Source organism: Luteococcus peritonei, from assembly GCF_039526385.1.
Classification (GTDB): Bacteria; Actinomycetota; Actinomycetes; order Propionibacteriales; family Propionibacteriaceae; genus Luteococcus; species Luteococcus peritonei.
In genome coordinates this window covers 113836-229178 of record NZ_BAAAIX010000007.1, presented here as the reverse complement: position 1 = coordinate 229178, position 115343 = coordinate 113836, and the positions used below count along the sequence as shown (strand labels likewise).

Annotated in this window: 95 protein-coding genes and 2 pseudogenes (2 of these 97 only partly in view); 44 read left to right on the top strand and 53 right to left on the bottom strand. The window is 70.8% G+C overall.

What is annotated here, in order from left to right:
• The 4 genes in view from ABD073_RS03405 to ABD073_RS03390 are tightly spaced (at most 44 nt apart) and all read right to left on the bottom strand, a layout consistent with a single transcriptional unit that may run on beyond the window.
• On the bottom strand, positions 1-43 hold the beginning of the coding sequence (locus ABD073_RS03405; RefSeq protein WP_343872393.1) for a fumarylacetoacetate hydrolase family protein. 698 nt of this gene lie to the left of the window's left edge; only the first 43 of its 741 coding nucleotides appear in the window; the start codon lies at positions 41-43; its stop codon lies off the left edge, out of view.
• A 1-nt stretch (position 44) separates the two neighbouring features.
• On the bottom strand, positions 45-1061 hold the full coding sequence (locus tag ABD073_RS03400; RefSeq protein ID WP_343872391.1) for an L-idonate 5-dehydrogenase: 1017 nt from the start codon (positions 1059-1061) through the stop codon (positions 45-47).
• Positions 1062-1105: 44 nt separating this feature from the next.
• Positions 1106-1873 (bottom strand): SDR family oxidoreductase, encoded by a 768-nt coding sequence (locus ABD073_RS03395; protein WP_343872390.1) that lies wholly within the window; start codon positions 1871-1873, stop codon positions 1106-1108.
• The gene (locus ABD073_RS03390; protein WP_343872389.1) at positions 1870-3252 is read right to left on the bottom strand and encodes an MFS transporter; all 1383 of its coding nucleotides are present in this window, start codon (positions 3250-3252) and stop codon (positions 1870-1872) included. Before ABD073_RS03390 ends, ABD073_RS03395 begins: the two co-directional genes overlap by 4 nt.
• Positions 3253-3434: 182 nt before the next feature.
• Here ABD073_RS03390 and ABD073_RS03385 point away from each other — a divergent pair, with 182 nt between their 5' ends.
• Positions 3435-4325 carry an NAD(P)-dependent oxidoreductase gene (locus ABD073_RS03385; RefSeq protein ID WP_343872388.1) on the top strand — a complete coding sequence of 297 codons (891 nt, stop codon included), beginning with the start codon at positions 3435-3437 and terminating at the stop codon, positions 4323-4325.
• Positions 4326-4392: 67 nt separating this feature from the next.
• Here ABD073_RS03385 and ABD073_RS03380 read toward each other — a convergent pair whose 3' ends face one another.
• The 4 genes from ABD073_RS03380 to ABD073_RS03365 form a co-directional block, all read right to left on the bottom strand.
• Positions 4393-5544: a substrate-binding domain-containing protein gene (locus ABD073_RS03380; protein WP_343872387.1), complete on the bottom strand. Its 1152-nt coding sequence runs from the start codon at positions 5542-5544 to the stop codon at positions 4393-4395.
• Between the two features lie 24 nt (positions 5545-5568).
• Positions 5569-6711 carry an ABC transporter permease gene (locus tag ABD073_RS03375; protein ID WP_343872386.1) on the bottom strand — a complete coding sequence of 381 codons (1143 nt, stop codon included), beginning with the start codon at positions 6709-6711 and terminating at the stop codon, positions 5569-5571.
• Positions 6712-6728: 17 nt separating this feature from the next.
• Complete coding sequence (locus ABD073_RS03370) at positions 6729-8225, bottom strand: sugar ABC transporter ATP-binding protein (RefSeq protein ID WP_343872385.1); 1497 nt, start codon at positions 8223-8225, stop codon at positions 6729-6731.
• A gap of 194 nt (positions 8226-8419) precedes the next feature.
• Positions 8420-9187, bottom strand: a complete 768-nt coding sequence (locus tag ABD073_RS03365) for an IclR family transcriptional regulator (RefSeq protein WP_343872384.1) — start codon at positions 9185-9187, stop codon at positions 8420-8422.
• Between the two features lie 173 nt (positions 9188-9360).
• Here ABD073_RS03365 and ABD073_RS03360 point away from each other — a divergent pair, with 173 nt between their 5' ends.
• Positions 9361-10299, top strand: a complete 939-nt coding sequence (locus ABD073_RS03360) for a cyclase family protein (RefSeq protein WP_343872382.1) — start codon at positions 9361-9363, stop codon at positions 10297-10299.
• On the top strand, positions 10299-11318 hold the full coding sequence (locus ABD073_RS03355) for a 2-hydroxyacid dehydrogenase (RefSeq protein WP_343872381.1): 1020 nt from the start codon (positions 10299-10301) through the stop codon (positions 11316-11318). The genes ABD073_RS03360 and ABD073_RS03355 overlap by 1 nt, the downstream gene beginning before the upstream one ends.
• A 29-nt stretch (positions 11319-11347) precedes the next feature.
• On the opposite strand, the gene ABD073_RS03350 is transcribed toward ABD073_RS03355, so the two are convergent.
• Positions 11348-11977, bottom strand: a complete 630-nt coding sequence (locus ABD073_RS03350; RefSeq protein WP_386751487.1) for a TrmH family RNA methyltransferase — start codon at positions 11975-11977, stop codon at positions 11348-11350.
• Positions 11978-12034: 57 nt separating this feature from the next.
• Here ABD073_RS03350 and ABD073_RS03345 point away from each other — a divergent pair, with 57 nt between their 5' ends.
• Positions 12035-12772 carry a DedA family protein gene (locus ABD073_RS03345; protein WP_343872380.1) on the top strand — a complete coding sequence of 246 codons (738 nt, stop codon included), beginning with the start codon at positions 12035-12037 and terminating at the stop codon, positions 12770-12772.
• A 33-nt stretch (positions 12773-12805) separates the two neighbouring features.
• Here the strand turns inward: ABD073_RS03345 and ABD073_RS03340 are convergent, their stop codons facing one another.
• The 9 genes from ABD073_RS03340 to clpB all read right to left on the bottom strand — a co-directional run bounded on the left by ABD073_RS03340 (position 12806) and on the right by clpB (position 39339).
• Positions 12806-13447 (bottom strand): uridine kinase family protein, encoded by a 642-nt coding sequence (locus ABD073_RS03340; RefSeq protein WP_343872379.1) that lies wholly within the window; start codon positions 13445-13447, stop codon positions 12806-12808.
• A gap of 99 nt (positions 13448-13546) precedes the next feature.
• Positions 13547-14296, bottom strand: coding sequence for a LemA family protein (locus tag ABD073_RS03335; protein WP_343872377.1), 750 nt, complete (start codon positions 14294-14296; stop codon positions 13547-13549).
• A gap of 91 nt (positions 14297-14387) precedes the next feature.
• Positions 14388-14927 (bottom strand): orotate phosphoribosyltransferase, encoded by a 540-nt coding sequence (gene pyrE / locus ABD073_RS03330; RefSeq protein ID WP_343872376.1) that lies wholly within the window; start codon positions 14925-14927, stop codon positions 14388-14390.
• A gap of 16 nt (positions 14928-14943) precedes the next feature.
• Entirely contained in the window at positions 14944-15618 is a 675-nt protein-coding gene (locus tag ABD073_RS03325; RefSeq protein WP_343872375.1) for a class E sortase, read from the bottom strand.
• A complete protein-coding gene (locus ABD073_RS03320; RefSeq protein WP_343872374.1) occupies positions 15618-16064 on the bottom strand; it encodes a hypothetical protein in 447 nt (148 codons plus the stop codon). Before ABD073_RS03320 ends, ABD073_RS03325 begins: the two co-directional genes overlap by 1 nt.
• Entirely contained in the window at positions 16061-35134 is a 19074-nt protein-coding gene (locus ABD073_RS03315; protein WP_343872372.1) for a DUF7507 domain-containing protein, read from the bottom strand. Before ABD073_RS03315 ends, ABD073_RS03320 begins: the two co-directional genes overlap by 4 nt.
• A gap of 303 nt (positions 35135-35437) precedes the next feature.
• Positions 35438-36241: a spermidine synthase gene (locus ABD073_RS03310; protein ID WP_343872371.1), complete on the bottom strand. Its 804-nt coding sequence runs from the start codon at positions 36239-36241 to the stop codon at positions 35438-35440.
• A 22-nt stretch (positions 36242-36263) separates the two neighbouring features.
• On the bottom strand, positions 36264-36653 hold the full coding sequence (locus ABD073_RS03305) for a hypothetical protein (protein WP_343872369.1): 390 nt from the start codon (positions 36651-36653) through the stop codon (positions 36264-36266).
• A gap of 103 nt (positions 36654-36756) precedes the next feature.
• Entirely contained in the window at positions 36757-39339 is a 2583-nt protein-coding gene (gene clpB, locus ABD073_RS03300; protein WP_343872368.1) for an ATP-dependent chaperone ClpB, read from the bottom strand.
• 155 nt (positions 39340-39494) lie between these two features.
• Here clpB and ABD073_RS03295 point away from each other — a divergent pair, with 155 nt between their 5' ends.
• A complete protein-coding gene (locus tag ABD073_RS03295; RefSeq protein WP_343872367.1) occupies positions 39495-39743 on the top strand; it encodes a hypothetical protein in 249 nt (82 codons plus the stop codon).
• Positions 39744-39831: 88 nt separating this feature from the next.
• Here ABD073_RS03295 and nadE read toward each other — a convergent pair whose 3' ends face one another.
• The 5 genes from nadE to ABD073_RS03270 form a co-directional block, all read right to left on the bottom strand.
• Positions 39832-40653 carry an ammonia-dependent NAD(+) synthetase gene (nadE, locus tag ABD073_RS03290; RefSeq protein ID WP_343872366.1) on the bottom strand — a complete coding sequence of 274 codons (822 nt, stop codon included), beginning with the start codon at positions 40651-40653 and terminating at the stop codon, positions 39832-39834.
• Positions 40654-40670: 17 nt separating this feature from the next.
• Positions 40671-41582 carry a sensor histidine kinase gene (locus tag ABD073_RS03285; RefSeq protein ID WP_343872364.1) on the bottom strand — a complete coding sequence of 304 codons (912 nt, stop codon included), beginning with the start codon at positions 41580-41582 and terminating at the stop codon, positions 40671-40673.
• 16 nt (positions 41583-41598) lie between these two features.
• Positions 41599-42435 (bottom strand): hypothetical protein, encoded by an 837-nt coding sequence (locus ABD073_RS03280; protein WP_343872363.1) that lies wholly within the window; start codon positions 42433-42435, stop codon positions 41599-41601.
• A gap of 1 nt (position 42436) precedes the next feature.
• The gene (locus ABD073_RS03275) at positions 42437-43348 is read right to left on the bottom strand and encodes an ABC transporter ATP-binding protein (RefSeq protein WP_343872362.1); all 912 of its coding nucleotides are present in this window, start codon (positions 43346-43348) and stop codon (positions 42437-42439) included.
• An 81-nt stretch (positions 43349-43429) separates the two neighbouring features.
• Positions 43430-44119 (bottom strand): response regulator transcription factor, encoded by a 690-nt coding sequence (locus ABD073_RS03270; protein WP_343872361.1) that lies wholly within the window; start codon positions 44117-44119, stop codon positions 43430-43432.
• Positions 44120-44177: 58 nt separating this feature from the next.
• Here ABD073_RS03270 and ABD073_RS03265 point away from each other — a divergent pair, with 58 nt between their 5' ends.
• Positions 44178-45746, top strand: coding sequence for an aspartate:alanine exchanger family transporter (locus ABD073_RS03265; RefSeq protein ID WP_343872360.1), 1569 nt, complete (start codon positions 44178-44180; stop codon positions 45744-45746).
• A gap of 196 nt (positions 45747-45942) precedes the next feature.
• Here the strand turns inward: ABD073_RS03265 and ABD073_RS03260 are convergent, their stop codons facing one another.
• Both ABD073_RS03260 and ABD073_RS03255 read right to left on the bottom strand, forming a co-directional pair.
• The gene (locus ABD073_RS03260) at positions 45943-47190 is read right to left on the bottom strand and encodes a sensor histidine kinase (RefSeq protein ID WP_343872359.1); all 1248 of its coding nucleotides are present in this window, start codon (positions 47188-47190) and stop codon (positions 45943-45945) included.
• Between the two features lie 36 nt (positions 47191-47226).
• Positions 47227-47433 (bottom strand): hypothetical protein, encoded by a 207-nt coding sequence (locus ABD073_RS03255; RefSeq protein WP_343872358.1) that lies wholly within the window; start codon positions 47431-47433, stop codon positions 47227-47229.
• A 172-nt stretch (positions 47434-47605) separates the two neighbouring features.
• On the opposite strand from ABD073_RS03255, the gene ABD073_RS03250 reads away from it, so the two are divergent.
• The gene (locus tag ABD073_RS03250; RefSeq protein ID WP_343872357.1) at positions 47606-48376 is read left to right on the top strand and encodes a response regulator; all 771 of its coding nucleotides are present in this window, start codon (positions 47606-47608) and stop codon (positions 48374-48376) included.
• A 61-nt stretch (positions 48377-48437) separates the two neighbouring features.
• On the opposite strand, the gene ABD073_RS03245 is transcribed toward ABD073_RS03250, so the two are convergent.
• The 4 genes from ABD073_RS03245 to ABD073_RS03230 all read right to left on the bottom strand — a co-directional run bounded on the left by ABD073_RS03245 (position 48438) and on the right by ABD073_RS03230 (position 54387).
• Positions 48438-50681 (bottom strand): glycoside hydrolase family 3 C-terminal domain-containing protein, encoded by a 2244-nt coding sequence (locus tag ABD073_RS03245; protein WP_343872356.1) that lies wholly within the window; start codon positions 50679-50681, stop codon positions 48438-48440.
• 40 nt (positions 50682-50721) lie between these two features.
• Positions 50722-51732, bottom strand: coding sequence for an IS481 family transposase (locus ABD073_RS03240; RefSeq protein ID WP_343872355.1), 1011 nt, complete (start codon positions 51730-51732; stop codon positions 50722-50724).
• 216 nt (positions 51733-51948) lie between these two features.
• A complete protein-coding gene (locus ABD073_RS03235) occupies positions 51949-52920 on the bottom strand; it encodes a carbohydrate kinase family protein (RefSeq protein WP_343872354.1) in 972 nt (323 codons plus the stop codon).
• Between the two features lie 90 nt (positions 52921-53010).
• Positions 53011-54387, bottom strand: coding sequence for a sugar porter family MFS transporter (locus tag ABD073_RS03230; RefSeq protein WP_343872353.1), 1377 nt, complete (start codon positions 54385-54387; stop codon positions 53011-53013).
• 191 nt (positions 54388-54578) lie between these two features.
• On the opposite strand from ABD073_RS03230, the gene ABD073_RS03225 reads away from it, so the two are divergent.
• The gene (locus ABD073_RS03225; RefSeq protein WP_343872351.1) at positions 54579-54773 is read left to right on the top strand and encodes a hypothetical protein; all 195 of its coding nucleotides are present in this window, start codon (positions 54579-54581) and stop codon (positions 54771-54773) included.
• A 23-nt stretch (positions 54774-54796) separates the two neighbouring features.
• Here the strand turns inward: ABD073_RS03225 and ABD073_RS03220 are convergent, their stop codons facing one another.
• From ABD073_RS03220 to dnaK, 4 genes are all read right to left on the bottom strand, one after another.
• Complete coding sequence (locus ABD073_RS03220; protein WP_343872350.1) at positions 54797-55216, bottom strand: heat shock protein transcriptional repressor HspR; 420 nt, start codon at positions 55214-55216, stop codon at positions 54797-54799.
• Complete coding sequence (gene dnaJ, locus ABD073_RS03215; RefSeq protein ID WP_343872349.1) at positions 55213-56379, bottom strand: molecular chaperone DnaJ; 1167 nt, start codon at positions 56377-56379, stop codon at positions 55213-55215. The genes ABD073_RS03220 and dnaJ overlap by 4 nt, the downstream gene beginning before the upstream one ends.
• 19 nt (positions 56380-56398) lie before the next feature.
• Positions 56399-56983 carry a nucleotide exchange factor GrpE gene (locus ABD073_RS03210; RefSeq protein WP_343872348.1) on the bottom strand — a complete coding sequence of 195 codons (585 nt, stop codon included), beginning with the start codon at positions 56981-56983 and terminating at the stop codon, positions 56399-56401.
• Positions 56984-57142: 159 nt separating this feature from the next.
• Positions 57143-59002, bottom strand: a complete 1860-nt coding sequence (gene dnaK, locus ABD073_RS03205; protein WP_343872347.1) for a molecular chaperone DnaK — start codon at positions 59000-59002, stop codon at positions 57143-57145.
• Positions 59003-59345: 343 nt separating this feature from the next.
• On the opposite strand from dnaK, the gene ABD073_RS03200 reads away from it, so the two are divergent.
• Both ABD073_RS03200 and ABD073_RS03195 read left to right on the top strand, forming a co-directional pair.
• Positions 59346-59801 carry a hypothetical protein gene (locus tag ABD073_RS03200; RefSeq protein ID WP_343872345.1) on the top strand — a complete coding sequence of 152 codons (456 nt, stop codon included), beginning with the start codon at positions 59346-59348 and terminating at the stop codon, positions 59799-59801.
• Positions 59801-59977: pseudogene (locus ABD073_RS03195) on the top strand (helix-turn-helix transcriptional regulator); the annotation flags it as partial. The gene ABD073_RS03200 and the pseudogene ABD073_RS03195, both read left to right, overlap by 1 nt.
• Before the next feature lie 70 nt (positions 59978-60047).
• Here ABD073_RS03195 and ABD073_RS03190 read toward each other — a convergent pair.
• Positions 60048-60260, bottom strand: a complete 213-nt coding sequence (locus tag ABD073_RS03190; protein WP_343872340.1) for a hypothetical protein — start codon at positions 60258-60260, stop codon at positions 60048-60050.
• Between the two features lie 67 nt (positions 60261-60327).
• A complete protein-coding gene (locus ABD073_RS03185; RefSeq protein WP_343872338.1) occupies positions 60328-60543 on the bottom strand; it encodes a hypothetical protein in 216 nt (71 codons plus the stop codon).
• Positions 60544-60811: 268 nt separating this feature from the next.
• Here ABD073_RS03185 and ABD073_RS03180 point away from each other — a divergent pair, with 268 nt between their 5' ends.
• The 4 genes from ABD073_RS03180 (at position 60812) to ABD073_RS03165 (ending at position 63067) form a co-directional block, all read left to right on the top strand.
• Positions 60812-61711, top strand: coding sequence for a GNAT family N-acetyltransferase (locus ABD073_RS03180; protein WP_343872337.1), 900 nt, complete (start codon positions 60812-60814; stop codon positions 61709-61711).
• 35 nt (positions 61712-61746) lie between these two features.
• Positions 61747-62166, top strand: coding sequence for a DUF6176 family protein (locus ABD073_RS03175; RefSeq protein WP_343872336.1), 420 nt, complete (start codon positions 61747-61749; stop codon positions 62164-62166).
• A 274-nt stretch (positions 62167-62440) separates the two neighbouring features.
• Positions 62441-62752, top strand: a complete 312-nt coding sequence (locus tag ABD073_RS03170) for an OsmC family protein (protein WP_343872334.1) — start codon at positions 62441-62443, stop codon at positions 62750-62752.
• A gap of 9 nt (positions 62753-62761) precedes the next feature.
• Positions 62762-63067 (top strand): YciI family protein, encoded by a 306-nt coding sequence (locus ABD073_RS03165; RefSeq protein ID WP_343872332.1) that lies wholly within the window; start codon positions 62762-62764, stop codon positions 63065-63067.
• 18 nt (positions 63068-63085) lie between these two features.
• On the opposite strand, the gene ABD073_RS03160 is transcribed toward ABD073_RS03165, so the two are convergent.
• The 3 genes from ABD073_RS03160 to ABD073_RS03150 all read right to left on the bottom strand — a co-directional run bounded on the left by ABD073_RS03160 (position 63086) and on the right by ABD073_RS03150 (position 64644).
• Entirely contained in the window at positions 63086-63760 is a 675-nt protein-coding gene (locus ABD073_RS03160; RefSeq protein WP_343872330.1) for an HAD family hydrolase, read from the bottom strand.
• Complete coding sequence (locus ABD073_RS03155; RefSeq protein ID WP_343872329.1) at positions 63757-64158, bottom strand: VOC family protein; 402 nt, start codon at positions 64156-64158, stop codon at positions 63757-63759. Before ABD073_RS03155 ends, ABD073_RS03160 begins: the two co-directional genes overlap by 4 nt.
• A 210-nt stretch (positions 64159-64368) precedes the next feature.
• Positions 64369-64644 carry a hypothetical protein gene (locus ABD073_RS03150; RefSeq protein WP_343872328.1) on the bottom strand — a complete coding sequence of 92 codons (276 nt, stop codon included), beginning with the start codon at positions 64642-64644 and terminating at the stop codon, positions 64369-64371.
• Positions 64645-64783: 139 nt separating this feature from the next.
• On the opposite strand from ABD073_RS03150, the gene ABD073_RS03145 reads away from it, so the two are divergent.
• Positions 64784-65560 carry an ArsR/SmtB family transcription factor gene (locus ABD073_RS03145; protein ID WP_343872327.1) on the top strand — a complete coding sequence of 259 codons (777 nt, stop codon included), beginning with the start codon at positions 64784-64786 and terminating at the stop codon, positions 65558-65560.
• A 242-nt stretch (positions 65561-65802) separates the two neighbouring features.
• Here ABD073_RS03145 and ABD073_RS03140 read toward each other — a convergent pair whose 3' ends face one another.
• Positions 65803-66177: a DUF2255 family protein gene (locus ABD073_RS03140; RefSeq protein WP_343872326.1), complete on the bottom strand. Its 375-nt coding sequence runs from the start codon at positions 66175-66177 to the stop codon at positions 65803-65805.
• A 7-nt stretch (positions 66178-66184) separates the two neighbouring features.
• The gene (locus ABD073_RS03135) at positions 66185-67060 is read right to left on the bottom strand and encodes an aldo/keto reductase (RefSeq protein WP_343872325.1); all 876 of its coding nucleotides are present in this window, start codon (positions 67058-67060) and stop codon (positions 66185-66187) included.
• Positions 67061-67248: 188 nt separating this feature from the next.
• Here ABD073_RS03135 and ABD073_RS03130 point away from each other — a divergent pair, with 188 nt between their 5' ends.
• Together ABD073_RS03130 and bluB are read left to right on the top strand one after the other, a co-directional pair.
• Positions 67249-68076 (top strand): MBL fold metallo-hydrolase, encoded by an 828-nt coding sequence (locus tag ABD073_RS03130; protein WP_343872324.1) that lies wholly within the window; start codon positions 67249-67251, stop codon positions 68074-68076.
• Positions 68077-68240: 164 nt separating this feature from the next.
• Entirely contained in the window at positions 68241-70037 is a 1797-nt protein-coding gene (bluB, locus tag ABD073_RS03125; RefSeq protein WP_343872322.1) for a 5,6-dimethylbenzimidazole synthase, read from the top strand.
• A gap of 55 nt (positions 70038-70092) precedes the next feature.
• Here the strand turns inward: bluB and ABD073_RS03120 are convergent, their stop codons facing one another.
• Entirely contained in the window at positions 70093-71307 is a 1215-nt protein-coding gene (locus ABD073_RS03120; protein WP_343872320.1) for an MFS transporter, read from the bottom strand.
• Positions 71308-71435: 128 nt separating this feature from the next.
• Entirely contained in the window at positions 71436-72278 is an 843-nt protein-coding gene (locus tag ABD073_RS03115; RefSeq protein ID WP_343872318.1) for a helix-turn-helix domain-containing protein, read from the bottom strand.
• A 116-nt stretch (positions 72279-72394) separates the two neighbouring features.
• Here ABD073_RS03115 and ABD073_RS03110 point away from each other — a divergent pair, with 116 nt between their 5' ends.
• On the top strand, positions 72395-72754 hold the full coding sequence (locus ABD073_RS03110) for a PadR family transcriptional regulator (RefSeq protein WP_343872317.1): 360 nt from the start codon (positions 72395-72397) through the stop codon (positions 72752-72754).
• Positions 72751-73776, top strand: a complete 1026-nt coding sequence (locus ABD073_RS03105) for a hypothetical protein (protein WP_343872316.1) — start codon at positions 72751-72753, stop codon at positions 73774-73776. Before ABD073_RS03110 ends, ABD073_RS03105 begins: the two co-directional genes overlap by 4 nt.
• A gap of 34 nt (positions 73777-73810) precedes the next feature.
• On the opposite strand, the gene ABD073_RS03100 is transcribed toward ABD073_RS03105, so the two are convergent.
• Positions 73811-74851, bottom strand: coding sequence for an SAM-dependent methyltransferase (locus ABD073_RS03100; protein WP_343872315.1), 1041 nt, complete (start codon positions 74849-74851; stop codon positions 73811-73813).
• A gap of 58 nt (positions 74852-74909) precedes the next feature.
• Here ABD073_RS03100 and ABD073_RS03095 point away from each other — a divergent pair, with 58 nt between their 5' ends.
• The 4 genes from ABD073_RS03095 (at position 74910) to ABD073_RS03080 (ending at position 78510) form a co-directional block, all read left to right on the top strand.
• Positions 74910-75479, top strand: coding sequence for a TetR/AcrR family transcriptional regulator (locus tag ABD073_RS03095; RefSeq protein WP_343872313.1), 570 nt, complete (start codon positions 74910-74912; stop codon positions 75477-75479).
• Positions 75476-76594: a heparan-alpha-glucosaminide N-acetyltransferase domain-containing protein gene (locus ABD073_RS03090; protein ID WP_343872310.1), complete on the top strand. Its 1119-nt coding sequence runs from the start codon at positions 75476-75478 to the stop codon at positions 76592-76594. Before ABD073_RS03095 ends, ABD073_RS03090 begins: the two co-directional genes overlap by 4 nt.
• A gap of 84 nt (positions 76595-76678) precedes the next feature.
• Complete coding sequence (locus ABD073_RS03085) at positions 76679-78010, top strand: Na+/H+ antiporter family protein (RefSeq protein WP_343872309.1); 1332 nt, start codon at positions 76679-76681, stop codon at positions 78008-78010.
• 74 nt (positions 78011-78084) lie between these two features.
• The gene (locus tag ABD073_RS03080; protein WP_343872308.1) at positions 78085-78510 is read left to right on the top strand and encodes a hypothetical protein; all 426 of its coding nucleotides are present in this window, start codon (positions 78085-78087) and stop codon (positions 78508-78510) included.
• Positions 78511-78537: 27 nt separating this feature from the next.
• On the opposite strand, the gene ABD073_RS03075 is transcribed toward ABD073_RS03080, so the two are convergent.
• On the bottom strand, positions 78538-79059 hold the full coding sequence (locus tag ABD073_RS03075) for a DinB family protein (RefSeq protein WP_343872307.1): 522 nt from the start codon (positions 79057-79059) through the stop codon (positions 78538-78540).
• Between the two features lie 122 nt (positions 79060-79181).
• Here ABD073_RS03075 and ABD073_RS03070 point away from each other — a divergent pair, with 122 nt between their 5' ends.
• The 7 genes from ABD073_RS03070 to ABD073_RS03040 all read left to right on the top strand — a co-directional run bounded on the left by ABD073_RS03070 (position 79182) and on the right by ABD073_RS03040 (position 86902).
• Positions 79182-79961: a carboxymuconolactone decarboxylase family protein gene (locus tag ABD073_RS03070; RefSeq protein WP_343872306.1), complete on the top strand. Its 780-nt coding sequence runs from the start codon at positions 79182-79184 to the stop codon at positions 79959-79961.
• Between the two features lie 695 nt (positions 79962-80656).
• A complete protein-coding gene (locus ABD073_RS03065) occupies positions 80657-81544 on the top strand; it encodes a hypothetical protein (protein ID WP_343872305.1) in 888 nt (295 codons plus the stop codon).
• Positions 81545-81669: 125 nt separating this feature from the next.
• Positions 81670-82290: a GOLPH3/VPS74 family protein gene (locus tag ABD073_RS03060; RefSeq protein WP_343872304.1), complete on the top strand. Its 621-nt coding sequence runs from the start codon at positions 81670-81672 to the stop codon at positions 82288-82290.
• A gap of 111 nt (positions 82291-82401) precedes the next feature.
• Positions 82402-83790, top strand: a complete 1389-nt coding sequence (locus ABD073_RS03055; protein ID WP_343872303.1) for an amino acid permease — start codon at positions 82402-82404, stop codon at positions 83788-83790.
• 400 nt (positions 83791-84190) lie between these two features.
• On the top strand, positions 84191-84427 hold the full coding sequence (locus ABD073_RS03050) for a hypothetical protein (protein ID WP_343872302.1): 237 nt from the start codon (positions 84191-84193) through the stop codon (positions 84425-84427).
• Between the two features lie 30 nt (positions 84428-84457).
• A complete protein-coding gene (locus ABD073_RS03045; RefSeq protein WP_343872301.1) occupies positions 84458-85960 on the top strand; it encodes a threonine/serine exporter family protein in 1503 nt (500 codons plus the stop codon).
• Positions 85961-86047: 87 nt separating this feature from the next.
• A complete protein-coding gene (locus ABD073_RS03040) occupies positions 86048-86902 on the top strand; it encodes a hypothetical protein (RefSeq protein ID WP_343872300.1) in 855 nt (284 codons plus the stop codon).
• A 121-nt stretch (positions 86903-87023) separates the two neighbouring features.
• Here the strand turns inward: ABD073_RS03040 and ABD073_RS03035 are convergent, their stop codons facing one another.
• Positions 87024-87767: a YaaA family protein gene (locus tag ABD073_RS03035; protein ID WP_343872299.1), complete on the bottom strand. Its 744-nt coding sequence runs from the start codon at positions 87765-87767 to the stop codon at positions 87024-87026.
• A gap of 1 nt (position 87768) precedes the next feature.
• Positions 87769-88917, bottom strand: coding sequence for an iron-containing alcohol dehydrogenase (locus ABD073_RS03030; RefSeq protein WP_343872298.1), 1149 nt, complete (start codon positions 88915-88917; stop codon positions 87769-87771).
• A gap of 160 nt (positions 88918-89077) precedes the next feature.
• Between ABD073_RS03030 and ABD073_RS03025 the strand changes: the two genes are divergently transcribed.
• The 4 genes from ABD073_RS03025 to ABD073_RS03010 all read left to right on the top strand — a co-directional run bounded on the left by ABD073_RS03025 (position 89078) and on the right by ABD073_RS03010 (position 93435).
• Positions 89078-90526 (top strand): threonine/serine exporter family protein, encoded by a 1449-nt coding sequence (locus ABD073_RS03025; RefSeq protein WP_343872297.1) that lies wholly within the window; start codon positions 89078-89080, stop codon positions 90524-90526.
• 72 nt (positions 90527-90598) lie between these two features.
• Positions 90599-91054 carry a DoxX family protein gene (locus tag ABD073_RS03020; RefSeq protein ID WP_343872296.1) on the top strand — a complete coding sequence of 152 codons (456 nt, stop codon included), beginning with the start codon at positions 90599-90601 and terminating at the stop codon, positions 91052-91054.
• A gap of 88 nt (positions 91055-91142) precedes the next feature.
• Positions 91143-91883, top strand: a complete 741-nt coding sequence (locus ABD073_RS03015; protein ID WP_343872294.1) for a response regulator transcription factor — start codon at positions 91143-91145, stop codon at positions 91881-91883.
• Entirely contained in the window at positions 91876-93435 is a 1560-nt protein-coding gene (locus tag ABD073_RS03010; protein WP_343872292.1) for a sensor histidine kinase, read from the top strand. Before ABD073_RS03015 ends, ABD073_RS03010 begins: the two co-directional genes overlap by 8 nt.
• Positions 93436-93492: 57 nt before the next feature.
• Here ABD073_RS03010 and ABD073_RS03005 read toward each other — a convergent pair whose 3' ends face one another.
• Positions 93493-94797 (bottom strand): hypothetical protein, encoded by a 1305-nt coding sequence (locus tag ABD073_RS03005; RefSeq protein ID WP_343872290.1) that lies wholly within the window; start codon positions 94795-94797, stop codon positions 93493-93495.
• 511 nt (positions 94798-95308) lie between these two features.
• Between ABD073_RS03005 and ABD073_RS03000 the strand changes: the two genes are divergently transcribed.
• The 3 genes from ABD073_RS03000 (at position 95309) to deoC (ending at position 100059) form a co-directional block, all read left to right on the top strand.
• A complete protein-coding gene (locus tag ABD073_RS03000) occupies positions 95309-97657 on the top strand; it encodes a glycosyltransferase family 39 protein (RefSeq protein ID WP_343872289.1) in 2349 nt (782 codons plus the stop codon).
• A 355-nt stretch (positions 97658-98012) separates the two neighbouring features.
• A complete protein-coding gene (locus ABD073_RS02995) occupies positions 98013-99263 on the top strand; it encodes a bifunctional glycosyltransferase family 2/GtrA family protein (RefSeq protein WP_343872288.1) in 1251 nt (416 codons plus the stop codon).
• 127 nt (positions 99264-99390) lie between these two features.
• Entirely contained in the window at positions 99391-100059 is a 669-nt protein-coding gene (gene deoC / locus ABD073_RS02990) for a deoxyribose-phosphate aldolase (RefSeq protein WP_343872287.1), read from the top strand.
• Between the two features lie 188 nt (positions 100060-100247).
• Here deoC and ABD073_RS02985 read toward each other — a convergent pair whose 3' ends face one another.
• Positions 100248-100442, bottom strand: coding sequence for a hypothetical protein (locus ABD073_RS02985; RefSeq protein WP_343872286.1), 195 nt, complete (start codon positions 100440-100442; stop codon positions 100248-100250).
• Positions 100443-101791: 1349 nt separating this feature from the next.
• Here ABD073_RS02985 and ABD073_RS02980 point away from each other — a divergent pair.
• A complete protein-coding gene (locus ABD073_RS02980; RefSeq protein ID WP_343872285.1) occupies positions 101792-103645 on the top strand; it encodes a glycoside hydrolase family 127 protein in 1854 nt (617 codons plus the stop codon).
• Positions 103646-103649: 4 nt separating this feature from the next.
• On the top strand, positions 103650-104228 hold the full coding sequence (gene dcd / locus ABD073_RS02975; protein WP_343872284.1) for a dCTP deaminase: 579 nt from the start codon (positions 103650-103652) through the stop codon (positions 104226-104228).
• Between the two features lie 61 nt (positions 104229-104289).
• Here dcd and ABD073_RS02970 read toward each other — a convergent pair whose 3' ends face one another.
• The 3 genes from ABD073_RS02970 to ABD073_RS02960 all read right to left on the bottom strand — a co-directional run bounded on the left by ABD073_RS02970 (position 104290) and on the right by ABD073_RS02960 (position 108507).
• Positions 104290-104712: a citrate lyase holo-[acyl-carrier protein] synthase gene (locus ABD073_RS02970; protein ID WP_343872283.1), complete on the bottom strand. Its 423-nt coding sequence runs from the start codon at positions 104710-104712 to the stop codon at positions 104290-104292.
• Positions 104713-104878: 166 nt separating this feature from the next.
• Positions 104879-107536 carry a pyruvate, phosphate dikinase gene (gene ppdK / locus ABD073_RS02965; RefSeq protein WP_343872282.1) on the bottom strand — a complete coding sequence of 886 codons (2658 nt, stop codon included), beginning with the start codon at positions 107534-107536 and terminating at the stop codon, positions 104879-104881.
• 80 nt (positions 107537-107616) lie between these two features.
• Entirely contained in the window at positions 107617-108507 is an 891-nt protein-coding gene (locus ABD073_RS02960; RefSeq protein WP_343872281.1) for a pyruvate, water dikinase regulatory protein, read from the bottom strand.
• Positions 108508-108624: 117 nt separating this feature from the next.
• Here ABD073_RS02960 and ABD073_RS02955 point away from each other — a divergent pair, with 117 nt between their 5' ends.
• From ABD073_RS02955 to scpC, 5 genes are all read left to right on the top strand, one after another.
• On the top strand, positions 108625-109680 hold the full coding sequence (locus ABD073_RS02955) for a class I SAM-dependent methyltransferase (protein ID WP_343872280.1): 1056 nt from the start codon (positions 108625-108627) through the stop codon (positions 109678-109680).
• Between the two features lie 57 nt (positions 109681-109737).
• Positions 109738-110523 carry a YwiC-like family protein gene (locus ABD073_RS02950; RefSeq protein ID WP_343872279.1) on the top strand — a complete coding sequence of 262 codons (786 nt, stop codon included), beginning with the start codon at positions 109738-109740 and terminating at the stop codon, positions 110521-110523.
• Positions 110524-110667: 144 nt separating this feature from the next.
• A complete protein-coding gene (locus ABD073_RS02945; RefSeq protein ID WP_343872278.1) occupies positions 110668-111375 on the top strand; it encodes a hypothetical protein in 708 nt (235 codons plus the stop codon).
• Positions 111376-111473: 98 nt separating this feature from the next.
• Positions 111474-112346, top strand: coding sequence for a phosphoserine phosphatase SerB (serB, locus tag ABD073_RS02940; RefSeq protein WP_343872277.1), 873 nt, complete (start codon positions 111474-111476; stop codon positions 112344-112346).
• A 222-nt stretch (positions 112347-112568) separates the two neighbouring features.
• Positions 112569-114083: a succinyl-CoA:acetate CoA-transferase ScpC gene (scpC, locus tag ABD073_RS02935; protein ID WP_343872276.1), complete on the top strand. Its 1515-nt coding sequence runs from the start codon at positions 112569-112571 to the stop codon at positions 114081-114083.
• 68 nt (positions 114084-114151) lie between these two features.
• Here the strand turns inward: scpC and ABD073_RS02930 are convergent, their stop codons facing one another.
• On the bottom strand, positions 114152-114955 hold the full coding sequence (locus ABD073_RS02930; RefSeq protein ID WP_343872275.1) for an MFS transporter: 804 nt from the start codon (positions 114953-114955) through the stop codon (positions 114152-114154).
• A gap of 86 nt (positions 114956-115041) precedes the next feature.
• Positions 115042-115343: pseudogene (locus tag ABD073_RS15520) on the bottom strand (MFS transporter) (its annotated part continues 187 nt past the right edge of the window); the annotation flags it as partial.

Genomic DNA, 115343 nt, shown 5'->3' with positions numbered 1-115343 from the left:
CGGGACGGGGGCCGTCCGGGGTGTCGATCCTGGCCAGACGCACCTCAGGCCTCGTTCCACAGGTCCAGCAGCACCTTGCCGGAGCGACGTGAGTCCTTCGCGGTGGCGAAGGCCTCGGCGGCCTCGTCGGCCTCGACGACGTGGGTGATCACCTCGGCGATGGAGGGCCGCTCGGCCAGCAGCTGCACCGCCTGGTCCACCTCGTCGTTGAAACGGAAGGTGCCGCGCAGCTGAAGCTCGCGGCTCACCAGGGTGGCCACGTCGATGCCCTGCGGACCCGAGGGCATCATGCCCACCTGGACCAGGATGCCGGCTCGGCGCAGCGCCAGCAGCGCCGCATTGGTGGCCACCGGGGCGCCGGAGCACTCCAGCACCACGTCGAAGTACTCCTCGGGAAGCTTCTCCCGGGTGACATTGACCACCCGCTGGGCTCCCATCCCGCTCGCCCGCTCCAGGGCCTCGTCGATCACGTCGGAGCAGGTGACCTCCTGCGCGCCCAGGGCCAGGGCCGCGGCGGCGGCCAGCAGGCCGATCGGCCCGGAGCCGGAGACCAGCACCCTGGCGCCCTCCACTCCCCCGGCGATGGCGACGGCGTGCAGGGCCACCGCGAGCGGCTCGGCCAGTGCGGCGGTACGCAGGTCGAGCCCCTCGGGCAGGGCCCGCAGCTGGTCCAGCCGGACCAGCATGTACTCGCTGGCTCCACCCTGGGTGTGGGGCCAGGTGGAGGCGGAGCCCAGGTAGGCGCCGTTGGGCCACAGGTGGGGACGGTCCTCGATGCCGGGGCGGCTCTCGCCGAAGGTGGCCGGGTGCAGCGTGACCGGGGTGCCAACCGCCCAGGTGCCGCTGGGATCGAGGTCCACGGTGCCGCTCACCTCGTGGCCGGGCACCAGCGGCTCCTTCACGACGAAGGCACCGTTGGCGCCCTCGAAGTAGTAGTGCAGGTCCGAGCCGCAGATGCCGGCATAGGCCATCCGCAGCCGGACCTGGCCCGGCTCGGGCTCCGGGGTGGGGACCTCGCTGGTGGCGATGTCGAGCTTGCCGTTGATGACCACCGACTTCATGGTGCTGCCTTCCTGGACGCGTGCTGGGTGTGGGGTGGTGCGGCTCAGACCACGGAGGTCATGCCGCCGTCGACGAAGATGTTCTGGCCCGACACGAAGCTGGAGGCATCGGAGGCCAGGAAGACCAGCGCTCCCACCAGCTCCTCGAAGCGGCCCCAGCGCTGCGCCGGGGTGCGGTTGATGACCCAGGTGTTGAAGGCCTCGTCGGTCCACAGGTCGCGGTTCATCTCGGTGGCGAAGTAGCCGGGCGAGATGGCATTGACCTGGATGTTGAAGCGGGCCAGGTCCGCGGCCATGCCCTTGGTGAGCATCACGATGCCGCCCTTGGAGGCCGAGTAGGGGGCGATGGTCTGGCGCGCCAGCATGGACTGCACCGAGCCGATGTTGATGATCTTGCCCGAGCCGCGCTCGCTCATGGCACGGGCCACAGGCTGGCTCACGTAGAAGGCGCTGGACAGGTTGGTGGCCACCACGTCGTCCCAGTCCTGGGCGGCGAACTCGGTGATCGGGGCACGGCGCTGGACGCCGGCATTGTTGACCAGGATCTCGGGGCAGCCGTGCTCGGCGATCAGTCGGCCCACCCCCTCCTCGACGGCGGCGGCGTCGGTGACGTCGAAGCTGACGGTGGCGATGGCGCCCTGGCCCAGGGCACGCAGCCGCTCGGCGGCCTGCTCCAGGGTGTCGCCCCCACGGCCGTGCAGGACCACGTTCGCCCCGGCCTCGGCCAGCCCGGTGGCCAGCGCGTGGCCCAGGCCACGCGAGCTCCCGGTGACGAAGGCGGTGCGCCCGGTGATGTCGAAGAGGTTGGTCATCGCTGCAGCTCCAGTCCGATCGTGCGGTCCTCGCCCTTGTGGGCGTCGAGGGTGAGGGTGACGTCGCGCCCGGCGGTCTCCGGGGTGACGAAGGTGGTCAGGAAGGTGATCACGCACAGCGCGGCGACATAGGTGCCACCCACCCACCAGGCGTAGTCCGTGCGACCCAGCAGCCACATGCCGATGAAGGGGCCGAGACCACCGGCCAGCACTGCCGAGAACTCACGGGCCACGGCAACACCAACGTAGCGGTGCTGGGCGCCGAACATCTCGGGCAGCAGGGCGCACTGGGCGCCGAGCATGGTGTTCACGCCGAAGCCGATGGACAGCGCGACGATCAGGATGCTGAGCCAGGGATTGCCCTTGGTGAGCAGGTACCAGCCCGGGAAGCTCAGGGCGAGCAGGATCAGCGAGCCCATCCGGTAGACCGGCACGCGACCCCAGCTGTCGGACAGCTTGCCCATCAGCGGCACCGAGAAGATGCCGATGATGCTGGCGGCGGCCACGGCCAGCGCGCCGACGCCCTTGGTGACGCCGTAGTAGACCATGAAGGTGACGGCCAGGTTGGAGTACAGGTAGGAGCCACCGTTCTCGGCCATTCGCAGGCCGATGCCCTTGATGACCGAGGGCCAGGAGTTGCGGAAGAGCTCTCCCAGCGGGTTCTCCTCCACCTGCTCGTGCTTCTCCAGCTCGATGTAGGTGGGGGTCTCCCGCAACCGGGAGCGGATCCAGACGGCGATGCCGATCAGCACGAAGCTCACCAGGAAGGGCACACGCCACAACCAGCCGAGCAGGATCTCGTCGCTGGCCTGGCTGACGGCCCAGAAGACGGCCGAGGCCAGGAGGGTGCCGGCCTGGATGCCGACGAAGGGCAGGGCGGCGAAGAAGCCGCGGCGCTTGCGCGGGCCGTACTCGGCCATCAGCACCGTGGAGCCCGCCTGCTCGGCCCCGGCGCCGAGGCCCTGCAGCAGGCGCATCAGCACCAGCAGGCCGGGGGCCAGCCAGGAGGGGTTGGGCAGCTGGTGGGCGGTGGGCAGCAGGCCGATCGCGGTGGAGCTGCCACCCATCAGGGCGATGGTGACCATGAGCACCCACTTGCGGCCGATCTTGTCGCCCAGGGTGCCGAAGATCAGGCCGCCCAGCGGGCGGGCCAGGAAGCCCACGCCGAGGACCGCGAAGGAGGCCATCGTGCCCTTGGCGCCACCGAACTCGGGGAAGAACAGGGTGCCGAAGATCAGGGAGGCCGACAGGCCGTAGAGGGCGAAGTCGTAGTACTCCAGGGCCGAGCCGATCGAGCTCGCCAGGGTGGCGCGGCGCAGGTTGTCCGCGTACTCCGCATCGGTCATTCCGGCACGGGCGGCCGGTGCTTCGTTGCTCATGGATGCTCCGTGGTGCTGTGGCCACGCCTCGTCGCGCGGCACGAGAAACGTAACACTCTGCTGAACCACGTTCAATGGGATGAACAAATTGTGACTTTTCTCTGTTCTGCGCGCCGTCGGGAGCGTAGATTCAGCCCTGTCGACGGCATCGTGGCCGTCCCCTTCCACCTACAGGAGCAGGCATGACCACCGTCGGATTCATCGGACTCGGGACCATGGGCGCCCCGATGGCCCGCCACATCCTCGCCGGGCTGGGCCCGGACGACGCCCTGGTGCTGAACGACCGCACCGACGAGAAGGCCCGTCCGCTGATGGACCAGGGGGCCCGGTGGGCCGCCACGGCCCGCGAGCTCGCCGCCGGGTGCGACCTGGTGATCTGCATGGTCCCCGCCATCCAGCACGTCCGACAGGTCTGCGAGGGACCCGACGGCCTGCTGGCGGGCCTGGAGCATCCCGTCACGCTGGTGGTCTGCTCCAGCGTGGCCGCCACCGACGTGCGCGAGCTGGACGCCTCGCTGGCCGAGGCCTCGGGCGGTCTGCTGCACGTCGTGGACGCCCCAGTCTCCGGCGGGCAGGTGGGCGCCGAGGCCGGCACCCTGTCGATCATGGTCGGCGGGGCCGACGAGCTGGTCGCCCCCGTGCTGGAGGTGCTGAACCTGACCGGCACCGCGCTCCACCTGGGCCCGCTGGGCGCCGGCGAGGTGGCCAAGGCCTGCAACCAGGCCATCGTGGCCGCCACCATCACCGCCATCGCCGAGGCCAGCGTGGTGGCAGAGCGCTCCGGGCTGGACGTGGCCCAGATGTTCGACCTGCTGCAGGGCGGCTATGCCGGCAGCGCGGTGCTCAAGGACAAGGCCACCCGCTTCGCCACCAAGGACTACTCCCCCTCCGGCCCGCTCTGGTTCTGGGTCAAGGACCTCAAGGCCTACCTGGCCGAGGCCGAGGCCACCGGCACCGACTCGCTCGTGGTGGGCCCGATCCTCGCGGCCGTCGAGGGCCTCGTGGAGGCCGGCCGCGGCGAGGCCGACACCGCGGTGATCCAGGAATGGGTGGAGCAGGGCCGCACGGCCTGATCCCGCAACGACGCAAGGGGGCCCGCCCGGATGCCAGGCATCCGGGCGGGCCCCGTCGTCGTGGTGGCTACTTGCCCCAGATCTTCTTGTAGGCCGCGTCGTAGCCCACCGGATCCCAGAAGTTGTCCTCGGTGCTGTTCTCCTGGGTGGCCACGTGCACCTGCGGCACGTAGCCGGAGGCCTGCTCCCCGGCGAAGGCGCGGTTCAGCTCGTCGACGATCTGCCAGCCCTCGGAGCGCAGCGGCGAGGGCACCGTGGCGGCCTGGAAGTCACCGGTCCGGATCCGGGTCAGGGCGGCGGCGTCACCGTCGCCGGCGCCCACGTTGACCGGTGCCGTGGCCGCGGTGCGTCCGGCCTGGCGGAAGGCCGCGGTGGCGTTCTCGAAGTAGACGTCGTTGATCGCCACCGAGTAGGTCCACTTGTCACCCATGCTGCTGAGCAGGGCATTGGTCTCGGCCGGCATCCGGGCGGCCACGTCGGCCAGCGGGATGTTGTCGTACTTGAGCAGCTTGATCGTGCTGCAGGTCTCCAGCTCCTTCTTGATCATCTGGCTCTTGCCCTCGGCGAAGGGGATCGAGGAGTCGGTGAAGATGACCACGCCGGCATCGCCATTGGACTGGTCGATGATGTAGTCCGCACTGATCTTGGCCACGTCGTCCACCTTGGTGGTGACATTGGTGAACAGCTTGGGGCTGGTGCTCGGGCCGGGGGTGGCCAGCGCCTGCCAGCCCACCAGCGGGATCTTGGCGGCATTGGCCTGCGCCACCTGGTTGGCCGTCGTGTTGGGGTCGAAGCCGCCGATGACGATGCCGTCGGGGTTCAGCGCCAGCGCCTGGTTGAAGGCGTTCTGGATGCCGGCCGGGGTTCCCTGCCCGTCGATCGACTTGAGGGTCCAGCCGATCGCCTTCGAGGCCTGCTCCAGGCCGGCGGCCACCCCTGCCACGCCGGGGTTCTGCATGGACTGGGCGACGTAGACGATGGTCTTGCCGGCCTGGGCCTTGGGGCCGGTGGTCGGTCCGTCCCAGGGGGCGTCCTTGGCGCTGGCCTTCTCGACGGCGGCACGCGCCTTGTCGACGGCAGCCTGGCAGCCACTGGCCGAGGCGGTACCGGCGGCGCGCTCCTTGCGGACCTGGGAGCCGCGGGTGCAGCCGGTGAACATCAGCGAACCGGCCAGCAGCACGGCGCAGCCCTGCAGGACGGGGCGTGGAGGACGAGACATGGTGAGCCTTTCGTGGGTGCCGGTTCAGGCGGTGGGGCCGGCGGGATCGTCCGGCGAGATGACGGGGGTGGCCGAGGCGTGCGCCCCGGTGGTGTCGCGCAGCTGGTCGTCGGGGGTGCGCAGACCGGTGGCACCGGGCGGCGGGGTGGCGTCGACGGCCTTGTTGGCGGCCACGCCGGCCATCAGCTTGCGACGCGCGCTCCAGCCGGCCAGGCCGACGGCGATCAGCAGGGTCACGCCGTTGAAGAGCGGGTTGACCCAGAAGTTGGCGCCGAGCTGGCCGATGCCGGCCAGGCCGATCGCCAGCGTCACGACCGCGACGATGGTGCCGGCCGAGTTGGGGCGGCCGGGCTTGATCACGGTGCTGCCCAGCAGGGCGGCCACGAAGGCCGGGAGCATGTACTCCGAGCCCACCGAGGGGTTGCCGATCTGCTGCTGCGAGGCCAGCAGGACGCCGGCGCAGCCCACCAGGAAGGAGCAGGTGGCGAAGGCGTAGACGGAGTATCGGCGGGTGGGCAGGCCGATCAGGTCGGCGGCGCGCTGGTTGGAGCCGAGCACGTAGAAGTAGCGGCCCAGCGGGGTGCGTTCCAGCACCACCCAGAGCACCAGCGCGGCTATGGCCACGTACCAGGCCGAGACCGGGATGCCGAAGAAGGTGGAGTCGTACAGGTCGGTGAACCAGTCGGGCAGGCCGGTGCTGCCGGGCACCACGCGGGCGCCATTGGTGATGGCGCCGGTGATCGCGTAGAGCACCGAGCCGGTGCCCAGGGTGGCGACGAAGGAGTCGATCTTGCCGAGCTCCACCAGCAGGCCGTTGACCACACCGACGCAGGTCATCAGCAGCAGCACCAGCAGGGCGGCGAGCACCCAGTGCACGCCGCGCACCACCAGCACCATCATCAGCACATGGGCCAGGCCCAGGGTGTAGCCGATCGAGACGTCGAACTTGCCGGTCGCGATCGGGATCATGGCGCCCAGCGCCAGCAGGGCCGGGATCGAGTTCGCCCCAAGGATGGCGTTCAGGTTGGAACGGGTGAGGAAGGTGCCGGGCAGCGCGATGGCGAAGACCACGAAGAGCGCGACGGCCAGCACGAGAAGGCCGTAGGTTCCGACGAAGGAGCCGCTGCGACGCCTGCGCGCCGGCCTGGCGGTGGTTGCTTGGGACATGGTGGTGGGACTCCTGCTCAGTGTGTGGTCACGAGGTTGGCGCCGGAACTGGCGGCGGTGAGGTTGCTGACGGTGAGCCGGTCGGCGGAGAGCTCCTCGGTCACCTTCCCCTGGACGAAGACCAGCGCGCGGTGGGCGACGCTGGCGACCTCCTCGAAGTCGGTGCTGACCAGCAGCACGCCCAGACCGGCGTCCAGCGAGGACTCCAGCAGGCGGTAGATGTCCGCCTTGGCGCCGACGTCGACGCCGGCGGTGGGCTCCTCCAGCACGATGACGGTGCGGTCCGCGGAGAGCCAGCGGCCCACCATCACCTTCTGCTGGTTGCCGCCCGAGAGGGTGGCGATGGGGAGGTAGGGATTGTTGGGCAGCACGCCGTAGGTCTCGGTGAGCCGGCTGGCCAGGGCCTCGTCGGAGCGGGGGCTGTTCCAGGAGAGCAGCCGCTTGCCCAAGGGCCGCAGGTTGGCCAGGAAGTTCTCGCCCACGCTCATCTCGGGCGCCATCCCCTCCTCCATCCGGTTGGAGGTGACGAAGCCGACGCCGAGGTCGACGGCCTGGGCCGGGTTCGCCGGGGCATAGGGCTGGCCCTGCAGCGCCATCCGGCCGCCATGGATGGGGAAGGCGCCGGCGACGGCGCGTCCCACCTGGACGTGGCCGGCACCGGTCAGCCCGACCATGCCGAGCACCTCACCGGCGTGCACCTGGAAGCTCACCGGGCCGGCGGGGCCGGCCAGCAGCCGCTCCCCCTCGAGCACGACGGGGCGCTCCTGGACATTGATCCGCGAGGTGTAGGTGCGCGGCTTGCTGCCGACGATGTCCACCACCAGTTCCTGGGGCGTCTTGTCCTCGATGCCGCCGGCGTGCACCAGGCGGCCGTCGCGGAAGACGGTGACCGAGTCGGCGATGGCGAAGACCTCGTCGAGGCGGTGGGAGACGTAGATCATGCCGCGGCCCTGCTCCTTGAGGCCCTTGAGCACGTCGAAGAGCCGCTGGGAGTCGGCGGCCGGCAGCGAGGCGGTGGGCTCGTCGAGGACCAGGACCGGGGCGTCGGCGGACAGGGCCCGGGCGATCGCCACCAGCGAGCGCTCGGCGCGCGTCAGGTCGGCCACCAGCATGTCGGGGTCGATGTCCAGGTCCACCAGGGCCAGCGCCTGCTCGGCCTGGGAGCGCACCTGGCGCCAGCTGATCAGGCCACCACGGCGGGGGTAGTCGGTGTCGAGGGCGACGTTCTCGGCGACGCTCATCGCCTCCACCAGGCCGAGGTCCTGGTGGATGAAGGACATCGCACGGGAGGCCTCCGGGGTGCCGAGCTCGTGCCCGAGCACCTTCACCTGGCCCTCGGTGGGCGGGTACAGGCCGGAGAGCACCTTGATCAAGGTGGACTTGCCGGCACCGTTCTGCCCCAGCAGGGCATGGATGCTGTGCGGCTGCAGGGTGAAGTCGACGCCCTTGAGCGCCTGGGTGGCCCCGAACTGCTTCACCAGACCCGTGATCTCGATCAGTGGGACTTCGGCCATGGTGGTCCTCTCGTCGCGCTGCGCTGCGCTTCGCTGTCCATCCTGTTGGATGTTGTCCATGATTCTGGACCGCGATGGGCACGGCAGGCAAGAGCGCCGACCAGATTCGGTCAGGACGTGGGCTCAGGCAGTGAGCAAGTGCACACCCCAGCCGTGCACCGGGGCGCCGCAGACGCCGCTGATGGGGCGGGCCCTCAGAAGGAGCGGTCGGCCAGCGGGTTCTCGAAGATCTCGACCACCTGGCGCAGCTCCGCGACGAAGACCTCGACCGGGGTCTGGGTGAAGAGCTCCTTGGAGACCGTGGTGCTCACCGAGAGCTGGGCCACCTCCCCGGGCACGTTCACCACCGGGAGCGCCACGCAGACCTGCCCCAGGTTGGTCTCCTCATCGTCCAGCGCATAGCCGCGCTCGCGCACCAGCGCCAGGTCCTGCTCCAGCTCGGGCAGCGACTGGATGCTGCGCTCGGTGAAGCGGGGGAAGAGCTTGCCGCGGTAGCGGTCCTCGACGGCACCGGGCGGCAGGGTGGACAGCATGGCCTTGCCGGTGGCGGTGATCGAGGCGGGGAAACGATCGCCGATGGCGCCGCTGAGCCGGCGGGTGTGGCCCACCTCGTAGCGGGCCAGGTAGATCACGTCGGTGCCGTCGAGCAGCGCGAGCCGGGCTGCCTGGGTGGACATCAGCGGCTGGCGGCGCACCTCGTCGTAGAAGTCGCCCAGCTGGTCCACGGTGGCGAGGTAGTCGCCGGCCAGGCCGAGGAAGCGACGCCCGAGGCGGTAGTGGTTGCCGTGCCGCCGCAGCATCCCCTCCTCCTCCAGCGCGGTGCACAGCAGGGCGGTGGTGGACTTGGCGATGCCGGTCCGGTTGGCGATCTCCGTGACCCCGAGGCCCGGCTGCCCCTCCCCGGCGAGAAGGTCGACGATCCGCATGGCGCGGGCGAGGGCGGGAACACTGCTGGTTGCCACGGGAACCTCCTGGTTGCCTCGGCCGGGGTGCGACCGTCGGGTGGCCAAGGCTACGCCACGGTCGGGCGAGTGAGATCTGTCGCAGTCCATCGTGTCCAGCATTTTGGCTCTGGTACAGAGTATTGGAGTGGACTAGGGTGACCGGCAAGTACCCGACGAAGGAGTCCCCCGCGATGAGCGAGCGTTTCGCCAACCAGCCGACCGTCTCCCAGGCCGATTTCGACCAGGTCTACGAGCAGCTCAAGCGCTGGGACCAGTACGACGAGCCCGCCCGGGGCGCGTGGAACGAGGTGGGCCCCGAGAAGGCCCGCGAGGCCGCCTCCCTGGTGCGCTCCGGCACCTCCGTGGGCATGGCGCTGCCGTGGAACACCGTCGCCGAGGTCGACAACCCGCAGCCCGCCCTGCACATGATGGTGGAGCTGGGTGACCGCGAGCCCCCGGAACCCACCTGCAACAAGGACTTCCTGGGCGTCGCCTTCCACGGCAAGTCGGTCTCCCACCTGGACGCCCTGAGCCACATCGCCTACCGCGGTGAGCTCTTCGACGGCCACTCGGCCCGCGGCGAGGTGGACGCCACCGGCGCCGGCTTCGGCGACGTCGCCGCGCTGGGCCACCTGGTCACCTGCGGTGTCCTGCTGGACTTCGCCGCGGTGGCGGGCAAGGACTGGATCGAGCCGGGCACCGCCTTCCATGCCGAGGACATCCTGGAGTGCGAGAAGGCGCTGGGTGTTGAGATCAAGCCGGGCGATGCCGTGCTGGTGCGCAGCGGGCAGTTCGCCCGTCGCGCCGCGCTGGGACCCTGGAATCCTGACGTCGACGGCGCAGCGGGCCTGCACGTGGATGCCATGCCGCTGCTGGCCGAACGCCGGATCAGCGTGCTGGGCGGCGACGGGGACAGCGACGTGCGCCCCTCCCCCACGCCCGGCATCGGCTCCCCGATCCACATCCTGGCGATCACCGCCATGGGCATCCCGCTGCTGGACAACCTGGACCTGGAGGCGCTGTCGGCGGCCTGCCGGGCGGAGAACCAGTACCGCTTCATGTTCACCCTGGCCCCGCTCAACGTGCCCCGCGGCACCGGCGGCCCGATCAACCCGATCGCCGTGCTGTGATGCCGGGCTTCCGCGTCGGCGTCTCGGCCGACTTCCTGTCCGAGGGTCGCAATGTCTGGGGCGACATCGGCCTGGGCAGGCTGGACGAGGCGGGGATCGATTGGGAATACATGGCGAGCGCCCCGGCGGCCTTCTCGCCCGAGGACCTGGCCCCCTATGACGCGGTGCTCTTCGCCGCCCCGGCCGTGACGGCCGACTCCTTCCGGGAGGGCACCCCCTCTCCCCTGCTGCTGGCCCGCTTCGGCGTGGGCTACGACGCGGTGGACCTGACCGCCTGCACCCGCCAAGGCGTCGCGGTGACCATCACCCCCGATGGTGCCCGGCGACCCGTCGCCACGGCCGCCCTCGCCCTGCTGCTGGCCGTGCTGCACAACCTGGTGGCTAAGGACCGGCTGGTGCGCGAGCACCGCTGGGCCGAGCGCACCGGGCTGATGGGCACCGGCCTCAACGGCCTCACCATCGGGCTGATGGGCGTCGGCAACACCGGCGGCGAGCTGGTGCGGCTGCTGGCTCCCTTCGACGTCACGGTGGTGGGCTTCGACCCCTTCTGCCCTGCCGAGCGCGCCGCCGAGCTGGGCGTCGAGCTGGTGGACCGGGAAGAGCTGGCTCGTCGCAGCGATGCCCTGGTGGTGATGGCGGCGCTCACCCCGGACACCCATCACTTCGTCGACGCCGACTTCCTGTCGCGGATGAGGCCGACCTCGGTGGTGCTCAACGTGGCCCGCGGGCCGATCGTCGACGAGCAGGCGCTCATCGCGGCGCTCACCGATGGCACGATCCGCGCCGCCGGGCTGGACGTCTTCGAGGAGGAGCCCCAGACCTCCGGCATTGAGCAGCTCGACAACGTGACCCTGGCACCGCACAGCCTGGCCTGGACCTCGGAGATGAGCCTGGGCAACGGGAATTCCTGCATCGACGCCATCCTGGCGGTGTCCACGGGGCAGGAGCCAAGCTTCGTGGTGAACCGCGAGGTGCTCACCGAGGCAGCCTTCACCCGGCGACTGGCCGCGCGCCGCTGATCCCGGAGGGCGCGCAGGTCCAGGGCGGATCAGGCCTGCGCGTGCTGCAGCGCCCAGTGGTACATGGTGATCGCGGCAGCGGCGCCGGCATTGATCGAGCGGGTGGAGCCGTACTGGCTGATCGCCACCAGGCTGGCGCAGGCCGCGACCATCTCCTCGGTCAGGCCCGGACCCTCGGAGCCGAAGACCAGGCAGCAGTCGCGCGGCAGCATGGTGCTCTCCAGCGGCACCGAGCCGGGCAGGTTGTCGACGCCCACCAGGGTGATCTGCCGCTCGGCGGTCCAGGCCTGCAGCGAGGCCACGTCGGGGTGGTGGTGGACGTGCAGGTAGCGGTCGGTGACCATGGCGCCGCGACGGTTCCAGCGTCGCCGTCCCACGATGTGCACGCCGGCGACGTTGAAGGCATTGGCGGTGCGCACCATGGAGCCGATGTTGAAGTCGTGCTCCCAGTTCTGGATGGCCACGTGCAGCGGGTGGCGGTGCCGGTCGAGCTCCGCGACGATCGCCTCCAGGCGCCAGTAGCGGTAGCGGTCCAGCACATTGCGTCGGTCCCCCGCGGCCAGCAGTTCCGGATCGAGCCGCTGGTCCTCGGGCCAGGGCTGCGGATGCGGCCCCACACCATGGCTCGGTGCGGTGGGATCGTCGGGCTCCTGGCCCACAGGCCCGGGCCGCTCGCTGCTCAGGCTCGTCACAGTCCCAGAGGTTAGCCTGACAGCGTGAATCCCCTGATCTCCAGCCTGCTGCTGACGCCCATGCTGATGCCCGACTGGCTCGATCCCGCCACCCTGATCCACAACCTGGGCAACTGGGCGCTGTGGGGCGTGGCGCTGATCCTGTTCATCGAGTGCGCCATCTTCCCGGTGCTGCCGGGCGACTCGCTGCTGTTCACGGTGGGCATGTTCATCGCCATGAACCCGCCGTCGATCACCTTCGGCTCCATGTCCAAGCCGATGGTGCTGGTCGTCGCCTGCTCGCTGATGACCTTGTTCGCCATCGGTGGCAACATCGCCGGCTACTACGTCGGCAAGTTCATCTCGCCCTGGCTGTTCAAGCCGCGCGACAACGTCTTCGGCAAGATCTTCAGCGAGAAGCACCTGGGCCAGGCCAACGACTTCTTCGAGCGCTACGGCTCCAAGGCGCTGGTGCTGGGCCGCTTCGTGCCCTTCGTGCGCACCTTCGTCACCATGGTGGCCGGTGCTGCGGGCATGAACTTCCGCCACTTCATCACCTGGACCGCCATCGGTGGCGTCATCTGGGTCTGGGGCGTGACGCTGATGGGTTACCTGCTGGGCAATGTGGCCTTCATCGGCAACAACATCGACCTGGTGCTGATCCTGATCGTGCTGATCTCGCTGGTCCCGATGATCTTCGAGTGGTGGAACGAGAAGCGCAAGGCCCGCGCGGCCGGCCTGGCCGAGACCGCCCGCACCGTCAACGAGGTGGTCGAGGACTGATCCTCGCCACCTTCCGCTGCACCGGCACCCCCGTCATCGCGACGGGGGCGTCGTCGTCTGTGGCCAGGACGGGCGGGCCACCACCACCTGGCGGGCCGGATCGTGCGGCAGCCGGGGATCCCCGTCCACCAGCAGGTCGGCGCGTCGCCAGGGCGCATCAGCGGCCAGGAATGGCACCTCGGCCGCATCCCATTCGGCGATGAAGTCGAGCTCCTCGATCCCGTCGCGCTCGACGCAGCGGCGGTGTGCCTCGCGCGGGTCGGTCTCCACCCACAGCGCCAGGTCGAACAAGCCGTCCAGCCGCCGATGCGAGGCACTCACCCCCTCCACCACGACGGCCGTGGCCCCGGCCGGCACCTCCATGGCACCCTCTCGCCCCCGATCGATCCAGGCCTGCGGCCGATGGGCCACCGCCTGCCCCTGCCGCAGCGGCTGCAGCACGTGGCGGGCCAGGTTGGCGTGCCAGTCGAAGAAGGAGTGGTGCCAGGCGATGTCGTCGGTGTGCAGCAGGACCACGCCGGGGCGCGTGGCCAGCCGGGTGGCGAAGGTGGTCTTGCCGGAGCCGGAGCGGCCGTCCACCGCCACCAGCGCGGGTCGGCCGTCGACGGGCGGCACCAGGGCCCACAGCTCGTCGACTTCCATCACCCGCCAGTCCGGCCTCGTCTCCTGCTGCATCTGCATCTCCTCACGTGGTCTGCTGCGCCACACCAGCCCAGCACGACGCAGGGCCCCGACCGAAGAGGTCAGGGCCCTGCGACAGTGTGTGGCCGCGCCTCAGCGCTGCTGCTCGTCGGGCATCCGCTGCTGCGTCGGCTCGTTCCAGGTGACGGTGGGCTGCGCGGGCTGCGACTGCGGGTTGGGCAGCTCCGCGGGCGCGTCGGCGGCCACCTGGTTCACGCCGGGGCGAAGGGTGGTCTCGGGGTCACCACGGTAGGAGATCTCGCCGAAGTTCACGTCCGGGGCCTGGCGCACGGCCTGGTCGTTCACCTCGAAGTAGGTGGCCTTCCTGAAGCCGAACATGTTGGCCACCACATTGCTGGGCACCGACTCGACCTTGGTGTTGTAGGCGCGCACGTTGGCGTTGTAGAAGCGACGCCCCGCCGCGATCCGGTCCTCGGTGTTGGTCAGCTCGCGCTGCAGCTCGGCGAAGTTCTGGTTGCTGCGGAGCTCCGGGTAGGCCTCGACGCTGACCATCAGGCCGCGCACGGCCCCGGTCAGCTGCTCCTCAACCTGGGCGCGCTGCGGGTCGGGCGTCTCGCCCGGGTTCGCCTGGGCCAGCTGCATCGCCTGGGAGCGCAGCCGGGTGATCTCCTCGATGGTGTTGCGCTCATGACCGGCATAGGCGCGCACGGTCTCCACCAGGTTCGGGATCAGCTCGTAGCGGCGGTTCAGCTCGACGTCGACCTGGCGCCAGGACTCCTGGATCACGTTGCGCTGCCGGATGAAGGAGTTGTACGGCGCGATGAACAGCACGCCGGCCAGCACCAGAATGCCCAGCAGCACCAGCAGGAGGGTCCAACCCATGGCAATCTCCACTCTCTAGGAAGCTCGTGACCACACTAACCGGTGGCCGGGCCCCGGCGTCGGGGCGCGCGCTACGCCCAGCGCGTACGGCTCACAGGCCCAGGTCGGCCAGCCCGACGGCGAAGCGGTAGGGCAGGCCCTGCGCCTCGATCGCCTCGCGGGCACCGGTGTTGCGGTCCACGACGCAGGCGACACCCACCACCTCGCCACCGGCCTCGCGCACCGCCTCCACGGCGGTCAGCGCGGAGCCTCCGGTGGTGGAGGTGTCCTCGACGACGAGCACGCGTCGCCCGGCCACCTCGGTGCCCTCGATGCGGCGCTGCATGCCGTGCGCCTTCTCCGCCTTGCGCACCACGTAGGCGTCGAGCCGGCCGCCCTGGGCAGCCGCGGCGTGCAGCATGGCGGTGGCCACCGGGTCGGCGCCCAGGGTCAGGCCGCCCACGGCGTCGAAGTCCCAGTCGGCCACCAGCTCGCGCATCACGCGGCCCACCAACGGGGAGGCGGCGCCGTCGAGGGTGACGCGGCGCATGTCGACGTAGTAGTCGGCCTGCTTGCCGCTGGCCAGGGTGACGCGGCCGTGCACCACGGCCAGCTGCTTGACGTGCTCGATGAGCTCTTCGCGGTCGGTCATGGCAGCAAGGCTAGTGCTAGCGGGCCGGCTTCTTGTCCGTCTTGGACACCAGGTGCCCGAAGGCCACCGAGCGGTCCGGCGAGTGGAAGAGGTCCTGACAGGTGGTCAGGGTGATCAGTTCGCGGCTGGGCTTCTGCGCGGGCCTGCCGGGTACCGGGTCCAGCACCCAGGAGGCGGTGTCGGCCACGGTCAGCTCGCGCGGCGCATTGTCGAGGGCATAGGTGTAGACGGAGTCACGGGTCTCCACCACCACTGTGGAGCCCTGCTTGAGCTCCAGCAGGCGCCGGAAGGGTTCGCCGTGGGTGACCCGGTGGCCGGCCACGGCGAAGTTGCCCACCTGGCCGGGCCCGGCGGTGTCGGCGTACCAGCCCACACCCTGGGAGAGCGCATCGGTGGAGGTGCCGGCCAGGACCGGCCACTGGTGGTCCGGGCCCAGGTCCGGGATGCGCAGCAGGGCGACCGGCTGGCCGTCGGCGCTGGAGAACTCCGGCGTCTTCGCGTCGGCGGTGCGCCACTGCTGCTGCAGCTGGGCGGTGGTCTGCTCGGCCTGGCGACGCGAGGTGATGTTGGTGCCGAAGAACTGCCAGGCAGCCCAGCCCAGGATGGACAGGCCGACCAGCAGCAGCACCAGACCCACCACCGTCGTGGGCGAGGCGCCCCGGCGGCGGCGGGTGGAGATGGCGCCGGACACTACTTGAGGGTCCCTGCCTTGACGTTCAGCACGCACTTGTCCGCCTTCTCGACCACCTTGGCCTTGGCGCTCAGCGTGGTCTTCTTGCCCGGCGCGGCGGCCTTGTGCTGCACCAGGGTGGAGCCCAGCGGGGTACCGGAGCCGTTCTTCAGCCAGATCACCATGATCGCGTAGTCACGCGGCTTCTTGCTGGAATTGGTGAGTTCCAGCTTCGCGGTGCGCTCCCCCGGGTCGGTGGGGCAGTCCACCACCTTGACGTCCATCACCGCGCCGGCCGGGGTCCCGGCGAAGGTGGGCTCCTTGGGCAGCGGCGGCGCCGTCACGGTGGGGGCAGCCGTGGTGGTGGTCGTCTCCTTCGTCTCCTCCGTGGAGGTGCAGCCGGCCAGGGCGGTGGCTGCCACGAGGGCGGAGGCGACGAGGGTTGCGGACGTACGGGGGATGGTCACGCGTTCTCCTTCTTCTTGCGGGCGATGAGGACCACACCGGCCGCGGTCAGCAGCAAGCCTAGGGCCAGCAGCCAGGCCGGGACGTCGGATCCGGTGTTGGGCAGGGTGGGGTGCGCCGGCGGGTTGGCGGCCGGCTGCGCCGCCGGCGGGGTGGAAGCCGACGGGGTGGCCGCCGGCGGGGTCGGAGCCGACGGGGCGGCCGTCGGCGGGGTCGGGACCGGAGGGGTCGGAGCCGGCGGGGTGGGAACCGGCGGGATCACCGAGGTGGCGATCGAGGCCGTCACCCGCACCGGCGGGCAGGAGGTCGACGCGGCCTGCATCACCAGTTCCCCACCGGCCATGGGCCCCTGGCACAAGGCCGGGGCGCTGAAGCTGGCGGTGTTGGAGAGCAGCCCAGCGGCGGCTTCGTCGGCGGTGATGGTGTGGATGCCGACGCAGGTGCGGACGGCACCCGGCGCCAGCGGTTCGGTCTGAGCCGGCGTGCAGCTCATCGCCGAGCCCAGCATCGGGTCGCTCAGCACCGCCTCGCGCAGCGTGACGTTGCCGGTATTGGTGGCCGAGATGGTGTAGGCCACCTGCTCCCCGGCCTGGCCCAGCTCGTCGCCGTTGGTGTCGCGCAGGTCCGCGGCCTTGACCAGCGTCACCGAGGGGCTGCCCTCCACCTCGACGACCGCGCTGGACGGGGGCACGGTCACCGGGTCACCGGCCGGGTCGGCGACGCCAACCTGCGCGGTGTTGTCCACCGTGCCGGCGTCGGCATCGGCGTCGGTCACCGTGTAGCCAGCGGTGCAGGTGTTGGTTTCGCCGGGCGCCAGGGTGGCGGGCAGCGGCTTCTCGCAGACCGGCACCGAGAGCCCCTCGAGCTGGTCGGAGAGCTGGTTGACCACGGTCGTGACATTGCCGATGTTGGCCATGGCGAAGGTATAGGTCACCACGGTGCCGGGCAGCACCCGACCGGTGGCATCGCTGCTCTTGGTGAAGCTCAGCGAGGGCTGTTGGGTGGCCGCGACCGTGTGTCGCGCCGTCTGCGGGTCCAGGGCGACAGTCTCGCCGGGCACGACGGACGGACTGACGGCGACCGCCGTCACCTGGTTGTCGATCCGGCCACGGTCCAGGTCGGCCTGGGTCACCCGGTAGGCGGCCGGGCGGCAGGTGAAGCTGGCCCCGGGCGCGACGGTCACCGTGGACATGTCCAGCGGCTGGCCGTCGGTGTCCAGACAGGCCGCCTGCTCGTCACCCTCGGCTCCCGCCAGCAGCGGGTCGATGAAGACCAGGCCGCTCAGCGTCGTGGTGCCGGTATTGGTCAGCGTGAAGCCATAGCTGATCGGGTCGCCCACCGCGGAGAAGTCCGACCGGTCGGCCTGCTTGGTGAGGGTGAAGGAGGGCTCGGTGGCCACCGGGACGGCGGCCTCGCCGATCTGGTGCACCCGGCGCGGTGCACCGGTCTGGCCGGTCTGCGGGTCACGGACGCCCGGCAGGGTGGCGGAGACCGCGGCCCGGTTGAAGATGCTGGGCTCGGTGGTCTGGCGCGGATCGTCGTCCCCCAGCACCGGCTCGTCGCCGTCGAAGACCGGGACGGGCACCGTCTGACCGTCCGGGGCCTCGATCTGGTCGTAGGTGGCGAGCTTCGCCCTCCGGTGGGGGCTGGTGCCGTCCAGGTCAGCCTGGGTCACGGTGTGGCTGGCCGTGCACTGCAGGCCCTGTTCGGGCCCCAGCACGGTGGGCAGCTGGACCGAGCCGTTCGGTCCGCAGGAGATCTCCTCCGGTGCGAACATCGGGTCGTCCAGGGTCACCTCGGTGGCCGTCTGGTTGCCGGTGTTCACGACGGTGAAGACATAGGTGATGACATCGCCCACCTCGTCGGCCAGCAGGGTGTTGCCCTGCTCCCCTCCGGGCGCGGAGGCGTCCACCACCACCGGGGTCTTGGTGACGCCGATGTTGGTCTGCGAGGGCACGGTCTGGATGGTCTCGTCGGCGGTCTTCTCTGGCAGCTTGTTGCCCTTCGGGTCCCGGCCGTTGATGGCCGCAGTGTTGACCAGCTGGCCACGGTCCAGGTCGGCCTGGGTGACGTGGTAGAAGGCGCGGCAGACCACCTGCTCGCCGGGCGGCAGGTCGGCCGGCAGAGCCGGGTAGCAGCTCAGCCCGGGATCCTCGGACGGGGTGGCATTGTCCGGATTCGGCTTCAGCAGGCCCTCCAGCGGGTCGCTGATCTCCACCACGTGCAGGGTGACATTGCCGGTGTTCTTGCCGATGAAGGTGTAGAGCACCTGCTCGCCCACCTCACTGACCAGCACGTGGTCGGCGGACTTCGTGAGGTTGTAGTCCGGCTTCTGGTCCACCGCGACCCTGGCGGTGCCCACGCCCGGCTGGGCCGGGCTGTTGAACGGGTCGATGCCGGTGGCGGTGGCGCGGTTCACGATCGTGCCGTCGTCCAGGTCCTTCTGCGCCGGGTTGAAGGTGGCGGTGCAGGTCATGGTCTCCCCCGGCACCAGGCTGGAGGCCGGGCAGCTGATCGGGCTCATGCCCTGCGCGGTGAAGGGGTCGGAGACCTTGACGTCGTGCAGCGTCGTGTTGCCGGTGTTGGTCACCGCGAAGCTGTAGGTGATGGTGTCGCTCAGCGCGGCCACCGTCGCGGTGTCGGTGGTCTTGACCAGGCCCAGCGCCGGGCGGCTGATGCCGGTGAGCGTGGTGTCCGCCTCGGCGGTCACGTCGTCGGCGGGGTCGTCCGGGTTTCCACCCAGGTTCTCGGCGGCGACGTGGGCGGTGGTGGACAGCGTGCCACGGTCCAGGTCCGCCTGGCTCACCTGGTAGGTGGCGGTGCAGGTGAGCACCTCACCCGGATCCAGGTCGGCCGGCTGGCCCGGCGTGCAGGTGAGCGCCGAGAGGCCCTCCATCGGGTCGCTGATGGTGGCGCCGAAGAGCGTCGTGTTGCCGGAATTGCGGGCGGTGAAGGTGTAGGTGATCGTCTCGCCCAACCTGTCGAAGGTGGCCTTGTCCGCCCGCTTGGTGAGCTCCACCGAGGCGGCGCGCTGGGCCGCCACGGCACGGCTGCCGAAGGCGCGGCGGATGGCGACGCCGTGCGGGTCGAGGCCCTCCACCGAGGCGGTGTTCACCAGGCTGCCGCGGTTGATGTCGTCCTGGGTCACCACGTAGTCCACGGTGCAGTTCAGGCTCTGCCCCGGCGGCAGGCTGGCCGGGACGGCCTGGTCACAGCCGGTGATGGTGGCTCCCGGGTCGGCCACGGTCACGTCGGAGGCGGTCACGTCCCCGGTGTTCGTGGCGGACAGGGTGAACTGCACCACCTCACCGGCACGGGTGACCTGGGAGGTCTGCGACTGCTTGGTCAGGCTCAGCTCCGGCCTCGTGACAGCCTTCAGGGCCAGGCTGTCCTGGACCGGCCCGACGGTCGCTCCCTGCGGATCGCGGCCCTGGGCGCTGGCCGTGTTGAGCAGGCTGCCGCGGTCCATGTCGGCCTGGGTGACGACGTAGCCGGCGCGACAGGTGGCCACCTGCCCCGGTGCGATGCCGTAGGTGTCGCAGGAGATCGCGCCCAGGCCCGCCATCCGGTCGGAGATCTGGCCGCCGGAGATCGTGAGCTGGCCGGTGTTGGTGATGGTGAAGGTGTAGCCGATCTGCTGGCCCACCCGGGTGTACTGGGCCACGTCGGCGGACTTGTCCATCGTCATGGAGGCGGTCTGCTCGGTGGCGGTCGTGGCGCTGGCGACCTCGGTGGGGAAGGTCTGGCCAGTGGCCTCCGAGGCGGTCAGCGTGGCCGTGTTGGTGACGAAGCCGCGGTCCACGTCGGCCTGCTTGGCCACGTAGGTGGCGACGCAGGTGACCGACAGACCGGGCGGGAAGGCCTCGGTGTTGTCCTGGCTGACCACCTCACCGGTGCCGTCGACGGTGCAGGTGGTGGCGGAGAGGTCCGCCATCGTGTCGCGGGCGAAGACGTGGTAGGCGTCCATGTTGCCCACATTGCTGACGTGGAAGGTGTAGGTGATGAGGTCGCCGGCCCTCCAGTTGGTGGGCGCGGAGACCTCCTTGGTGAAGGCCATCTTCGGGTTGTAGAGCGCGGACACGGTGGTGCCCGCCTCGCCGCTGATCTGCTGGCCCGCCGGGTCGGTGCCGGTGAAGCTGGCCAGGTTGGTGACCTGGCCGGCCTCCAGGTCGTTGTGGACGACGCTGTAGACGCCGGTGCAGGTCATCGTCTGCTGGGGCGCCAGGCTGGACCCGGCGGCGGGGAGGCAGGACCAGGAGTCGAAGGTCATCGGGTCGGTGATGGTGGCCTGCGCGATGCTCACGTTGCCCGTGTTGGTGGCGGTGACGGTGTAGGTGACCTTGTCGCCCACCTTCTGCACCAGGCTGGTGTCGGCCACCTTGGCCATCCGGATCGAGGGGTCGTGGTTGACGCCCACGACGCTCTCGCCCGTGGTGGAACCGACCGCCTGGCCCAGCGCGGTGCGTCCGCTGGCCGCCGCCGTGTTGACCACGCTACCGGCGTCCATGTCGTCCTGGGTCACGGTGTAGCTGGCCTGGCAGACGATGTTGCTGCCGGCCGCGATGGTGGCGGGCAGGGCGATGGCGGTGCCCCCCGCGTCGAGGCAGCGCAGCGGGGACAGCCCCGGCAGCGGATCGCTCACCTGCACGGACTCGGTGGTCACGTTGCCGGTGTTGGCCACGCGGAAGGTGTAGTTGACCACGTCGCCGGCCGCGTTGACCGTGCTCCGGTCGGAGGTCTTGGTGGTCACCAGCGCGGGCTTCTGCGTGGCGGCCACGCTGGCCTTGCCGGTCAGCTGCCTGGGCTGCCAGGTGCTGGGATCGGTCCACGCGAGCGAGGCGGTGTTGTCGATCCGGCCCGCGTCCAGGTCGGCCTGGGTGACGGTGTAGCTGGCGGTGCACTCGTAGGACCTGCCCGGCGGGAGCGGGTCGAAGGCGTCCCGGCGGCAGTCCAGGGCGCTCAGGCCGGGGTGCTCGTCGGTGACGTAGGGGCTGTACACGGTCAGCGTGCCGGTATTGGTGACCGTGAAGGTGTAGGTGACCTGCTCACCCACCTGGGTGACGGCAGCCGGGGCGGCCGTCTTGGAGAAGGTGGCCGAGCTGGTGCCCTTGACGGTGGGCACGGTGGCGTCGGCGGAGACCTCCGCCACCTCCTGCCCGGTGGGGGTCTTCGCCTTGCCGAAGGCGTAGTTGTAGACCTGTCCGGCGTCCAGGTCGGCCTGGACGGCGGTCACGTTGGCGGTGCAGGTCATCTTCTGTCCGGGGGCCAGCACAGCCGGCTGGGCGGGGAGGCAGGTGATCGAGGTGAGCGCCTCCGAGCCGTCATCGACGCGGGCGTCGTTGAGGGTCACGTTGCCGTCATTGGTCAGCACCAGCGTGAAGGGGACGTTGTCCCCCAGCGCCGCCACCTGGCCGCGGTCGGCGGGGTCCTTGGTGAGCGAGACCCGGGGCGTCTGGCTCACCGGCACCTCGGCCTGGGCCGTGCCGGGCTGCACCGGGTCCCCGCCGATCGGATCGACGCCGGTGGCCTCCGCCGTGTTGTTGATCCGGCCCGCGTCCACGTCGGCCTGGGTGGCCACATAGGTGGCGGTGCAGGTGGTGGCCTGGCCGACGGCCAGCGTGGTCTGCGCGCAGACCGGCAGGCTGTTGCCGGCCCGGCCGGCGGCCACGGCCTCGGTGATCAGCGGATCGCTGACGCTGACCTGGGCGATCTCCACGTTGCCGGTGTTGGTGACGGTGAAGCTGAAGGGCACCTGCTGCCCGGCCCGGGTGACCAGCGTCTGCCCGGCGCTCTTGGTGAGCTCCAGCTTCGGGGTGTGGACCGGGATCAGCGTGGCGCTGGAGGTGGACGAGACGGTCGGCTGCTTCGGGTCCGGGCTGGTGGCCTGCACCGTGGCGGTGTTGACCAGTCGGGCCTGGTTCATCTCCTCGGCGGTGACCTTCTTGTCCGCCATGCAGTGGATGGTGCCCTGCGGTGCCAGCGAGTAGGCCAGCGGGGCGCTCGGGTCTGCGCCCGGATCGACCGCGTCGCAGCGGAAGTTCTCCAGCCCGGCCATGTCGTCCTGGATCCGGATGTCGCGCAGCGTGACGCTGCCGGTGTTGGTGATGGACAGCGTGTAGGTCACGGTGTCACCGGCCGTGGCCACCCGGGTGGGCGTGACCGCCTTCTCCAGCAGGATGGAGGAGCTCTGCACGGCCGTCACGGTGTTGCCGGCCGTGACCGGTGCCACGGGGCCCTTCGGCGAGCCGGCGTCCACCTGGGCGGTGTTGACGATGCTGCCGGCGTCCAGGTCCGTCTGGGTGGTGCGCCGGGTGCCGGTGCAGGTCTTCTTCTCCCCCGGGGCCACCGAGACCGGCCCGTTGCCGGCGCGGGTGCTGCCGTCGGTCCCCGTGATGGTGCAGACCAGGGGATTGCTCAGCCCGGGCAGCTGGTCGCTGATGAAGACATTGGACAGCGTCACGTTGCCGGTGTTGGTCATCACGAAGGTGTAGGTGACCGGGTCGCCCACCGCGTTGACGGTCTCCACGTCGCTGTCCTTGGTCAGCGTCATGGCGGGCTGCTGCACCGCGGTGATGACCTCGCTGGCCTGGGTGGGGCTGCTCTCGGCGCCGTCGGGGTCATGGCCGTGGACGGTGGCGGTGTTGCTGATCTGGCCCACGTCGAGGCCCACCTGGTAGATGGTCTTGGTCATGGTGCAGGTGACCACCCCACCGGGTCGCAGGTCTGCGGCCAGGTCCCGGTCGCAGGTGATCGGCGAGATGTTGGGCATCGGGTCCGTCAGGTCCAGGTCGTGCAGCGTCACGTTGCCGTCGTTGGTGATCGTGAAGGTGTAGGTGATCTCGTCACCGACGGCGTCATAGGTGTCCGGCGAGGCCACCTTGGTCATCGCCAGGGACGGCCGGTGCTGCACCTGCAGCGTAGTGCTGGCCTCGTCGCCCACGACGGTGCCCGCCGGGTCGGTGCCGCGCACGCCGGCGGTGTTGTCGATGCCGATGCCGGCTTCGGGACGGGCCCCGTCGATGTCCTCCTGGGTGACCTGGTAGCTGGCGGTGCACTCCAGGACACCGCCCGGCTGCAGCCGGTAGGGCGCCGCTGCCTGGTCGCAGCTGATGGCCGACAGGCCCGGGTGCGGGTCGCTGATCTCCACCCCGTAGAGCGTGGTGTTGCCGGTGTTGGTGGCCACGAAGGTGTAGGTGACCCGGTCCCCGGCCCTGAGCACCGAGTTGGGGTTGACGCGCTTGACCAGGTCGATGCCGGGCGACAGGACCGCGGTGGAGACCACCGGTTCGGAGGCGTCGGTGACGCTCGCTCCCTTCGGGTCGGTGCCGCTGGCCGAGGCGATGTTGGTGATCGACCTGGCATCGATGTCGGCCTGGGTGACGGTGTGGCTGGTCGTGCAGCTCATCGACTGGCCCGCGCCCAGCGTGCTGCCCTGCCCGGGGGTGCAGACCAGATCGGTCAGCCCCAGCATGCTGTCGCTGATCCGCACGCCCGCCACGGAGGTGTTGCCGGTGTTGCGGACGGTGATCGTGTAGCCCACCACCTCACCGACGTGGCTGTACTCGGCGCGGCTGGTGGTCTTGGTGGTCTCCAGGCGGGGGGTCTGCTCCACCGTGGTCACCGCGGAGGCGGCCACCGGGTCGAGCGGGCCCACGGGGTCGTCGGCGGTGACGGTGGCGGTGTTCGTGATGATGCCGGCGTCGATGTCGGCCTGGTTGGCCGGACGCGTCGCGGTACAGGTCTTGACCTCACCCGGCGCCAGCGAGACCGGCCCGGAACCGGGCCGGGTCGTGCCGTCGGTGGCCCGGACCCGGCAGACCAGCGGCATGCTGAGGCTGGGGATCGGGTCGCTGATGAAGACATTCGACAGCGTGGTGTTGCCGGCATTGGTGGCGACGAAGGTGTAGGTCACCGTCTCGCCGAGCGTGCTGACCCCGGTGGGGCTGCCCGTCTTGGTCAGCAGGAGGCGGGAGTCGAGCCGGGCGGCGACGTCGACGCTGTCCTGGGCCCGCACCGGGTCACCGGCCTCGTCGCGCGCGGTGGCGGTGGCCGTGTTGTGCACCGTGCCCGCGTCGATGTCGTGCTGCGTGACGGTGTAGTCACCGGTGCAGGTGGCCACGCCGCCGGGAGCCAGGCTGTAGGCGTCACAGCTGACATTGCTGAGCAAGGGGTCGGTCAGCTCGCCGGCCAGCACGGTCACGTTGCCGGTGTTGGTGATCTTGATGGTGTAGCGCAGCACGTCGCCGACCGCGTCGTAGGTGGGCTCCCCGGCGGCGTCGGTCTTGGCCGAGCTGACCGTCTTGTCCATCGTGATGGCCGGGTTCTGCACCACCTGCACCTCGGTGGCATCGGTGGTGGTGACCGTGGCCCCGTCGGGGGCGGTGGCGCTGGCGGTGGCGGTGTTGGCCAGGCCCAGCTGCTGGGCCGGCACGCCCTGGTCGATGTCGGTCTGGGTCACCGTGTGGCTGACGGTGCAGGTGGTCTGCTCGGTCGGCGCCAGGGTGGTTCGGGGGCAGCTGGGGGTCAGCGTGGCCAGGTCGCCACCGCGGGTGAAGACGTCACTGACCGTCAGGTCATGGACGGTCGCATTGCCGGTGTTGCGCACCTCGAAGGTGTAGGTCACCACCTGGCCGGCCGCGCTCACCTGGCTCGGGTCGGCGTACTTGGTCATGGCGATCCGCGAGTCGAGCTGGGCCGTGGAGACCGCCGGCTCGCTGTCGTCGGTCAGCGGCCCGGTGGCCGACCCCGCCGTGGCAGTGGCGGTGTTGCTGACGCTCCTGGCGTCGAGGTCGGCCTGCCCGACCTGGTAGGAGGTGGTGCAGGTCATGGTGTCGTTGGGTGTCCCGGCACCGCCGAGCGTGGAGCCCAGGGCCGGGGTGCAGCTCAGCGCGGAGATGCCGGGCAGCGAGTCGCTCACCTGGACACCGGTGGCCGAGACGTTGCCGGTGTTGCGCACCACGATCGTGTAGTTGAGCTGCTGGCCCACCTGCGAGTAGGTGGCCTGGTCGACGTTCTTGGTGACCTCGATGGAGCTGGTGCGCTGCGCGGTGACGACGGCGCTGGCCTGGGCCTGGGGGCCCACGCTGGCATCGGGCAGCGTGGTGGTCAGGCCAGCGTCGTTCACGATGCCGCCGGCGTCGAGGTCGGCCTGGGTGACGGTGAGGCTGGCGGTGCAGGTGCGGCTGGCCCCCGGGGCCAGCTGGGTGGTGCTGGGGGTGCAGACCGGTGTGGTCATCCGGCCGGCGAGCGAGTCGACCAGCCGCAGGCCGTACAGGGTGACCCGACCGGTGTTGGTCTGGGTGAAGGTGTAGGTGACGCCCTGGCCCACCTGGCTGATCTCGGTGGGGTCGGCCGTCTTGGTCAGCGTGACGCCGCTGACCCAGGTGGTGGGCACCTGGGCTGCAGCGGTGGCGCTGAAGGCCTTGCCCTCCAGGTCCGAGGCGCTCACCGTGGCGGTGTTCCTGATGGTGCGCTGGTCCAGCTGGGCCTGGTTGACGCTCAGCGTCGCGGTGCAGGTGGTGCTGGCACCCGGCGCCAGGCTGTTCGCCTGGCAGGTGGGCGTGCTGAGGCCGGGCATCGGGTCGGTGAGGGTGATGTCTGCCATCGCCACGTTGCCGGTGTTGGTGACGGTGAAGCTGTAGTCCACCTGGTCGCCCACGGTGTCGACGGCCGCGTCGCGCGGCGTCCCGGTCTTGGCCAGCGTCAGCCTCGGCTGGTGCTGCGCGGTCACCGTCGCGGTGGCGGTGGTCGGGTCGAGCTGCCGGCCGGCCGAGGTGGCCTCGAGCCGGGCGGTGTTGACGATGCTCTTGCGGTCGATGTCGGCCTGGGTGACGGTGTAGGTGGCGGTGCACTTCATCTGGTCGCCCGCCGGGTCCAGGCTGGTGGACGGGCAGTTGATCGCGGAGAGCCCGGCCATGCCGTCGGTGAGGACGATGTTGTCGAGCAGGGACTCACCCAGGTTGGTCACCGTGAAGGTGTAGGTGACCTCCTGCCCGCCACGGGTGACCACCGAGGGGCTGGCGGTCTTGTCCAGCGCCATGCCGGTAGCGCCCACGTAGCGCAGTTCCACCACCGCGGCGTCGGTGGCGGTGTGGATGGCGCCCTGGTTGTCGGTGCCCCGCGCGCTGGCGGAGTTGACGATCGCGCCGACGCCGGTGTCACCCACGGTGGAGGTGTAGACGGCGGTGCACTGCATCACCTCGCCCGGCTGCAGGGTGCTGCCCAGCGCCGGGGCACAGGTCATCTGCAGCGGGCTGAGGACGTCGGTCACCCGGACGTCGTTGAGTTCCACGTTGCCGGTGTTGGTGGCGGTGATCTGGTAGGTGATCTGCTGCCCGGCGTGGGTGAAGCCGCTCACGTCGGCCACCTTGGTCATCTCGAAGTCGGGCTTCGGGACCAGGTAGACGGTGGTGGGGCCGGCCAGCTGCCCCGCCGCCGGGCTGGAGGACAGCGTGGGCAGCGCGGTGCCGTCCGGGGTGACGGCATTGACCGTGGCCTGGTTGGTCCAGTCGATGCCGGTGGTGGCGGCCACCGGATCCGGCACCTCGAAGTCAGGCTGGGTGAAGGTGCGAGCACCGTGGCAGACCTTCTGCTGGCCCGGCAGCAGGCTGATGGCGCCCGGGGCGTCCATCGAGCGCGAGCCATCGGCATTGAGCACGTAGCAGTCGAACAGTCGGTTCGGGCCCACCTTGGGGTCGCTCATGAAGACGTTGTCCAGGGTGACGTTGCCGGTGTTGGTGACCACCAGGGTGTAGGTGACGGTCTGCCCGATCCGGTCGACGGTGGTGTCGTCAGCGGTCTTCACGAAGGTCCAGGACGGATCGGCCGGGGCGTCGACCGTGGCGCTTCCGGTGGCCGGCGGCACCGGTGCGCCGCTGGCGGTGGCACCGGTGGCGGTGGCGGTGTTGGTGAAGCCACCGGCGTCGATCTGGGCCTGGGTGACGGTCCAGGTGCGGGTGCAGGTGGTGCTGGCCCCGGGGGTCAGGCTGGAGGCCGGGCAGGAGACCGCGTTCGGGCTGAACATCGGGTCGCTGACGGCGATCTGGTTGATCGTGGTGTTGCCCGTGTTGCGCACCACGAAGGTGTAGGTGACCTGCTGGCCCGCCGCGGTGACGCGCTCCACGTCGGCGGTCTTGGTCAGCGTCAGGGCCGGGTCCTGGGTCACCTGCAGCACCGCGCTGGCCTGCTTGGTGACGGTGGTCCCGGCCGGGTCGGTGCCGCTGGCGGTGGCGGTGTTGGCCAGCCGGCCCGCATCGATGTGCGCCTGGGTGGTGGTCATCGTGGCGGTGCAGGTGGTCGAGTCGCCGGGAGCCAGGGTGGTCTGCGGGCAGGTCGGGGCGGACAGCCCGGGCAGCGGATCGGCCACCGCGACCCCCGAGAGGGTGGCATTGCCGGTGTTGGTGACCACGAAGGAGTAGGTGACCAGCTGGCCCGCCGCGGTGACCGGGTTGGGGCTGGCCGACTTGGTGAGGTTGACCGACGGGGCGAGGGTGGCGGTGAGGGTGCGCGAGGAGTCCTGCGTGAGGCGGGTGCCGCCAGGAACCGTGGCCGCACCGGTGGCGGTGTTGGGCAGCGACAGGTTGTCCATGTCGGCCTGTTTGATCGTGTAGTTCGCGGTGCACCGCATGGTGGCCTTCGGGGCCAGCGTGCTCCCCTGGGCCGGGCTGCAGGAGGGGGCCGACAGCCCGTCCAGCGGGTCGCTGATCCGGGCATCGGTGAGGTCGACGTTTCCGGTGTTGCTGAGCGTGAGGGTGTAGGTGACCACCTGGCCGGCACGGGTGTAGGTGGCGGTGTCGGCCGCCTTGGTGAACTGGATGGCGGGGTTCTGCGTGGCGGTGACCACGGCGCTCGCGGACAGCGGGCTCATCGCCTCGCCACCGGGCAGTGTGGCGGCCGAGGCGGCGGTGTTGGCGATGCTGCCGGCATTGAGGTCGCTCTGCTTGACCGAGTAGGTGGCGGTGCAGCGCTTCGTCTCGCCGGGGGCCAGGGCGATCGCGCCGGCGCCCGGGCGCAGCACCGCACCGTTGGCGTCCAGCACCTGGCAGGTGAGGGTGGACAGGCCCGCCAGCGGATCGGTGATCCGGACGCCGCCCAGGGTCACGTTGCCGGTGTTGGTGGTGGTGAAGGTGTAGGTGACCACCTGGCCGACCGTGTCGACGAGCGCGGGGCTCGCAGCCTTGGCGAAGGTGCGCTCCGGACGCTGGACGGCGGCCACCTGCACCTGGTCGCTGGCCGGCGGGATGGCGACGTCGCCCGGCGCGGTGCCGGTGACGATGGCGGTGTTGGCGATCCGGCCGTTGTCCAGGTCCGACTGCCGGGTCTCGTAGCTGGCCGTGCAGGTCATCGTGGCACCCGGCGCCAGGGAGGTGGCCGGGCAGGAGATGGGCGACAGGCCCTCCAGCAGGTCGGTGACGGTGAGGCCGCCGGCGGTGACGTTGCCGGTGTTGGTGACCCGGAAGCTGTAGTTCACCACGTCGCCCACCGTCTCGACCCTCGCGCGGTCCGCGGTCTTGTCGAGGCTGAGCTCCGGCGTCTGGGTGGCCTGGACGGTGAAGCTCGAGGTACGGGTCAGGGCGGTGCCTGCGGGGTCGGTGGCCCGCAGCGTCGCGGTGTTCTGGATCGAGCCGCGGTCGAGGTCCGCCTGGGTGGTGGTGTAGCTGGCCGAGCAGGTGGTGGTGTCACCGGGGGCCAGGCTGGTGGCCTGGCAGGTGACGGCGGACAGGCCGGGCATCGGGTCTGCCACCGTGATCCCCGACATGGTCGTGTTGCCGGTGTTGGCCACGGCGAAGCGGTAGTCGATGGTCTGGCCCACGGCGGCCACGGTGGTGGGGCTGCCGCTCTTGGAGAAGGTCATCGCCGGGTTCAGGGTGGCCGTGATGGTCTCCTGGGCGGTGCGCCTGATGGTGCTGCCGTCGGGGGCGCGGCCGGTGACGGTGGCGTTGTTGACCAGCCGCTGCGCGTCGATGTCGGCCTGGGTGATGGTGCGGGTGGCCGTGCAGGTCATGGTGGCCTGCGGGGCCAAGGTGCTGCCCTGCGCGGGGGTGCAGCTGAGCGCCGAGAGCCCGGCCATGGTGTCGCCGACGCGCACGTCGACGATGTCGACATTGCCAGTGTTCTGGGTGTTGAAGGTGTACGTGATGACGCGGCCGACGGTGGTGTAGCTGGGCTGGCTGGCCGACTTGGAGAAGCTCAGCGCAGGCGCCTGGTTGGCGGTGACCAGCGCCGAGGCGGTGGCGGTGACGTCGTCCGCGCTGCTGGCCGCGTCGCCGCCCGGCTTCTCGGCGCGCACGGTGGCGGTGTCCGGGATGGACCCCGCGTTCAGGTCGGTCTGGGTGGTGGAGTAGCTGGCGGTGCAGGTGGCGCTCGCCCCGGGGACCAGGCTGGAGACGCCGGCGCAGTTGATCGCGGTCAGGCCCTGGTGCGGGTCCGTGACGCGCATCGAGCCGAGGCTGACATTGCCGGTGTTGGTCACCTGGTAGGTGTAGGTGATGGTCTCGCCCACCGCGTCCACCGTGGTGCGGCTCGGCGTCTTGGTCAGGCTGACGTCCGGCAGCTGACGGGCGGTGACGGTGGCCTGGGCGACGGCGGGGGTGACGGCGCTGCCGTTCGGTGCGGTGCCGGTGGTGGTGACGGTGTTGACCACCCGGCCCGCGTCCAGGTCACCCTGCGTGGTGGCGCGGGTGGCGGTGCAGGTCATGGTGGCGCCGGGTGCCAGGCTGCTGCCCTGGGCGGGCGTGCAGGCCAGGCCGCCGGCCGGGATCAGGTTGTCGCTGGGCACCACGTCGGTGACCTCGACGTTGCCGCTGTTGCGCACCGTGATGGTGTAGCTGACCGGCGTCCCGACGGTGGAGACGGTGGTGGGGCTGGCGGTCTTGGTGGCGCTCAGCACCGGGTTCTGCGTGACGGCCACGCTGGCGCTCGAGCTCACCGCGGGGAAGGGCCTGGCGTTCTCGTCGGTGGCATTCACCGTGGCGGTGTTGTCCACCTTGCCGGAGGCGGCGTTCAGGTCGGCCTGGGTGGTGGTGCGGTTGGCGGTGCAGGTGGTGGAGGCACCGGGGTTCAGCGTGGTGACGGGGCAGGTGACCGCCGACAGGCCGACCATCGGGTCGCTGACGGTGATGCCCCGGGCGGTGACGTTGCCGGTATTGGTCACCAGGAAGGAGTAGGTGACCTGCTGGCCGACCGTGCTGACCCGGCCCGGATTGGCGGTCTTGGTCAGGGTGAGGGCGGGGTTCTGGGTGATGGCGACGACCGCCTGGGCGGTACGGCCCAGAGCCGCGCCGCTCGGCGGGGTGGCGCTGGCGGTGGCGGTGTTCAGGATCGAACCGGCGTTCACGTCGGCCTGGGTGGAGGTGTAGCTGCCGGTGCAGGTCATCGTGTTGCCCGGGGTCACGGTGGACCCCAGGGCCGGGGTGCAGGAGCTGAAGTCGCCGATCCTGGGGTCGGCGATCGTGGCACCTGTCAGCGAGACGTTGCCGGTGTTGGTCAGCACGACCGTGAAGGTGATCGCCCGGCCGACGGTGCTGATGGTGGCGGGGCTGGCCGTCTTGGTGAGGGTGAAGGCCGGGTTCTGGGTGGCCGTGGCGGTGAAGGTGGAGGTGCTGCTGGTGGTGCCGCCCGCGGGGTTGGTCCCGCGGCCGGTGGCGGTGTTGACCAGGCTGCCCGCGTCGAGTTCGGCCTGGGTGACGGCATGGCTGCCGGTGCAGGTGATCGAGGCACCCGGCGCGAGCGTTCCACCCTGCGTCGGGGTGCATGCCAGCGGCGAGGTGCTGGGGAACAGCGGGTCGACCACCTGGACATTGCTGAGCGAGACGTTGCCGGTGTTGGTGCTGGTGATCGTGTAGTTGATCACGTCACCCACGGCGGCATAGCTCGACCTCGAGCCGGTCTTGGTGGTGGACAGCGAGGGGGTCTGCTGGGTGGTCACCACGGCGCTGGAGGTGTGGCTGATGTCGGCCCCGCTGGGCGGGGTCAGGGTGGCGGAGGCGGTGTTGTTGATGGTGCCCGCGTTCATGTCGGCCAGGGTGGTGACATAGCTGGCGGTGCAGGTGGTGGCGGCACCGGGCGCCAGGGCGCCGCCGGCCGCCGTCGGGGTGCAGCTGAGCGTGGCCACCTTGGGATCACTGATCCGCAGGTTGGTCAGCGAGACGTTGCCGCTGTTGGTCACCACGATCGACCAGGTGATGCGCTGGCCGGCCGCCGTGACCTGGGTGGGACTGGCCGACTTGGCGATGGTGAAGGCCGGGGTCTGGGTGGCGGTGACCCTGGCACTGGACTGCGCGGTCACCACCGCTCCGCCCGGGCTGGTGCCGCTCGCGGTGGCGGTGTTGGTGACCGCACCCGCATTCATGTCGGCGACGGTGGTGGCCCGGGTGGCGGTGCAGCTGGTGGTGGCGCCGGGGGCCAGCTGCCCGCCCAGGGCGGTGGGTGCGCAGCTGATCGCCGACAGCCCGGCCATCGGGTCGGCCAGGGCCAGGGAGGAGAGCGTCACGTTGCCGGTGTTGCGCACCGCGAAGGTGTAGGTGACGCTCTGTCCGGCGGCGCTGACCTGGGAGGGGTTCGCCGACTTGGTGAGCTGGATGGCCGGCGCGGGGGTGGCGGCCACCGTCTTCGTGGCGGTGGCGTTGACCGGGCTGCCATGGCTGTCGGTGGCGCTCGCGGCGGCGGTGTTGGTGATGGAGCCGCGGTCCACGTCGGCCTGGGTGCTGGTGTAGCTGCCGGTGCAGGTCATCTTGGCACCGGGCGCCAGGGCGGAGCCCAGGGCGGGCGTGCAGGCACCCATGGTCATGCCGGACATCGGGTCGGTGACCTGGACGTTGGACAGGGTGGTGTTGCCCTGGTTGGTGGCCGTCAGGGTGTAGGTGATGGCCTGCCCGGCCGCCGTGACGGTCTCGCGGCTGGCGGTCTTGGCCAGGGCGATGCCGGGGCTGGTGGCGGGACTGACGGTCCAGGAGGCGGAGCCGGTCAGCGCACTGCCGGTGGGCGGGTTGGCGGTCACGCTGGCGGTGTTGACGATGGCCCCGCCGTCGATGTCGGCCTGGGTGACGGTGAGCGTGGCGGTGCAGGTGACGCTCTGGCCGGGGGCCAGCACCGCCGGCTGCGCCGGGGTGCAGGTGCGGTTGGCCAGCCGGGCCATCGGGTCGGACATCGTGACGCCGGAGAGCGTGACATTGCCGGTGTTCCTGGTGGCGAAGGTGTAGTTGACCACTTGGCCGACGGTGGCGAAGGTGGTGGCGTCGGCGCTCTTGGTGATCTCCAGGGCCGGGCGCTGGGTGGCCTGCACGGTCACGCTCGCGGTGTCGTTGACCACGGTCCCCTTCGGGGACGTGCCGCTGACGCTCGCGGTGTTGACCACCCGGCCGGCGTTCAGGTCGGCCTGGGTGGTGGCGCGGCTGGCCGTGCAGGTGAGCGCGGCGCCCGGCGCGAGGCTGGTGGGGGTGGCCACCGTGGTGTTGGCGGCATTGCGGCAGGTGACGGCCGACAGCCCGGTGAGCGGGTCGGTGGGCGTGATGCCGGTCAGCGTCGTGTTGCCGGTGTTGGTGACCACGAAGGTGTAGGCCACGGTCTGGCCCACCGCGTTCACGGTGCTGGGGGTGGCGGTCTTGGTGATGTCGATGGCGGGCTGCTGCACCGGGGTCAGGGTCACCGCGGCGGTGCCGGTGGTGGTGGACCCGTCGCTGGCGGTGCCGGTGGCGGTGGCGGTGTTGACCAGGGTGCCGGCGTCGACGTCGGCCTGGGTCACGGTGTAGGGGGCGGCCGCGGTGCAGGTGGCAACCGCACTGGTGGCCAGGGTGGTGGGGGTGCAGGTGATGGTGGTGCCGGCCAGGCGCGGGTCGGTGACCTTGACGCCGGTGAGCGTGCTGGAGCCGGTGTTGGTGACGGTGAAGGAGTAGCGCACGGTGTCACCGGCGTCGAGCACGCCGTTGCCGTTGGTGTCGGTGGTGGCGGCGGACTTGGCCAGCTTCAGCGACTTGTTGTTGACCACCACCTGGTCGGAGTCGGTGACGGTGATGCCGGAGGGAGGTGTGCCCACCGCGGTGACGTGGTTCGTCAGTGCCGCGGCGGCGGCCGAGGTGAAGGCCTTCACGGTGCAGGTGACGGTCCTGGTGGCGCCGGCTGCCAACGGGCCGATGTTGGTCTGGTTGCAGGCGCTGAACTCGGGGTCGGTGAGGCTGACCGTGTTCAGCGTCGAGGTGCCGGTGTTCTTGACGGTGAAGGTGAAGGTGACGTCCTCGTTCACATTGGCCATCGTCTTGTTGGCCGTCTTGGTGACGTCGATGCCGCTGACGTAGACCGGGGTGGCGGTGGCCGTGTCGGTCATCGGCACGGTGATGGTGGCGTTCTCGGTGGCCTTGGCGGTGCCGGTGGCGGAGACGGAGTTGGTGGTGGTGCCGTTGACGATGCCCTGGCACTCGTAGGTCAGGGTCTGGCCGGCCTGCACCAGCGCGACCGTCCTGTTGCAGGCGCTCACCGCCTGGTCGGTGACCTGCACGTTGTAGATGTCGGCCTGGCCGGTGTTGGCCACCTTGATGATCCAGGTGGCATTGGTGCCCACCGGCACGTCGGGGGTCTTGTTGGTCTTGGTGACGTCCCAGGTGCCCACCAGGACCTTGGCGACGCCGGAGTTGTTGACCACCAGGCCGTTGGGCGTGTAGCCCGTCACCGAGGCGGTGTTGTCGTACGAGGTGGAGGTGGGTGAACCGGCACAGGTGTACTGCACCGAGCCGCCGGCCGGGATCTGCCCGGTGGAATAGGTCTGCTTGACCAGGGCATCCAGTTGCGACTGGGTCATGGCGCACGACGGCGTGGAGACGTCCTCCACCCGCATGTTGAGCAGGTTGACGGCCCCGGAGTTGTAGATGGTGATGCGGAAGTCCGGGGCGGCACCGGGTTGGATGGCCTGGTCCTTCTCACCGTTGCCGGCGGTCTTGAGGATGGTGATCTCGGCCATGGGCACGGAGATGGTCACGTTCTGGAGCAGGTAGGAGTCCTGGGTCGTGCCCAGCTTCAGGTTCATCGAGGTGTCACCGGAGGCCAGGCCGGGCAGCTGCACCGTTCGCGCATCGACGCTGCCGTTGTAGAAGGTTCCCGAGGTGGTCGACCCGCCGGACGGCGGATATTTCACCGAGCCGTCCGAGTATCCGACGAACATGTTGTTCGTGGAGCCGGCCTGGGGGTTGTTGAGGTTGGTCGCGCCGGTGCTCGGATCCGAGTAGGTGACGTAGTCACCGGCGATGTCCTCGTCGCCCTCGTAGGCCACGAAGGCCGCCTTGGCGCCGGTTCCCTGCACCTTGAGGCCATTGAGGGTCACGGTGGTGGGGTTGTCCCCGGAGAACTCGCGGACGTAGCCGTCGAAGGAGTAGACCTCGCGCAGCACGGAGGCGTTGTTGCCGGGCACGTAGGCACCGAAGTCGTAGACCACCTGGAGGGCCCAGCCACCCATGCAGTTGTTGCCCTGCGGCGCCCAGATGTTGCCCACGGTCACCGTCTGGCTGGCGCCGGTGGGCAGGCTCTGCAGTGCCGCCATCACGTCACCCGAGGCGGCGTAGTAGTCCGCATTTTCGGCGCTCATGCCCTGGTCGGTCCGGTAGGTGTCGATCGGCACCTTGGTGGCCGTGCCGTTGACGATGATGGTCGGCTGCGTGGTCGCCGGGCTGCCCGCGGGCAGGGTCGCGGAGTAGTAGGCGCCGTCGTAGTAGAAGCGGCCATTGCTCAGGTACGTGGACGTATTGGGCGAGCAGGAGGTCTGCCGGGCGGGCACGTTGTAGGTCGGGTAGTAGGAGCCGTAGTAGTAGGTGGTCGTCGCCGGGGATGCCGTGCCCATCGAGCCGGACCACAACAGCTTGGCCCGCACGATCTTGGCCCCCGACGGGATGGTGATCGTCGCGGAGGAGGAGTTCAGCATGGTGCTGGTGGGCCCCGTGTAGACCATCGAGTTGGCATCGTTGGTGCTGCCGCCGCCCGTCAACATGTTCGTGCAGTTGGCCCCGGCCGGGCAGGTGAGCACACCGTTGCCGGCTACCACGTAGTCACCATGGACCAGCAGGTCTGCCGACTGGTTGAAGGGAGTCACCTCGAGGGCCTCGGCTGCAGGCGACGTCAGGACGACGGACAGGGGGACGAGCAGCAGGAGGGCAAGCAGACTCGTCAGGAGACGACTCCGGGGGGCGTGCTGCACGTGCTCAACTCCACTACTCCCCCGAGCAATGCCTGACTGCTGGAATTACGCCAGCAGCTCAATCTTCAAGTCATGCTGCCATCTTTCCGGGTGAACAACAAGACGGACGTCCGTCATGGACGCCGGATCTCCAGTGATGGTTGAGCAAGCTCGCCGCCGGAAAACCCCCACGCCAGCACCGGGCAGCGGCAGGAGGGCCTACTCGAAGAAGGTGCGTCCCGCCGGAGGCCCCGGGGAGCGCTCGCCGGTGCCGTGGAAGGGCTGGGCCCCTCCCACCAGCCGGGCCAGGTGCTCGCCGTGCACCAGCCGGTAGGGGAAGACCGCACCCGAGGCCGCCCGTTCCAGCTCGGCCACCGGCAGGGCCACCGGGCTGGCGGCGATCACCACGTTGCCGAACCGACGCCCCTTCAGCGTGGCGGACTCCGCGGCCAGCATGGCGTGGCCGAAGTAGCTGCCCACCCCCGCCAGCAGGCGTCTGGTCCAGCCGAAGGGATGGGTGTCGGTGACGTTGAACAGCAGCAGCCCGTCGGAGTGCAGCACCCGCCGCACCTGGGCCAGGAAGTCCACCGAGGCCAGCTCGCCGGGTACCCGGGCCCCGTCGAAGGCATCCACCACGACGATGTCGGCGAAGTCCTCGCGCATGGCCGTGACCCCCTCCAGGCCACCCACGGGGCGCACCTTGATGCCGGAGGTCCGGGGCAGCGGGATCTTCTCGCGCACCTCGGCGGTGAGCGCCTCGTCGGGCTCCAGCACGATCTGCGGCGAGGTCGGGCGGGTGTGCGCCACGTAGCGGGCCAGGGTCATGGCGGCGCCACCCACGTGCACGACGCGCAGCCGCTGGCCGGCCGGGGCATGCCGGTCGATCTGGTCCGCCAGACGCTGCATGTAGTCGAACTCCAGGCGGGTGGGATCGGCGGGATCCACCCAGCTCTGGTCCGCCCCGCCCACACGCACCACCCAGGCACCGGGCGTGCTGGGATCCGGCAGGACGCGTTCGGTCATCCCGCGAGTCTAGCCACGAGCCTCAGCTCACCGGGCAGCTCAGGTCCCAGCCACTGCCGCGCACCGTTCGACCCACCAACTTGCCGTCGACGTACCAGTTGTTGCCCCCGTCGACCTCCTGCATCGTGGCCGACGGGAACCTCACCTGGATCTCCGCGTCGTCCACCGGGCAGTTCTTCGGCAACGGGGTGCGACTGGCGGACGGGCTGGCGCTCGCCGAGGCGGAGGGCACGGACGAGCTGCTCGCCGTGGGCTGGGAGACCGAGGTGCTCGGGCTCGCGCTGGGGGCGCTGGTGGCCGCCGGCGCCAGGGGGCCGGCCTCAGCCACCTGGGAGAGCGCGAAACCGCCTCCCAGCAGGCCCAGACCGATCACGACGGCCAGGGCGGGGCGGGCGCCGACAGAACTATGCATGTGATCAGACTAACAGCGGTGCCGTCGGGCGTCACGGGTCGCCCGGCCCGGGACACGGCGCTGCCCGCTCCCCCGAGGGAGCGGGCAGCGCGCGCTCGTGGACTCAGACGATGACCAGACCGTCGTGCTCCGGCGTGGCGTCGAAACTGACGGTGTCGCCGTCGACGATCTCACCGGCCAGCAGCTTGCGGGCCATCTGGTCCTCCACCGTGGACTGCACCAGGCGGCGCAGCGGGCGGGCACCGTAGACCGGGTCGAAGCCCGCCTCCGCCAGCCAGGCCTTGCCCTCGGGCGTCACCTGGATGGTGATCCGACGCTCCGCGAGCCGGGCGTTGATCTTGGACAGGTTCGTCTCGACGATGTGGGTCAGGTCCTCCTGGGTCAGCGGGTCGAACATCACGATCTCGTCCAGCCGGTTCAGGAATTCGGGACGGAAGGCGCCGCGCACCACGCCCATCACGGCCTCCCGCTTCGCCTCGGCGGCGAGCGACTGGTCGGCCAGGAACTGGCTGCCCAGGTTGGAGGTGAGGATCAGGATGGTGTTGCGGAAGTCCACCGTGCGGCCCTGGCCGTCGGTGAGCCGGCCGTCGTCCAGCACCTGCAGCAGGATGTTGAACAGGTCCGGGTGCGCCTTCTCCACCTCGTCCAGCAGCACCACGGAGTAGGGCCGACGGCGCACCGCCTCGGTGAGCTGGCCGCCCTCCTCGTAGCCCACGTAGCCGGGCGGGGCACCCACCAGGCGCGAGACGGAGTGCTTCTCCGAGTACTCGCTCATGTCGATGCGGATCATCGCGGTCTCGTCGTCGAACAGGAAGTCCGCCAGGCTCTTGGCCAGCTCGGTCTTGCCCACGCCGGTGGGGCCCAGGAAGAGGAAGCTGCCGGTGGGCCGGTTGGGATCGCTGATCCCGGCCCGGCTGCGACGCACCGCATCGGCCACCGCGTTGACCGCGGCCTTCTGGCCGATCAACCGCTCGCCGATGTGGTCCTCCATGTGCAGCAGCTTCTCGCTCTCGCCCTGCATCATCTTGCCGACGGGGATGCCGGTCCAGGAGCTGACCACCTCCGCAATGTCGGAGCTGCCCACCTCCTCGGAGACCATCGAGGTGCGCTGCTGCTCGGCCTCGGCCTCGCTGGCCTGCTCCAGCTCCTTCTCCAGGGCGGGGATCTGCCCGTACTGGATCTCGGCGGCCCGGGCCAGGTCACCCTCGCGCTGGAAGCGCTCGGCCTCGCCGCGGAGCTTGTCGATCTGCTCCTTGAGGTCACCGACCCGGTTCAGGCCGGCCTTCTCGGACTCCCAGCGGGCCTCCAGGGCGCGCAGCTCCTCCTCGGCATCGGCCAGCTCCTGGTTCAGCCGCTCCAGCCGGGCCCTCGAGGCGGCGTCGGACTCCTTCTCGACGGCGAACTGCTCCATCTTCATCCGGTCCACCTGGCGACGCAGCACGTCGATCTCCTCCGGGCTGGAGTCGATCTCCATCCGCAGCCGGCTGGCGGCCTCGTCGATCAGGTCGATGGCCTTGTCGGGCAGCTGCCGGTTGGTGATGTAGCGGTTGGACAGGCTGGCGGCGGCCACCAGGGCACCGTCGGTGATGCGCACCTTGTGGTGCGCCTCGTAGCGCTCGCGCAGGCCACGCAGGATGGCGATGCTGTCCTCCACCGTCGGCTCACCGACGTAGACCTGCTGGAAGCGACGCTCCAGGGCCGGGTCCTTCTCGATGTGCTCGCGGTACTCGTCCAGCGTGGTGGCGCCGATCATGCGCAGCTCGCCGCGGGCCAGCATGGGCTTGAGCATGTTGCCGGCATCCATGGCGCCCTCGCCGGAGGCACCGGCGCCCACCACGGTGTGCAGCTCGTCGATGAAGGTGATGACCTGGCCCTCGGCATTCTTGATCTCCGCCAGCACGGCCTTCAGCCGCTCCTCGAACTCGCCGCGGTACTTGGCACCGGCCACCATGGAGCTCAGGTCCAGGCTGACCACGCGCCGACCCTTGAGGGAGTCGGGCACGTCGCCGGCCACGACTCGCTGCGCCAGGCCCTCGACGACGGCGGTCTTGCCGACGCCGGGCTCACCGATCAGCACCGGGTTGTTCTTGGTGCGGCGCGCCAGCACCTGCACGACGCGGCGGATCTCCGCATCACGCCCGATCACCGGGTCCAGCTTGCCCTCCCGGGCGCGCTCGGTGAGGTCGACGGAGTACTTGTCCAGGGCGGACTCGCCACCCTCTGCCTCCGGGGATGTGACGCGCTTGTCGCCGCGCGAGGCGGCGAAGGCCTCGTTGATCTTGTCCACCGTGACGCCGGCCTCGGTGATGATCTTGGAGGCGTCGGAGGTGATGGCGGCCAGGCCGAGCAGCAGGTGCTCGGTGGAGACGTAGTCGTCGCCGAGCTGGTCGGCGCGGATCTCGGCATCGGCCAGCACGCGGGCCAGGGCTCCGGAGAGCTGGGGCTGGCTGACGGAGCTGCCCTGGGCGGAGGGCAGCTTCTTGATGGCGGCCTGGGCGGCGGCGTCGATCCGGGCGGGATCGGCGCCGAGGCCGGCCAGCAGCGGACCGACCGTGTTCTCGGGAACCATCAGCAGGGCATGCAGCAGGTGCACGGGCTCGGCGGTGGGATTCCCGTTCGCCAGAGCATTGCGGATCGCAGCCGAGACCGCGTCCCGGCTCATCGTGGTGAGCTTCTCGGTGTCCATGTGTCCTCTAGGTTGAGTGGTCCTGGCTCAAGTATGGAACCCGATCGGATCCAGTTCAAGCCAAAGTTGAGTTCACCTGACTCAACCTTGATCCGACACCGAATATTCCCTGCAGGGCAACCCGTCGTTCGCGGGGCCCGCCTAGCGTCAGGGCCATGGCAGCAAGCACTTCGCCACCACCTTCCTCGCCCTCTCCTCCTTCCCCCTCCCCCGACGCCCCCGCGCTGACGCTGGCCCTGCTCACCCTCACCAGCCTGCTGGCGCTGTTCGGCTGGCAGGTGCTCGTCCAGCAGGCCGCCGCCCGCGAGGCGCTCTCGCTCGCGGTCCACCTCACCCTCGCCCTCGCACTGCTCGCCTCGCTGCCACTGGTGGCCCTCGCCCTGTTCCGGGAGCGCTCCCGCTGAGCTCCAGCAACCCAACAGGCCCCGTCCCGGGCGGGATGGGGCCTGTGGCGTGCGGCTCGCGACGGAGCTGCCTGATCGCGCGGGACGCTCAGCGCCACCAGGTGTCGGCGATGGTCACCGGGGTGGTGCGCTTGTGGCGGCTGCGCAGGTACTTCTGCTCCAGCTTCTCGGCCACCTCATCGGGGATCGTCTCGCCCTGCAGGTAGGCGTCGATGTCGTCGTAACTGATGCCCAGCTCGTCCTCGTCGGTGCGCAACGGCTTGCCGTCCAGCAGGTCCGCGGTGGGCACCTTGGCCCAGAGCCGCTCCGGGGCGCCCAGGTGCTGCAGCAGCTGGCGGTTCTGGCCCTTGTCCAGACCGAAGAGCGGCAGGATGTCCGCCCCGCCGTCACCGAACTTGGTGAAGAAGCCGGTGACCGATTCGGCCCCGTGGTCGGTGCCGATCACCAGCAGGTTCCGCTCGCCGGCGATGGCGTACTGCGCCACCATGCGCATCCGGGCCTTGACGTTGCCCTTGTTGAAGTCGCTGATCTGGAGGCCCATGGCCTGTTCGAAGGCCTGCTCCATGCCGTCGGTGGCGGGCTTGATGTTGATGGTCACCTCGGTGCCGGCGGCCACCCAGTCCATGGCGGCTGCGGCATCGGCCTCGTCGGCCTGCACACCGTGCGGCAGGCGCACCGCGACGAAGTCCGCCTCGACGTCCTCGGCGCGCAGCCTGTCGACGGCCATCTGGGCGAGCCGACCGGCCAGGGTGGAGTCGATGCCACCGCTGATGCCCAGCACGAAGCCGGCCGTGCGGGTGGCCCTGAGGTAGTCGCACAGGAAGGCGACGCGTCGCTCCACCTCGGCGGCAGGATCGATCGTCGGGCTGACGCCCATCTCCTCGATGATGGTCTTCTGCAGTTCACGCATGGCCACAGCGTACGACCTCAGGCGCCGGCCAACGGCAGGTCCACGACGACGCGCAGCCGTCCCGCGGAGACCGCCGCGTGCACCTGCCCGCCCATCTGGCGCACCAGCTCCTTCACGATGGACAGACCCAGCCCGGCATGCGCTCCGGTCCGCGCCGGGTCGGCGCGGTAGAAACGCTCGAAGAGGTGGCCGGCCGCCTCCGGGTCGAGCTGCGGGGCATCGTTCGCGATGCAGAGCACGGCCCGCTCCCCCTCCCGGCCCAGACGGACCTGCACGTCGTCGTCGCCGTGCACCAGGGCGTTGGCCACCAGGTTGCGGACCACCCGTGCCAGGGCGGTGGTCTCGGCCTGCACCAGCAGGGGCTCGGCCGGCACGTCCACCCTCGGCTCGATCCCCTTGGTCCCGAAGGCGACGTAGAAGCCCAGCAGCGCCTCGGTCACCACCCGGGTGGCATCCACCGGCCCGAGCTCCAGCTGGCGTCCCCCGGCGTCGAGGACGCTGAGCTCGAAGAAGTCGTCCACCAGCCGTCCAAGATCGTCGACGCGTTCCAGCACGGTCTGCAGCCGTCTGGGTGAGGTGTCCGCACCGGCCCCGTCGCGCTCCACCAGCTGCAGGTAGCCGCGTACCGCGATCAGCGGGGTCTTGAGGTCATGGGAGATGTCGGCGATCTCGCGGCGCAGCCGGGCCTCCCGCGTGGCGGTGGCCACCTCCTCGGCGCGCAGTTGCGCCAGCGAGGAGTCCACCGCCGCCACCAGGTGCTCCAGCTCGTCGTCACGCACCACCAGTTCCAGCGGCTGGCGCGAACCACTGCACCGATGCCCCTCCACCTGGCGGCGCACGTCGCGGATCTCCCGACGAAGCCCGAACAGGCGCATGACGGACCAGATCGCCAGGGCCGCGCACACCGCGGCCACGATCCAGCCCGTCATGGCGCCAGTCTTGCAGTCAGCTCAGTTCCCGCCGGCGAAGCCACGCGAGACTGGCCGCCACCAGCACCACGCAGCCCACCGCGAACATGAGCCAGGTGTGCCCCACGATCTGCGGCTCCGCCCAGAAACGCGAGACCCGGTTGAGGTGCCAGACCGGGTTGATCCCCTGTGCCAGGTCCGCGATCCGCGAGGGATGGGAGCGCACCAGCACGCCGATGATGGGCGCGACCATCACCATGACGACCAGCAGGACCAGTGAGGCCACCCGGGAGCGGGTGACCAGGGCCACCAGGCTGATCAGCAGCATCAGCACCACCTGCGCCGGGTAGAGCAGCAGGCACAGCCAGGCCCACCGCCGCAGCCCGGCGGCGTCGATGGAGGCATCCTCACGCACCAGGACCAGCCCCAGGGTGATGGCATTGTGCAGCACCCACAGCAGGCCGGTGACGAGCACCGCCAGCAGCACCTTGGACAGGTACAGGCGGGTCTGGGACTGCCCCTGGGCGACGGCGATCTTGGTGATCCCGTTGTGGTCGTCGGCGGAGGTGATCATCATCCCGGTGATGGGGATGGCGAACATCGTCACGGCCGTGAAGCAGACCGCCGAGTAGACCAGCTCCCAGAACATGGGGTGGGCGGGGTCGGCATAGGCGAAGCCGACGAAACCGTCGAGCAGCGGGACGCCGTCCTTGCTGGCGATGGGTCCGCCGAAGGCGAAGGAGGCGGAGGTGTGGTCGGCGAAGTTGAACAGGCAGAACAGGCCGATCACCACGACGAAGACCACCCCGGTGGTCCGTGCGAAGCGGGACCGCAGGAAGCGGTAGGCGTCGGCACGCAGCATGTTGGCGAACATCTCAGGCTCCCTTGACGAGGTCGGTGAAGTACTCCTCCAACGAGGCGCCACGCACCTCGAGGGCGCTGACCTGCACGCCGGCGCCCACCAGGGCGGTGTTGATCCTGGCCGACGCGTCCAGGTGGTCGCTCAGCAGCAGGCTGTCGTCGTCGGCGATCCGGTAGTGGCGAATCCCCAGCTGTTCCTCCAGCACGGTCGTGGCACGCGCGACGTCGTCCACGTGGATCCGCAGCGTGCGCTGGCACTGCTCGTGCAGGTCGGAGGCAGTGAGCTGGCGCACCAGCCGGCCCTGGTGGATGAAGCCGTAGCGGGTCGCGAACAGATCGAGCTCGGCCAGCAGGTGCGAGGAGATCAGGATCGTGGTGCCGTCCTCGTGGGCCCGGCGCACCAGCTCTTCCCGGACCCGGGTCATCCAGGTGGGATCCAGGCCGTTGACCGGTTCGTCGAGGATGAGCAGTTCCGGGCGTCCCAGCAGGGCGATGGCCAGACCGAGGCGCTGCCGCATGCCCAGGCTGAACCTGCCGGCCTTCTTCGTGCCGGTGTCGGTCAGGCCCACGATCTCGAGCGCCTCGTCGGTCCAGTGCTTGCCGGCCAGCCCTCGCTGGATGCGCAGCGCCTCCAGGTTCTGCCGGGCCGTCAGGTCCAGGCTCAGCGCCGGCGACTCGATCAGCGCGCCGATCCGGGGCCGCTGCCGCACGGCTGCCGCCCCCGTCGCCCCGAACAGCTCCACCAGGCCCGCCGTGGGGCGGGCCAGGCCGGTGAGCAGCCGGATCAAGGTCGTCTTGCCAGCACCGTTCTGCCCCACCAGGCCATAGATCTCTCCTCCTGGGATCTCGAGGCCCACGTCGTCCAGGGCCCTGACCTTGCCATAGGCCTTGGTCAGTCCCTGGGTCCTCACCACCATCTCGTCCATGACCACGAGCTTGCTGGACAGTTGTCAAGCAATTGTGAAGAGGCGCCTCAAGACTTTGCCAAGAACTCCACCAGGCTGCTGCTACTGCTCCCGCAGGGTGTAGCCGATCCCCCAGACCGTGCGGATCGGATCAAGACCGACAGCATTCTTGATCTTGCGACGAAGGTTGTGCATGTGGGTGTTGACGGTGCGCTCGTCATAGCCGTGCGCCTCGCCCCAGACCTCCGCGTGGAGCCGGGCCTTGGGATGCACGATGCGCGGGTCACGGATCAGCGCGGTCAGCAGCCCGAACTCCGTCGCGGTCAGGCCGAGGTCCACCCCACCGGCGGTGGCCGTGCGGGCGTCCTCGTCGAGCTCCAGCCCGGCATGGCGGTGGACGGTCCGCGCCGTCGCGGTTCCTCCCGAGCGTCGCAGTGCCGCCTCGCAACGGGCCACCACCTCGTCGATGTCGAAGGGCTTGGTGACGTAGTCGTCGGCGCCCAGGTTGAGCAGGTCGATCTTGGTGCGGGTGGTCTCCCGCGCCGAGACGATGATCACCGGCACCTGGCTCTGGGCGCGGATGGAGCGCAGCACCTCGTCGCCGCTCTTGAAGGGCAGCATCAGGTCCAGCAGCACCAGGTCGGGCTGCTCGGCGTGGGCCAGCCGCATCCCGTCGGTGCCGGTGAAGGCCTGCACCACCCGCATCCCGCGCTCGGTGAGGATCTCGGCGAGCAGGCCGCTGGCCTGGCGGTCGTCCTCGACGACCAGGACGGTGGGTCGCTGGCTGTGCACGCGCCCCATTGTGCCGCCGAGCGGGCAGAATGGGGCAACGCCCCACCCGTGGAGAGAGATGTTGGACTTCCTGGCCACCCATCCCCTGCTGACCCTGATGGTGGTCCTCTCGACGGGGGCCCTGCTCGGCCAGATCAGGTTCGGTCCGCTGCGCTTCGGCGCCGCCGGCGCCCTGTTCATGGGCCTGGTGATCGGCGCCGTGGACGGACGCCTGGGCGAGGGCCTGGGCGTGGTCAAGAGCCTGGGCGTGGTGCTCTTCTGCTACACCGTCGGGCTGGCCGCCGGCTCCACCTTCCTCTCCGACCTGCGCCGCCAGTGGGCGCTGATGGTGGCCGGTGTCGTCGGTCTGGTGGCCATGGCCGCCACCGGGCTGGCGCTGGGCCGCCTGCTGGGCCTGGAGCCCGCCCATGTGGCGGGCGCCTTCGCCGGGGTACTCACCTCGCCGGCCATCGACGCGGCCATCACGGCCACGAACGGCTCCGGCGACACCCTGGTGGGCTATGCCCTGGCCTATCCCACCGGCGTGGTGGTGGGCATGCTGGTCGTCGCGCTGGTGGTGGGCCGACGCTGGCCCGGCAGCCGCGACAACCGCTCCCTGGCCGAGGCCGGGCTGACCGCGGTGACCACGCACGTCACCCGCGAGACGGAACTGTCCCAGGTGCCGGGTTTCAGCAGCCAGGCCGTGAAGTTCTCCTATCTGGAGCGCGACGGAGACATCCGGGTGGCGCGCGGCCACGGACCGCTGCTGGTGGACGACCGGGTGCTGGTGGTGGGCTCCCCCGAGGACGTGGCCCGCGCCGTGGACTTCCTGGGCCATGCCAGCGAACAGGACGACCTGACCCACCAGCGTCGAGATGTCGACTTCCGTCGCTTCCTGGTGAGCAGTCCCGCCGTGGTCGGGCGGACCATCGGGGAGCTGAACGTGCACGGTCGGTTGCACGGCATCATCACGCGGGTGCGCCGGGGTGATCTGGACATGCTGGCGCGCGAGGAGCTGGTGCTCCAGCCCGGGGACCGGGTGCTGGCGGTGGTCCCCCGCGAGCAGATGGACGAGGCGGTGGACTTCTTCGGTGACTCCGAGCGACGGGTCTCACAGGTCGACGCCCTCACCCTGGGGCTGGGCACCAGCCTGGGTCTGCTGGCCGGTGCGCTGGTGCTGCCGCTGCCGGGCGGGCTCCGCTTCAGCCTGGGTGCCGCCGCGGGGCCGCTGGTGGTGGGCATGGTGCTCGGCGCGCTGCACCGCACCGGCCCCTTCCGCTGGGACCTGCCGCAGGCGGTGAATGCCACGCTGCGCCAGCTCGGGCTGATGATCTTCCTGGCGGCGGTGGGCCTGGCCTCGGGCCCGGCCTTCGTCTCGCAGGCCTTCACCGGCACCGGCCTGCGGGTGGTGGCGCTCTCGGTGGTCAGCCTGCTGGTGGGTGCCGCCTTCGTGCTGGCCGGAGCCCGGTTGATCGGGCTCTCGGCACAGCGCGCCACCGGCGGCTTCGCAGGCTTCGTCGGACAGCCCGCGATCCTGGCCTTCGCCACCTCGCGGGTCAACGACGAACGGATCGAGTCCGCCTACGGTGCCCTGTTCGCCCTTGGCACCATCGCCAAGATCCTGCTGGTGCAACTGATCGCCCGGTGATCCCCCTGATCACCGGAGCGCGCCCGCCGCAAGGTGCGCATCCCGTCCCTCGTCGTCGGCCGATTGCCTTCGGTCCCAGCCGGTCGCAGCGTGGGCACGCGCCGGTGGATCAACCGTAATCCGAGCTTTTCCTTGTCACACAAGGATCTTGAGAAGACTGACCGAAAGTGAGTATGGATCGAAGAGCCAAGGGCGTCTACGATGCACCGCTCTCACCATCGCCCGCGACGGACGTGCCCCGGCGGGCGGACACCCGGGGCAGGCTCATCCGGATCACCCAGTCACCACCGCTCGGCCCAGCGCTCAGGGTGCCGCCGGTCAGGTCGACCCGCTCCGCGATGCCGCGCAGACCGTAACCCAGGGAGAGCCGGCCCAGCTGGCCACTCGCGCCCTGGCGAGCCAGCGGGCTGCGCACCTCCAGCTCCACCTCGTGCTCGCCGACGGCCACCTGGAAGCTGCACCAGGCGCCGGCCGGGGCATGGCGCAGGATGTTGGTGCCGGCCTCCTGCAGCACCCGTGAGACGGTGAGCTGCTCGCTCAGCTCCAGCCGGTCGGCCTGCTCGCCCACCTGCATCCGAGGGTGGAAGCCGTTGTCCGCCAGCGTCTCGGCCAGGTGGCCGGCCACGGTGGTCGGGGCGCTGATCTCGGCCAGGCGGTCGAAGCTGGTGTCGGTCTCGTCGTCGTCGCGCAGCACCTCCAGCAGCAGCTGCAGCTCGCCCAGTGCGGCCCCGGAGGCCTCGTCCACCCGGTCCAGGGCGGCACGCAGTTCCTCGGGATCCTCGGAGTCGCGGTGGCCCATGATCTGCAGGCTGATGATGCTGAGCTGGTGGGCCACCACGTCGTGCAGCTCCCGGGCCAGCGAGGCCCGTTCGTCGGCCCTGATCTTGGCATTCTCCAGCTCCAGCTCGTGGATCCGGGCCTGCCCCGCCCGGTGCTGGTCCATGATCACCCGCAGCGCCAGGCCGACGATGGCGCTGGCGGCCAGCAACACGAAGCGGGAGGCCAGGTCATAGCCCCCGTCGCCGGGCGGGCTGTTGCGCGCCACGAAGGCCACGATCTGCAGCACCAGCAGCCCGCCCAGCACCACGCAGGCCGCCGGCGAGAGCAGCGGCAGCAGCACGATGGGAAGCATGAAGTAGAGGTTGACCTCACCGCCGCGCCAGGGATGGATGGTGTTCAGCGCCAGGGTCAGCAGGCCCAGCACGCCGCCCAGCATCGGGCGCCAGCAGAGCACCACGCAGGCCGCCGTGGCCAGCGCGTGCATCACGATCATGGAGACCGACAGCGGCCCGTCCGGGTTCAGCACGGTGTCCACCAGGTCGACCAGGAAATAGGCCGAGACCAGCAACCGCAGCACGGTCCAGCCGTCCAACCGGCGGGGTCTCGCGGTGGGTTCGGGATCGCGCAGGACGGCACCGCCCAGCGACCGGAGGGGGTTGTTCACTCCCCAAGTCTGTCAGCAGCGGTGCGGCCCTGGAGCTCACTCGCCGGGTGCGGCGACAGCCTTGTTGCCGCACATCCGCGGCCAGATCTTGCAGACCAGCGCATCGGTCTGGTTCTCGCCCTGACCGATGGCGGTCTGCTCGCGGGACTCGTCATGGCCGTCGTCGGCCAGGGCCACGCCCGGCAGGCAGAGGCAGGCGAGGGCCAGCCCGGTGGCCAGACTGGTGCGCAGGGTCGTCTTCATGGGGTGCTCCACTTCAGGTGTTCGGGCCGGGGCCAGGGAGGGCCCACGGTCCTGGGCCCGTCGCGTCGGGCCGGGGTTCGGGCGCTGCCCCACCGGAAGTGCGGCTGAGTCCGTCCCCCGACCGGAACTCGATGGGTCCATCGTCCCATCCGACAGGGCCTAGGATCGTGCTGTGGCACAGGAATTCACCCCCACCTCACCCCGGGGCCGGGCGCGGCCGGCACCCCGGGCGATGCAGCACGGCGAGCCGCTGCTGGACGACGACGTCCGCAGCGTGCTGCTGGTCGACGACGAGGAACTGGTCCGCGAGTCCTTTCGCGCCTTCCTGGGCCGACAAGGCCGTTTCCACCTCGTCGGGGAGGCCACCAATGGTCGCGTCGGCGTCGAGGCCTATGAACGGCTGCGGCCCGACGTGGTGCTGATGGACCTGCGGATGCCGGTGATGGACGGCATCGCCGCCACCACCGAAATCACCCGCCGCTGGCCGGACGCCTGCGTGGTGGCGCTGACCACCTTCGGCAGTCGCGACTTCATCGTCCCGATGCTGCGCGCCGGGGCCGCCGGCTACCTGCTCAAGCACGCCGGCGCCAAGGCCGTGCTGGGCGCCATGGAGGCCGCCATCGCGGGCGACATGCCGCTCTCCCCCAGCGTGCGCCGCGAGCTGGTGCGCACCATCGGCAGCGGACCGGTGGACCATGCCCCCAGCGCCGCCCTGCAGGTCACCCCGCGCGAGCAGGAGCTGCTGCAGTGGCTGGCCCACGGGCTGTCCAATGCCGAGATCGGTGCCCGGATGTACCTCTCGGAGGGCTCGGTGAAGCAGTACCTGAGCAACATCGGCGAGAAGCTCTCGGTGCGCTCCCGCACCCAGATCCTGGTGCGCGCCATCCAGGTGGGCCTGGTGGACCCGCGCCAGCTGCCCCCGATCAGCGACCACGAGGGCTGAGGCCCGGACCTGCCGAAGGCCCCGCCCTCCTCGACAGCAGGGGGCGGGGCCTTCGTCGGTCTCAGCCCTCGGAGGCCCTGCGGGCCACGTCGACCAGGTCGGCGTGGCTGAAGGGGCTGCCCGGGAAGAAGACCAGTCGGTCCATCGGGAAGTTGCCGATCACCGTCATCAGGTTCTGGTTGGCGAACAGGCCCACCAGCTTGCCGCCGTCCTCGGTGGGGAATCGCTCGGCCAGCAGTTCCATGGCGCGCTCGTTGCGGATCCACTCGTCGGCGCTGGAGGCGATGGTCAGCTCGCTGACGATGCCGGGACCCTCGAGGCTGACCACCTGCTCCAGCACCACCTCGCGGACATGGCGCGCCGCCTCGATCCGGAAGTCGCCGGCCTCGACCACCCAGTCCCCCATGGTCTCGGACCAGTAGGAGAAGGCCCGCTGGTCCAGCTGCACCTCGACACGCTCGCTCGCACCCGGCTCCAGGAAGACCTTGCGGAAGCCCTTGAGCTCGCGCACCGGGCGAGTCGCGACACTGTCCAGGTCACCGACGTAGACCTGCACCACGTCGGCACCGGCGCGCTCACCGGTGTTGGTGACCTGCAGGCTGACCGTGGCGACCAGGTCCCCGGCAGCCGCCGAACCGGTCACCTCCACCGACAGGTCGCTCCACGCGAAGCTGGTGTAGCCCAGCCCGTAGCCGAAGGGGTAGGCCACCTCCAGCTTGCGGTGGTCGTAGCCGCGGTAGCCGACGAAGATGCCCTCGCCGTAGCGGGCGTGGTGCTCGCTGGAGGGGAAGTTGCCCCAGGAGGGGTTGTCCTCGACGCGCAGCGGGATGGTCTCGTTGAGACGGCCGGCAGGGTTGACCTTGCCGGTCAGTACGTCCACCACGGCGCCGCCGATGGCCTGGCCACCCAGCCAGGCCTCCAGGATCGCGGCCGGGGCGTCCTTCCAGTCGGCCATGGTGACCACCGAGCCGTTGGACAGCACCACGACGGTGCGCGGGTTGGCGGCGGCCACGTCCTTGACCAGCTGCACCTGGTGAGGTGCCAGGTCCATGTGGGGGCGGTCGAAGCCCTCGGACTCCTCGGCATCCGTGAGGCCGATGAAGACCACGGGCACGTCGACGGTGCGCGCCAGCTCGACGGCCTCGGCCGCCAGTTTCTCGTCGGCGCCCTCGAGCGTGAAGCCCGGAGCGAAGGGCACCTCGCCGTAGACCTCACCGAAGGCGTCCAGCGCGCTGGTGACCCTGGTGGCGTTCACCTCGGAGGATCCACCGCCCTGGAAGCGGGTGGTGCGGGCGAACTCGCCGATCACGCCGATCCGGACATCGGGGGCCAGCGGCAGCACCCCGTCGTTCTCCAGCAGCACGCAGCCCTGGGCCGCGGCCTCACGGGCCAGCGCGTCGTGGGCGTCGAAGTCGACACTGGTGGCGCCCTGGCGGATGTGCTCGCCCTTGGCCACCAGTTCCAGCACCCGCCGCACGCAGGCATCGACCTCGGCCAGGCTCAGCTCACCGGCCTCCACCGCGGCCACCACGGCCTTCTCCGAGTGGTCCTTGGCGGGCGGCATCTCAAGATCAAGTCCGGCCCGGACGGCGGCGACCCGATCGGCCACGGCACCCCAGTCGGAGACCACCAGGCCCTCGAAGCCCCACTCGTCGCGCAGCACGTCGGTGAGCAGCCAGCGGTGCTGGCTGGCCCAGGTGCCGTTGATCTTGTTGTAGGAGCACATGATGGTCCACGGCTGGGCGGCCTTGACGATCCGCTCGAAGGCCGGCAGGTAGATCTCGCGCAGGGTGCGCTCGTCCACGTCGGAGCTCATCTGGATCCGGAAGGTCTCCTGGGAGTTGGCGGCGAAGTGCTTCACCGAGGTGCCCACCTTGCGGCTCTGGATGCCCTCGACGAGGGCCAGGCCCATCTCACCGGCCAGGTAGGGGTCCTCGGAGACGTACTCGAAGTTGCGGCCGCACAGCGGGGAGCGCTTGATGTTGACGCCCGGGCCCAGCACGACGGCGACGCCCAGCGCCTCGGCCTCGGCGGCGATTGCCTCTCCTACCCGGCGCACGATCTCCGGATCCCAGCCGGCATGGATGTTGGATGCCGTGGGGAAACAGGTGGCGGGCTCGGAGCCACCCACATTGGTGGCATTGTCGGCATCGAGCTGGGTGCGCATGCCGTGCGGACCGTCGGAGACCATGATCGCGGGGATCCCCAGCCGTTCCACCGCGAGGGTGTGCCAGAAGTCGCCGCCGATCAGCAGACCGGCCTTCTCCTCCAGCGTGAGGTCGTTGATGAGCTTGTCGATGTCCATGGCTGCTCCCGTGAGGTGTCGTCGCTGACTGCTCCCCAGCCTAGGTGTTTGAGGTCATCACGTTCATGACGCGGGCTGGGGTGCGGGTGGCTGGTGGCTGGTTCCCGCAGGCGGTGTGGGTCCGATGGTAGTTGTAGTGGACGTTCCAGACCTTGATGGCTGCGCTGCGGTGGGCGTCTGAGGTGAACGGTCGGGCGTAGAGGAATTCCTCGGCCAGGATCCGGTTGTAGCGCTCGACCTTGCCGTTGTGTCGGGGGGTGTAGGCCCGGATGTACTGGTGCTTCGCGACGTGGCCGGTGATGGAGCGTTCGAAGGCGTGGGCCTTGTAGCAGGGCCCGTTGTCGGTGACCAGCCGGGTGATCCGGCCGATTCCGTGGAGCGAGAACCAGGCGCGGGCGCGGGCCCAGAACCCGATCACGGTGGTGGCTTTCTCGTCGGGCAGGGCTTCGGTGTAGGCCAGCCTGCTGAACCCGTCGATGGCCGAGTGGAAGTAGGTGTAACCCACCTTCTGGCCCTTCTTCGCGCGGTTCGCTTGGCGTGCTTGGTCGGAGTCGCGGCCGTGGATGCGCCAGCCGCCGCCGTCGGGGATCTTGCCCGCTCTCTTCACGTCCATGTGGATCATGTGGCCGGGGTAGCGGGCGGTGATCTTCTGGGGTTCCCGCACGGGCTCGCCGTCGAGGTCGAGGAAGCGACGCCGGTGCAGGTTGTGGAGCCGTAGGTGGCGTTGGATCGTGGAGGTCGACACGGTGATGTGGTGTTTCTCGGCGAGTTCGGTGCTGATCTTGGCCGAGGACCACTTCTTGGCCCGGCGCAGCTTCAGCGCTTCCTCGATCACGTTGTCGGGGGTTCGGGTGGGGCTGGTGTGTGGGGCGCTGGAGCCGTCCAGCAGGCCTGGGTCGCCGAGGTCGCGGTGCCGGTTGACCCACTTGGAGGCGCAGGCGCGGGAGATGCCCATTTCCTTCGCGACGTGGGCGATCGGGCGGTGCTGGCAGCGTTCCACGAGCCGGCGGCGGCCCTCCAGGGACAGGGGTGCGTTAGCGTGGGTGTTCAAGGGCAGGTCTTTCTGACTCAACGTGATGACGGCTTAGACACCACTCATCCTGTCGAGAGACCTGCCCCCTTCGCATCCCCAGCCGTGTCTACAACGTCATGACCCGCAACACCTAGGGCCGCATCTGACCGCGTGGAAGGCCAATCGTGGAAGTGCTCGGCTGCAGCGACGGGGCCGCCGCCCGCAGGCAGCGACCCCGTCACGGGCACGTCGTGGTCAGTCCCCCAGCGAGGGGTCCTGGAGGATCGCCTCGGCGATCTCCTCCCGCGTCGGCGCGTGCGCCCCGGCACGGCTGACCGTGAGTCCGGAGGTGATCACTGCACGGTGCAGGGCGGGCTGCACCTCGTTCCAGCCCGCGACCGCCAGGTGCCCGGCGGCCTCGCGGCTGCCCAGCAGGCCCGCGTCGAGCAGTCCGGAGAGCAGGCCGCCCATGAAGGAGTCACCGGCACCGACGGTGTCGGCGAGCTTCACGCTCATCTGGTCGATGACCAGCATGTCGCGGTTGTTGGCCAGCCGGGCGTAGGCGCCCCACGGGCCGCGGGTCACCACCACCAGGGCGGGGCCCATGGTGGACCAGCGACGCATGATGTCCTCCACCGGCGTGCCGGGGAAGAGCCACTCCAGGTCCTCGTCCGAGACCTTGACCACGTCGCTGAGGGCCACCAGCTGCTCCACCCGGGCCATCACCCTGTCCGGGCTCTCCATGAGCGAGGGACGGATGTTGGGGTCATAGCTGATGGTGGCGCTGCCGCGGGCCTGCTCGACGGCCTCCACCACCTTGCTGCCGCCCGGCTCGAGGGTGGCGGCGATGGAGCCGGTGTGCAGGTGCTGGATCCGGTCCAGCCCGTCCAGCTCCGGCAGCGACCAGAGCAGGTCGAAGTCATAGGTGGCGCGGCCCTCGGCGTCCAGCTGGGCGAAGGCCACCGAGGTGCGCTCGGCACCGTCGGAGCCGGCCGCGACGTGGACGCCGTTGTCGGCGGCCTGCTTCTCGATGGCGGCGCCGCGCTCGTCCTGGCCCCACCAGGCGCCGATCGTGGCGTCGTGGCCGAGCTGGCTCATCACGCAGGCGACGTTGAGCGGACTGCCGCCGACGTGCTCGGAGGACTTGCCGTCACGCATGACGACGTCGACGAGGGCCTCGCCGAGGCACAGGACACCGGACTGCTGGGTGCGAACTTCGCTGTTCATGGTGGTGATTCTTCCACTGGTGGGCAAGGGGTGGACAGGGGTGGTGCGGTGCGTGGGCCGGCGGGGTGACGCCGGCCCACCACGATGCGATCAGGCCTTGCTGAGGCCGAGCCGGGCCTCCATCTCCTCCAGCGGCACGCCCTTGGTCTCGGGCATCACCTTGAGCACCCAGAGGAGCTGACCGATCATGAAGACCAGGAAGATGGAGAAGGCCACGCCGCCACCCAGGGCGTCGATGATCGGCGGGAAGAGGGTGGAGGTCAGCCAGGCGAAGACCCAATGGGTCAGCGAGCCCAGCGACTGGCCCCGGCCACGGATGCGGTTGGGGAAGATCTCGGAGATGAAGACCCAGATCACCGAGCCCTGACCGAAGGCGTGGGCCGCGATGAAGCCCAGCAGGCCCACCAGGACCAGGATCGAGGAGGTGCTGGTGAAGGCGCCGTTCTTCGCGTTCTCGTAGTAGAACATCACGCCGGCCAGGAAGCCCAGGCTGATCAGGTAGCCGATGGAGCCGATCAGCATCAGCTTGCGCCGACCCATCTTGTCGATCACGGTGAGCGCGGTCATGGTGGCCACCAGGTTCATGAAGCCGACGGCGACGCTCATCAGGTAGGCGGCGTTCGCGCTGGCCCCGGCCTTCTGCATCACGGCGGGCGCGTAGTAGAGGATGGCATTGATGCCGGACATCTGGTTGAACATGGCGATGGTGAAGGCGAGCAGGATCACCTTGCGGTTGCCGCGGGTGAAGAACTTGGCCTCCTGGTCGTTGTTGCGCTCGGCCTCGGCCAGGGACTCGTCGATCTCACGGATCTGCAGGTCCGCCTCGTCGCGGCTCATGGTCAGCTTGCCGACGACCTCGCGGCCCTCGGCCTCGCGGCCGTGGGAGATCAGCCAACGAGGTGTCTCGGGGACGGTGAAGAGCAGCGCCAGGAAGATGGCCGCGGGAACCGCCATCACGCCGAACATCCAGCGCCAGTCCACCATCGGGTCGTTGACCAGCAGCCGGACCAGGTAGTTGGACAGGTAGGCCAGCAGGATGCCGAGCACGATGTTGAACTGCACCAGGCCGACCAGGCGACCACGCACCTTTGCGGGAGCGATCTCGGCGGTGTAGATGGGCGCGCAGACGCTCGCGGCACCCACGCCGATGCCGCCCAGGAAGCGGAACAGGCTGAGCACCCAGACGTCGTGGGCGAAGGCGGAGCCCAGGGCGCCGAGGATGTAGAGGATGCCGATGACGAACAGGACCTTCTTGCGGCCGTACTTGTCGGCGGGCTGTCCGGCGGTCATGGCGCCGAGGATGGTGCCCAGCAGGGCGACGCCCACGACGGTGCCCAACTCGGCGGAGGTGAGCGAGAAGTAGCTCTTCAGGGCATCGGTGGTGCCCGAGATGACGGCGGTGTCGAAGCCGAAGATCAAGCCGCCCAGGGAGGCGACGATCGCGCTGCGGATCACGAGGGGTTTCATGTCCCTCACGCTAGAGTCGCGCGACACGCCGTAGTACTGACTTTCGGCAGGCAAAATCCGCCAAGTGCGTGGGCTGTGGTGCCCGTTTCCCCCATCCGGTGACATTTGTCGCTTCCAAACGGACATCTGGGCGTCACCAGCTGGAAAGATGGGGCGAGCAGCATTCGAGCCATCCGCGTGGAAGGAAGACCATGAAGTTCACCCTGACCATCGACCTGGACAAGATGCCCGAGGGCGACCAGGTGGCCGAGGTCGGCCGCGTGCTGCGCTACTGGGCCGGTGCCCTCAAGGACGTCGAGCTCAGCGACGGGGCGGGCATGAACGTCTACGACTCCAGCTACACCAAGGTGGGCCGTTGGCAGGTCTCGCGCGAGCGGGAGGCCTGAGGCCGTACCGGCGTCCAGCGAGCTCAGCGGCCTGGCAGGGCGAGCTGACGTCGCGGCTGCCGACCCAGGTGCACCGCGCCGGTGGCCTCGGCGGTGAAGACCCGGGGCGCCGCACTGCGCACCGCATGGGCCTCGGCGAGCTGGCGCCGGGCCTCGGAGAGCTCGGCGCGCATCCGCTCCGCCTCGCCCTCCAGCTCCAGGATCCGGCGGATCCCGTTGAGGTTGATCCCCTCCTCCTGGGAGAGGTGCTGGATCAGCCGCAGCCTGGCCACGTCACGCGGTGAGTAGCGACGGCCGCGGCCACGGGTGCGACGCGGCACCACCAGGCCCATCCGATCGTAGGAACGCAGGGTCTGGGCGTGCATCCCCGCCAGGTTGGCCGCGACGCTGATCGTGAAGATCGGCGCGTCGCGGTCCACCAGCTGCGGGTAGTTGGCACTCATGAGAGGCTCCCGAACAGCCCCGCCCTCGGGTTCGTCGACCCGGCGGCGGCCGCGTAGTCGGTCAGGGCCTGCCTGGCCTTCTCGTCCAGTTCCTCGGGCACCTGCACCTCGACGGTCACCAGCAGGTCACCGCTGCTGCCGTTCTTGCGCTGGACGCCCTTGCCACGCACCCGGAAGGTGCGGCCGTTGGGGGTGCCGGCGGGGATGCGCAGCGTGACCCGCGAGCCGCTCAGGGTGGGCACCTCGATCTCGGCGCCCAGCGCAGCCTCGGTGAAGCTGACCGGGGCGGTGAGGGTGAGGTTGTCCTCCTTGCGGCCGAAGATGCGATGCGGCCGCACGTGCACCAGCACGTACAGGTCGCCGGCCTCTCCCCCGTTCTCGCCCGGGGAGCCCTTGCCCTTGATCCGGATCCGCTGGCCGTCGGTGACGCCGGCGGGGATGCGCACCTGCATGCTGCGGGTGGACTTGGCGCGGCCCGAGCCGTTGCACACGGCGCAGGGATCCTTGACCACCAGCCCGCGGCCCTTGCAGTCGGGGCAGGTCTCGTTGAGCGAGAAGACGCCGCCGCTGGTGGAGGCGGTCATGCCGGAGCCTTGGCAGGTGAGGCAGACTTCGGGGACGGTGCCGGCCTTCGCGCCGGTGCCGCGGCAGGCCTCGCAGGCGGCCTCGGAGACCATCTGCATGGTGACCGTGGTGCCCTCGAAGGCCTCGGTGAAGCCGATCGAGACCTCGCCCTCCACGTCGGCGCCGCGACGCTGCACCCGGCCGCCGCCGCGCCGGGCACCGCCCGCACCGGCCTGGCCGAACAGGTTGCCGAAGATGTCGCCCAGCCCACCGTCGGCCTGGGCATTGCGGAACAGGTCCTCGACGGAGGGTCCGGCCCCGCCGGGCGCCTGGCCACCACGCGGGAAGCGAAAGCCGCCACCCCCGAGGAAGCTGCGCGCCTCGTCGTACTCCTTGCGCTTCTTGGTGTCGGAGAGCACCGAGTTGGCCTCGGAGGCCTCCTTGAAGCGCTTCTCGGCGGCGGCGTCGCCGGGGTGCTGGTCGGGGTGGTTCTCCCGCGCGATCTTGCGGAAGGCCTTCTTGATCTCGTCGGGCTTGGCGTCCTTGGAGACGCCGAGAATCTTGTAGTAGTCCTTCTCCAGGTAGTCCTTGGTGCTCACAGCGCCTCCTTCCTGCCGGTCAGTTGTTCTGGCCCGCGGTGGGGTCGGGATCGCTCACGGCCACGCGGGCGGGGCGCAGGACGCGATCGTTCATGCGGTAGCCCTGCTGCATGACCTGCGAGACGCAGGTCTGGGTGGCGCCGGGCAGCGGCACCTGCATCAGGGCCTCGTGCAGGTGCGGGTCGAAGGGCTCGCCCACCTCGCCGAAGGCCACCAGGCCGTGCTTGGCGGCCACCCGGGCCAGCTCGTCGGCCACCAGCTTGAAGCCGCCGGTCAGCTCGTCGTGGCCGGCGGCCATCTGGATGGAGTCGAGCACGGGCATCAGGTCCGCCGCGACGGCCTCAGCACCGGCCGAGCGAGCCAGCTGGCGGTCACGGTCGACGCGCCGCTTGTAGTTCACGTACTCCGCCTGGAGGCGCTGCAGGTCTGCGGTGCGCTCGGCCACCAGTCCCTCGAGCTCGGCGGCGCGACCGTCGTCACCGGTCTGCAGCTCACCCTCGACGGGCTGCTGGGCGGCCTGGTCCTCGGCAGGGGCCATGGCCTCGTCGATCTCCTGGCGCAGCTCCTGGCTGACCTCGGGCTCCTGCGGGGAATTCTCGCTCATGGTTCTCCTCGTGCGGATTGCGGTGGGGATGCTGCTCGTACAGATTGCGGTGGGGATGGCGCGGCCCTTGCGAGCCGCAGATGATCTTGGTTCTTCGAAGGGCCCGGGACGTCTCCGCCCCGGGCCGATCGGAGCATCAGGATCTCATGATCTTGGTGATCAGTTGTCCTTCTTCTCCTCGTCGACGATCTCGGCGTCCACCACGTCGTCGTCGGAGGAGGTGCTGCTGGCCTGCTCGCCCTCGGGGGCGTCCTCGGTGGGAGCCTGGCCGGCCTGCTGCTGCGCCTGGGCGGCGGCGTACATCGCCTGGCCCATGGCCGACGCCTTCTGGTTCAGGTCGTCCATGGCGGCCTTCACCTCGTCGTCGTTGTCGGTGCCCTTCAGGGCCTCCTTCAGCTTGTCCAGCGACTCCTGCACCGGGGCCTTGACGTCCTCGCCGATGTTCTCGGCATTGTCCGCCAGCAGCTTCTCGGTGCGGAAGGCCAGGGCATCGGCCTCGTTGCGCATCTCGACGGCCTCGCGACGCTTCTTGTCCTCCTCGGCGTGGGCCTCGGCCTCCTTGACCATGCGGTCGATGTCGTCCTTGCCCAGAGCGGAGCCGCCGGTGACGGTCATGGACTGCTCCTTGCCGGTGGCCATGTCCTTGGCGTGGACGTGCACGATGCCGTTGGCGTCGATGTCGAAGGTCACCTCGATCTGCGGCACGCCCCGGGGGGCGGGCATCAGGCCGGTGAGCTCGAAGTTGCCGAGCGACTTGTTGTCGCGGGCGAAGTCACGCTCACCCTGGTAGACCTGGATCATCACCGACGGCTGGTTGTCCTCGGCGGTGGTGAAGACCTCGGAGCGCTTGGTGGGGATGGTGGTGTTGCGCTCGATGATCTTGGTCATCACGCCGCCACGGGTCTCGATGCCCAGGCTCAGCGGGGTGACGTCGAGCAGTAGCACGTCCTTGACCTCGCCCTTCAGCACGCCGGCCTGCAGGGAGGCGCCCAGGGCCACGACCTCGTCCGGGTTGACGCCCTTGTTGGGCTCCTTGCCGGAGAGCTCCTTGACCAGGTCCACGACCGCGGGCATGCGGGTGGAGCCGCCCACCAGGATGACCTGGTCGATCTTGTCCACCGAGGTGTTGGCGTCCTTGATCACGGCGTTGAAGGGGACCTTGCAGCGATCCAGCAGGTCTTGGGTCATGCGCTGGAACTCGGCGCGGGTCAGCTTCTCGTCGAGGTGCAGCGGGCCCTGCGCACCGGCGGTGATGTAGGGCAGGTTGATGCTGGCCTCCTGGGCGCTGGACAGTTCGATCTTGGCGCGCTCGGCGGCCTCCTGGAGGCGCTGGCGGGCCATCTTGTCCTGGCCGAGGTCGATGCCGTTCTTGTTCTTGAACTGGGTGACCAGCCAGTCGACGATGCGCTGGTCCCAGTCGTCGCCGCCGAGGCGGTTGTCGCCCTTGGTGGCCTTGACCTCGAAGACACCGTCGGCGATCTCCAGCAGGGAGACGTCGAAGGTGCCGCCACCCAGGTCGAAGACCAGGACGGTCTGCTCGTCCTTGTCCATGCCGTAGGCCAGGGCCGCGGCGGTGGGCTCGTTGATGATGCGGTCCACGGTCAGGCCCGCGATCTCGCCGGCCTCCTTGGTGGCCTGGCGCTCAGCGTCGGAGAAGTAGGCCGGGACGGTGATGACCGCATTGGTGACGGACTCGCCCAGGTAGGCCTCGGCGTCACGCTTCAGCTTCTGCAGCACGAAGGCGCTGATCTGCTGGGGCTTGTAGTCCTTGCCGTCGATGCCGATCTTCCAGTCGGTGCCCATGTGGCGCTTGACGGAGCGGATGGTGCGATCGACGTTGGTGACGGCCTGGCGCTTGGCGACCTCGCCGACCAGGACCTCGCCGCTGGGCGAGAAGGCGACGACCGAGGGGGTGGTGCGCGCGCCCTCGGCGTTCGCGATGACGGTGGGCTCGCCACCCTCGAGGACGGCGACGACGGAGTTGGTGGTGCCGAGGTCGATACCGACTGCACGTGCCATGGTGATTTCCTCCAGTTTTTGCTTGCGATGTTTCGGGCGAGCCTTCTGGGCTGCGCCCGGGAAGCTCTTCGTGGTGTTCGGCCCTGTTGAGCCTTGCGGACTCAACTCTAGGGCTTGAGTGGTTCTCACTCAACATGAAGTTGAGTTCACCTGACTCAACCATGGTCGGTTCAGGGTTATTCCGGAGCGCGAGGAGTGATTCCGGCTGGTGCCGCACGGCCACCCAGTGCCACACCTGCCGACCCCCTGACCCAAGGGTCGGCTGACGTAAAGCACACTTGACGTAAAGCTGACTTTACGTCAAGCTTGCTTTACAGACCGTGACGCAACGAAAGGTACCGACATGCACAACGCCTCCACGACTCGATTCGGACGTACTCGCTCGGGCAGGTCACCGTGGCCGGGCGCAGTCCTGATCGGCCTGCTCGTGACCGCCGCGCTCGGCAGCGCAGCAGCCCTGCTCAATGACGGGCCCCGGGCGTGGCTGCTGGTCGCGTTGCTGGTCGCCCTCAACCTGCCTGTACTGGTCTTCGGCGGATGGGCCGTCCTGGTGGACCGCAGCACGATCAGGGGCGCCACCCAGCGCCCGGAGGAGTCCGTGGAGAACAGCTGGCTCGACCGGGCCGCAAATGGCGCCTTCTATGACCTGCTGACCGTGCTGGGGCTGGGACTTGCCGCATTCAACCTGGTGCCTGCGGCCCGTGATCTGCCGGCCCGCCACGCACTGACCGCATACGTGTTGTTCGCGATGCTCGACGTCGCCGCGCGCTATCTCGTCATCTCGCGTGGGGAGGCCTGATGCGCAACCGACTCCCCGAGCTGCGCAAGCAGCAGTCGTGGAGCCAGCAGGAGCTCGCGGAGGTGCTCGGGGTGTCCCGCCAGACGATCATCTCGCTGGAGCGCGGACGCTTCGACCCGTCCCTGCCCTTGGCGTTCAACCTGGCCTCGGTCTTCGACTGCCGCATCGAGGACATCTTCACACCCGACCCCTGGACACCACCGCAGCGCTGAAGGCAGCGCGACCTGGAGAGGCGTGGAGCGGGGGTCAGGAGTCTTGTGTGAATCCATCCACGTCGTCAGCTGGAAACCTCCCCACGGGCACCGAGGAGACCAGGTCCGTTCCCCGGTAGACGTCAATCGTCACGACCACATCGCCCTCGGGGTTCATCTCCGCCGAGTACGAGGCGCTCAGTTCGGAGTCGTCGAAGTGGCACTCGGCCGCGTCATCGTTGCTGAACATGATGCTGACGTTTCCCACGGCAGTCCTTTCGCTGTGTGCACATGATGTCGCTGGGATTCCGAGCAAGCACGCCGGAGTGATCCCGTCACGGCGCAACCTGCGATCCTCGTCGCGATCGGTGGCGGAAGGCCATGGCCAGGCCACAGAGCATCAGGATGCTGGAGGCGGCCAACAAGAACCACCGCGCTCCCCCACCCTCGCCGCGGAGCAGCGGCAGGCCGGCAGCGACCACACAGAAGAGCTGCGAGATCGCGATCAGCAGCCCCAGCCTCAGATTGCGCCTGCGCTCGGGCTCGGTCATTGCGCTCCTCAGTCGGGACACCTCGTAGGCATAACTTGAGTGGATGCTTCGAGCCTAGATCGCCGCACAGCCGGGTTGGCTGTACGTCCGGGCAGTCTTGATCGGCACCCCCCCGGCGCCGGGGACGTGGTGCACCTCCCTGACGCCTGGGCACATCTCAGTCAGCGGGGCGTCGAACCTCGCCACGGGCGACGTGTGCAAGAACCCTGGCCATGGCTTCTGGAGCGAGTCCAGCACCCGAAGCGCTCCTTGCGCCATAGCCTTAATCATGCTCACCATCGGCGCTGTGGTGCTGACCACCGACCCCGCACAAGCAGGCTCCTTCTGGAGCCGAGCGCTCGGGTACAGCCGGACAGCGAACCCGGCCTACCTGGCGCCCAGCCTGCCCGGGGCTCCACATCTACATCTTGACGCGACTGACCGCACCCACCTTGATCTGTGGACGGAGAACGCTGAGGAGCAGCGCACAGTGGTTGATCGTCTGATCTCATTGGGCGCGACTCGGGTGGCGTGGGAGTACCCGGACGATGCCGACTTCGTGGTGCTCGCGGACCCTGCAGGCAGCCTGTTCTGCGTCGTCTCCAAGGACCCGACCACCGTGGAGGGCGCGAGAGAACGCATGCGTGACGAGGAGGAGTGGCTGGCCAGGACCGAGCGTCTGGCCATCCGCCGGGGCCGGGCGGAGGACGCCGATGTCACGTGGCCTTGGCGGCAGGCCGAGGAGACCAACCGATGGCTCACCTCGGTCCCGGCGAGCACCCAGGAGCATCGCGACCGTTGGCTGGACAAGCTCGAGCACACCGTCGTGGCCGAGATGGACGGCCGGATCGTCGCGACCGGGAAGGTCGAGCTAGAAGAGGCGTGGGCCCAGGCCGACGTGGCCGAGCAGGCGCGCGGCAGCCAGGTGGAGATCGGATGGGTGGTCTCCCCCGACCACCAGGGCCAGGGCATCGGCACCGAGTTCGCCCGTGCCCTGCTCGGGATCGCCTTCGCCTCCGGCGCCCGCAGGGTCACGGCCTACTGCTTCGCGGACAACATCGCCTCGGCCCGCATCATGGAGAAGATCGGCATGCACCGCGAGGCGCACTTCCGCGCCGACTCCCTGCACCGCTCCGGGGCGTGGCTGGACTCCCTCGTCTACGCCGCGCTCGACACGGACCCCCGCTGAGGGACCGGACCCCCACGCGATGGCATCGTGGGCTCGTGCCTGACGCATCCGCCTCCTCCCATCCGATGCCGCCGTCCGTTCCTGATGGGCTGGTGCTCGACCTGGCGCGAGCCAAGATCCTCGAGGGGAAGGAGTCGCTGGCCAGGGAGTGGATGCAGATGCTGAACACGCGCTACGACGAGTGCGTCCAGACTCTTGCGGTGGAGCGCTCGGCCTTCGAGGCCTGGTTCCTGCACACGGAACCAGACGGGGTCACATGGATCTACCACCTTGGGCTCACCGGCCGGGACGGAGCACCGCTGGATCCCGATTCGCAGCTCGACGCCGACCATCTGGCCTACGCCAAGCAGGTCAAGGAGCGTGGCTGGGAGCAGCTGGAGCCGATGTTCCTCCTGGCACCCAGCCATGTGCTCCACGCGATGACGCAATGGGGGCGGACTGGTCTGGTCGGTTGATCCCAGCGCGCCATGGACCCGGCATGCGCTCAGGCCAGGCACTGCGATGATCGCTGCATGACGGAACTCGCCCACAGCTACGACGGCCTCACCGTCACCTGGACCGGCAACCGGGGCACCGGAACGTCCAGTTATCGCGCCTACGACCGCGACCACGAGGTCACCAGCGCCACGGCCGGCACACTGCCAGGTTGCGCGGACCCGGCCTTTCGCGGGGACCCCAGCCGCTGGAATCCCCGAGCAGCTCCTGGTCGTCTCACTGTCGCAGTGCCACATGCTTTGGTACCTCCACCTGGCCAGCGAGGCCGGGGTGACCGTCGTCGGCTACGAGGACCACCCGACGGGGACCATGACCACCGACCGCACCGGGGCCGGACAGTTCACGGAGGTCACGTTGAGGCCACGCCTGACCATCAGTGTCGACAGCGATCCCGCGGCCGCACAGGCAGCCCACGCGCGCGCGGCCGAGGTCTGCTTCATCGCGCGCTCGGTGAACTTCCCGGTGCACCATGAACCGACCGTGGTTCTCGGGTCAAGCGGTGAGAGCGACGGCGATCCGGGCGAGAACGCATCCCCGTCGGCATAGTCTTCCCTCGTGGCCAATCTCTTCGTCCTGGACCTGACCTACGTCGCCGATGTCGAGCTGGTGGACGAGCACATGGAGGCGCACCGTGCCCACCTGCGCCGGCACTATGCGAACGGAACCTTCCTGGCGTCCGGACGCAAGGAGCCTCGGACCGGCGGCATCGTCCTGGCCCGCGGCGAGCGTGCGGACATCGAGGCCGTCGTCGAGTCGGACCCTTTCACGGTGCACGGAGTGACCCGCTGCACGATCACCGAGTTCATCCCCACCATGACGGCTCACGCCTTGCAGGACTACCGCGTGGACAACCCGGCCTGAGATGCGCCAAGCACCCCGTCAGGGGAGCAGTTGGTCCAGCCCGGCGATGGCATCGGCATCCAGCATCTGGCCCGTGCGATCCAGGTGGACGGCGCGCCAGCCGGCCCGTCGGGCAGCCAGCACGTCGGCCTCATGGTCATCGCCGACGTAGAAGCACTCCGACGGCGCCACACCGAGCAGCTCGGCGGCGCGCTGGAAGGCCTCCGGATGTGGCTTGGCAACGCCCAGCCGGTCCGGGGTGAACACCTCGGAAAAGAAGGAGGCGACCCCGATCGACTTCAGCTTGCGCCGCTGCTGCTCTGCGGCCCCGTTGCTCAGCACCGCCAGCCGCCGGCTGGCGACCCGGAGCCGCTCGAGACATTCCCGGACGTCGGGATAGGGCAGCCAGGCCGCCTCGTAACGCCGCAGGTAATGGGCGAAGACACGATCCAGCTGATCGTCGTCGCCCACCGGCTGGCCGAGCAGTGGGAGAACCTCGCGCAACCGCCGTCGCCGCTGCTCCGCGAAGCTGATCTCTCCCTCGCGCCAGGCCGTGAAGTGACGACGCTCCGCAGCCTCCCAGGCCATGGCGATCTCCGTGGTCATCGACTGGCCCAGGGAGACCACCCAACCGGCCAGCGCCGCACGGGCAGCCTCGGCATGGTCCATCAGCGTGCCATCGATGTCGAAGACGATGACGGACGCCTGCCTCACGGCTCCTCCACCACGATCTCCAGCTCGAAGCCCTCGTCGTTCTCGAGAAAGAGCGCCGTGTGCGCCGGGCCACCGTCATGCGGATAGCGGTCGGCGAAGAGCTCCGCCCAGCCATGGTCGGCGGCCTCCAAACGCAGACGGTCCAGCAGTCCGCGGTCATCGATCCTGAGCGCCAAGTGGTTCAACCCGGCGCGGGTCCGTCCGTGCGGACCCGACACGTCGGGCGACTGCTCGAGCACGACGTAGGCGCCACTGGGATGGTGCCAGGTGCGACCAGCCGGCCAGGCCGGGTCATGGTTCGCCACCCACCCCAGGTTGGTGAGGAGCCAGCCGAAGGACGGCGACGAGGCCTCGACGTCGCTGGTCCACAGCTCGATGTGGTGCACGGGGTTGGCCATGGGACCACCGTAGGGCGCCCCCTCCCCCTCATCGTGGCACCGAGGGAGGTCCCGACGATTGTGGGGACCATTTGGTGTCGTAGTCGACCCAAATCTTCCCCACAATCCGGCGAAGGGGCGTTGGGTGGCCGATCCGGGGACGCGCGACACGATTGCGTGGAAACTTTGGGTCGATAGGTGTCCCAGATTTTCCACACAATCGCGACGAGGTCACCCGACGGGCGGCCGCCCGGTCGCAAGGGCCGCGATCTGCCCTGCCACCACGCCGGTGGCCTCGTTGGGCGTCAGGCCGAAGTGCTCCCGGAGCTCCCACACCAGGTACCCGTGGATTTCGTCGGACCCCACCTCCCGTTCCACCATCGAGCGCAGGGCGGGGATCATGCAGTCGTACTCGTCCTCGGGGGCACCCGGGATCACGCCGATGGGATCCCACTCCAGAAGCAGGCGGCGCAGTTCCAGTTCGAGCGGGTCATGGAGTTCTCGCATCGTGTGACGCTTTCGCGGCAGCGCCGGGCCATCGACCGGGGCCACGGGAACGTGACCCTCACCGCAAGGCTAGCTCCGGCCCGGCCGCATAATCAGCAGGACCTAGACAGGTGACTTTAACGTCACCTATCGTCGGAATGTGACCTCCCCATCCGTGGACGCGCTGCTCGCGGCGCTGGCCCACCCGGCCCGCCAGGCCCTGCTCGACGCCCTGCGTGAGCGCGACGGGCAGAGCCTGACCGAGCTGGGGCTGGCCGTGCCCGACCTCGGCCGCCATGCCGTTCTCAAGCACGTCGCCGTGCTGGAGGCCGCCCAGTTGGTCACCACCACCAAGTCGGGCCGTACCCGTCACTGCTACCTCAATCCCACGCCCCTGGTCGCGCTGGCCCGACGCTGGCTCGACGACTACGCACTCGGCTGGGGCTCCGCCCTCGTCGAGCTCCGCACCACAGCCGAGACGAAAGGCCTCGCCATGACCCCCACCAACGACCAACCGCTGCACCGCCACAGCGTCATCATCGACGCCGACCCGCAGCGGGTGTGGACCGCCCTGACCCAGGAGTGCGCCTCCTGGTACTTCGGCACCACCCTGAACTCCAGCCTCAAGCCGGGCAGCGAATACACCTACACGTACCCCGACGGACGCATCGCCGCACAGGGCACGATCATCGCGGCTGATCCGGGGCAGCGACTCGAGATGACCTTCTCCCCCACCTGGGACGAGGCCGTCACCAAGGAACCCGGCTTCCGGCTGACCTGGATCCTTGAGGCCCAGGGCGCGGCCACGCTGGTGACCGTCGAGCACCACGGGCTCGACCCGGCCTCCGAGACCGCCCGCCAGGTGGGTCCCGGCAGCCTCTTCCTGGCCTCCAACCTCAAGACCTGGATCGAGACCGGGCATCCCATGGGCCGCTGAGTCCGTCCCCCGCTCAGCGCTGCAATCGCCCGTGTCCTCAGCGATCCACGTCCTGCTCCACGACCGGGCCACGGATTGTGGGGATGATTTGGGTCGACTACGCACCCAAATCATCCCCACAATCGGAAAAGGGGACGTCGCGCCCGTCCCCGGACCCCCAGCACCGTGCTTGCGTAAAAAACGTGGGTCGACGACTGTCCCACGAGTTCCGCACCATCACGCACGGCGCCTCGACAGGCCGCTCAGGGGCGGGGCGTGAGCTCCATGGTGGCGGCGCGGGCGCGTTGGCCGATCATCGAGCCCAGGTAGGCGCTGGTGGCGTACTTGGCGCGGTAGGCCTCGTCGATACGGTCGTTGAGCGCCTCCTCCGAGACGGGCGTGAAGGCGACCTCGTGCCGGCCGCCGGCCGCGGTGATCACGCCGGTGCGCTGCGCCAGGGCGGAGCCGTACCAGCGCCCACCGGTACCGCTGTAGGAGCGCACGAACAGCCGCCCGTCCACCACCACGGACCAGATCCAGGTCAGGGTGCCGGTGCTGCCGTCGGGATGGTGGGCGCAGATGTGCAGGTCATCGGAAGCGGCGATCGCCTCGATGGTCTCGCGCGGCCAGCTGCTCATGCCGACATCACTTCCCGCTGAAGACGGGGAAGGCGCTGTGCTCGCCGTAGTCGGTGAAGCGGATCTCGCGCAGGGCGGCCATGTCGAGCTCGGAGATGGTGAAGTCGAGCTGGGCATTGCTGCGCATGTGCTCCGGATTCGCCGTCTTGGGCAGTGCGACGGTCCCGAGCTGGATCACGTAGCGGATGCACAGCTGGGGAACGCTCACCTGGTAGCGGTCCGCGATGCGTCGCACCTCCTCGGCCTCCAGGATCGCGCCGTGGGCGATCGGCGAGTAGGCCTCGATCAGGATGTCGCGCTCCTGGCACCAGGCGATCAGCTCGTCGGGGGTGTTGCCGACGTGGGCCAGCACCTGGTTCACCGCCGGCGGTACGGTGCCGTTGGTGAGGAGGTTCTCCAGGTCGTGCTGCTGGAAGTTGGAGACGCCGATGGCGCGCACCTTGCCCGCCGCTCGGGCCTCCTCCAGCGCCCGCCAGGCCGCCAGGTTGCCCTCGTCGTAATTGCCCTGCCCCCTGAAGTCGTCCCAGGGCTGCGGGCTGTGGATCAGCATCAGGTCCAGGTGGTCCAGGCCCATCCGCTCCAGGGTGGCGTCGATCGAGGACACCGCCTCGTCGTGGTCCTTCACCTCGGCGGCCAGCTTGCTGGAGACGAAGACCTGGTCGCGGTCCAGGCCGCAGGTCCGGATGCCCTCGCCCACGCCGCGCTCATTGCCATAGGCCTGCGCGGTGTCGATGTTGCGGTAGCCGATCTCGACGGCCGCCCGCACCGCCTCGGCGGCCTTGTCGTCGTCGATGAACCAGGTGCCCAGACCGAGCTTGGGCACCGGGGTGCCGTCGGCCAGGGACCAGTTCTCGGTGAGGATCTGGGACGTCTTCTCGCCCATGGTGGGCCTCCTTCGTCGTGGTGTCACCTCCCATTCCAGCACCCCGACGGCGCGGACTCGAGGCCCCGGACGGGTGATGACAGCACCCCTCGTGACCGTCGACGCCCCTGCCACCGCATGGCCGACCGTGGGAGGCTGGGAGCAGCATCGCGGGCGAGGAGGCCCGCCCAGTACGCACAGGAGCACCCATGGACAGCACCCCGCGCCGCACCGCCGACGGCCAGGCCCAGGCCCCGGTCACCCAGCCCTTCGGCGCCGAGGCCTTCGAGCCCGCCGAGGGCACCGTGATCCGCTGGCTCGGGATGGCCAGCTTCCTGCTCAACTGTCGCGGCACCACCCTGATGCTCGACCCGCTCACCCACGGCTTCGACATGCCCGTGATGGCCGAGCCGCCGATCGCCGCCGCCGACGTGCCCCGGCTGGATGCCGTCATCGTCACCCACAGCGACAACGACCACTTCTCGGTGCCCACCTGCACCGCGCTCGGCCCGGTCACCCAGGCCTTCCACTCCACCCACTGGGTGGCCGAGCTGATGACCCGCAACGGGCTCGAGGCGCAGGGCCACGACATCGGCGCCGGCTTCGAGGTCGGTCCGATGCACATCACCCTGACCCCGGCCGACCACGCCTGGCAGAACGCCTATCCCGGCACCGACGAGCACTTCCACCAGCCGGAGGACGCCTGCGGCTTCTGGATCGAGACCCCCGACGGCACCATCTGGGCCACCGGGGACTCCCGCCTGATCGAGGACCACCACCTCACCCGTCCCCGCCCCGACGCCATCCTGTTCGACTTCTCCGACTCCGAGTGGCACTTCACCTTCGAGGGCGCGGTGCGGATCGCCGACGCCTATCCCGACGTGCCGCTGGTGCTGAACCACTGGGGCAGCGTCGACGCCGCCGACTTCCCGCCCTTCAACGGCGACCCGGCGCGGCTGGCCGAGGCCGTCGTGAACCCGGAGCGGATCGTGGTGCTGGCCCCCGGCGAGCCCTACCAGCTGCAGCGCCTGGCCTGAGCAGCACCAGCTGGCAGCAGGAATCGCACGGGCGACGACGGCCCGGGCTGCTCCCCGGCGACGCTCCACCGCTGACCCACCGTCCGCAGGCCCACCGTCCGCAGGCCCCACCCGCGCGCCCGCCGCATCGCCCGGCCTGAAAGGATCGTGGCCAGGAGGCGCGCATGACACAGCACTGGCGACGACCGGTTCCGACGGTCGGTGACACGACGGCCGCGAGCGAACGGGCGGCAGCCCCGGACGGTTGGGCCTTCTCACCCGAGGAGATCGCGGCGCTGGACCGGGTGATCGGTGCGCGCCGCGACATCCGGCGCTACCGGCCTGACCCGGTGCCCGAGCACCTGGTGCGCCGTGTGGTGGAGGCCGGCCATGCCGGCCCGTCGGTGGGCCACTCGCAGCCCTGGCGCTTCATCGTGATCCGCGACGAGCAGACCCGCGCCCGCGCCGCCGTGATGGCCGACGCCCAGCGGATGGCGCAGGCCGCGGCCATGGAACCCGAGCGCGGCCAGCGGCTGCTCGACCTGCAGCTGGAGGGCATCCGGGAGGCGCCGGTGGCGGTGGTGGTGGCCTGTGACCGGCGCTCCCCCGCCCTCGGCACGCTGGGCCGCGCCACCTTCACCGATGCCGACCTGTGGAGCTGCGCCTGCGCCGTCGAGAACATGTGGCTCACCGCCCGCGCCCACGGTCTGGGCATGGGTTGGGTCACCCTCTTCGAGCCCGACGAGCTGGCCGCCCTGCTGCACCTGCCCGAGGGCGTCGAGACCCTGGGCTGGCTCTGCCTGGGCTGGCCCGACGAGCGCCCGCCCGGCCCGGGACTGGAGCGTCGCGCCTGGTCACGCAAGGCCCCGCTGGACGACGTGATCCTGCACGAGCGCTGGCCCGCCGACGACCTGGCGCCGCCGGAGCACCACCTGGCCGCACCGCAGCAGGTCCCCACGTCGGAAGCGACGACGCAGGAGCAGGACCGGGGCGGGCATCCCCTGACGCTCCCGGAGCGCGAACAGATGGTCGGGGCCCGCGACGGGGCCGACCGACTGCTCACCCCACCGGGATCGCTGGGCATCCTGGACGCCGCCCTGGACAAGGTGGTGGCGGTGGCCGGGGCCGAGGTGGCCCGCGCCACGCTGCTGCTGGCCGCCGCGGACCACCCGGTGACCGAGCTGGGCGTCTCCTCCTTCGAGAGCAGCGTCACCCGCGAGCTGCTGGAGGCCTCCGTCGCCGGTCAGGCCGTCGGTGCGAGCACCGCCCGCGCCGCCGGTCTGGACGTGGTGGTGGTGGACTGCGGCACCGACGGCCCGTCCGTCGAGGGCGCGCTGGATGCCCGCGCCACCCGCCCCCGCGGGAACCTGGCCGAGACCGACGCCCTGCACCCCGACGACGTCGAGGCACTGCTGGCCACCGGACGTCGGATCGGCGCCGAGACCGCCTCGCGCAGCCCGCTGGTCTGCCTGGGCGAGATGGGGATCGGCAACACGACGGTGGCGGCCGCGATGGCCGCCCGGCTGCTGGACCTGCCGCCAGAGCAGGCGGTGGGCATCGGCGCCGCCGCGGATGCCGGCATGGCGCAGCGCAAGACCGAGGTGGTGCGGCAGGCCCTGGCCCGCACCACGGCACGGGAGCCGGCCGAGGTGCTGGCGGCCCTGGGTGGTGCCGAGCTGGCGCTGCTCACCGGCGTGACGCTGGGTGTCGCCGAGTCGGGTGGCGTGGTGGTACTGGACGGCCTGGCCACCAGCGTCGCCGCCTTGGCCGCGGTGCGCCTGGAGCCGGCGGTGCAGGCACGGCTGGTGGCGGGCCAGTCCAGCCGGGAGCGCGCCCACGCGCTGGTGCTGCAGGCGCTGGGCCTGGAGCCGCTGCTGCAGTTGCGACTGCGCGCCGGGGAGGGCGTCGGCGCCGTGCTGGCCGCACAGATGCTGCTCACCGGGCTGGCCATGCGACGCACCGCAGGGCGCGTCGACCGCTGAGCCGTCGGCTCGCCGACCGGCGAAGAGACCCCCGGGGCAGGCAGGACGAGCCGGCTCAGCGCTCCATGCTGCGCGGGTTGCGGGCCCACAGCCAAGTGGCGATCGTCGCCACCAGGGCGATCGCGACGTAGCAGAGCATCACCTGGGGCAGCTCCAGGCGTCGGCTGAGCTGGCCGGTGACCAGGTTGGGCAGCATCGCGCCCAGGTAGCAGGTGAGGTAGATGGCGGCCAGCACCGCGGCCCGGTCCTGCGGCGCCACCCCGTCCATCAGGCCGCGGATCGAGGCACTGACGGCCACGCCCTGACAGGCCCCCGCCACCACCCCGCCGGCCAGGAAGCCGACGATGGAGCCGTTCCACAGCGAGACCAGCAGCAGGCAGGCGCCCAGCAGGAAACCGGTCATGCCGGCCCGCTGCGCGGCAGCCGGACGGAAGCGTCCCTGCAGTGGGGCGCCCAGCACGCCCGGCACCATGTAGGAGGCGAAGACCAGCGCCATCCCCAGCGCACTGTCGCTGTGCAGGTGGTCCTTGGTGATCGCCGGGCCGAGCGACTGGTAGGCGGCGCCCAGCGCCCAGGTGGCCATGAAGGCCAGCGCGGCCACCGGCATCAGCCGTCGCGCATCGGGCGGCAGCGCCACTCGTGGACGCAGCGAGGCCAGCGCGCCGTGGCGACGCGGGTGGGTCTCCGGCGCGAGCCAGACCAGCACCAGGCAGACGGCCAGCGCCAGGCACATCACGACGAAGACGGTGTGGCGCGGCGTCGGACCGTGGTCCACCAGCGCACCGGAGGCGAAGGCGCCGATGGTGAGCCCGACATTCGGGGCCTGCGAGGTCACCAGGGTGGCCAGCCACGGCGGGTCCTGCGGCGCGGAGTCGACGACATAGGCCATCAGGGTGCTGGAGGCCATTCCGCAGCCCAGGCCCATCAGGAAGCGGCCGACCACCAGCGGCCAGACCGAGCTGACATCGAGCAGCACCAGGCAACCGGCCATCACCAGACCCAGCGTGGCGAGGCTCACCGGCCGTCGCCCCAGGAAGGAGGACAGCCGCCCCAGGCAGAGCAGGGCGCCGATGGTGCCCAGGAAGTAGGCGACGACGGTGAGCGAGAGGTCGGCGGTGGTGACGCCGTTCTCGGCCCGGTAGGTGTTGTAGAGCGGCAGGGGTGAAGCGGAGGCGACGAAGGCCACCACCAGCGACGTGGTGGCGGCCACGAAGGCCATCCGGGGCTTGGTCTGCCGGGCGGGCGTCTCGCTCGTCGCGGTGCTGGTCACGGGCTTCCTTCGGTCGGCTGCCTCCAGCCTCGCAGCGGCCCGACGGCGCAGGGAAGGCCTGGGCGGGGTGCTGCCGCCACCCCCCGGGCGCCCTCACGGCACCCGTCTGCGTCCGCCCTGCCGTGAGCTCAGCCCTGGGGGCCCGGTTCCTCGTCCTCCAGCTCGGCGAGGGCCGCGAAGGCCGCCTCTGAGCCGGTGCCGGGCAGCGGCCGGTAGACGGTGAGCACCAGGTCGGGGTGGTCGCGTACCAGGAACTGGCAGTGCGCCAGGGTCATCGGGCCCAGCTCGGGGTCCACGAAGCGCTGGGTGCCGGTGCCCACCTGCAGCACGTGGTGCTCGGTCCAGCGCTGCTCGAAGTCGGACTCGGTGCGCAGCTCGTCCACCAGGGCCGCCAGCTGCGCGTCGCCGGGATGGGCGGCCAACGAGGCCCGCAGGGTGCCGACGGCCTGGTTGGCCACCTGGTCGTAGTCGGGATACAGGTCCCGCGAGGCAGGCTCGAAGACGTGGCGGGCGATGTTGGCATCGGCCAGGTGCTGCACCGCGCGGAACAGGGCGCGGCCGCGCTGGTTGCCGGCCAGCATGTCCATCCGGTGGTTGCGCACCACGACGGCGACGCCTTCCATGGCCGCCACCATCTCCACCACCTCCAGCGGCAGGTCCGCGTCGCTCTGGGTCGTGGGGCGGCTGTTCAGCTGCGAGACCAGATCGGCCAGGTAGCCCCGCTCGACGGCGTCGAGCTCGAGGGCATCCATCAGCGAGGCCAGCACCGACTCCGAGACCCCACGGGCCCGGCCGCGCTCCAGCTGCACGTAGTAGTCGGGGCTGATCGCGGCGCGGGCGGCCAGCTCGTCACGACGCAGGCCGGGCACCCGACGAGGCCGCGGGTCGGCGGCCTCCTGCGGCGTGGGGCTGAGTCGGGCACGGCGGGAGCGCAGGAAGTCGCGGATCTCCTCGCGGACCTGGTGGGGCATTCCCCAAGGCTAGTGCCGCGGCTGCCCGACGACGGGGTGTCCAGCACCGGGCCCGGTGGTCAGCGGAGCCGCCAACCGTCTTGTCTTCTATCTAAGTAGGATTCATACTTAGATACATGGATGAGAGCACCTCGCGCTGGCCCACCGCCTGGATCCGGGCCGCCCTGGACCTGGCGATCCTGTCGGCGCTCGGCCAGGGCGAGTTGCACGGCTATGCCATCGCCGCGGCGCTCGAGGCGCGCGGCATGGGTCGGCTCAAGGGCGGCTCGCTCTACCCGGTGCTGGCCCGGCTGGAGGCCGACGGGTTGGTGGCCGCGGTCTGGCTGCCGGGCGAGTCCGGGCCGGGCCGCAAGGCCTACAGCCTGACCCCTGCCGGGGCGCGCCACCGCGAGCGATTGGCTGCCGACTGGCAGGACTTCACCGCCGCGCTGGGCGCCCTCTCACCGTCCCCCGCCACCGAAGGAGATCCCCGATGAGCACCGACCTCTCCCACGTCACGCAGGACTTCACCGCCATCGCCGGCCGCGCGGAGGACCACGCCTGGGCCGGCACCGCGCTGCTCACCCTGCTGCAGGGACGCCTGGCGCCCGAGACCGTGGCGCGACGCCTGGAGCAGGCCCGTCGGCTGGTGGCCGAGAGCGGTGAGAGCGCCGAGGACGTGCTCGGCGAGCCGGTTCCATGGGCCCGGGAACAGCTGGCCGAGGCCAGCCTGGCCGGAGCCAGTTTCACCGACGACGAATCCACTCCGCACGACGTGGTGGTGGTCGGGCTGCTGTTGGCGGTGGTGATGACGCTGGTCTGGGGCGTGCTGAGCCTGGTCAAGGGTCACTGGAGCACCGACTGGAACCTGGCGATGGTGATGGCACCGCCGCTGCTGGCCGGGCTGGTGGTGGGCGCCATCACGACCCACGAGCGACTGCTGCGTCGCCGGCCACAGTGGCAGGCCACGGCCCTGACCGCGCTGGCCTGCACGCCGCCGGTACTGCTGCTGGCCTGGTTCCTGGTCGCCCACCCGGTCTCGCTGGGCCGGCACAGTTCGCTGTGGTGGTTCGCCCTGGCCGGTCTGCTGGCCGCCCTGACCTGGCTGGCCGGACGCCTGGTGCCCGACCCCGGCCAGCGTCGGGTGGCCACCGTTGGACTGGACGACGAGCAGTGGCTGGCCCAGGCGCGGGTGAGGCTGCGCGAGCGCGGCGGCCTGCGCGAGGAGCAGATCGTCGCCATCCTCGACGAGGCGCGCGCCCACAGCCGGCAGGCCGGCACCAGCCTGGCGGCGGAGTTCGGCAACCCGGTGGGCTACGCCGGCACGCTGCCGGTGGACGAGGCCCGCACCGCCCGCAACCGGTGTGTGGTCTGGCTGCTGCTGGCGGTCCTGTGGGGCGGTTTGGCGCTGGCCGAGCCCACGGGCTGGCGGGTGGGCATGGCCCTGGTCACCGGTCTGGTGGCGGCACTGAGCTGGTGGCAGCACCTGCGTCGCCCCCGCCCCGAGACCCAGCGCTGAGATCCAGGCGCCGAGCCGCGGGATCCGGTGGCGCTCAGGCGGGACGCACCCCGGTGAAGGCGTGGTACATGCCGTCGGCGCCGAGCGGAATGGCCTGCACCTGTTCCAGACCGGCCTGCTGCAGCCGGGCGGTGAGCTCGTCGACGAGCGGGAGGCGGGCAGCACCGCGGGTCATGGCGCCCCACAGGTCGAGACCGCAGGTGGCGATGCCGGTGCCGCGCACCACGGTGGTGGCCACCAGCCGACCGCCGGGCGCCAGGAAGCCCGCCAGGTGGCGCAGCACCTCCGCCTGCTCACGCTCGGGGAAGTAGTAGACGTTCTGGTGCAGGGTCACGACGTCGAAGCTGCCGTCGGGAGTACGGTCGCGCACGTCGCCGGTCTCCACCTGCGCCCGGTCACCCAGCCCCCAGTCGGCGAGGTTGCGGCGCGCCAGTTCTGCGGCCGGCTCCTGCAGCTCCAGGCCGAGCGCTGTCAGCGCGGGATTGTGCCGGCAGGCGGTGCGGATGTGGGCGCCACTGCCGCAGCCCACCTCCAGCAGGCGCACCGGCCCCTGCGCGGGCACCAGACGACGGACGGCCTCGGCCAGCCAGGGCTCCCCCAGCCGAGAGCTGCGCGCCACGATCTCGGCGTCGGCATCGCCCAGCTCGAACCGCCGCCCCTCGCGCAGCCGCTGCGGGGTCTCGGCCACCAGGCGGTGGTCCAGCTCGGCCATCTTCTCGTACATGGCGGCCAGCGGGTCATTGCCCGGCCGCACCAGGCTGCGGGCACGACGCGAGCGCAGGGCGTAGCGGCCGTCCTCGCAGCGCAGTTCGCCGAGCGTGACGCCCAGGTCGAGCCAGGAGGCCAGACCGTCGGACAGCTCCGGATCCATGCCGAGCTCGCCCACCAGTTCCGCGACGGTGGCGGGGCGGCGGTCCAGCTGCTGCAGGATCCCGCCGCGCAGGCCGGCACCCAGGAAGGCCACCCGGAAGTAGCTGGGCACCAGACGGCCGAAGTCCATGATCCCGGGCATCCAGCCGCGACGGGCCAGGTCCTTCAGTGGCGCCAGGTTCGACAAGGAGGACAGGGGCTTCATCGCAATCCTTTCGACAGTCGTCGAATTCCGACGACTGTCGAAAGGGTAGCCTGCTCCCATGGCCGGCCACAACAGCACCCGCGAGCAGCTGCTCGATGCGGCGCTCCAGCTCGTGGTCGAGGGGGGTGTGGCCCAGGTCAGCCACCGCAGTGTCGAGGAGCGGGCCGGGGCAGCGCGCGGCTCCACCCGCTACTGGTTCGGCACCCGCGAGGCACTGCTGGCCGAGCTGGTCGGCCACCTGGCCGAGCGGGACCGACTGCTGCTGGAGCAGGCGCAGCAGGCCATGCTGCCGGCCGGCGCCGGCGAGGAGGTGGCCCACGCGGCGGTCACCGAGTTCGCCGCGGCCCTGCTGGCCGACCGAGAGGGTTCCTTGGCGCGCTTCGAGCTCTACCTGTACGCCGCCCGCCGCCCCGAGCTGCGCGCGGTGGTGCAGCGCTGGAGCGAGAGCTTCACCAGCCTGGGGGCGCAGCACCTGCCCGAGCCGGACTCCGAGCAGACCCGCACCCGGGCCGCCCTGCTCTCCGCGACCCTGGACGGCCTGGCCCTGCACGCCCTGGCCGCGCCCGACGAGGGACGCGACGCGGCGGCACCCGAGTGGTTCTCGACGCAGGCACTCGGGCCCCGGTGAGCGACCCAGAGCCCGGCGCCGACCGGCTGGCCGCCCCGGGGAGACTGGCCGGCGTCGACCTGGCCCGAGGACTGGCCGTGCTGGGCATGTTCGCCGCCCACCTGCTCGACCTGCCCGAGCTGGACTGGAACCGGCCAGCCACGCTGCCGGGCCTGGCGACCGGCCATGCCTCCGTGCTCTTCGCCCTGCTGGCCGGCGTCTCGCTCGCGCTGGTCGGGACCGCCTCGCGGACCGACCGCGGCAACCGCCTGCGGCTGGCCTGTCGCGCGCTGGTGATCTGGGCACTCGGCCTGGCCGTGGTGGGCACCGGCGTCCCGGTGGAGGTGATCCTGCCCGCCTACGGCCTGCTCTTCCTGGTGGCCACCGGACTGCTGGGGCGCAGCGTGACCACCCTGCTGCAGGTGGCGACGGTGCTCGGCCTGCTGGGACCGCCGCTGGTGCTGGCCCTCGACGAGTGGCTCTGGCCCCGCATCCCCGACGGCGGCGCCTGGCAGGACCGGCTGGGCTGGGCCTATCCGGCACCGGTCTGGGCCTGCTACCTGGCCGGCGGGATGGCGGTGGGCCTGCTGCTGCGACACCCCGCCCGCCGCACGCCGAAGGCGCTGGCGGAGCTCGCCGTGGCCGGAGCGCTGCTCGCGGTGCTCGGCCATGCCCTGCTCGGGACGCTCGCCGGCCTGGCCACCGCCACGGACCGGCGCCCCGGGAGCCCTGCCTGGTGGCTGCGGGCCCTGGACGACGCTCCCCACTCCGACGGGATCGGCGAGGTGGTGGCCTCCTCGGGGCTGGCCCTGCTCACCCTCGCGGCCTGCCTGCTGCTCTGCCGCACGCCCATGGCGCTGCTGGCCTGGCCGTTGCGGGCCGTCGGGTCGATGCCGCTCACCGCCTATGTGGCCCACCTGCTCGCCTGGGCGGGCTGGCTGCACCTGAACCCCACCGGCGAGGCCGAGGCCGTGGCGGCCTTCCGCGCGCTGCACCCCTTCTGGCCGACGGTGGCCCTCACGCTCGCGGCCTGCAGCCTGTGGACGGCTCTGCTGGGACGCGGGCCCCTGGAGCAGCTGGTGCGGGTGCTCTCCGGCCGGCTGGCCGGCGTCGTGGAGCGTCCCACGACCACCTGATGGACGAACTGCCGCCGGGAGCGAGAGCGCGGCCGGGCTCCACTACTGTTCGCTCGTCCCTCCCACCGGCCCAGGAGTCCCTGAGTGAACGCCGTCGTCGTCGCCGTCATCGTCATGCTCGTGCTGTCCTTCGCGCGGGTGCACGTGATCATCTCCCTGGTGCTGGGTGCCATCGTCGGCGGCCTGCTCGCCGGGATGGGCCTGACCGGGACCATGGAGTCCTTCACCACCGGCATCGCCAACGGCGCCAGCATCGCGCTGAGCTATGCCATGCTCGGCGCCTTCGCAGTGGCCATCGCCCACTCGGGGATGCCGCAGGCCTTCGCCGGCTGGGTGATCCGGCGGGCCGGTGACCCCGACGCGGCCGATCCGCGGCGTGGGCGTGGCGTGAAGTGGGTGCTGATCGGCGTCCTGCTGGTGGCGGGCATCATGAGCCAGAACCTGGTGCCGATCCACATCGCCTTCATCCCGCTGCTGGTGCCGCCGCTGCTGCTGGTCTTCAACCGCTTCCGGGTGGATCGCCGGCTGCTGGCCTGCGTGATGACCTTCGGCCTGGTCACCACCTACATGTACCTGCCCTACGGCTTCGGCAATGTCTTCCTCAACGAGATCCTGCTGGCCAACATCAAGGAGGCGGGCCTGGACACCGCTGGCGTCAACGTGATGACCGCCATGGCGATCCCCGCTCTGGGCATGGTGGTGGGCCTGCTCACCGCCCTGCTGTCCTACCGCCGCCCGCGCGACTACCAGGACCTGCCGGTGGCCGGCCAGGAGGCCGTCGACCCCGAGCAGCCGGTGAGCCGCTACCGGATCGGGGTCGCCCTGCTGGCGATCGGGCTCAGCCTGTTCATCCAGATCTGGGCCGACTCGCTGCTGCTGGGCGCCCTGGTGGGCTTCGCCGTCTTCATGGCCGCCCGGGTGGTGCGCTGGGGCGATGCGGACACCGTCTTCAACCGCGGCGTCACCATGATGGCGATGATCGGCTTCATCATGATCTCCGCGCAGGGCTTCGCGCAGGTGATGAAGGACACCGGCGACGTGGACAAGCTGGTCAGCCAGAGCGCGAACCTGTTCGGCGGCTCGCAGCTGCTGGGATCGCTGGTGATGCTGCTGGTGGGCCTGCTGGTCACCATGGGCATCGGCAGCTCCTTCTCCACCCTGCCCATCATCACCACCATCTTCGTGCCGCTGTGCGCCACGCTGGGCTTCAGCCCGCTGGCCACCGTGAGCATCATCGGCACCGCGGGCGCGCTCGGCGACGCCGGATCGCCTGCCTCCGACTCGACGCTCGGCCCCACCTCCGGCCTGAACGCGGACGGCCAGCACGACCACATCCGCGACACCGTGCTGCCCACCTTCCTGCACTACAACATCCCGCTGCTGCTGGCCGGCTGGGTTGCCGCCATGGTGCTGTGACGGGGGCAGGGACGGCTGCCTGACGACGCTCCCCCATCCGACCGGCACCGACCCCCAGCTGCCATGATGCTCGCATGAGCACCAAGGACGGCTTCACCGCCGAGGAGAAGGCCGCCGTCAAGCAGGCGGCCGCCGAGCGTCGCCGCACCGCGGCCGGCAAGAACACCGAGCAGGACGTGCTGGACGCCATCGCCGCCATGGACGAGGGCGACCGGGCCATCGCCGAGGGACTGCACGCCCTGGTCAAGCGGGTGGCGCCCGAGCTGACCAGCCGCACCTGGTACGGCTTCCCCGCCTATGCCCGTGATGCCAAGGGCAAGGAGATCGTCTTCTTCTACCAGTTCGCGGGCAAGTTCAAGACGCGCTACGGAACCCTGGGCTTCAACGACAACGCCCAGCTCGACGAGGGCACCTTGTGGCCGGCCGCCTATGCCATCACCACGTGGGACGAGGCCACCGAGCAGCAGGTGGAGCAGTTGGTCCGGCGCGCGATCGGCTGAGCGCCGGGGCCTCGGCGTGGGTCCGTGCTAGTCACCGGTGAGTCCGTCGACGGCCTCGCGCAGCAGGTCGGCGTGGCCGTTGTGCCGGCTGTACTCCTCCACCATGTGCACCAGGATCCAGCGCAGCGTGAAACGGCCGTCGGGTGTGACCTGGTCCAGCCCGTCCGTCTGCAAGGCCTGGTCCAGCGCCTCACGGGAGGCCTCCACGGCCTCCTGCCAGCGGGCGAACAAGTCGTCGGGTGCCCTGCCCGCGGCGTCGTGCCAGTCCCAGTCCGGATCGGCCCGCCAGTCCACCTCGTCCCAGGGCGGGGCACTCGGGCGCCCCAGCAGCACCCGGCCGAACCAGTGGTCCTCCACATAGGCCAGGTGGGAGAGCATGCCGCCCAGCGTCACCCCGCCCGGACGCAGCGGCCTGTCCAGGCCGGTCGCATCCAGACCGGAGCACTTCCAGGCCAGGGTGGCGCGGTGGAAGTCCAGGAATCCGGTCAGCGTCTCCAGCTCTCCGGCCCGCTGCGGCGGCTCCGGACGGCCCTGCTCGTCGGTCCTCATGCTCAACATCCCAGCACAGGGCGCCGGGCAGCGCATCGGGATTTCCGTAGGGGGGCCAGCAGTACCTTCCATGGCTCGGTGGGCGGCGGCAGGATGGTGACATCCGCACGAGAGGAAGCCCCATGACCGAGCAGACCTGGCCGCCGGCCGACCGCGAGCAGCGCGCCGAACAGACCTTCACCCGGCTCTTCGGCCCCCGCGACACCACCGCCCCGGACAAGGACCCAGAGTTCGGCCAGATCCTGCGCAAGCTCATCTTCTCCGACGTCTTCGCCACCGGCGAGCTCGACGACCGCACCCGCGAGCTGATCACCTGCACCGTGCTGGCCTGCGTCCAGGCGCTGCCCCAGCTCAAGGCCCATGCGGCCGCCGCCCTGAACGTCGGCGTGGAACCGGTGGCGCTGCGCGAGGCCATCTACCAGCTGGCCCCGCTGATGGGCTTCCCCCGCACCCTGAACGCGATCGCGGTGCTGGACGAGGTCTTCGAGTCCCGGGGCGTCGAGCTGCCGCTGCCGGAACAGGCGAGCGTGACCGATGCCGACCGGATGGCGCGGGGCGCCGCCCTGCAGCAGGAGGTCTACGGCACCGAGATCGCCGAGGCGCTGGCCGGTCTGCCCGCCCCCTATGCCACCGCCGTGCCGGGGATGCTGACCGGCTGGCTCTTCGGCGACCACATGAGCCGCGACGGCCTGGACCGGGCCACCCGCGAGCTGCTCATCCTGATGGGCCTGACCGCGCTCAACCTGTCCGGCCCGATCCCGGCCCACGTCCGGGGCTGTCTGGAGGCCGGCAACCAGGTGGAGACGGTGCTGGCCGCCGTCGTGCAGGCCATGCCCTACTGCGGTTTCCCGGCGGGGCTGGTCACCGCGCGCGCCGTGCTGGCCCACCTGGAACAGGCCTGAGGGACGCGCCGGGTCGTCGTGGCGTGGGGCACCCAAGCGGGGCGGCGGCGGCCCGTCAGTCCCTGCCCGGACCCCGAGAGGCCGGCGCACCGGGCCCTGCCCCGGACAGCACTTGGGCTCGGAAGCCATGGCTTCCGAGCCCGTCTGCGTGGCCCTGGCTCCCCCGAGCGGGCCACCTGTTCAGTTGTGCACCGGCTTCCCCCGAACCCGGTGGCTGCCTGACCGATCCCCCGATGCGGCCTGGCGGTGTGCGGACGTCCTTCCCCCGAAGGTGCCGCGGCGGGAGCCATGCTCCCGGTCTTGCGAGCCGCTCCCCCGAGCGACCCCTTTCGACAGACCCCATCCTCACCCGGGCAGGGTTCAACGACAAGCCCCGAATGTTGATCCCGTCTTCAATCAGTTAAGCGGGTCTTCAGGCCAGACCGGCGCGGTGTCCCCTCTGGCGTGACAGGAGCCGGGGCGGAGGGCGCCATGACGCGGGTTAGTTGTCCGAGCCCCGCACACCTCGCCTGTGAACAGGACCCGTCGCGCCGGGCATTAACTTTTCGCGTTAACTTCTGCACGGCCTAAGCGCTCCTTCTGTCCGCTCGGACAATATTCCGCTCCTACAATGTGTCGTATGTCAGGACGTGGCTGCCGGCTCTTCGGCGTCCCACTACGGTGGTCCCCTCAACACCAGGACCAAGGAGCAGCACATGTCCCCCGACGACACCCCCGCTGACGGCGAGGACTTCGCCAGGCTGCTCTCGCGCGCCGTGATGCGTCGCGAACTGACCCTGGACAGCATCGCCTCGCGGCTTCGCGCCGCCGGTTGCCCGGTCTCCACCGCCACGCTGAGCTACTGGCAGAACGGGCGGACCATCCCCACCCGGATCTCCTCGATGCGCGCCGTCAGTGTCCTGGAACGCGTCTTGCTGGTGCCCCCGGGCCATCTGCTCTCCGCCCTGCCGCAGGGTGCGCCCACCGCCTGGCGCCCCAGCATGGTGATCCCGCCCGATGCCCCGCTGCGCGCCGTGCTGAAGCAGATGAAGATCAGCCTGGAGCGCTTCCACACCCCGGTGGTGCACATGGAGAGCCTGGTGCTCGACGAGGAGGACCGGGTGCAGCGCCACCTGGTGCGCCAGGTGCTGCGGGCCGAGGTGGACGGTCGGATCACCTGGCCGGTGATCTACAAGCAGGAGGACGTGGGCGACGAGGCCCCCTGGGTGGTGCCGCTGCTGGGCTGCCAGCTGGTGCAGCACACCCAGGTGGCCGAGATGGGCCTGTTCGTGGGCGAGATGACGCTGCCCCAGCCGGTGCGGGCCGGAGACCTGGCCTCGATCGAGCTGGAGGTGGTCTGGACGCCGGCCCTGCAGCCCTGCCTGAGCCGGGCGCTGGCCGCGCCGGTGCAGTACCTGGTGATGGACGTCACCTTCCAGGGCCGGGTGCCCGCCAGCGCGCGCCACACCCACACCCCGAGCTTCGAGGAGGACGCCCAGGCCCGCCGCACGCCGCTGGAGGTGCACGACAATGCGGTGCAACTGGTGCAGCAGCACGCCGCACCCGGCCTGCACGCCATCGAGTGGGACTGGCCGCAGGCCTGAGCCGTCGCCGTGGACAGACCCGCGGCACGTCCCCCGCAGCCCCATCACCCTGGCCGTCGCCTGCTGAACAACTGAACCCCGTTGTGGGCAAGACAATCAGCGGATCCGGTCACTAGGCTCTCGGCATGCTCCTGGCCCTGCCACACCACCTGGCCCTGCTCTCCCTGGATCCCGAGAGCGGTGGCCGGCGCTCCACCATCCCCACCAGCTATGCCATCGCGACGCTCGCCCTGGCCGAGCTGGTGCTGCGGGGCCGGCTCGACGTGGTCCATGGCAAGGTGGCGGTCAGCCATCCGGAACCCACCGGGGAGCCGCTGCTCGACGAGGCGCTCGCCGGGGTGCAGAACGACACCCTGCGCGCCCCGGTGGCCCGGATCAACCGGCTGCGTGCCCAGTTGGAGCAGTCCTGCTTCCGCCAGCTCGTCTCCGGGGGCGTGCTGCGCGCCCGCACCGAGGGTTCGGTGGCGCGGACCGTGCTGGCCATCGCGGATCCGGTGCCGGTGGCCGCCCTGCGCCAGAAGCTGCGCACCGGCATGGGTCTGGCCCGCGAGGACATCTGCCTGGTGCTGGGCCTGCGGATCGCCAGCCTGGAGCAGCCCGTGCTGGGCGAGGAGTACCGCACGCTGCGCGCCCACGCCGAGGAGCTGGTGGAGATGGGCGAGCTGCCCGCGGGTGCCGCCGTCGTGCTCCGCGCCGGCCACGAGGCCCGCGCCACGATGGCGGCCGGGCTGGTCGCCGAGGGCTGAGCGGGCCTCGCCCTGGTCGGCAAGGGTTGGGCCCTCGCGGGACGCGTCGGGGCAGCCGATGCCGCGGGACTACACTGCGCAGGTTCCCACCGCCGCAGACTGGAGCCCCGCATGAGCCACGCAGACCTCCCCACCCCCGAGCAGGCCTCGGAGCTGCCGGGGCTGCGTCGGGACCTGCGCAACCGCCACATCCAGCTGATCGCGCTGGGCGGTGCGATCGGTACCGGGCTGTTCTACGGCGCCGGCGAGTCGATCTCGATGGCCGGGCCCGCCGTCCTGCTGGCCTACCTGGTCTGCGGGGCCGTGATCTTCCTGGTGGTGCGGGCGCTGGGCGAGATGAGCGTCGACACCCCCACCTCGGGTGCCTTCAGCTACTACGCCTACCGCAACTGGGGCGAGTTCCCCGGCTTCTTCTCCGGCTGGAACTACTGGTTCAACTACATCGCGGTCTCGATGGCCGAGCTGGTGGTGGTGGGCAGCTACGTGCAGTTCTGGCTGCCGCAGGTGCCGCTGTGGCTCTCCTCGGCGGTCTTCCTGGTGCTGGTGACCCTGGTGAACCTGGTCAGCGTGAAGGCCTACGGCGAGTTCGAGTTCTGGTTCGCCATCATCAAGGTGATCGCCATCATCGCCATGATCGTCTTCGGCCTGGGCATCATCTGCTTCGGCTGGGGCAACGGCGGCCAGGCCACCGGCATCTCCAACCTGTGGAGCCATGGCGGCTTCCTGCCCAACGGCCTGTCCGGGCTGGTGATGGCCACCGTCGTGGTGCTCTTCAGCTTCGGCGGCGTGGAGCTGGTGGGCATCACGGCCGGCGAGGCGCACGACCCCGGCCGCTCCATCCCCAAGGCGATCAACCAGGTGGTCTGGCGCATCCTGCTCTTCTACGTGGGCGCCATCTTCGTGATGCTGGCCATCTTCCCGTGGAGCGGGCTGGGCACCGACGAGTCGCCCTTCGTGAGCATCTTCTCCCAGCTGGGCATCGCGGGCGCCGCCACCATCCTCAACGTCGTGGTGCTCACCGCCGCCGTCAGCGCCTACAACTCCGGGCTCTACTCCAACGGCCGGATGCTCTACGCGCTGGCACGCCAGGGCAATGCGCCGGCCTTCCTGGGCCGGGTGAACGGGGCCGGCTCGCCGTGGGCCGGCGTGCTGGCCAGCTCCTGCGTCACCGCCCTGGCCGTGCTGCTCAACTATCTGCTGCCCGGCAAGGTCTTCCTGCCGGTGATCTCGGTGGCGCTCTTCGCCGGCATCCTGAACTGGACCATCATCGTCATCACCCAGATGAAGTTCCGACGCCGGATCGGCGAGGGGGCCCGTGACCTGGCCTTCAGGATGCCCTTCCACCCCGTCTCCAACATCGTGGTGCTGGCCTTCCTGGCCGGCGTGGTGGTGCTGATGGGCTTCATCGAGAGCTACCGGATGGCGCTGGTGGTGGGGCCGCTGTGGATCGCCCTGCTGGCCATCAGCTATGCCGTGAAGAAGCGGGTCCAGAAGGCCTGAGCGACCAGTTCGCGCCTCGCCCGCCCACCTCGCGCCTCGCCCGCCCACCTCGCGCCTCGCCCGCCCACCTCGCGCCTCCTCCACCCACGTCGCGCCTCGCCCGCCCACCTCGCGCCTCCTCCACCCACGTCGCGCCTCCCCAGCAACGTTGCGCGCGTAATTCCGGGCGCAAGGTTGCTCATGGGGCGCAAGGTGAACCCCAGGGGCGCGACGTGACGCTGGAGGCGCGGCGTGATGCCCGGGTCGCGGGGTGGGAGACGGGGGCACGACGCGACCTGAGGGCGCGACGGGGCGGCCATCGGCAGCTGTCGGGGTGGGCTGACCAGACCGGGCCGTGGGGCAGATTCGGAGCTGCGGGGCAACAGCGGCGCCGTGCGCGGGTCCGCCGTGGCACTGGGGCATGATCAAGAAGCGCGAGGACCTCGTCACCGGCGACGACATCCGCGAAGGTCTCACCGCCATCATCTCGATCATGCTGGCCGAGCCGCAGTGCGAGGAACCAGCCAGTTCCGCAGCCCCGGAGGACCGCACGCGGGCGGCACCGACGGCGTCGCCGCGGGTCCCGGCAGGGCCCCGACGGATGGCGCCGGACAGGGGTGCACGGAGGCGTCCAGCTCTGGAAGAATCGGCGCCCTGAACCCCCACGGCAGCAGGAGCACGATCCCCCATGACGCCCCGCAACCGGCTGGCCGAGGCCCAGCGTCGGCTGGACCACGCCTACCGTCGCCAGCGCCAGGCAGCGGCCGAGCAGGAGAGTGCCGACGCCGAGTCGGCCATCGCCCGCTCCATCACGGACCTCACCATGCGCCTGGGTGAACTCTGCCTGGCCTCCGGTGCCGGCACCGCCCGCACCACCCAGATGCTGCGCCACGTCGCCCGCGCCTACGGCCTGCCGATCCACGTCGACGTCACCTACACCCGCATCATCCTGAGCTACCAGCCCTCCATCGCGGCCGATCCGATCACGATCATGCGCTCGGTGGCTCCCGGCGGGGTGGAGTACGACCGGCTCACCCGGCTCGAGACGCTGGTGGCTCGGATCGAGGAGGATCGGCTCCCGCTGCCCGACGCCCGCGACCAGCTGCGCCGCATCGTCTCCGAGCCGCGGGTCTACCGCCGCTGGGTGCTGCTGGTGGCCGCGGCCGTGATGGGCGGCGCGGTGGCCATGCTGCTGGGCGGCAGCTGGGCAGACATCCTGGTGGCCTTCCTGGCCACCGGCGCCTCCGAGCTGGTGCGCTCCGAACTGGTGCTCAAGGGTCTGGCCAACTTCTTCGCCCAGGCGGCTGCGGCCGCGGTGCCCACCCTGGCTGGACTCCTGGTCATGGCGACGGCACCCCTGCTGCCCACTGCGGCGGCGGTGGCCCCGTCGATGGTGATCGCGGCCGGCATGGTGGCCCTACTGGCAGGTCTGGGCGTGGTCACCGCGGCCGGTGACGCCATCGACGGCTACTACATCTCCGCCGGTGCCCGCGTGGTGGAGGTGACCGTGATGACCGGCGGGATCGTGATGGGCCTGGTGCTCACCCTGTGGCTGGGGCTGCGGCTCGGCGTTCCCGCCTACATCAGCCCGGCAGAGGGCTTCTACACGCCCACCGCCATCGCCCTGGTCTCCGCCGGCATCATCGCCGCCAGCTTCGGCGTGCTGTGCAACATGGGGCCCCGCTCGCTGGTGGTCGCCACCGGTCTGGGCGTGGTGCTGTGGGCCGTCTACGAGCTGGCCGACGCCGTGCTGGTCTCCTACCCGGCCCGGGTGGGCGTGGCGGCGCTGCTGGTGGGCTTCCTGTCCAGGCTGGTCACGCGGCCGCTGCGGATCCCCATGGTGGCGATGATCACGGTGGGCATCGCGCCGCTGATGCCGGGCCTGCTGCTCTACCGCGCCATCTACGGCTTCACCTCCACCTCCGTGGGTCTGGGCGACGACCCCTCGATGCTGCTGATGACCTGCTCGCTCACCGCCCTGGCGCTGGCCGCGGGCTCGGGTTTCGGCGCGAACCTGGCCGGGGTGCTGCTGCGGCTGGCCCGGATGCGACGCGAGCGGGCGGTTCGCCATGCGCGCGCCGCGCACCCGTCGAGCCGGCTGCGCTCGGCAGCCCATGCCCGGCCGCAGGACGTCGCCGGCCCGGGAGCGCCCGTGGACACCACCGGTTCACAGCCCGTCACAGCCTCCTGACAGGTTCATCCCAGCCCCGCCCCAGACTGCCGCTCCACGCTGGTGGTCGGATCGGCGGAGAGTCTGCCGACCGACGAGGAGTTGACCATGCCCGACAAGCAGAGAGCAGCAAGCCTGGCCAGCGTCGCGATCGCCGGCTTGGTGGTGGCGGCCGGTGCCGGCGCGGCCATCACCGCCAATGCGGAGACCGCCACCCCCGGCAACGGGTCCAGCTACGGTTCGCCCACCCGCACCGGCGGCGGCCAGAACGGCGAGCAGGGCCAGGGCGGGGAGCAGGGCGACCGCGGCCCGGGAGGCCGTGGCGACCACACCGAGGCCACGGCCGAGCAGACCCAGCAGGTCACCGCTGCGGTCAAGGCCAAGGACTCCGCCGCCACCGTCGAGAAGGTGATGGTGGACTCCGACGGCTCCTACGACGCCATGGCCACCAAGAACGGCAACCGCACCATGTTCGAGGTGAGCAAGGACCTCAAGACCGTCACCGAGCGCACCGGCGGCCCAGGACGTGACGGCGGCAAGGGCGGCTTCAGCGATGCCACCACCGACCAGACCGCCAAGGTGACCGCAGCCGTCAAGGCCAAGGACTCCGGCGTGACCGTGGAGAAGGTGGGCCAGCACGAGGACGGCAGCTTCGTCGCCATGGGCACCAAGTCCGGCCAGCGGGTCGCCTTCAGGGTGAGCGCCGACTACAAGACCGTGACAGCGGACCAGGGCCGCGGCGGCCGGGGCGGGCATGGCAACCACACCGAGGCCACCGCCCAGCAGGTCCAGCAGGTCACCGCTGCGGTCAAGGCCAAGGACTCCGCCGCCACCGTCGAGAAGGTGATGGTGGACTCCGACGGCTCCTACGACGCCATGGCCACCAAGAACGGCAACCGCACCAGGTTCGAGGTCAGCAAGGACCTCAAGACCGTCACCGAGCGCCAGACGCCGCAGCGCTGAGCGTCTCCCGTCACCGGGCCGGAGAACTCACGCGGCGGGCGAGAGCTCGTGGCGGGACAGGGACTGGGAAGGATTCGCGCCCCGTGGGGGCACGGGTCCTTCCCGGTCCTTCGGCCACGCCTCAGCGGGCGGTGACCAGCGCCGTCCAGGGGCGGCCCGGGCGCTCAGGCATCACCAGCTCGGTGCGCAAGCCCTCGCCCAGGGCGTCGGGAAGGTCGCAGACCCGGCGCACCACGTCGGTGCGGCAGAGCTGCCGCGCCACCAGGCCGCGGGTGTGCTTGGCCCAGTGCGAAGCGCCCGGCACGTCCACCACCACCCAGCGGTCGGCCAGCTCCGGGGTGGGGCGCCAGCCGGCCCGATAGCTCGTGGAGCGGCAGTCCACGACGATCCCCTGCCCCACCTGGGCGGGCATCACCTCGGCCAGCAGCGGCGCCCAGAAGCGCCCGAGCGGCCCGACGCCCGGCAGGTCCACGTCCATCGACAACCGGTAGGGGCTGACCCGGTCGTTGAGCCGCAGCATGCCGTGCAGCGCAGAGGCCACCAGCAGCCGGCTGGAGGCCCGTCGGGACTCCCCTGCCGACAGGCTGGCCAGGTCCAGCGCGTCGTAGAGCACCCCGGTGTAGAGCTCGCGGGCGCGCAGCGCGGGGGCGGTGAGCAGCCGGGTGTTGGCCCGCACCTCGTCGTGGAGCGAGGCACCCACCTTCAGCACCGTCAGCGCGTCGTCGCGAGCGCTCACGGAGGCGAGCGCCTCCATCACGCGCAGCCTCGGTTCGGTCAGCTCAGGGAAGCCGAGGGAGTCCAGATCCATCGGGCGGCCGCGGCGCGCGGTCGCCTTGCCCTCGCTGGGCGGCAGCAGGACCAGCACGTCACATCGACCCGGTGAGCACGAAGCGCAGCTCCTCGGCGGTGAGCACCACCGGATTGCCCTTCATGGAACTGGATCGCGCCGCCTTCTCGACGGCCTCCTCGATCCGGTCCTCGGTCAGGCCCAGCTCGGCCAGGCCACCGATCTCCAGGGTGCGCACCGTCTCCCCCAGCCAGGCCACCAGCGCCTCCACCTCGGCGACGCCGGTGAGCAGCTCGGCAGCATCCACATAGCGACCCAGGGCAGGGCTGTCGGGCTCACGCTGGCCCAGCGCCGCGACATTGGCGGCGGTGACGGCCGGCAGCAGCGCCGCGCAGATGGCGCCGTGCGGGGCGCCGGTCATGCCGCCCAGCGGGCCGGCCAGCCCGTGCACCGCGCCCAGCTTGGCATTGGCCAGCGACAGGCCACCCATCAGCGAGCAGAGCGCCATGTCGGTGCGCGCCTGCAGGTTGCTGCCGTCGATGAAGGCCTCGCGCAGGCCGCGGGCGGCGGCCTCCATCCCGGCGCGGCAGAAGCCGTCGGTCATCGGGGTGGCGAAGGGGGAGGTGTAGGGCTCGATCACCTGGGTGAGCGCATCCATCCCGGAGCTGGCAGTCACCTCCGGCGGGCAGGCCAGCGTCAGTTCGGGGTCCACCAGCGCGACGCGCGGCAGCATGGCGGGACTGCGCAGGCTCACCTTCACCTGGTGCTCCGGGGAGGCGAGCACCGCATTGGCGCTGACCTCGCTGCCGGTGCCGGCCGTGGTGGGCACGGCCACCACCGGGACGGAGGTGGCGGGCAGCGGCAGGCCGCGGCCGATCACCTCGGCATGGTCCATCGGGTCACCCTCGCCCGCCAGCAGGATGCCGACCGCCTTGCCCAGGTCGATGACCGAGCCGCCGCCGATCGCCAGCACCACCTCGGTGCCGGCCTCGCGCGCCACGGCCACCGCCTGGCGGGCATCGTCCATGGTGGGCTCGTGGCCCACCGCATGGCGCGCCACCACGTCGAGCCCACCGAGCAGCGCATCGTGGCGGTCGGGGCGTGAGCCGGTGAGCAGCATCACGCGACCGCCCAGCGGCGCGACGAGCTCCGGCAGCTCGGCCACCGCCCCTGCCGCGAAGCGGATCCGTTGGCTGGTGGAGAAGCTGAAGTCCAGGACGTCGAACATGGCCCCCATCCAACACCCCTCGCAGCCGTGCCCACCAACCTTGCGCACAATTGCCCACCACGGGGCTGTCCGTCTGCTGACCGCGCTCTCGCGACCTGCCCGCGGACGGGGTGCGGCGTGAAAGACTGCGGCCCCGCCCACCCTCCGCCAGGAGTCCACCGTGCCTGCCAGCAGACCCCGCGCCTTCGGGCCCCGGCCCGTCGCCCATGCGCACTCCAGCGCCCGGCGCGAGCATGCCCTGGCCAACGATCCCGGGACCACCGCGGAGCAGGCCCGCGAGGTGATCGACCTGGCCATCCAGGCCTCCGAGCTGCTGCTCGCCTCCGGGGCCAGCGCCGCCGCCACCACGGCCCAGGCCACCCGGCTGGGACGCTCCTTCGGCGTGGCGCTGGGCGTCGACGTCACCTACACCCGGATCGTGGTCAGCGCCGAGGTGCCGGGAGCGCTGCCCATGACGGTGATGCGGCTGGCCCCCACGGGCGCCCAGGACTACGACCGGCTGGCCCGCGTGGAGAGCCTGGTGGGCAGCGTCGACCACGACGGCCTCGCCGTCGAGACGGTGCGCGCCCGGCTGCACCACATCAGCGCGGAACCGCACGGCTACCAGCGGTGGCTCAGCCTGCTGGCCGCGGGCCTGCTGGGCGGCGGCGTGGCGCTGCTACTGGACGGTGGCTGGGCCGACATCGCCGCCTGCATGCTGGCCACCCTGCTGGTGGAGCTGGTGCGGCGCGGCCTGGCCTCACGAGGCATGAGCAACTTCTTCACCCAGGCGCTGTCGGCCGTGCTGCCCACCGGTCTGGGGCTGGGGCTGCTGGTGCTTCGCCCCGTGCTGCCCGACGGACTTCCGCTGCCCTCCCCCTCCCTGGCGGTGGCCGCCGGGATGGTCTCGCTGCTGGCCGGCATCGGCGTGGTGGGAGCCGCCTCCGATGCCGTCGACGGCTACTACCTGAGCGCAGCGGCGCGCGTGCTGGAGGTGACCGTGCTGACCGCCGCCATCGTCGTGGGGCTGATGACCACCCTGTCGCTGGGGCTGCTGCTGGGGGTCTCGGCCCAGCTCTCGCCCACCGCCGGCGACGAGGCCTCCGTCTGGCTGCGCCTGCTCGCCGGCGGCCTGGTGGCGGGCTGCTTCGCGGTCAGCTGCACCCTGGAGCCCCGCTCGCTGCCCGCCGCGATGCTGCTGGGGGTGATGGCCCAGGCGGCCTACCTGGCGGTCTGGCACCTGCTGCCCTCCGCACCGGCCGCCAGCGGCGTGGCCGCGATCGGCGTCGGGCTGGTGGCCCGACTGGTCAGCCACCCGATCCGCACCCCGCTGGTGGCGCTGGTGACCACGTCGGTGGCGGCACTGATGCCGGGCCTGCTGCTCTACCGCGGCATCTTCGCGGTGCTCTTCAACAGCCGCGCGGGCCAGCAGGAGTCCGCCTCGGCACTGCTCACCGACTGCGCGCTGACCGCCGTGCTGCTGGCGGCCGGCTCCAGCTTCGGGATCTCGCTGGGCGGCCTGCTGCTGCGACTGGCCAGGCGCAGCCCGAGCGAGGCGCTGGCCCCGGTGGCCGGTCCCGCAGAACGGCTCGACGGACCGCCCACCAGCCGGGTCTTCCGGCCCAGCTGAGCCGCGTCGCGTCGCGCCCCCGGGACGCCTGCACCCTAGAGTTGGGCTGCACCCGAGCACGAGGAGATCGCCATGCGTGGCTTCGTCCGTTTCCTGCAGGACCTGGCCCTGCTGCTGGCCCGCATCGGCTTCGGCCTGCTGCTGGTGCTGCATGCCTGGCACCGCTGGGAGAACGTCGGCATGCCCCAGGAGGTGGACCTGCTGCGGCAGGCCGGCGTGCCGCAGCCCGGGCTGCTGGCCTGGGGAGCACTGGGGTTGGAGGCGGTGGGCGGCGTGATGCTGGTGCTGGGCCTGGCGGTGCCGCTGGTGGCCCTGGCGGTCCTGGTGATGAACGTGCTGGTGATCGCCTGGCTCAAGTGGGGCCACGGCGTCTACTTCCACAACGACGGCTTCGAGCACAACCTGGTGCAGGCGCTGCTGGCGCTGGTGCTGACCACCTTCGGCTCCGGCCGGGCCGGACTGGACGCCCTGTTCGGGCGGCGTCGTCGCGAGGACCCCGAGCAGCGCATGGTGCGAGACGTCCCCTGATCCGCCGGCCCGGCCGGGCCCCATCGCTCACAGACTCCGCACAGGCAGCGCACAGCCGCCGCTGGGCGTCGGACAGGAAGGTTGTCACATGGCCCGATTTGATGCGAACAACGAACAGCTCACCCGCCCCGACGGCTCCCCGATCCGGGTGCTCACCGTGGACGACGAGCCGAGCCTGACCGAGCTGCTCAGCATGGCGATGCGCTACGAGGGCTGGGAGGTCTCCACCGCCGCCTCCGGCACCGCCGCCGTGCGCACCGCGCGTGAGGTGCGCCCCGACGCGATCGTGCTGGACATGATGCTGCCGGACTTCGACGGCCTCGAGGTGATGCGTCGGATCCGCACCGACCAGCCCGACGTGCCGGTGATCTTCCTGACCGCCAAGGATGCCGTCGCGGACCGGATCGGCGGGCTCACCGCCGGCGGCGACGACTACGTCACCAAGCCCTTCAGCCTGGAGGAGGTGATCGCCCGACTGCGCGCCCTGCTGCGCCGCAGCGGCGCCACCGCCCCGTCCAGCGACTCGCTGCTGGTGGTGGGCGACCTCACCCTCGACGAGGACTCCCACGAGGTGACCCGCGGCGGCAGCCAGATCAACCTGACGGCCACCGAGTTCGAGCTGCTGCGCTACCTGATGCGCAATCCCAAGCGGGTGCTCAGCAAGGCGCAGATCCTGGACCGGGTGTGGAACTACGACTTCTGCGGCCAGGCCAACGTGGTGGAGCTCTACATCTCCTACCTGCGCAAGAAGATCGACGCCGACCGCGCCCCCATGATCCACACCATGCGTGGCGCCGGCTACGTGCTGCGTCCCGCCAGCGATGACTGAGCGCCACGACGTCACGACGCCGGAGCCCGCTGCCGCAGGTCCGGGCCGGAGCCCGGCGCCCGTCCCGGTGGGGCAGGGCGACGCACCGCGCACCCCCACCGCGTCCGGCCAGGTGCGCCCGCCGGCCAGCGAGCTGAGTCCGCTGGGCACCATGGCGCGCGGCACCCTGTCGCGCCAGCTGGTGCTGCGGGTGGCGGCGCTGGTGACCCTGCTGGCCCTGCTGCTGGGCCTGGCCTCCACGATCGCGGTGCGCCACCAGCTGATGGGCACCGTCGACAACGACCTGCGCAGCGCCCTGCAGCGCTCGCAGCGCTTCGACCGCGGCGACGGCCGCTTCGAGCGGCCGCAGCCCGGCACCGAGGTGGGCCAGGTCACCGCCCTGAGCAATGCCACCGACCAGGCGGGCGTGAAGTGGATCGAGGGCGGCTTCGTCCGGCTCACCACCGCGCAGACCGAGCAGCTGCTCGAGGCCGCCACCGGCGAGCCCGCCACCCAGTCGCTCGACGGCCTGGGCGACTACCGCGTGATCAAGGTGAGCGACGGCGCCGTCACCCAGGTGGTGGGTCTGCCGCTGGACGTGGTGAACCGCACCCTGCGCGACCTGGTGCTCACCGAGCTGGCCCTCACCGGCCTGGTGCTGCTGAGTGCCATGGCGCTGGCCCATGCCCTGGTCACCGGGGCGCTGAAGCCGCTGAACCGGCTGGCCGCCACCGCCACCGAGGTCTCCACGATGGAGCTGGACCGCGGCGAGGTGGCGTTGCCGATGCGCGTGGCGCCCGCCGATGCCGACCCCACCAACGAGGTGGGCCGGGTGGGTCAGGCCTTCAACCACATGCTGAACAACGTGGAGGGCGCGCTGGATGCCCGGCAGCGCTCCGAGACCAAGGTGCGCCAGTTCGTCGCCGACGCCTCCCACGAGCTGCGCAACCCGCTGGCCGCCATCCGCGGCTATGCCGAGCTGACCCGTCGCGGCCGTGAGGACCTGCCCACCGACACCCAGTACGCGATGGGCCGGATCGAGGCGGAGAGCGAACGGATGAGCCGCCTGGTGGAGGACATGCTGCTGCTGGCCCGGCTGGACAACGATCCCACCCTGGAGCTGCAGGAGACCGACGTGGTGGAGGTGGTGCTCAATGCCGTCTCCGACGCCCGGGTCGCCTCCCCCGCGCACCGCTGGGGCCTGGACCTGCCCGAGGGCGACGTGCTGGCCCGCGCCGATGCGCTGAAGCTGCACCAGGTGGTGGCCAACCTGCTGGCCAATGCCCGCAAGCACACCCCGGAGGGAACCTCGGTGGTCACCGGGGTGCGGGCGGTCGGCTGTTTCGCGGAGATCACCGTCACCGACGACGGGCCTGGCGTCGACCCGTCGGTGAAGGAGCACGCCTTCGAGCGCTTCGCCCGCGCGGACACGGCTCGCGCCCACAGCCAGGAGGGCTCCACCGGCCTGGGCCTGGCGATCGTCGCGGCCGTGATGGAGGCCCATGGCGGCAGCGCCTCGCTGGACTCCAGCCCCGGCCGTACCTGCTTCACGCTGCGTGTGCCGCTGGACTGAGCGCCGTACCTGACCTCACCGACCCCCTGCCCGGCCTCCGGGTGGGGGCGGTTGGTCTCAGCAGGCCTCGACGGTGTCGGTCCAGCAGGACTGGCGCAGGTAGAGCGCGGTGAAGTTCTTGCCGCCCTCGGCCATCAGCGGGTACCAGTCCAGCGAGAAGCCGTCCTGGTAGCCGGTGGCGCCGGTGTCCTTCTGGTGGGCGCGCACCCAGCGGCGGATCTCGTCGCGCTGCTGGAAGAGCCCGACCACGGCGTCCACCTCCTTGGCGCCCTCGGCGCGGGCCTGCTCCCCCTTGGGGCCCACCACGCGCACCTTGAGGTAGCTGACCTCCAGGTCCTCGGGGATGTAGCCCACCTCGTAGCTGCGTCCGCCGGCGGTGCGGGTGCAGCTGATCACATCGCTGCCCACACAGGCGTAGCCACGTTCGGCCAGGGCAGCGTCCAGCGGGGTGGCGGGCAGCAGCCGGGCCGGGACGGCCCGATCCGGCACCCAGCCGTTGACGAACAGGACGATGGAGCCGTCACCGCTGCCGCGGGTCACCACCGGGCCCAGCGCGGTGCTGGCGTACTTCTCCTCGTTGCCCGCCCGCACCTCGCCGAGCACCTGGCGCACCTGGCCGGCGTCGCCGATGAACTGCTGGGCCAGGTACTGCTGCAGGGCGAGCGCCTTGGGGTCCTTGCCGCCCGGGCCGTCCTGCACGTTCAGGCTCACCCGGCCCAGCCGGTGCCCGTCGGCTCCCCCGACATAGGCCATCAGGGTGGGCGCCTGGCTGTAGTGGGTGCAGGTCCACGAGGCCATGCCGGGCTGGTCCTCGCGCTCGCAGGTGAAGCCCATGCCCAGCAGGTGCTTGCGGACCGACTCGACGGTGCCCGGGCCGGGGCCCTCGATGGCGCTGGGGATCGGGGTGCCCGCCGCGCCGGTGGCGCTGGGGGTGGAGGCCGGGCTGGGGCTGGGGACGGAGGTCGGCGCTGTGCGGTGGGTCTGCCACCACCAGCCGCCGGCACCGGTCAGGGCCAGCAGCGGCACCAGCACGGCGGCCGCCAGGCGGCCGCGACGCGGCGCCCGTCCGGCGCTGGTGGCGCCGGAGCCGGTGGATCGGCCGTCGCGCTCGATGCTGCGGGCCGTGCCGCTCTCCCGCTGCGAGGCGGCGGGCCAGCTCGTCTGCCCGCTGGGGTCGTGGCTGGTGCGCTCCCCGTCGCGGTGGCGCCCACGCGGGCGAGCGGCGGCCCGACGTCGGGCCCGTTCGGCGGCACTCAGCGGTGCCCCGGGAGCCTCGTCGACCGGCCGGCTCCACGACGCGTCGGGCTCCTCGACGGCCGCCCGTCGGGGGCGCTGCGGGGACGGGTCGTGCGGCTCGGTCATGCGGGAAGCGTACCGGCGCCGGGCCGAGCTCCTCTCCGGCCAAGGCGTCGGCGCGGCGTCGGGGTGACGACCCCGCGCGCCGCAGTCCTGCTCCACCCCAGCCGTTCCACCCAGTTGTCTGGCGCCGGTATTCACGTCGCGCCCCGCGTGACAGCCACCTCATCGACCGCCTAGCCGGACCACACCCTGCTCGCCGCCCCGGGTTCCACCTCGCGCGTGCAGACTCCACCTCGCGCGTGCCGACTCCACCTTGCGCTCCCAACCTCCACCTCGCGCTCCGGGCGCAACCTTGCGCTCCGCATTACGCGCGCAACGTTGCTCGGGAGGCGCGAGGTGCTGGGAAGTGGCGCGAGGTGCTGGGAAGTGGCGCGGGGTGGAAGACCTTGCGCGACGTGCGCGCGGACGCGCACGGCACAGGCGTCGAGCGCCCGCTGCACCGGGCTGCTGCTCTCACAGACGGCGCACAGCGACAGCACACAGCCGGCACAGTGCCCGCCCGTTGACTCGAACCATGTCCTTGACCTCTGCCCTCGCCCACCGCGTCGCCTCGCGGGCCGGGAGCGCCGCCGCGGCCTCCCACGACGCCCGTGCCGCCGACGCCCCGACCCACCTCGGCCCGTCCGGCAGCCGTGCCACCGTCTCCCCCGGCGCCGTCTCCCCCGGCGCCGTCTCCCCCGGTGCCGTCTCCCCGGGCGCCGTCTCCCCGGGCGCCGTCTCCCCCGGCGCCAAGGCCGAGCCGCCCAGCCGACTGGAGACCCGCCTCTCACTGGCCCTGCTCCTGCTGGCCACCGCCGCGCTCTACATCATCGGCCTGTCGGCCTCCGGCTATGCCAACTCCTTCTACTCCGCCGCCGCCCAGGCCGGCTCCACCTCCTGGAAGGCCTGGTTCTTCGGCGCGCTCGACGGCGGCAATGCCATCACCGTCGACAAGCCCCCGGCCGCGCTGTGGGTGATGGGCCTGTCGGTGCGGCTGTTCGGGCTCAGCTCCTGGAGCATCCTGGTGCCGGAGGCCCTGATGGGGGTGGCCTCGGTGGCGGTGCTCTTCTCCACCATCCGCCGCAGCCTGGCGGGCACCCCCGACGGCGGCCTGCGCCCGACCCGGCTGGCCCACCGCGCCGCCTTGTTCGGTGCCGCGACGCTGGCGCTCACGCCGGCCGCGACGCTGATGTTCCGCTTCAACAATCCCGACGCGCTCCTGGTGCTGCTGGAGGTGTGCGCCGCCTGGTTCGTGGTGCGCGCCAGCCAGACCGCCTCGCGCAAGCACCTGGCCCTGGCCGGCGTGATGATCGGGCTGGGCTTCCTCACCAAGATGCTGCAGGCCTTCGTGGTGCTGCCGGCCTTCGTCGTGGCCTATGCGGTGGCGGCACCCACCACCTGGCGCCGCAAGGTGGTCGACCTGCTGGTGGCGCTGGCCGCCACCGTCGCCTCCTTCGGCTGGTACGTGGCGGTCTTCTCGCTGGTGCCCGCCAGCTGGCGGCCCTACATGGGCGGTTCGCAGAACAACTCGCTGCTGGAACTGGCCTTCGGCTACAACGGCCTGGGCCGGATCACCGGCGAGGAGACCGGTGGCCTGGGCAATGGCGGCTTCAGCTCCGGCGTCGGCCCCTTCCGCCTCTTCCAGTCCGTCTCTGGCGGGATGATCTCCTGGCTCGTCCCGGCCGCGCTGCTGCTCTGCCTGACCGCCTTCGCGGTGCTGGGCCGCTCCGCCTGGCACAACCTGCGCCCGGCCACCTCCCCCACCGGCTACAACTCGACGCCCGCCACCCAGGTGGGCGGCGCGATGCTGGTCTGGCTGGGCTGGCTGCTGGTGACCGGCACCGTCTTCAGCTTCATGGGCGGCATCTACCACGACTACTACGTGGTGGCGCTGGCCCCGGCGATCGCCGGCGCGGTGGCCACCGGCGCCGCGGTGCTCTGGCACCGACGCGACCTGCTGACGGCCCGTATCGGCCTGGCGGTGGCCACCTCCGCCACCGGCGTCTGGGCGGTGCTGCTGCTGATGCGCGCCGGCGGCGCCTGGACCACGCTGGGCGTGGTGGTGGTCGTGGGCGCGACGCTGGCGGCCCTGGGCCTGCTCTTCGCCGACCGGCTGCCCGAGGCCGTGACCCGCACCGCCTTGGTGCTGGCGGTCTTCTCCGCGCTGGCGGGCCCCGCCTCCTACTCGATCAACACCGCGCAGACCGCGCACACCGGCTCCATCGTGACCGCCGGCCCGGTGAGTGGCGGGATGGGTGGCGGCGCGGGCGGCCCCGGCGGCGGTCGTGGCGGTGGCCAGCCCCCTGCCGGCATGGGCCAGGCCCCCGGCACCACCGGCAACGGCACCACCGGCAACGGCACCGGGTCCACGTCGACCGGCACCAGCCAGACGGGCACCGGGTCCACCCAGACCGGCAGCACCACGCAGGGCGGGTCCTCGACCCAGACCGGCACCTCCCAGACCGGCACCTCCCAGACCGGCGCCCCGGGTGGCACCTCCCGCGGCGGCGGTGCAGGGGGCCTGTTGGGCGGCGCCAGCGTGAGCGACGAGCTGAAGGCGCTGCTGCTCTCCGACGCTGACGCCTACACCTGGGTGGCCGCCACCACCGGCGCCCAGAACGCGGCCAGCTACCAGCTGGCCACCGAGCAGCCGGTGATCGCCCTGGGCGGCTTCAACGGCACCGATCCGGCGCCCACCCTGGAGCAGTTCAAGGCCCTGGTGGCCCAGGGCAAGGTCCACTGGTTCATCGGCGGCAGCGTCGGGATGGGCGGCCAGGCCAGCTCCGGCTCGGACGACGCCGCACAGATCGCCGAGTGGGTGGCGGCCACCTTCACCGCGCAGACCGTCGACGGCACCACCGTCTACGACCTCACGCAGAACTGAACCGCCGCACCAAACTGAGCCACCCGCACCGAGCTGATCTGCGGCGCACCGAGCTGGTCCGCCGCAGATCATGCTGACCATCACCCATCGATCCGACGTCGCCAGGCTTCGCACGGATTCGCCCGCAACGGGCCCTCCCCGAGCCGAGCGTGGCGGCATTGGGTCGATGGCATGAAGGGCCGGTCCACCACGGGCCGGCCCTTCGTCGCGCCGGGAGTAGCCGCCGGCCGGGCAGACCACCTCACAGCCCCGGCACAGACATGCGACAGGGCCGCCACAAGCCCCGTCGATGGAGTGGGGACCATCACCGGCAGGCAGCCGGCTCCCCAGCCCGAACCACGAGAACGGAACACGGATGAGCACCACCGAGATCGTCCCGGCCACCGCACCGCAGCCCTACGAGCCCGAGGCCAGCGCCTCGCGCACCGCCACCGTCGACATCATCATCCCGGTCTACAACGAGGCCGAGGACCTGGAGTCCTCGGTGCGCCGGCTGCACCACCACCTCACCAGCGACTTCCCCTACGGCTGGCAGATCACCATCGCCGACAACGCCTCCACCGACGCCACCTGGGAGATCGCCACCCGCCTCACCCGCACCATGTCCCACGTGCACGCCGTGCACCTGGACCAGAAGGGCCGCGGCCGGGCGCTGCGCCAGGTCTGGCTGGCCTCCGAGGCCGACGTGCAGGCCTACATGGACGTCGACCTGTCCACCGACCTGCGGGCCCTGCTGCCCCTGGTCTCCCCGCTGGTCAGCGGCCACTCCGACCTGGCGATCGGCTCCCGGCTGGCCTCCGGCGCCCAGGTGGTGCGCGGCCCCAAGCGCGAGTTCATCTCCCGCTCCTACAACCTGATCCTGCGCACCAGCCTGCGAGCCTCCTTCTCGGATGCGCAGTGCGGCTTCAAGGCGATCCGGCGCGACGTGGCCCAGGAGCTGCTGCCGCTGGTGGAGGACAACAACTGGTTCTTCGACACCGAGATGCTGGTGCTGGCCCAGCGCGCCGGGCTGCGCACCCACGAGGTGCCGGTGGACTGGGTGGACGACCCGGGCACGACGGTGAACATCGTCAGCACCGCCACCGAGGACCTGCGCGGCGTCGCCCGCCTGATGCGTGGCCTGACCAACGGCTCCATCCCGCTGACCCGGGTCCGCGAGGCGCTCCACCGCCCCGAGCACGCCCCCGGCACCAACGCCCTGTTCGGCCAGATGGTGCGCTTCGCGGCCGTCGGGGTGGGCTCGACGCTGGCCTACTTCGCGCTCTACCTGCTGCTGCGGATGGGGCTGGGGCCGCAGGCCTCCAACCTGGTGGCGAACCTGGTGACCGCCGTGGGCAACACCGCCGTGAACCGACGTCTCACCTTCGGGGTCACCGGCTCGAAGAACCTGCTGCGCGACCACACCGGCGGCCTGCTGGCCTTCGGCGTCGCCACCGGCCTCACCTCCGGGGCGCTCTGGCTGCTGCACGCGGGCGGGCGTCCCGGCGGCCGGGCGACGGAGGTCTTCGTGCTGGCCGTCGCCAGCATCGTCGCCACCGCCTTCCGCTTCGTGGTGCTGCGTCGCCTGATGCACCACGAGCCCGCGCAGGAACTCGCCAGCGCCTGACCGGGCCCCCGTCACGCCCTTCAGCCGGCGGCAGCCCGTGGCTGCCGCCGGCCGCTGCGTCCCCGGGCAGGGGTCTACCCCGACGGCACCCGCGGCCTGGCCGCTCCCACCGCACTAGGCTTGGGCCATGACCGAGATGAACGCCACGCAGATGGCACAGCTGATGGACCACACCCTGCTGAAGACCGATGCCACGCCGGCCGATGTCGCCGCCCTGGTGGCCGAGGCCAAGGAGCTGGGCACCTACTCGATCTGCATCTCGCCCAACATGCTCGGCGCCGCCACCGACAGGGGCGAGGTCAAGCTGGCCACCGTCTGCGGCTTCCCCTCGGGCAAGCACAGCGCCGCGATGAAGGCCGCGGAGGCACGTGAGTCGGTGGCTGCCGGCGCCGACGAGGTGGACATGGTGATCGACATCGGCCTGCTCAAGGCGGGCCATGCCCAGGCCGTGCAGGAGGAGATCGCCGCGGTCAAGGCCGAGGTCCCCTCCCCCAAGGTGCTGAAGGTCATCATCGAGGCGGCTGCGCTGACCGATGAGGAGATCGTCGCCGCCTGTCAGGCCGCCGAGGCCGCCGGCGCAGACTTCGTGAAGACCTCCACCGGCTTCCACGCCGCGGGCGGTGCCACCGTGCACGCCGTCGAGCTGATGGCCACCACCGTGGGCGGCCGTCTGGGCGTCAAGGCCTCTGGCGGCATCCGCGACCGGGAGACCGCGCAGGCCATGGTGGACGCCGGCGCCACCCGCCTGGGCGTCTCCGCCAGCCGCGCCATCCTGGAGGGTGCGCCACAGGCCTGAGTCACCCATCCAACCCTGGGATCCGACGCCTCGATCTGGTTTTCGGCCGGACATCGTCGATCCAGCCGATCGAGGGGACGGTTTTCAGGGTTGGGCCCGGACCAGACAGGGGCGGCCGTCGCCACCTTCTCCGGGAAGAACAGCAGGGCCGCAGCCAGGAGGCTGCGGCCCTGTGGGTTCGGGCACGATCAGGCGGCCACCACGGGATGGTCGCTACGCGACCAAGGTGCCGGGGTGGGCGGGATCAGCTCGGGGGTGCTGACGACGATCTGCTCGTCAGAGCTGAGAGCCCGATCGATGTCGGCCGTGCTCCTGCCGGCGAGTGCGACGACCAGCAGAGCGGTCATCCACAGGCCGACGACGAGTGCCAGTGCATACATCATCGACGTCTCCAGACTCTTCGGTGAGCCGGTCGTTCGGGGGAGCGACCGACGAGCCATTCGGGGGAATGGCTGTGCCCTGACTCTATGAGTCTGACGACCTACATTGTGAAGAAGTTGATGTCATTTCAGCTTCACCTCAGGCCTTTCACGCGTGTCCGTGGCCCTCGCCGCCGCAAATTCTCTCGTGATCCGTGTCCTGCAAGGAATCGCGGCATCCCACGGGCCAAGCCCTCCCGGCAGCGTCGGATCCACCAACCCTGAGCCACAGGTTCAGCCTTGCTCCCTGCACGCCCCGTCCTGGGCGACCCCCGGGGCGTCGCACTCGGCGCACCGCAGCCCGGGCCACGCTCCGGGGCACAGACCCCGCACGGCCACTCCTGCCCACTCCGCCCACGACCGCATCACGTCGCGCCCATCCACACCACGTCGCGCCCCTGGAGCAACGTCGCGCGCGGCACTCCACGCGCAACGTTGCTCGCGAGGCGCAACGTGGAGACAGCAGGCGCGACGTGGAACCAGCCAGCGCGACGTGGAACCAGCCAGCGCGACGTGGAACCAGCAGGCGCGACGTGGAACCAGCCAGCGCGACGTGGAACCAGCAGGCGCGAGGTGGAACCAGCCAGCGCGAGGTGGAACCAGGGGGGGCGCGACGTCCCAGACGGGACACGACGTGTGAGGCGTGCGCTGCCATGGCCAGCACCCCGGGGTCCGGACAGCGCGAGCCCGTGGCACATCACGGCTCGGCGAGCAGCATCGCCCCTGTTCGAACAGCCGTGATCGGCATGTTCAGGGTGTGATCCGCCGGTTCAGGGCGTGATCGGCACGTTCAGGGGGTGATCGGCAGGTTCAAGCCGCGATCAGCGACCCCACGCCACGAGCTTCGCGGCCGATGCGCCCAGGTCCGAATGGCAGGCGCCCCGCAGCGCACACGGCTCACGGGGCAGGCGCCCCGCGGCGCATCACGGCTCAAAGGGCTGCATCACCCCTGTTCGGACAGCCGCGATCAGGACATTCAGGGCGTGATCGGCAGGTTCAAGCCGCGATCAGCAGCTGCTCGCCGCGATGGGCAGCCGAGTGCCAAGCCCGGCCCACCGAGCCGTGCAGCCGTCCGTCGCGGAGAACGGCCACCCCGAACCGGGAGTCGTCCCTCGTGAGGACTCACCACCTGCCCCGACCGGCCCGGCGCAGTCCCTGCTGTCGCCCGCGCAGACCACACGCCGAAGCCTCCAGCACCAGAACGGGGCCATCGGCGATGGGATCGCGGTGCCAGCGGGGCGCCGAGTCTCATAGGGTGGGGGTTAGCAAGTCCGACCGCGACTGGGCGCGCCGCAGCGCCCTGGAGGAACCCGATGCCGCACGCAGCCACACCCGCGATGTTCGCCCCCGACCGCCCCGGCCAGGGCGGGCTCTCGCAGGCCCCCGTTCCGCTGACCAGCATCCACGCCGCCGGCCAGGGCTGGCTGAGCCGCTTCCAGGAGCGCAATGCGGCCGTCACCCTCCCCCACGTCATCGAGCAGCTGCAGCGCACGGCCATGGAGAACCTGCGCCGCATCGGCAGCGACGAGGACTACATCGGCCCCAACAACTCCGATGCCGACGTCTACAAGGTGCTCGAGGCGATCGCCTGGGAGATCGGCCGCACCGGGCAGAGCGAGCACGCCGACTTCCTCGCCGAGGCCGTCGAGCTGGTCACCGCCGCCCAGCAGGACGACGGCTACGTGAACTCGTGGGGCCAGCGTCCCGGCTACGAGCACTGGAGCGACGCCGCCATGGGCCACGAGCTGTTCACCGGCTCTGCCCTGATCAAGGCCGCCGTCGCGCTGGCCCGTGTCGGCCACGACGAGCTGATGCCGGTGGCGCGCAAGTGGGCCGACCTGGTGGTCAGTGTCTTCGGCCCCGAGGGCGACGGCTACGACGGCCACCCCGGCATCGAGGGCTCGCTGGTGGAGCTCTACCGCGAGACCGGCGAGCAGTCCTACCTGGACACCGCCCGCGCCCTGCTGGACCGTCGCGGCCAGCAGCAGCTGCGCTGGGGCCCGCTGCCCGCCAGCTTCTTCCAGGACCACGAGCCGGTCCGCGAGGCCGTCGAGGCACTGGGTCACGCCCGTCGCCAGATGTACCTCGACTCCGGCGTCGCCGACGTCTACGCCGAGACCGGCGACCGCGCCCTGTACGAGGCCCTGGTCAAGCGCTGGGAGAGCGCCCACATGACCAAGCAGTACATCACCGGCGGCCTGGGCTCGCGCCACTACGACGAGAGCTTCGGCGCCCCCTACGAGCTGCCTGCCTCGCGCGCCTACGCCGAGACCTGCGCCAGCGTCGCGGCCGTGCACGTGAACCACCGCCTGTTGCTGCTCTCCGGTGAGGCCCGCTATGCCGATGCCATCGAGAAGATGGTCTACAACGCCGTGGCCGGCGCCATCGGCGAGGACGGCACGAGCTTCTTCTCCTCCAACCCGCTGCAGGTGCGCAGCCGCCAGCGCGACGAGGACAACAACCGCATCGCCCGCGCGCCGTGGCTGAACCACACCTGCTGCCCCACCTCGCTGGTGCGCCTGATCGCCAGCCTGGGTTCCTTCGTGGCCACCACCAAGGACAAGACGCTCAGCATCCAGCAGTACGTCGACGGCAGCATCGACCTGCCCTCCTCGATCGGCGAGGGCCAGCTGGTCGTCGAGACCGCCTACCCGCGCGACGGCATCGTGAAGATCCGCCTCGAGGGCACCCCCGCCCCCGGCGCCCGACTCCGGATGCGGGTGCCCGGCTGGTGCGAGCGCCACACCTACAACGGCCGCAACGCCCTGGTGGTGGACGGCTACTTCGACCAGCCCCTGGTGGCCGGTTTCGAGGCCACGCTGGACTTCCGCATGGAGCCCCGCTTCGTCTTCGCGCACCCGCGCGTCGACGCGGTGCGCGGCTGCCGCGCCGCCCTGCGCGGCCCGGTGGTCTACTGCGCCGAGGGCGTCGACAACCCGATGCTGGAGAACCTGGTCTTCACCACCGAGGCCCGTACCCAGGACCGGGGCGAGGACGAGCTGCCCACCCTGGTGGTGCCCGCCAACTTCCGTCGCAAGCCGCAGGCGCTCTACCTGCGCCACATGGTGGCGGTGGACCAGGAGGAGCGCGAGACCACGCTGATCCCCTACTACCAGTGGGCCAACCGCGCCAGCAGCCCGATGCGCGTCTGGCTGCCCACCATCTGAGCCGATGCTGCTCAGCGATCGCGACATCCGTGCCGGGGTCGAGGCGGGACGTATCCGCCTCGATCCCTGGGACGAGGCCATGGTGCAGCCCTCCAGCGTCGACGTGCGCCTGGACAAGGTCTTCCGCATCTTCGAGAACCACCGCTACGGGGTGATCGACCCCGCCGCCGACCAGCCGGAGCTGACCCGCGAGTTCGTCACCGAGGGCGAGGAGCCCTTCGTGCTGCACCCCGGCGAGTTCGTGCTGGGCGCCACCTGGGAGATGGTGGGCCTGGGCGAAGACATCGCCGCGCGGCTGGAGGGCAAGAGCTCACTGGGCCGGCTGGGCCTGCTCACCCACTCGACGGCCGGGTTCATCGACCCCGGCTTCAGCGGCCACGTCACCCTGGAGCTGTCCAATGTGGCCAGCCTGCCGATCAAGCTCTACCCGGGCATGAAGATCGGCCAGCTGTGCTTCTTCCAGCTCAGCTCGCCGGCCGAGAACCCCTACGGCTCGACGGCGGCCGGTTCGCACTACCAGGGCCAGCGGGGCCCCACCCCGTCGCGCTCGGCCACGAACTTCCACCGCACCCACATCGGCTGAGGCGGGCGTCCGGTCCACCGGGGCAGTTCCTCCTGGGGGCCGGTCCGTCGTCAGGTGCCCGTCAGCTCCAGTCGTAGTCGTCGACGGCGCGCGAGAGCTCGTCGACGGCGCGGCGCTCCCGGGCGCCGGGGCGCATCGGCGAGGCGTGCCAGGTGGAGTGGCTGGCCGGGGCCACCTCGGTGACCAGGTCCAGGTTCCACCACGGTCCCAGCGGATGGTCCTCCTCCAGCGCCACCAGGGCGGCCTTGACCTCCTCGGCTAGGCCGTCGACCACCAGCAGCCGGGCGTCGTCCAGCTCCTCGGCCCACCAGATCGGCCACTCATTGGCCTCCACGACGGCGCGCGCCTCGGCGCCCGCCTCGTCCAGCAGCCGGGAGCGCAGTGCCTCGTCGAGGCCCTCGAGCCCCTCGCCCCGCAGCATCACGCGCACCACGTGCATGCCGTTCTCCTCGGCCAGTTCCTGGGCCCTGCTGCGTGCGTCCATGCCCCAACCCTAGCCAGCCGGGCAGGTTTCCGATGCCGACGAGCAGGCCGGCGACCGACTGCGGCCCGGCCCCGGGCCCAAGGGACCCGGCGCCCCGTAGCCACGGGCCCGGACGCGACGGTGCCCCGGCAGCCGGGCTGCCGGGGCACCGCAGGTCAGCGGAGGATCACTTGTCGTTGACGTGCTCCCCCAGGGCCGCCTTGGCCGCCGCGAAGCGGGCGATCGGCACCCGGAAGGGCGAGCAGGAGACGTAGTTCAGGCCCACCTCCTGGAAGAAGTCGATCGAGGCCGGGTCGCCGCCGTGCTCGCCGCAGACGCCGCACTTCAGGTCGGGCTTGGCCGAACGACCCTTCTCCACACCGGTGCGGACCACCGCGCCCACGCCCTCCACGTCGATCGACTCGAAGGGGTTCTTCTCCAGCACGCCGTCCATGACGTAGGTGGTGAGGAAGCCGTTCTCCGCGTCGTCACGGCTGATGCCGATCGTGGTCTGCGTGAGGTCGTTGGTGCCGAAGGAGTAGAAGTCCGCGTGCTCGGCGATCTGGTCGGCCACCATCGCGGCGCGCGGCAGCTCGATCATGGTGCCGATCGTGTACGGCAGCTCCTGGCCGGCCTTGGCGAACTCGTCCTTGACGGCCGCCTCGACGATCTCGCGCTGGGTCTTCAGCTCGATCGGCAGCGCCACCAGCGGGATCATGATCTCGATCCCGACGGTCTCGCCCTCGCGCTCCAGGACGGCGAGCGCGGCCTTGATGATGGCGCGGGCCTGCATGTCCGGGATCTCGGGGTAGAGCATGGCCAGGCGGCAGCCACGGGTGCCGAGCATCGGGTTCTGCTCGTGCAGCTTCTTGACCTGGGCCAGGACCTTGCGGGCCTCCTCCAGCTCGGCCGCATCTCCGTTGGTGAGCTCCAGCTTCTGCACCAGCAGGCTCTGCTCCACGAGGTTCGGCAGGAACTCGTGCAGCGGCGGGTCGAGCAGGCGCACGGTGACGGGCAGGCCCTTCATGGCGGTGAAGATCTGCTCGAAGTCGGCCTGCTGCATCGGCAGGATCTTCTCCAGCGCGGCAGCACGCTGCTCGGCATTGTCCGCGGTGATCATCTCGCGCACGGCCGGGAGCCGGTCGGCGCCGAAGAACATGTGCTCGGTGCGGCACAGGCCGATGCCCTCGGCACCCAGCTCGCGGGCCTTGCTGGCGTCCTCGAAGTTCTCCGCATTGGCCCGCACGCCCAGGGTGCGCACCTCGTCGGCCCAGGAGACGACGTTCTGGAAGTCCTCGTTGATCTGAGGCGGAATCAGCTCCAGCGCCTCGCCGAAGACCTCGCCGGTGGAGCCGTTGAGGGTGAGCACGTCGCCCTCGTTGAAGACCGTGTCACCGATGGTGAGGGTCTTGGCGAGCGGGTCGATCTTGATCCCGGCGGCGCCGGCGACGCAGGGCTTGCCCATGCCGCGGGCCACGACGGCCGCGTGCGAGGTCATGCCGCCGTGGGCGGTGAGGATGCCCTGGCAGACGATCACGCCGTGGATGTCGTCGGGGGTGGTCTCGAAGCGGACCAGCACCACCGGCTCACCCTTGCCACCGCGCTCGGCGGCGGTGTCGGCGTCGAAGACCAGCTCGCCGACGGCGGCACCCGGGGAGGCGGGCAGGCCCTTGGCGATGGCCTGCTTGCCATGGTTCGGGTCGATGGCGGGATGCAGCAGCTGGTCCAGCTGGCCGGGCTCGATCCGGTTCAGCGCCTCGTTCTTGTCGATCACGCCCTCGTTGACCAGGTCGGAGGCCACCTTCAGCGCAGCGGCGGCGGTGCGCTTGCCGTTGCGGGTCTGCAGCAGGTAGAGGTGACCATCCTCGATGGTGAACTCCATGTCCTGCATGTCCTTGTAGTGGGCCTCCATCTTGTGCATCGTGTCGATGAGCTCGCGGTAGGCCTCGGGCAGCACCTGCTCCATCTCGGCCAGCGGGCGCGGAGTGCGGATGCCGGCCACGACGTCCTCGCCCTGGGCATTGGTGAGGAACTCTCCGTAGAGCTCCTTCTCGCCGGTGGAGGGGTTGCGGGTGAAGCAGACGCCGGTGGCGGAGGTCTCGCCGCGGTTGCCGAAGACCATCTGCATCACGTTGACGGCGGTGCCCAGGTCTGCGGAGATGCCGTTGGCCTTGCGGTAGACGTCGGCGCGCGGGTTCAGCCAGCTCTTGAAGACGGCGTTGATGGCGCGGTTCAGCTGCTCCACCGGGTCGGTGGTCCACTCGCCGCCCAGCGCGTCATTGCTGATCTGCTTGAACTCGTCGACCAGTTCCTTGAGGTCCTCGGCGCTCAGGTCGGTGTCCTGCTCGACGCCCTTGCGCGACTTCATGGCGCTCAGCGCGTCCTCGTAGGCGTGGCCGTCGACACCCTCCACCACCTCGCCGTACATCTGGATGAAGCGGCGGTAGCAGTCCCAGGCGAAGCGCTCGTTGCCGAACTCCTGGGCGATGGCGCCGACGGTGTCGTCGGAGATGCCCAGGTTGAGGATGGTGTCCATCATGCCGGGCATGGAGAAGACGGCGCCGGAGCGGATCGAGACCAGCAGCGGCTTCTCCTTGCCGCCCAGGGTGCGCCCGGTGCGCTCCTCCAGCCGGTGCAGGCCCTCGGCCACCTGGTCGGCCAGGCCCTCGGGCCACTCACCGCCACGCTTCATGGTCTCCACGCAGGCCACGGTGGTCACGGTGAAGGCATCGGGGACGGGCACCCCGACCTTCTTCATCTCTGCCACGCCGGCGCCCTTGCCACCCAGCAGGTTGCGCATGGTGGCGTCGCCCTCGTGCAGGTCGTAGATGTACTTCTCGGTCATGGGTGTGGAATCTCCTTTGGTTCCTGGACTGGCTGTTCAGTTGTGGGTCCTGCGTGAGCCGGGACGGCTCGGCCGTCGCCTCAGGGCTTGATCTTGAGGCTCCCGGCAGGTCTGCGCAAGGAGGTGCCGGCACGTCTCGCGCGCTCGTCGACGATGTCGATGACGCGGGCCGCGGCCTCCTCCAGGGCCAGCCCGGTGGTGTCGATCACCGGGCAGCCCAGCTTCTTCTGGATGGCGCCGATCTCGTCCAGCTCGTCGTAGATCTTCGCCAGGTCTGCATAGCCGTCCTTGGTGCCGAAGCCGCCCAGGCCGCGCACCCGTCGGTTGCGGATCTGCAGCAGCCGCTCGGCGTCGATGGTGAGCCCGACGATGCGCCAGCGGTCCAGCCCCATCAGTTCGGCGGGCGGGGCGATGCCCGGCACCAGCGGCACGTTGACGGTCTTGTAGCCGCAGTAGCCCAGGTAGATGCTCAGCGGCGTCTTGCCGGAACGGGAGGCGCCCACCAGGCAGATGTCGCAGTCGCGCAGGGCCTGCGGCATGGCGCCGTCGTCATTGCGCACCGCGAACTCCATGGCGCTGATCCGCTCGAAGTAGTCCGCCTCCACGCCCACCGGCCGGCGCACCACCTCGTCGGCCTCGTCGCCGGTGGCCTGCTCGAAGGCCTCCAGGGCCGGGCCGAGGATGTCCGCGCAGGGCACCCCCAGCTCCTGGCAGGCGGTGGTCACCAGTTCGCGCATGTGCTCGTTGACCAACGTGAACATCACCACGCGACGGATCCCGGGCGCCTGTTCGACGGCCTTGCGCAGGGCGTCGAAGACCGCGAAGAGGGATTCCGGGGTGGCGGTGCGCGGGTGGCGCACGATGCTGAAGGAGGTGTTGGGGAACTGGGCCTGCGCGGCACGGGCCAACCTCGCCGCGGTCTCTCCCGTGGAGTCGGCGATGACGTGGATCTGCAGTGGCTCCATTGCCATGTCGTCAACCTACATGCCCGCACCGACAAGGCCCCACCGGGGTCCCGTCGACCGGCAGCCTGTGGCCCCGCGGTGCGCGATGCCAGCTTTTCGCCGGCCGGCTGGGAGAATGGCCGGGTGCTTGAGACCGACCCCGTTGACCTGCTGATCGCCGACGAGTCCCAGACCATCACCGAGGGCGCCCGCGCCCGTCGCCTGGTGCTGCTGGACGCCCCCGCCCTGGTGGAGCGTGCGCGCGCCGTCGCCGACGAGGTGGTGGTCTGGTGCGACGACCTGCGCGAGCGTGCCGAGGTGCCCGCCGAGCTGCTGGCCGCCGATCCTGCCGAGGCCCTGGCGGGCGCCGACCTGGTCTGGCTGCGGCTGCCCAAGAGCCTGGCCGGTCTCGACGAGTATGCCGAGCTGGTGGCCAACCACGGCGACGAGCAGGTGCGCCTGGTGGCCGGTGGGCGCGTGAAGCACATGACGCTGAGCCAGAACGAGGTGCTGCTGGCCCACTTCGGCAGCGTGAACGCCTCCCTGGGACGGCAGAAGTCACGCGTCCTGCACGCCCGCCTGCCCTACCCCGCCGACCCCACCTGGCCGCGCTCCAAGGCCCACCCTGACCTGGGCGTCACCCTGTGGGCCCACGGCAACACCTTCGCCGGCGCCAAGCTCGACCCCGGCACCCGGGTGCTGGTGGACAAGCTGGGCCAGGTCGGCAAGCTGGTGGGCGGCGGACCGTCCACCGCGGCCACCGACGGCGGCGCCCTGCAGGTGCTCGACCTGGGCTGCGGCAACGGCGTGCTGGCCACCCTGCTGGCCAAGCGCTTCCGCACCGCGCACGTGATGGCCAGCGACGTGAGCTGGGCGGCCGTGGAGTCCACCCGGATGAGCGCCGAGGAGGCGGGCGTGCGTGTCGAGACCCTCTGGCGCGACGGACTGGCCGACTTCGAGGACGACAGCCTGGACATCATCGTCACCAACCCGCCCTTCCACATCGGCACGGTGAAGGACTCCGGCCCGGCGCTGGAGATGTTCTCCGAGGCTGCGCGGGTGCTGCGCTCCGGCGGCGAGTTCTGGTGCGTCTACAACTCCCACCTGCCCTGGCGCGCCCGCCTCAACGAGGTGCTGGGCCAGACCAAGGTGATCGACCAGAACCCGAAGTACACGCTGACCCGCACCGAGGCCCGCTGAGCCTGCCGCGCCGGCCCCGCGATTAAGTCCGGACACCCCCGGTCTAAACTGCTGGGCATGAGCAGACGCAAGGGCGGTTGGGTGCCCGACCAGCACGGGGCCTGGGCCATGCTCGTGGTCCCGCTGGTGGTGGGCCTGGCGCTGCGCGCCCGTGACGGGCTCCCGCTGTGGGCCTGGCCGCTGGCCGTCACCTGGCTGGTGGGCTACTTCTGCTTCCACGCCTGCGGGCTGTGGCTCAAGGCCGCCCGGACCCGCCGCCGTCGCTACCTTCCGGCACTGGCCACCTATGGCGCCGTCTCCGGCCTGGCCGGGCTGGCCACGCTGCTGACCGGGGGCTGGCCGTTGCTGTGGTGGCTGCCGGTCTACGTCCCGCTGCTGGGCACCGCGCTCTGGCTCACCAGCCGACGCCACGACCGAGCGCTGGCCTCCGGCCTGTGCACGGTGCTGGCGGCCTGCCTGCTGGCCTGGATCCTGCCCTTCACCACGCCGCAGCAGCTCTGGGCGGCGGGAGCGGTGCGCACCGCCTGGCCGGCGGCGGCCCTGTTCGGCTACTTCTTCGGCACCGTCTTCGTCGTCAAGACCCTGATCCGCGAGCGCGGCAAGCCGGCCTGGGTCTGGGCCTCGGTGGCCTGGCACCTGGTCTGGACCGGGCTGGCGGTGCTGGCCTGGCGTCACGGGCTGGCGCCGTGGGGCTGGCCGGTCTTCTTCGCCCTGTGCGTGGTGAAGGCCTGGGCGCTGCCCTGGTCCGGGCCGCTGCGGGGCCGCACCATCCGCCCCGCGCAGGTGGGCGCGCTCGAGGTGGTGCTGAGCCTGGTGGCGCTCGGACTGTGCCTGGCCGCCTGAGGGCCCTCGTCCCGGGGCGGACACCGTGACCGCCGACGTCGGTCTTCCATCGCGGGCTGCAAGCCGGCGCACAGAGTCCGGACAGGCTCACTTCCTAGTTTCGACTCACCGGCCACCACGGCCGACGCGAGACGAAGGAATCCCATGACCGACCAGACCCCTCACAACGCCTTCCCCGACGACTCCCTGGCCACCCGGGGAGCCAGCCAGCCGACGCTCCGGGACGGTTCGCCGGCCACCCAGGCGACCCAACCCCTGCCCCCGGTGCCACCCACCGGCGCCGACCAGGCCTCCCCACCGGCCGGCCATCCTGCAGCCGCGGGCGCCACCCCGGCGGCCGGGAGCGCCCGGCGCAGGATCGCCCCCGCCATCATCGCGGCCGCGGTCGGGGTGACGGTGGTGGCTGCCGGAGGCGCCGCGGCGGCGACGGCCCTCGGCTCGGACGGGGTGCCGACCCAGAGCCAGGGCCAGTTCGGTGGCCCGGGTGGGCAGGGCGGTCCGGGAGGCCAGGGTGCTCGGGGGAACCGCGGCGGCATGCCGCCGGGCGGCTTCCAGCAGGGTGGTGCGCAGGGCGGCTTCCAGCAGGGTGGCGCCAGCGGCCAGCAGGGCTCCACCCAGTCCGGCACCACCCAGTCCGGCACCACCCAGTCCGGCACCACCCAGTCCGGCACCACCCAGTCCGGCACCACCCAGTCCGGCACCACCCAGTCCGGCACCACCCAGTCCGGCACCACCCAGTCCGGCACCACCCAGCAGGGCCAGGCCCCGCAGGACCTGCAGGGCCAGCAGACAACGGCGCCCGGCAGCCAGACCGACACCGGCCAGGCCGGGCAGGCCACCACCGACCGCTGAGACGGCGGCGCCGCTGGACATGAGCGGCACCTCCGGGGCCGGGCGTCCGAGGGGCGAGGAGCGGCGCCCGGCCCAGTCACAATCCCTAGGCTGGTGGCGTGACCCAGACCGTGCGCATCGTGCTCACCGCCGCCACCCCCCTGCCCGAGCCGCTCACCGTGCTGGCCACCGGGCAGCTCGCCAACGCGCGCGAGGCCAGTCTGGAGCAGCGCGACTTCGGACACGTCTTCTCCGTGCTGGGCGAGGTCAGCGAGCTGGAGCGCACCCGCTCCCTGGTGCGCGGTGCGGCGCTGCGCGAGGGCGTCGACGCGGCCGTGGTGCGCCAGCCGCTGGCCACCGAGGCACCCCGGCTGCTGATGATGGACGTGGATTCCACGCTGATCACCGCCGAGGTGATCGACGAGCTGGCCGCCCACGCCGGCAGCGGGGAGCAGGTGGCGGCCATCACCGAGCGCGCCATGCGCGGCGAGCTCGACTTCGCGGACTCGCTGCGGGCCCGGGTGGCCACCCTCGCCGGGCTCGACGTGGCCGCCTTCGACGAGGTGCGCAGCTCGCTGGAGTTCAGCCCGGGCGCCCTCGAGCTGGTGCGGGCCGCCCGCGAGGCCGGCTGCCAGGTGGGGCTGGTCTCGGGCGGCTTCACCGAGATCGTCGAACCGCTGGTGGCAGACCTGGGGATCAACCACGTCACTGCCAACCGATTCGAGGTGCGCGACGGGCGCCTCACCGGTCTGACCCGCGGGGAGGTGGTGGACCGTGCTGCCAAGCGTCGCCACCTGCTGCGCTGCGCCGAGCTGGCGCTCTGCCCGCCGGAGCTGACCGTGGCCGTCGGCGACGGGGCCAACGACCTGGACATGCTGGGCGCCGCCGGGCTGGGCATCGCCTACTGCGCCAAGCCGGTGGCCGCCACCCAGGCCGACGCCGCCATCAGCTTCCCCCGGCTCGACGCGGTGCGCGCCTTCGTGCGGCTCTGACCACGCCACGCGCCGCCGGTTCGGGCTGGTCCGCCGCGCGTCGTCGCCAGCCAGCCTCGAGAGGCCTGCCACACCCCTCGCACGGCCCCGTCCCATGCGCCCGCCGTCGACTCCCCTTCAGGGCGTGGGCACGGTAACGTGTGCGCCACAGCCCCGAGGTCGCCAACGTAGGTGGCCGGCGACCCGTCGTCGTGGTCGGGGCGCAGTCTTCAAGGAGGAAAGATGGCAGGACGGATCGCCAACGAGCAGTTCCGCAGCAAGATCATGTCCGCTGGGGACGCGGCCGCTCTGGTCGAGCCCGGCAGCAAGCTCGGCTTCGCCGGCTTCACCGGTTCCGGCTACCCGAAGGAATTCCCCCAGGCTCTGGCGGCCCGCATCAAGGAGGCGCAGGGCAAGGGCGAGGACTTCAAGATCGACGTCTTCACCGGTGCCTCCACCGCGCCCGAGCTGGACGGCGCCCTGGCCGAGACCGGCGGGATGAACTTCCGCACCCCCTACCAGTCCGACCCGATCCTGCGGAACAAGATCAACGACGGCACCACCTTCTACTCCGACATCCACCTCTCGCACCTGGCCAACCAGCTGACCTACGGCTACTTCGGCAAGCTGGACTACGCCGTGATCGAGGCCACCATGGTGCTGGAGGACGGCTCCGTGGTCCCCTCCTCCTCGGTGGGCATGAACCGCACCTACCTCGAGCTGGCCGACAAGATCATCATCGAGGTCAACGAGTGGCAGTCCGAGGGCCTGTACGGCATGCACGACATCTACGGCGACATCGCCGCGCTGCCGCCGAACCGCAAGCCGCTGCCCATCCTGAACCCCGGTGACCGGATCGGCTCGAAGACCTACCAGATCGACCCCTCCAAGGTCGTCGCGGTCATCGAGACCAACGATCCCGACCGCAACTCCCCCTTCAAGCCGCTGGACGACGACTCCAAGCAGATCGCGCAGTACCTGCTCGACTTCTTCGACGTCGAGGTCAAGGCCGGCCGCCTGCCCGCCAGCCTGAACCCGCTGCAGTCCGGCGTCGGCAACATCGCCAATGCGGTGCTCGCCGGCCTGAAGGACGGCCCCTTCGAGAACCTCACCTCCTACACCGAGGTGATCCAGGACGGCATGGTGGACCTGCTCGACTCGGGCAAGCTCACCGTCGCCTCGGCCACCGCCTTCTCGCTCTCCCCGGAGTACGCCGAGAAGATGAACGACAACGCCGCGGAGTACGCGAAGAAGATCATCCTGCGCCCGCAGGACGTCTCCAACCACCCCGAGGCGATCCGCCGCATGGGCGTCATCTCCTGCAACGGCATGATCGAGGCCGACCTCTACGGCAACGTGAACTCCACGCACGTGATGGGCTCCAAGATCCAGAACGGCATCGGCGGCTCGGGCGACTTCACCCGCAACGCCTTCTTCTCGGTCTTCGTCTCGCCGTCGACGGCCAAGGGTGGCGCCATCTCGGCGATCGTCCCGATGGTCAACCACGTCGACCACACCGAGCACGACGTCCAGGTGGTCATCACCGAGCAGGGCCTCGCCGACCTGCGCGGCCTGGCCCCGCGCCAGCGGGCCAAGCTGATCATCGAGAAGTGCGCCCACCCGGACTACAAGGACGCGCTGCTCGACTACTTCGAGCACGCCCAGAAGGTCGCCAACGGCCAGCACACGCCGCACGACCTGTCCCAGAGCCTGAGCTGGCACACCCGGTTCCTCTCCGAGGGAACCATGAAGGCCTGACGCACCCGCACCACACAGCGGCCCCGGACCGATCGGTCCGGGGCCGCTGTGCGTGGTGGGTGTGGGGATCAGCCGCGGGTCTCGGCCTCCACGGCCCGGTTGGCCTCGACGTCCTCGCTCGGCGCCTCCTGGCCGGAGTGTCCGGCGACGAAGATCGACGCGAAGGTGCACAGCGCCGCCAGCGCCACGAAGGCCGAGACCGGCCCGATGCCGCCGTGGGCCTTCTGGATCAGGGCGGTGGCGATCAGTGGCGTGGGGCCGGCCACCAGGGCGCCGTTCAGCTCGCGGGCGGCAGCCACGCCGGTGAAGCGGTAGCGGGTCGGGAAGAGGTTGGCGACGAAGGTGCTGGTGCCGGGCGAGGTGGCGCCCATGGCCAGCAGCCCGGCCAGACACATGCCCAGCGTCGCCAGCAGCATGCTGCCGCTGGCCAGCGACCAGAACAGCGGGTAGGCCAGCACGGCACCGGCCAGGCCTCCGAAGGCCACCACGCGTCGCACGCCGATCCGGTCCACCACCAGCCCGCCCAGCGGGGGCACCACGGCGGCCACGAAGGAGGCGATCAGCACCGCGGTCAGCGCCTTCATCAGCGGCATGCCGACGGTCTTGGTGAGGTAGCCCAGGGCGAAGGCGCTGAGCACGTAGTTGACCACGTTGTGGCCGGTGACCGACAGGAAGCCGGCCAGCAGCTGGCGCGGGCTGTGGCGCAGCACCTCGGCCAGCGGCACCCGGTTGGCCCGCTCGTTGGCCGCACGGGCCTCGACGGCGGCGGCGTAGGCGGGGGTCTCCTCCAGGTGCTTGCGGATCCACAGCGCCAGGCCGAAGAGCACCGCCGAGACCAGGAAGGGGATGCGCCAGGCCCAGCCGGTGGCCACGTCCTTGGGCAGCAGCGAGGCGAGGGTGAGGCGAGCGTCGCCAGGAAGGCGCCGCCCGGGGCACCCGTGGTGACGAAGCCGACGAAGAAGCCGCGCCGTGAGTGCGGGGTGTACTCGCTGACCAGGGTCAGCGCTCCGGCCAGCTCGGCGCCCGCACCGAAGCCCTGCAGGAAGCGCAGCACCACCAGCAGCACGGGTGCCCAGATCCCCACCGACGCGGCAGTGGGCAGCAGGCCCATGCCGACGGTGGCGGCGCCCATCATCACGACGGTGACCACCATGGCGGGCTTGCGGCCGAAACGGTCGCCCAGGTGGGAGATCACGAAGCCACCCAGCGGGCGCACCACGAAGCCCACCGCGAAGGTGGCGAAGGCCAACAGCTGCTGGG

Bases quoted from the DNA above. Each gene is read 5' to 3' on its own strand.
- ABD073_RS03400 (WP_343872391.1), bottom strand. From the start codon at position 1,061: ATGAAGTCGGTGGTCATCAACGGCAAGCTCGACATCGCCACCAGCGAG.
- ABD073_RS03395 (WP_343872390.1), bottom strand. From the start codon at position 1,873: ATGACCAACCTCTTCGACATCACCGGGCGCACCGCCTTCGTCACCGGG.
- ABD073_RS03390 (WP_343872389.1), bottom strand. From the start codon at position 3,252: ATGAGCAACGAAGCACCGGCCGCCCGTGCCGGAATGACCGATGCGGAG.
- ABD073_RS03385 (WP_343872388.1), top strand. From the start codon at position 3,435: ATGACCACCGTCGGATTCATCGGACTCGGGACCATGGGCGCCCCGATG.
- ABD073_RS03380 (WP_343872387.1), bottom strand. From the start codon at position 5,544: ATGTCTCGTCCTCCACGCCCCGTCCTGCAGGGCTGCGCCGTGCTGCTG.
- ABD073_RS03375 (WP_343872386.1), bottom strand. From the start codon at position 6,711: ATGTCCCAAGCAACCACCGCCAGGCCGGCGCGCAGGCGTCGCAGCGGC.
- ABD073_RS03370 (WP_343872385.1), bottom strand. From the start codon at position 8,225: ATGGCCGAAGTCCCACTGATCGAGATCACGGGTCTGGTGAAGCAGTTC.
- ABD073_RS03360 (WP_343872382.1), top strand. From the start codon at position 9,361: ATGAGCGAGCGTTTCGCCAACCAGCCGACCGTCTCCCAGGCCGATTTC.
- ABD073_RS03355 (WP_343872381.1), top strand. From the start codon at position 10,299: ATGCCGGGCTTCCGCGTCGGCGTCTCGGCCGACTTCCTGTCCGAGGGT.
- ABD073_RS03340 (WP_343872379.1), bottom strand. From the start codon at position 13,447: ATGCAGCAGGAGACGAGGCCGGACTGGCGGGTGATGGAAGTCGACGAG.
- ABD073_RS03335 (WP_343872377.1), bottom strand. From the start codon at position 14,296: ATGGGTTGGACCCTCCTGCTGGTGCTGCTGGGCATTCTGGTGCTGGCC.
- pyrE (WP_343872376.1), bottom strand. From the start codon at position 14,927: ATGACCGACCGCGAAGAGCTCATCGAGCACGTCAAGCAGCTGGCCGTG.
- ABD073_RS03310 (WP_343872371.1), bottom strand. From the start codon at position 36,241: ATGACCGAACGCGTCCTGCCGGATCCCAGCACGCCCGGTGCCTGGGTG.
- ABD073_RS03305 (WP_343872369.1), bottom strand. From the start codon at position 36,653: ATGCATAGTTCTGTCGGCGCCCGCCCCGCCCTGGCCGTCGTGATCGGT.
- clpB (WP_343872368.1), bottom strand. From the start codon at position 39,339: ATGGACACCGAGAAGCTCACCACGATGAGCCGGGACGCGGTCTCGGCT.
- ABD073_RS03295 (WP_343872367.1), top strand. From the start codon at position 39,495: ATGGCAGCAAGCACTTCGCCACCACCTTCCTCGCCCTCTCCTCCTTCC.
- nadE (WP_343872366.1), bottom strand. From the start codon at position 40,653: ATGCGTGAACTGCAGAAGACCATCATCGAGGAGATGGGCGTCAGCCCG.
- ABD073_RS03285 (WP_343872364.1), bottom strand. From the start codon at position 41,582: ATGACGGGCTGGATCGTGGCCGCGGTGTGCGCGGCCCTGGCGATCTGG.
- ABD073_RS03280 (WP_343872363.1), bottom strand. From the start codon at position 42,435: ATGTTCGCCAACATGCTGCGTGCCGACGCCTACCGCTTCCTGCGGTCC.
- ABD073_RS03275 (WP_343872362.1), bottom strand. From the start codon at position 43,348: ATGGACGAGATGGTGGTGAGGACCCAGGGACTGACCAAGGCCTATGGC.
- ABD073_RS03265 (WP_343872360.1), top strand. From the start codon at position 44,178: ATGTTGGACTTCCTGGCCACCCATCCCCTGCTGACCCTGATGGTGGTC.
- ABD073_RS03255 (WP_343872358.1), bottom strand. From the start codon at position 47,433: ATGAAGACGACCCTGCGCACCAGTCTGGCCACCGGGCTGGCCCTCGCC.
- ABD073_RS03245 (WP_343872356.1), bottom strand. From the start codon at position 50,681: ATGGACATCGACAAGCTCATCAACGACCTCACGCTGGAGGAGAAGGCC.
- ABD073_RS03235 (WP_343872354.1), bottom strand. From the start codon at position 52,920: ATGAACAGCGAAGTTCGCACCCAGCAGTCCGGTGTCCTGTGCCTCGGC.
- ABD073_RS03230 (WP_343872353.1), bottom strand. From the start codon at position 54,387: ATGAAACCCCTCGTGATCCGCAGCGCGATCGTCGCCTCCCTGGGCGGC.
- ABD073_RS03225 (WP_343872351.1), top strand. From the start codon at position 54,579: ATGAAGTTCACCCTGACCATCGACCTGGACAAGATGCCCGAGGGCGAC.
- ABD073_RS03220 (WP_343872350.1), bottom strand. From the start codon at position 55,216: ATGAGTGCCAACTACCCGCAGCTGGTGGACCGCGACGCGCCGATCTTC.
- ABD073_RS03210 (WP_343872348.1), bottom strand. From the start codon at position 56,983: ATGAGCGAGAATTCCCCGCAGGAGCCCGAGGTCAGCCAGGAGCTGCGC.
- dnaK (WP_343872347.1), bottom strand. From the start codon at position 59,002: ATGGCACGTGCAGTCGGTATCGACCTCGGCACCACCAACTCCGTCGTC.
- ABD073_RS03200 (WP_343872345.1), top strand. From the start codon at position 59,346: ATGCACAACGCCTCCACGACTCGATTCGGACGTACTCGCTCGGGCAGG.
- ABD073_RS03185 (WP_343872338.1), bottom strand. From the start codon at position 60,543: ATGACCGAGCCCGAGCGCAGGCGCAATCTGAGGCTGGGGCTGCTGATC.
- ABD073_RS03180 (WP_343872337.1), top strand. From the start codon at position 60,812: ATGCTCACCATCGGCGCTGTGGTGCTGACCACCGACCCCGCACAAGCA.
- ABD073_RS03170 (WP_343872334.1), top strand. From the start codon at position 62,441: ATGCTTTGGTACCTCCACCTGGCCAGCGAGGCCGGGGTGACCGTCGTC.
- ABD073_RS03155 (WP_343872329.1), bottom strand. From the start codon at position 64,158: ATGGCCAACCCCGTGCACCACATCGAGCTGTGGACCAGCGACGTCGAG.
- ABD073_RS03150 (WP_343872328.1), bottom strand. From the start codon at position 64,644: ATGCGAGAACTCCATGACCCGCTCGAACTGGAACTGCGCCGCCTGCTT.
- ABD073_RS03140 (WP_343872326.1), bottom strand. From the start codon at position 66,177: ATGAGCAGCTGGCCGCGCGAGACCATCGAGGCGATCGCCGCTTCCGAT.
- ABD073_RS03135 (WP_343872325.1), bottom strand. From the start codon at position 67,060: ATGGGCGAGAAGACGTCCCAGATCCTCACCGAGAACTGGTCCCTGGCC.
- ABD073_RS03130 (WP_343872324.1), top strand. From the start codon at position 67,249: ATGGACAGCACCCCGCGCCGCACCGCCGACGGCCAGGCCCAGGCCCCG.
- bluB (WP_343872322.1), top strand. From the start codon at position 68,241: ATGACACAGCACTGGCGACGACCGGTTCCGACGGTCGGTGACACGACG.
- ABD073_RS03115 (WP_343872318.1), bottom strand. From the start codon at position 72,278: ATGCCCCACCAGGTCCGCGAGGAGATCCGCGACTTCCTGCGCTCCCGC.
- ABD073_RS03110 (WP_343872317.1), top strand. From the start codon at position 72,395: ATGGATGAGAGCACCTCGCGCTGGCCCACCGCCTGGATCCGGGCCGCC.
- ABD073_RS03105 (WP_343872316.1), top strand. From the start codon at position 72,751: ATGAGCACCGACCTCTCCCACGTCACGCAGGACTTCACCGCCATCGCC.
- ABD073_RS03100 (WP_343872315.1), bottom strand. From the start codon at position 74,851: ATGAAGCCCCTGTCCTCCTTGTCGAACCTGGCGCCACTGAAGGACCTG.
- ABD073_RS03095 (WP_343872313.1), top strand. From the start codon at position 74,910: ATGGCCGGCCACAACAGCACCCGCGAGCAGCTGCTCGATGCGGCGCTC.
- ABD073_RS03080 (WP_343872308.1), top strand. From the start codon at position 78,085: ATGAGCACCAAGGACGGCTTCACCGCCGAGGAGAAGGCCGCCGTCAAG.
- ABD073_RS03075 (WP_343872307.1), bottom strand. From the start codon at position 79,059: ATGAGGACCGACGAGCAGGGCCGTCCGGAGCCGCCGCAGCGGGCCGGA.
- ABD073_RS03070 (WP_343872306.1), top strand. From the start codon at position 79,182: ATGACCGAGCAGACCTGGCCGCCGGCCGACCGCGAGCAGCGCGCCGAA.
- ABD073_RS03065 (WP_343872305.1), top strand. From the start codon at position 80,657: ATGTCCCCCGACGACACCCCCGCTGACGGCGAGGACTTCGCCAGGCTG.
- ABD073_RS03060 (WP_343872304.1), top strand. From the start codon at position 81,670: ATGCTCCTGGCCCTGCCACACCACCTGGCCCTGCTCTCCCTGGATCCC.
- ABD073_RS03055 (WP_343872303.1), top strand. From the start codon at position 82,402: ATGAGCCACGCAGACCTCCCCACCCCCGAGCAGGCCTCGGAGCTGCCG.
- ABD073_RS03050 (WP_343872302.1), top strand. From the start codon at position 84,191: ATGATCAAGAAGCGCGAGGACCTCGTCACCGGCGACGACATCCGCGAA.
- ABD073_RS03045 (WP_343872301.1), top strand. From the start codon at position 84,458: ATGACGCCCCGCAACCGGCTGGCCGAGGCCCAGCGTCGGCTGGACCAC.
- ABD073_RS03040 (WP_343872300.1), top strand. From the start codon at position 86,048: ATGCCCGACAAGCAGAGAGCAGCAAGCCTGGCCAGCGTCGCGATCGCC.
- ABD073_RS03030 (WP_343872298.1), bottom strand. From the start codon at position 88,917: ATGTTCGACGTCCTGGACTTCAGCTTCTCCACCAGCCAACGGATCCGC.
- ABD073_RS03020 (WP_343872296.1), top strand. From the start codon at position 90,599: ATGCGTGGCTTCGTCCGTTTCCTGCAGGACCTGGCCCTGCTGCTGGCC.
- ABD073_RS03015 (WP_343872294.1), top strand. From the start codon at position 91,143: ATGGCCCGATTTGATGCGAACAACGAACAGCTCACCCGCCCCGACGGC.
- ABD073_RS03010 (WP_343872292.1), top strand. From the start codon at position 91,876: ATGACTGAGCGCCACGACGTCACGACGCCGGAGCCCGCTGCCGCAGGT.
- ABD073_RS03005 (WP_343872290.1), bottom strand. From the start codon at position 94,797: ATGACCGAGCCGCACGACCCGTCCCCGCAGCGCCCCCGACGGGCGGCC.
- ABD073_RS03000 (WP_343872289.1), top strand. From the start codon at position 95,309: ATGTCCTTGACCTCTGCCCTCGCCCACCGCGTCGCCTCGCGGGCCGGG.
- ABD073_RS02995 (WP_343872288.1), top strand. From the start codon at position 98,013: ATGAGCACCACCGAGATCGTCCCGGCCACCGCACCGCAGCCCTACGAG.
- deoC (WP_343872287.1), top strand. From the start codon at position 99,391: ATGACCGAGATGAACGCCACGCAGATGGCACAGCTGATGGACCACACC.
- ABD073_RS02985 (WP_343872286.1), bottom strand. From the start codon at position 100,442: ATGATGTATGCACTGGCACTCGTCGTCGGCCTGTGGATGACCGCTCTG.
- ABD073_RS02980 (WP_343872285.1), top strand. From the start codon at position 101,792: ATGCCGCACGCAGCCACACCCGCGATGTTCGCCCCCGACCGCCCCGGC.
- dcd (WP_343872284.1), top strand. From the start codon at position 103,650: ATGCTGCTCAGCGATCGCGACATCCGTGCCGGGGTCGAGGCGGGACGT.
- ABD073_RS02970 (WP_343872283.1), bottom strand. From the start codon at position 104,712: ATGGACGCACGCAGCAGGGCCCAGGAACTGGCCGAGGAGAACGGCATG.
- ppdK (WP_343872282.1), bottom strand. From the start codon at position 107,536: ATGACCGAGAAGTACATCTACGACCTGCACGAGGGCGACGCCACCATG.
- ABD073_RS02960 (WP_343872281.1), bottom strand. From the start codon at position 108,507: ATGGCAATGGAGCCACTGCAGATCCACGTCATCGCCGACTCCACGGGA.
- ABD073_RS02950 (WP_343872279.1), top strand. From the start codon at position 109,738: ATGAGCAGACGCAAGGGCGGTTGGGTGCCCGACCAGCACGGGGCCTGG.
- ABD073_RS02945 (WP_343872278.1), top strand. From the start codon at position 110,668: ATGACCGACCAGACCCCTCACAACGCCTTCCCCGACGACTCCCTGGCC.
- scpC (WP_343872276.1), top strand. From the start codon at position 112,569: ATGGCAGGACGGATCGCCAACGAGCAGTTCCGCAGCAAGATCATGTCC.